The sequence below is a fragment of the Nostoc sp. MS1 genome (assembly GCF_019976755.1).
Lineage (GTDB): Bacteria > Cyanobacteriota > Cyanobacteriia > Cyanobacteriales > Nostocaceae > Trichormus.
On the sequence record NZ_AP023441.1, the window covers coordinates 6298204 to 6413546 of the forward strand.

A 115343-nucleotide genomic window follows, 5' to 3' on the forward strand; every position below is an offset into this window, starting at 1 on the left:
CAATCCTATCGTAGAAGTTGATTATAAACGCCCCAGCCGCGATCGCATTGAAGCATTTGTGACGGTACTGAAGCAACAACATATTGCCGTTAGTGTTCGTTATTCCCGTGGCTTAGAAGCTGATGCTGCTTGCGGACAGTTACGCACGAACACATCGAAATAAGAGGTTATTTAACTGTAGTGGACTGTCTAACCTCTGTGTCTCCGTGCCTCTGTGGTTAAACAGTCTAGCAGTCTGGCTTTTTTAGTATAGGCTGAAGTCTTGATTAGTTTTGATCTGTCGAATAACTAATTATTTGTCGTTTTAACAAAATAATGTCGTTAAATATGAAAATATCAAAAACGTTGCTACATAAGTGTTTGCAGCGTTTTTTAGTATGTAGAGGGTCAATAGTTTATTTAACACTTTATTTGTCGTCATTTTAAATAATAACAAAATAAAAGTCGTCTTTTACGATTTTACGTTTTCCAAAATTTTCTAGTTTCATAACAAATTAGCTGTCGCTTTTTAGCTTAAATAGTGGTATTATAATTATATTTAGTACATTTGTACTAAATAATACATCCCTATACCGAAAAGTTGCCGTTTTCATTGAAGGGTCAACTACGGATCTAAGTTTGGATGTTCTCGCACAATAGCGAGATTGTTATTACTGTTTTGAGCATGAATCAACTTTTTCTATGGATCAAATGCGTATCGTCAATCAAGACGACAAATCTCTGCCTTTTGAAAACAACAATGATGTAAATGAAATTCAGGATGGTGAACCAGAAGAAACAAACGTAATTTTCACAGAATTATCGCATGAGGCAAAACTCAAAATGGACATAATCCAAGGTCTACTTGAGCCATGCGATCGCAAAACCTATGGTGAGAAGTTAAGAGCAGCAGCAGAGAAACTGGGCAAGACTGTGCGAACAGTCCAGCGTCTAGTCAAAAAATATCAACAAGACGGTTTATCGGCAATTGTTGAGACTCAGAGAAATGATAAAGGTAGTTATCGGATAGACCCTGAGTGGCAAAAATTTATTGTTACCACCTTTAAAGAAGCGAATAAGGGTAGCAAAAAAATGACTCCTGCTCAGGTGGCGATGAGAGTACAAGTCAGAGCAGAACAGTTAGGTTTACAAAAATACCCTAGCCACATGACAGTTTATAGGGTTCTCAACCCTATCATTGAGCGTCAAGAGCAGAAAAAGAAACAGAGGAATATTGGATGGCGAGGGTCACGAGTCTCTCATAAAACTCGTGATGGGCAAACATTAGATGTGCGTTACAGCAACCATGTTTGGCAGTGCGACCATACAAAGTTAGATGTCATGTTGGTTGATCAGTATGGTGAACCATTAGCTAGACCTTGGTTCACAAAGATTACAGACAGTTATTCTCGCTGCATTATGGGTATTAATGTGGGCTTTGATGCACCTAGCTCTCAAGTGGTTGCTCTAGCATTACGTCATGCTATTTTGCCAAAACAATATAGTGCAGAGTACAAACTTCTTAGCGATTGGGGAACCTATGGTGTACCTGAGAATCTTTTTACTGACGGTGGTAGAGATTTTCGCTCTGAACACTTAAAACAGATTGGTTTTCAATTAGGCTTTGAGTGCCATTTACGCGATCGCCTTAGTGAGGGTGGTATTGAAGAACGTAGCTTCGGCACGATTAATACAGAATTTCTCTCTGGTTTCTATGGCTATTTAGGTTCCAATATTCAGGAACGTTCTAAGACAGCAGAGGAAGAAGCTTGCTTAACTTTACGGGAATTGCACCTACTGTTAGTTCGCTACATTGTTGACAACTACAATCAGCGTCTTGATGCACGGACAAAAGACCAAACAAGATTTCAACGATGGGAAGCGGGACTACCTGCTCTACCAAAAATGATTAAGGAACGAGAATTAGATATCTGTTTGATGAAAAAGACTCGGCGTAGCATTTACAAGGGTGGGTATCTCAGCTTTGAAAATATAATGTATCGCGGAGACTACTTGGCAGCTTACGCAGGCGAAAATATTGTACTCAGGTATGACCCTAGAGATATTACAACTGTTTGGGTTTACCGAATAGATAAAGGCAAGGAAGTGTTTCTTTCTGCTGCTCATGCGCTGGATTGGGAAACAGAGAAATTATCTCTAGAAGAGGCTAAAGCTGCTAGTCGAAAAGTTCGCTCTGTAGGTAAAACACTCAGTAATAAATCCATTTTGGCAGAGATACATGACCGTGATACTTTCATCAAGCAAAAGAAAAAAAGCCAAAAGGAACGCAAGAAAGAAGAACAAGCTCAAGTTCATTCTGTGTATGAACCCATCACTCTGAGCGAGACAGAACCCCTAGAAAATTTACAAGAAAGACCGAAACCTGAAACTCGAAAACCCAGAGTCTTTAACTATGAGCAACTTCGTCAAGATTATGATGAGTAGATTTCATTGAATTTGCAGGATTTTAGTAAATATATTCAGAGTTTAAAACATTATTGATTTTCGGCAACAATCAGAATCATGAAAGATAATTATTGGCAGAAATGGGTACAGAATTTATGGGGAGATGAACCCATTCCAGAGGAATTACAGCCAGAAATTGAACGTCTCCTTACTCCCAGTGTTGTGGAATTAGAGCATATACAAAAAATTCATGATTGGTTAGATGGTTTACGTCTTTCTAAACAATGCGGTCGAATTGTTGCACCTCCACGAGCAGGTAAATCTGTTACTTGTGATGTGTATAGGCTATTGAATAAGCCACAAAAAAGAGGAGGTAAAAGAGATATTGTACCTGTTTTGTATATGCAAGTTCCAGGAGATTGCTCATCGGGCGAGTTATTGGTTCTGATTCTGGAAAGCTTGAAATATGATGCAACTTCAGGAAAACTAACTGACCTCAGAAGGCGAGTACAAAGGCTACTCAAGGAATCTAAGGTGGAAATGCTGATTATTGATGAAGCTAATTTTCTGAAACTGAATACTTTTAGTGAAATTGCTCGAATTTATGACCTGTTAAAAATTTCAATTGTTCTCGTAGGCACAGATGGTTTAGACAATCTAATTAAGAGGGAACCTTACATTCATGACAGATTTATCGAATGTTATAAGCTACCTTTGGTGGAATCAGAAAAAAAATTTACGGAGTTAGTAAAAATTTGGGAAGAAGAAGTTTTGTGTTTACCTCTTCCATCTAATCTTACAAGAAGTGAAACTTTTGAACCTCTGCGTCAAAAAACAGGTGGCAAAATTGGTTTGCTAGATCGGGTATTGAGAAGAGCTTCAATCTTAGCTTTGAGAAAAGGACTGAAGAACATCGGTAAAGACACTCTAGCTGAAGTTTTGGATTGGTTTGAATAATGGGAATCGGTGCGGAAGAACCTCGTTTTTTTGAAATAGAACCCCTGGATGGAGAAAGCTTAAGCCATTTCTTAGGCCGCTTTCGCCGAGAAAATTATTTAACCTCTAGCCAGTTAGGTAAATTAACTGGACTTGGTGCAGTTATTTCACGTTGGGAAAAGTTGTACTTCAATCCGTTTCCTACACGACAGGAGTTGGAGGCTTTGGCATCTGTGGTCAGAGTCAATGCGGATAGATTAACCGAGATGTTGTCACCCGCAGGAGTAACTATGAAGCCTAGACCAATTCGGTTATGTGCTGCTTGCTATGCAGAAGTACCTTGTCATCGAGTTGAGTGGCAGTTTAAGGATAAAATGAAGTGCGATCGCCACAATTTACGCTTATTAACCAAATGTACTAACTGTGAGACTCCTTTTCCGATTCCCGCAGATTGGGTACAAGGTGAATGTCCTCACTGTTTTTTGCCTTTTGCAACAATGGCAAAGCGTCAGAAGCGTCTTTGAAATTTTCTTCAGCTTAAAGATGTGAATACTACCTGTGGCACTTTAAAGCCACTCACAAACTTGCGAGTTTGCTCAACTCTGTTTGCCAATCTTCATCATGTCGTAGGACAAGGACATGGTAAGTGGTATTGTGCTTAAGATTATCTCGCACAATTTTGTCTTGTCTGCGTTTCTCAGGGCTGTCATGAACTGAACCGTCACAGAAAACAGCAATGCCATCTTCCTTATACAGAAAATCTGGCTTACAGTTCGCCTCTGGAATTAATTCCTGTGCAGAATCCGGTAGTTTATATCCGCTTTGATAAATTGCTGTTAAAACTATTCGCTCAAATCGGGAATTGGGATCTGTTTGTTGCAGCAGCTGTTCATACAGTTCATCACGACATATTCCTTCTATCTGCACTGTACTGTCTTGCAGTTCGTCAAGTAAGGGTTTGATGAGATGGCGATTTATCAAAGCATGGTCGAACTGGTTGCGGTAAGAAAGCAAGCATTCATAGCAAGCTTGAACACAGCTATCTTTAGCTTCTTGGAAATGGCAAATATCTAAAGCTGCATCGGCGATTTTTTGAAAAGCTTCGGGTTTTTCTAATAGTTGAGAAAGGACACCAGCACCGCCTTCCGCAGCCTCCCAGAACAGCAAATATTTACCGTCTCCCAATCGTTCGGAGTCGAGTTCGTCGGCTTCTAGTTTGTACACTGCTTGGATGGCAGTTTCTAAGGCGTACTGTAGGGTGGTAATAAACGCCTCTCTGTCGTCTGTGGGGACATTTAATGGTTCCACAACTAGGATATTACAGGTGTTGTTCACCATTAAGTTAACGTCGGTGTGAATGCTATCTTTTGCCGAGTCATTTTTGGATTCGCCCCAAATACCAGTTTTGATAAGCTGCTACGCAGCTTAATTGTATAATATAAACTTAAGTAAAAAACTATTATCGGCCATATATGCCAGCAAAAAACCATCTTTCTCAAGAGCAGAAGGAAAGGCTACTGAAAACACTAAAAGAGCATGAAAATCCTTATGTAAGAGAGAAGATTCTGATTATTCTGTTGATAAATGATGGAAAAACATATCAAGAAATTAGCAATTTTTTAGAGATTGCATATCCGACAGTCGCATATTGGGCAGTTCACGGCGACCCGGATAATTTAGAAAGCTTTTTAGATGGAAGAAGAGAAGGTAACTGCCGCAAAGTTACCAAAGAATATGAAAATTTGTTATTAGAAATAATTGAGAAAGACCCAGTAGAAAATGGATATGAATTTGGTCGATGGACGGCGGCAAGATTAGCAACATATCTTGAAGAAACAACAGGAATTAAGTTAAGCGGCTCTCAAGTTAGGAGAATATTAGAGCGAAAAAAGTACGTTTACCTCTGGGCAAAATACAGCCTAGAGGACAAACAGAATCCTGAAAAGCGTAAGGCATTTCAAGAAAAGCTATCAGAATATTTAAGAATAACCAAAAAAACTCCAGAGCGTTTACAAGTATGCTTTTGGGACGAAAGTGGATTTAGTTTAAGAGTGATAAGAAGAAAAAGTTGGGGTAAGAAAGGTACAAGGAAAAAAGTTACAGGGCAAAGGAGAAGAGGAAGAGTAAATATTATGGGAGGGTTACGTTATCATGACAAGAAAAGAATAAATTTTGTCATAAAAAAAGGAAATGCAGATGTATTCTATGAACAGATTAAATCTCTAAATAATTTTCTGTTACAAGAATGGGTAGAACAAGGGAAATCAGTTGAAGAATTTAAAGATGGTTCAGCGAAAATAGTTATCATACTAGATAATGCTAGTTTCCATAAAAGGAAAGATATTTTATCTAAAATTGAGTCAGAAATGCCAGATTGGTTAGCAGGTGGCTCACTACCGCTTACCATTGTGCAAGCGGATTTTTCTTTTGATAGGTTGGTTAGCGTTAAAAAACGTTACGGAGCAGTCTATCAGGGATTAGCTGCTTTACTACGATGTGAGGGGGCAATTGATTGGTGTACTGGGGAAGAAATCAATGATGTAATTTATTTTGAAGAACAGATAGATTCGCATCATATCTTTCCTGTCGCATGGTGTCGCAAAAAAGGCATTGACCCCAAAAACTATAACTGTTTGATTAACCGTACACCTTTAAGTGCCAAAACAAACAAAAAAATTGGAAGTAAAGCACCTTCCCTTTATTTAGAGGAGTTTGAACTTTCTGGGACATCAGCTAAAAGACTTGATGAAGTATTGCGATCGCACGCTATATCTCCAAAAACTTTGCGAAGAGATGACTTTGAAGCCTTTTTCCAGATGCGAGCAAACAATTTGCTGACACTAATTGGCAAGGCTATGGGCAAGAGTTTAAGTTTTGAATCCTCAGAGGATTTTGTTCGAGATTGTCAGAACGGGAATGGAAGAGAGTATAAGCCTCATCCCGAAATTATTACTAACTATTGATATTGAGTAAAGTAGCCTCAGAATAGCCTACTTTACTTAATAGTGGAGTTTGTAGCCAACATATTTCTCAATCTTCCTAACTTTGTTCGTCTGAGGATTCTTTCTTTTTTAACCAATCTCTAATTGCCTCCTCTAAAGCCGCAGTCTGCGTTACTTCCAGACGCGCACAGGCAATTTCAAACTCGATTTTTAAGTCTTTAGGGAGTCTTCCCCGAACTTCTCTAGTTTCTTCTGCCATCCTAATTTAAAGCCAAAGCTTGCGGCTTTCATTTTTGCACAGCCTCTCAGGAAAAAAACATTTGCGCTATTGCGCTATTACGTTATTGCGCTATACTTAGGAAGTAAAAAAACAATTAGTAGCCCTGTCAGTTTTACCGAAACCACAAAGCTGAGGACACTATGAGCGTTATTACAATTCAATGTCGCTTGTTTGCTGAAGAAGAAACCCTCCGCCAACTGTGGAAACTGATGGCTGACAAAAATACACCTCTTATAAATGAGTTATTGGCACAGGTAGGAAAACATCCAGAATTTGAAACCTGGCTAGAAAAAGGTAAAATCTCCACCGAATTCCTCAGAACTCTTGTTAACTCCCTCAAAACTCAAGAGCGTTTTACTGATCAACCTGGACGCTTTTACACCTCAGCGATCGCTCTGGTAGATTATGTATATAAATCCTGGTGCGCTTTGCAAAAACGAAGAAAGCGGCAAATAGAAGGTAAAGAACGTTGGCTCACAATCCTCAAAAGTGATCTACAACTCCAACAAGAAAGCCAATGTAGCTTAAACGTAATTCGTACTAAAGCCAACGAAATCCTTACCCAATTTACCCCCCAGTCTGACCAAAATAAAAACCCTAGAAAGAGCAAAAAAGCTAAAAAATCTGCAAAGTTACAAAAATCTTCACTTTTTCAAATTCTTTTAAACACTTACGAACAAACACAAGAAACTCTTACTCGTTGTGTGATCGCCTATCTACTAAAAAATAACTGTCAAATCAGCGAACGCGACGAAGATCCAGAAGAATTTAATAGAAATAGACGTAAAAAAGAAATAGAAATTGAGCGATTAAAAGACCAACTCCAAAGTCGCATACCTAAAGGTAGAGATTTAACAGGGGAAGAGTGGTTAAAAACTTTAGAAATTGCTACAGCTAATGTACCTCAAAATGAAAATGAGGCAAAAGCTTGGCAAGCAGCACTTTTAAGAAAATCTGCTGATGTCCCCTTTCCTGTGGCTTACGAATCTAACGAAGATATGACATGGCTGCAAAATGGCAAAGGTCGTCTCTTTGTTCGATTCAATGGCTTGGGAAAGCTAACCTTTGAGATTTACTGCGATAAGCGTCATTTGCACTACTTTAAACGCTTCCTAGAAGATCAAGAACTTAAACGCAATAGTAAAAACCAACACTCAAGCAGTCTGTTTACACTACGTTCAGGAAGGATTGCTTGGTCGCCAGGAGAAGAAAAATGTGAACCCTGGAAAGCAAATCAACTGCATCTTTACTGTACTTTAGATACTCGAATGTGGACTATTGAAGGAACTCAACAGGTCGTAAGTGAGAAAACTACAAAAATTACTGAAACGTTAAATCAAGCAAAACAGAAAGATGACCTCAACGATAAACAACAAGCTTTTATCACTCGTCAGCAATAATATGTGGATAGATTATTGGCGGATGCGATTGTGGAGATCGCCACAACATATCAAGCAGGTAGCATAGTTATCCCAAAAATCCGGGATATGCGTGAGCAAATCAGTAGTGAAATTCAATCCAGAGCAGAAAAGAAATGTCCTGGTTATAAGGAAGCTCAACAAAAATATGCCAAAGAATACCGTATCAGCATTCATCGCTGGAGTTATGGTCGATTAATTGAAAGTATTAAATCCCAAGCTGCAAAAACCGGAATTTCTACTGAAATTGGTACACAACCAATCAGAGGTAGTCCACAAGAAAAAGCGAGAAATTTAGCCGTTTTTGCTTACCAAGAACGTCAAGCCGCGTTAATTTAATTCACTAATCCGAACCTTGAAAATATAATATTCTGTATAACAGCGCCTCAGTTCATGCTCTTTTGAGCCAATGTACTGTGAAAAATCTGGGTTAGTTTGACAGTTGGAAGACTGCCATGCTTTCTGACCCTGGTAGCTGCCCGCTTCTGATGCTGCCATCTTTAGGATTCTATCGATGGGATAGGTGCGCTCCCAGCAATAAGGAGTAAGGCTTTTAGCCGTAGCCGTTATTTATAACGGTGTGGATTACCACAGTGGTGGCTACTGAATCACCCCCTTCGTCGGGGGAACCCTCTCAAATATTTTTTTGGCGAATCGAAGTGGGGGCAAAAACCCTGGAGTCCTGCCGAAATCTTAAAAACCTTGTACTGTCTTAACTTCAGTCCCTAGCATGTCAACTGATTTGCTTTTTTGGTGTAAGACAAAGGAAGCTTTTTCAGAGATATGCCAAGTTTGTATCTGAAAAGCTTTATTTGCAAGGTGTCTAGGCAGTGGGGTTTCAACAACCATTCTGGTTAAGGGTGGGTTGAAAGCGGAATCCCCATCGCCACCCGCTCCATCACTGTATAGTTTCAACAACCATTCTGGTTAAGGGTGGGTTGAAAGTTATCCTCACTTGGACTACGGTATCTTGCCCAGTTACGTTTCAACAACCATTCTGGTTAAGGGTGGGTTGAAAGTTTCTTGGTTCAAGACTGCTTACAAGGCTTTTACAAGTTTCAAAAACCATTCTGGTTAAGGGTGGGTTGAAAGAACATCCAAGTAATCAGGTGTATTTATGCCAATTAGTTTCAAAAACCATTCTGGTTAAGGGTGGGTTGAAAGTAAACATATTTAGGTACACCGCAAGTAGTCCACTTAGTTTCAAAAACCATTCTGGTTAAGAATCGGTTGAAAGATTCAGCTTAAGGCACTTGCGTTGACGATTGCTGGGTTTAACAATCATTCTAGCTAGGGGTGGGTTGAAAGCTAATGTACCATTAATTCTCTAAGGCTGCGATGTAGAATGTTTCAACAACCATTCTGGCTATGGGTGGGTTGAACCCTGGCAAACAAAGGGTGTTAGATGTAAGGCGTAACTTAAGCCATAGTTTCAAAAAGTCTCTCACATCAAGTTTGCTTATGAGGGTTGAAAGGAATGTCACCTTCCCAATACTAAAATGTTAAAAGCCATGATGGTTAATGGTAGCTTGAAATCAACCGATATTGTTTTATCAGGAAAAGATGCTACTACTGGCTGGAACTGATCAATTGTTTCATCATATTAGTTCGATGGTTAAGGGTAATTCTAAATGCAGATTCATCAAATTTGTCTATTAAACTTAGTGTGGTGAAATACTGATGAGTAAGTCTAAAATAGAGGCTAAATGTCAGTTATTCTATAATGTAAGACGACATTAATGTGTTAACAGTTGATTAAAGCTAATTGACGACACTAATGTGTTAACAGCGACATTAATTTGTTAATAACGACACTAATGTGTTATCGACGACAAATAATTCGTCGTTCTACAACAGCAAAGCGGGCGATGGGACTCGAACCCACGACGTTCACCTTGGGAAGGTGACATTCTACCACTGAATTACACCCGCACATATCTATTACTATAACACTATTTCTGCCATTTATGTAATATCTGCGTTCCTGTCATACCTTAGTCTTCTCACCACTGTAGGCGTTAGTGTATTTACTTATCGTCGATAATCACTTGTACTTGAGTCACAATGCTTCTGTATTCAGATCACCGTCATACTGTGAAAAAACATGCAGCATTGATATTAACAATTACATAATCTACTAAGTACACGAAATTGCAACTTAGCTAGCACACACCCTGATACCTGAGTTACAAAGGATGAATCCAAATCGTTTACATTCTAATCAGGGCTATTCTGATTATGTATTTTTGTAAACCTATTAGCAAGAAATGCTATCCAACTTGAGTAACTGATATGTTTAATGCCACAGAAATTTTAATTGATGCTTTCGTCAAACAAATTCGGGAAGGCTACACCCGAACTTATGGCTGTTTAAAGAATGATTACCAAGACATCATCGCTTGGGCTGGTAGCATGGCTTTAGAGAACATTGCTAATAGTGATGCTCTCTATCACAATGTTGAACACTCAATTTTGGTTACTCTTGTAGGACAAGAAATTTTGCGTGGTAAGCATATCCGTGAAGGTGGGGTTTCTAGCGAAGACTGGCTACATTTTATTATTTCCTTAGTGTGCCATGATATCGGCTATGTTAAAGGAGTTTGCCGCCAAGACCAAGAACAAGCCGGGTTATACGCTACAGGTAGAAATGGCAAAATGATTTCTCTGCATCCTGGCGCTTCCGATGCTAGTTTGACACCTTATCATGTGGATAGGGCTAAACTTTTTATTGATGAGCGTTTTGGCGGGCATAAGCTGATAGATGCTGAGTTAATTAAAAGTAATATTGAATGGACTCGTTTCCCTGTACCCGCAGCAGAAGATCAGCAAAATACCATTTGTTTTCCTGGACTAGTACGTGCTGCCGATTTAATTGGGCAATTGAGTGACCCGCGTTACCTCAAAAAAATCACATCTTTGTATTATGAGTTTGAAGAAACTGGGATGACTAAAGTTTTAGGCTACCAAACCCCAGCCGATTTACGCAAGAATTATGCGAAGTTCTACTGGAATAGTGTTCATCCATATATTAAGGATGGATTACGTTATTTATCTTTGACACAGCAAGGCAAACAAATTTTAGCTAATCTTTATTCTAATGTGTTTGTAGTAGAACATGAAAAATCTCAAGAAGAAAGTCTATACTTAGTCGAACAACTCCATGCTTAGATATTAGTCAATAGTCCATAGTCCATAGTTGAAATCACTCTTGACTGTTGACTGTTGACTGTTAACAACTGACAAAAGGTAAATCAACTATGAATTGGTGGCAAAGACTTCAAAAAAACCCTTTGGCGGAATTTGGGGCAATTCTATTGATAATTTTCTATGTGGCAGTGCTGGCTGCTGATTTTATTGCCCCTTATGACCCTTATGTGTCGCAGCCAAGCGGTTCGCTGTTACCACCAACAAAAATTTATTGGGTTTCAAAAACATCTGGTCAATTTATCGGCCCCCATGTTTATCCCACAACCCAAGGAAATACAGATTTAGAAACAGGCGATCGCCAACTCATTGTAGACTTCAAAAAGCCCTCTCCTGTGCGTTTCTTCGTCTCTGGGCCAGAGTATCGCTTGTTACAGATGAGTTTACCCCTACCTCCCAAGTGGGAAGAAACCACAGTTATCCCTGGCATCCCTTTAAATTGGCATTTATTTGGTGCTGATAACGGGGCTAAAATCAACGTTTTGGGTACTGATGAACAGGGGCGAGACCAGTTCAGCCGTCTCTTACACGGTGGACGCATTAGTATGTTTATCGGCATTATTGGGGTGATAATTACATTCCCCCTCGGTTTGCTGATGGGTGGTATATCTGGTTATTTCGGCGGTTGGACAGACAGCATTATCATGCGTATTGCAGAGGTGCTGATGACCTTCCCCAGTATTTATCTATTAGTTACCTTGGGGGCGGTTTTACCTGCGGGTTTAACTAGCAGTCAGCGATTTTTACTCATTGTGTTAATTACTTCTGTAATTAGCTGGGCTGGTTTGGCTAGGGTAATTCGTGGACAAGTGCTGTCAATCAAAGAACGGGAATTTGTACAAGCAGCAAGGGCTATGGGTGGTAATCCACTTTATATTATTCGCCGCCACGTTTTGCCGCAAACTGCTACCTATGTAATTATCTCGGCTACCTTGGCAGTTCCCAGTTTCATCGGTTCAGAAGCAATACTCAGTCTCATTGGCTTAGGCATTCAACAGCCCGACCCATCTTGGGGTAATATGCTATCTCTAGCTAGTAATGCGTCCATCATAGTGCTGCAACCTTGGTTAATATGGCCGCCAGCCGTGCTAATTATTTTGACAGTTTTAGCTTTTAATTTACTTGGCGATGGTCTAAGAGATGCCCTCGACCCCCGCAGTTTACGTCGCTAGTTTACAAACGTTTACCCAGGCTAATCACGTTGTCCTGGGTAAAGTCTAAACTATCGTAGAAGGAAATAGCAGTTCTATACGTACTTTTCTAGCTACTTGATTGAAAAAATATCCCCTGAAAAATATGACTTAATCTCTGTTTCTCAGCCTGTTTCCTGCGAGAAAACTTGGTTAACAACTTGGCGTTTAGCTACCTCAATATTATAGGATGGACAGAGTTTCGCAAGGGGCATTGGGTTAGTATGGCTCGTTATACCTGTTCATTTCTGATTTCGATTAACTTTGAGTATCTCCAGCCATTACTTCTGGACTTGTTACAAGATTGTGATTTAGAAATTCAATACTACACAAGTGATTATATTTTGGCGCGTGAGATTCCTGGTAAGGTTTCTTTTTCTAAACTGGTGAAGGTGGAAGTATTCATTGATAAATCAACGGCTACGGAAACAGAAAGCCGGATGAGTATTGTCATCAAAAATGAGGAGTTACCTCTCCACGTTGATAATCATTGCCGACAAACGTTTGAGTACGTCAAGGAATCGATTGAGAGAAGCCGTCATTGGCATCTCATCGAAAGTCTGGCTGGCTAGGGATTTGCATTTCAAAATTAGACAAGCCTGAATTTCTAAAATCTTTTGAGCTTGTCTGTGTTAATAAATGTAAGATAATTTTAGTTAAATAGTTTAATTTTCCTAGTAGCGTTGTGACAGTGATACAAAATTGAAAATAATTGTCTGGATTCAAACTTTTCCAACAGACAATAAATTAAGGTTTTCCATTTAAAATCTAAAATCCTCAATTGGGATCATACTTCTAGATACCAGTATTTATCCGTGGGATAGAAGCAAACAATAGTAAGATTTATTAATCTGTGCATAGTGACATAAAAATCAGGAAAAACGCCAGTGGTTCCCATTAGAGATAATAATCCTGTAACAATTACGCCTTATGTGACTTATGGGCTGATTGCTGCTAACGTTCTCGCTTTTATTTATGAATCTAGTTTACCTCCACAAGCATTGGACGGTTTTTTGCATTTAGCGGCTGTCGTTCCGCGCGAACTTAGCTTGAGTTTTGCTGGTGTGTCTGTGCATCAGCCTGTACCAGAATGGACAACTTTAATTACTTCCCAATTTCTGCACGGTGGTTTTCTGCATCTAGCAGGTAATATGTTGTTCCTATGGATTTTCGGTAACAACGTTGAAGATAAGTTAGGTCATATTAGATATTTTATATTTTATATAGCCTGCGGTGTCTTGGCATCTATAACCCAATGGTACTTCTCGCAAGATTCTAGCATTCCTTCTTTGGGTGCTAGTGGTGCGATCGCTGGTGTGATGGGTGCATACATTCTCCGTTTTCCCCAAGCAGAAATTCTTGGTGTTGTCCCTTTAGGTTTCTTCTTCCCAACTTTCCGGGTTCCTGCATACTTCTTCTTGGGTTTTTGGTTCCTCCAACAATCTTTTTACGGCATTGCTGGTTTACAAACCCGTACTAACATTGGGATGGAAAGCGGCGGTATCGCCTACTGGGCGCACGCTGGCGGTTTTATCTTTGGCGCACTCCTCGGCCCTGTGTTGGGTTTATTTAGCGATAAAGCCAAGGAAGAAACTTGGTATAGTTAATTCGTAGTTCGTAATTAAGAAATTGGAGATTTACCACACCCCTCGTAATGGCAGATGGTGAGCCAGCCAGTGCGTTAGGCGGCTTTGCCCATCAGACCTATAAAAAATTAATAAGGCCACTGCCAGTCACTAATTTCTGGCATGTCTTCGCCATATTTAGAGATGTATTGTTTGTGTTCGATCAACTTGTCTTGCAGATGTTGCTTGGCGTAAGCTGCTTTTGAACCCAATTTTGGTACGCGATCTATTACGTCCATTGCTAGGTGGAAGCGGTCAAGGTCGTTCAGTACAACCATATCAAAGGGTGTGGTGGTGGTTCCTTCCTCTTTGTAACCACGCACATGGAGGTTATTGTGATTAGTATGACGATAGGTTAAGCGGTGAATTAACCAAGGGTAGCCGTGGAAAGCGAAGATGATCGGTTTGTCGGTGGTGAAAATTGTATCGAAGTCTTTGGAACTTAAACCGTGGGGATGTTCTGTTTTTGGTTGTAGTGTCATCAAGTCTACAACGTTGACTACCCGCACTTTTAAGTCCGGGAAGTTGCGGCGTAAAATATCCACAGCCGCCAAAGTTTCTAAGGTAGGAACGTCGCCGGCACAAGCCATGACTACATCTGGTTCACAGCCTTGGTCGTTACTAGCCCATTCCCAAATACCGATGCCTTTGGTGCAGTGTTTAATTGCTGCATCCATATTTAGATATTGTAGGGCTGGTTGTTTTCCGGCAACGATGACGTTGACATAGTTGCGGCTGCGTAAGCAATGGTCTGTCACTGATAATAAGGTGTTGGCATCGGGGGGAAGATAGACGCGGATAATCTCAGATTTTTTGTTAGTTACATGATCAATAAAGCCGGGGTCTTGGTGAGAGAAGCCGTTGTGGTCTTGTCGCCAAACGTGGGAAGTTAACAAATAGTTGAGGGAAGCAACTGGTCTGCGCCAAGAGATGTGACGGGTGGTTTTCAACCATTTGGCGTGCTGGTTGAACATTGAGTCGATGATATGGATAAAGGCTTCGTAACAGGAGAAGAAACCATGACGACCTGTAAGCAAATATCCTTCTAACCATCCTTGACAGCAAGTCTCGCTGAGGATTTCCATTACTCGTCCACTGGGATCAAGGTGGTCGTCTTCTGGGAGAGTTTCGGCAACCCATGTCCTATCTGTAACATCTAAGACGGCGTTGATGCGGTTGGATGCGGTTTCATCGGGTCCGAAGATACGGAAGTTACGATGGTCTAGGTTGAGTTTCATCACATCCCGTAGGAGTTTGCCGGCTACTTGGGTGGCTTCGGCAATTACTGTCCCTGGTTTGGGAACATCAACCGCATAGTCTCGAAAGTCTGGCATGATTAAGTCACGCAGCAGAATACCGCCGTTGGCGTGGGGATTGTCTCCCATGCGTCGTTGACCTTTTGGGGCTAATTCTGCTAATTCTGGGATAAATCTGCCGTTCTCGTCGAACAGTTCTTCTGGTTTGTAACTTTTCATCCATTCTTCCAGAAGTTTCAGGTGTTCTGGCTGACCTGATATATTACCGAAGGGTACTTGATGCGATCGCCAGTAACTTTCTGTTTTCTTCCCATCTACTTCTTTTGGCCCTGTCCAGCCTTTGGGCGTTCTCAGGATAATCATCGGCCACTGGGGACGCTTGGTAAACCCATGTACACGGGCTTCTCTTTGAATACCGTGAATTTCGGCAATGACTGTATCCAAAGTTGCTGCCATTTGTTGATGCACAACTGCGGGATCAGAACCTTCAACATAGTAAGGTTTGTACCCATAGCCAACAAACAAACTGTCTAATTCTTCATGGCTTAACCGTGACAGAACTGTAGGGTTAGCAATTTTATACCCGTTTAAATGTAGAATCGGCAATACAGCCCCATCATTAGCCGGGTTGAGAAACTTGTTGGAATGCCAACTGGTAGCCAATGCGCCAGTTTCCGCTTCACCATCACCAACAACAGCCGCCACAATCAAGTCAGGATTGTCAAAAGCTGCACCAAAAGCATGAACAAGAGCATAACCGAGTTCACCACCCTCATGGATGGAACCAGGAGTTTCCGGTGCAACATGGCTAGGAATACCACCAGGAAAGGAGAACTGTTTAAACAGTTTCTGCATCCCGTCGGCATCTTGGGAAATGTTGGGGTAATATTCGCTATATGTCCCTTCTAGGTAAGTATTCGCTACCAGTCCAGGCCCACCATGACCAGGCCCAGCAATGTAAATCATACTTTGGTCGTATTTCTTGATAATCCTATTGAGGTGGACATAAATAAAGTTTAGTCCTGGTGTTGTTCCCCAATGACCTAAGAGACGGGGTTTAACATGATCTATTGTTAGTGGTTCTCTGAGTAAGGGATTATCAAGGAGATATATTTGTCCAACTGATAAATAGTTGGCTGCACGCCAGTAAGCGTTGATTTTATGCAGTTCTTCATCGGTTAAAGGCTTGATCTGTGGAGAACTTGCTAAAGTCATATTAATCTCCAATTACACAATAATTTGACCGGATGCGTTTAGTAAGCCAGTTTAGTGATCTAGCGTAGGTGAGTCATCCTACTTGTGACAAATTTTTCTTTTAGCGAACCGAAGCTTTAGATTTGATTAGTCGGTTTTATACATTTGCACTAATTTAAAATAAAGCTAAAGAAATTTTGTAATTCTAACTCTCAAGACTCAGGAAGTTTTTCAGAGCAGAAACCGTTTAAGTATCTGACATTTTAAATTTTAAATTGATACTACTGGCTCCCATGAAAGGTTAACAGACTTTATGTTGGAGTGAGTAATTTTTAATATTGATTTTATGTAAGTAGAAGATGTGGAAAAATCGAACTATATAAAGAAAAGTTAAATAGGTCGAAACATTCTTCCCTATTGCTTCCTGACTTCTCCCAACCCTAAATATTCACAGCAACCTACTTAATTGCTAGTAAATTTCCAAAAAAATGGTGAGGGACGAAATAATTTTCATCACTTACATCCCAGCACCATTGAATTAAAAGCTTAGTTTTTTGTTACCTGTCAGACAGTTCTAAAAAATGCTAAATCTAAAAAAACAGAAATCTCTTTAGTTATTGGCTGCATGTTTATTTTTTGCTTTTAAATACTCCTGGTTCTTGCTGCATGGGCAAGACAGGTAAAATATCGGTTTGAGAACAATATTTCAGGTCATCATCGCATTCAAGGCGTAACAGACGTTTGCCGTGACTGGCATGATGAAATAGTCCTAATAAATTGTGTTGCCATTGTGAGTAAAGAGCGATCGCACTAATTACTTCATCATTACCAGCTAATTCCTCTGGGGGTAACTGGGATTTTTCCACAACAGCATGAGCGATCGCACCGGCACAAGCTGTATCTTCTAAAGAAAAACTACCTTCCCAACCTGAACCGACAATCCAGACTGTCTGTGGTTGTTTTTCCATAAGATACTGCACTACGGCGGCGCGGTTAATAAAAGCGGCTGTGAGTACGGTGGCAGAGTGTTGTACCCGTTTTAAAGCACGAGTACCATTAGTAGTACTAATGAACAAACGCCGTCCCTCAACTAATTCTGGGGTACAGTCAAGGGGAGAGTTACCCAGTTCAAAACCAGCCACTTTCCCGCCGCCACGTTCTCCAGCTCGTAGCCGTTTTTGGGAAGGCCATGTTTCACTAACTGCAATTAGTTCATCCAAATCGCTGAAGACTTGCACCGCTTCACCACCAGCAGAAAGAACGGTGGCAATAGTGCTAGTGGCTCGTAACACATCGACCGCGATCGCGCAGTCAGGAGCCTGATCTTTAGGGGTTAATTCCGGAGTATGATATACAAATAGCTTCACGCGGGGGAAACACCTGCTCTAAATACTACTTTCGAGATTACATTCTAATTGGTGTAACTCCCCATAATTACACCACGATTGCGCTTTATTTCTTATGGTTAAGCAAGAGTAATTGTTATTAAGCGATCGCCCCAAGGGGAAATTGCAGTAATCTGAAAGAGGATGGGGAGATGAGGGAGACAAGGCAACAAAGGGAAATGATGATTATTAACTCCTGCCTACTACCTTTTGTCAACTGTCAACTATCAACTGTCAACTAAATATGGCTCCTTTACCTGAATATCGTCCTAAACAAATGTCTGTAGGCCCTTTAGAGGCTGAAATTTTAAATATTGTCTGGGAGTTTGGTTCAGCTACCGTTAAAGATGTTCATGACCGCATTCTGGCTGACCCTAACCGCGAATTAGCTTATACTTCTGTGACTACGGTGTTGCGTCGCCTCACAGATAAGGGCTGGTTGGCTTGTGATAAAAAAGGACGGGCGTTTTACTGGCGGCCGTTATTGTCGAAGCAGCAAGCAGAAGTGATTAAAGCTCATGAGCAATTACATCGCTTTTTAGCAGTGGGCAACCCTGATGTAGTGGCAGCCTTTGCTGATAGTCTTGATGAAGCAGCAAGCGTTCAAATAGAAGCGATCGCTAAACGTATTCAAGCTGCACGCCAAGCCAGGGAGGGACAATAATGCACTTGCTGATGATTTTGACTGCTGTGGCAGTTTCATGGATTGTTAGATGTTCTTGGACTAATTCCTCTGGCAATTGGGAAACACGGTGGCAACGAGCGTTATTTTTCTTTCTATTTCCACCATTGTTTATTCTGATGACGGCGATCGCTCTTTTGTGTATGGGGCCACAAGGCAAAATGGGGGGCGTATACACGGGTTGGTTCAGCTATGTACTAGCTTTTGCATTTCTTGGGTTTTTCTCTTTTGTGTGCGTCAAGTTGGCTATTAGTGGTTGGCGATCGCTACAATCCGCCCGTCACTGTCCTTTAATTAATCTTGATGGTAAACAAGTCCGACTGCTTGACACAAAAGCACTATTTGCAGGTCAAATTGGTTTTTGGCAACCTGAATTAGTACTAAGCGAAGGATTATTACAAAAACTCTCTCCTAGCCATCTAGAAAGCGTTTTAGCCCACGAACAAGGACATTTCCACTATAGGGATACATTTTGGTTTTTCTGGCTCGGTTGGGTGCGTTATTGCACTGTTTGGCTGCCAAATACAGACACTTTATGGCATGAACTTTTAGTGTTGCGTGAACTGCGTGCAGATAGTTACGCTGCATCCCAAGTAGACCCCTTACTTCTAGCAGAATCACTCTTACTATTTGTCAGCAATGGTGCTGTATTATCAAAATCAGAGGTTTGCTGTGCAGCATTGGGTGCAGATGTAGGCGATCGTTTAGAACAGAGAATAGATGCTCTACTTACCCCATCAATCCATACACCACAATCTCGCTTACAGTCTTGGCACAATTTCCTATTAGCACTCCTGCCATTAATAACTGTAATATTTCATACTTGATTAGGAAATGGGCTGGGGACTGGGTAAACGGAAAAGAAATTGAACTCCCCACTCCCCACTTAGCACTAAGTTAAAATTCCGTAACATTAAGAAAAAAACCTAACCGTGAAGATGGCTCTTGTTACTAACGGCTTCTTAAGGTCAGAGGTTGAATGATTTTTTAACTCGCTTGCTAGTTAAACAACCAGTAAAAGCAAAAAAGGCTAAAAGACCTACAACAAAAGATGGTTCAGGGGTAGTAACAGAAACTATAGGTGTTAACAGAAATGCACGCCGTGGAGAGGCTTGAGTATTGGAATAAGTTCCCACGATAATTTGTCCATGATTGTTAATTCCACTGGCGTAGTTTAAAGTTACGCCTAAATCTGTTGCAATCAGGGTGTTGAGGTCAAACAGTTGTCCATATGAGCTTAACCGAGCATTTTTACTCTTACTCAACGAAAAACAGGACTTATATATTAAGTCCTGTTGTACTACTGTTACTAATTCAATAGTGCGATTAGGTATTACCTAACTGTAAGCAATAGTGTAACTTCCCGGCGTAGCTAATCGCACTCACTCTATCTTCAGCACTTAAGACCTGTTAGCAGGTTCAATTTTAGCTTCTGATTTTACACTCTTGACACCTTTTACATCTTTGACAAGTTTTTCAGCTTTCTTGATTTCTTGCTGAGATTTAGCTACACCTTTGAGTGTAATTTCTCCCCGTTCATTTTCCACTACAAATTTATTACCTGGAATACCTACTTGTAATTTCTTACTCACTGCGGTTTTCAAGTCTTCATCAGTTTTTGTAGCTGCGGTTTTATTTGTTTCTATTTTAGATTTAGCTTTTTTACCTAGTACTGGTGTGGTGGTTTCTTTGGCTGTAGTTCCACCCTCAGAAGCTTCTTTTACAGGTGCTGGAGTACTTCCATTGGTGCTGCTAGGAGCTTCTTGACAGCCAAAACTACCAACTACCAAAAAGCCAGCTACTAATAGGGAAAATAATTTTTTCATGTTCGTCTCCAAATGAAATACTTGAGGCGATAAATTGACCTTTGTGTTAGGTGAGGAGCAAATGTTAAATTAACATTAAAGTTGCAAAGCACCGATGGTTGATGCAGACAAAAGACATCTATGGCTAACAACTTAGACTACTTGTGAAGACTCAAATCCGCAAATTTTTCTCAAAATTCGTAAGTTGATTTAAATAATAATTAGCAATGATCAATATTTGGCAGTCAACAGCAGTTCGATATGAGCGAATTTTATTGTATGGGTACTGATTTAAAATTAATACTTATTAAAAGTATCTGTATATTTTTTAAATAAATAAGATGTAAAGTATGTAGTATTTAAAAAGACTTTGGTTTTTGTATAAAAACTATCTATATCTATCTGTGAAAAAGGTTATTATTTAAAAATAATCTACAACTTATAGTGCCATTCTTTCTTAAGTTAAGTTGTAGATTGTTCTTAGTATTCACTGTTAACACTCAGCATTTAACAGGCTCTATTCGATAATTGGAAATAACTATTATACTTGTAGTAAAATACGTAGAAATCAAGAGAATACACGTAGATACAGATGATTTAATTCAGTGTTTCATGGCAGATTCTTTATTTATTCCCTACCAGCAGTTTACAAAAACTTTAAACTTCAGGAGTTTAGTGTGAAAAAGATGGAAGGGGAAATTGCGCCTATCTTGTTCGGTTATACGACTGTTATTAGGGCATAAATGACTATAACCTCATAGGTAGTAGAGAAATTTTGTTTTTCCCAAGCTGCTAGTCGCTCTCTAATTAAGGGGTGAAGTTTTGTGTACCAATGGATCTTGCCAAGTCTGAGTGAAGTTTTAGCTGAAAGTCAAGCAATAGTGACTGAATGCTCTCCAACCAAAGCAGAGCAACAGTGGCGGATGAGTCTAGCTGCAACAGAAAATCTGCTTATTAACACTTTAGCTGCTGTTGATTCTGAGGCGCTTCCAGGATTGGTGTTAGCTGCTCCCGCACCCCTATTCAGTCAACCTATCTTGGCTGGGAGCTTACAGACGATTACTTTTACAGCCAAGCCTTTTAATCCTTTGGCTTTGATGCCATTTCAAATGCCAGGCGCGATCGCCTTCACAGAACCAGAAACTACACTTTGTGAATCGGTACTGCCTTTATTACCTGCTGATCCTTTGGCATCTGAGCAATTTTGTTTAGTATTTACAGATAAATTTAGATTAGTTTTAGTTCTTGCTACACATAAAGATGGCACAAAAACTTTTTCATTTTCCTTTGAGCCAGAGATAGTTCAACAAGCGTGGCGATCGCTCGGCGCAAGGGTAATGCTAACTAATCCTGACTCTTACGCCGAGTTGGATGCTTTAGTACAAAAATATCCATTTATTGCACCAGATTACCGTACAGTAATTCAGTTTAGCCAATTTTTACTTCAAGAATTACCGGAAGAAGAGGCTAACAACTGGGGATTAGGAAGAAACAGGGGAGTAGAAGCACAAGAATGCAGAGCAGAAGAAATACTCTATCCTCAATGTCCTCTACCTAACCCCCAATATCAAATACCTAATTCCTCATCAATTAAGCCAGATGTAGAACTGTTACAAGCTTTTGCTCATGAAGTGCGTACACCTTTAACTACTATTCGCACCATGACTCGCCTGTTACTGAAGCGGCGTGATTTACCTGCGAATGTAATCCATCGCTTAGAAATTATCGATCATGAGTGTACTGAGCAGATTGATCGCATGGAGTTGTTATTTAAAGCAGCAGAACTAGAAACTTCTAACTCTGGGAAATCTGGGCATACTCATCTAACAGCGATGGCTTTAGACCAAGTATTACAACAGAGTATACCCCGATGGCAGCAAGCCGCAGAACGACGTAACTTGACTTTAGATGTGGTATTACCCCAACAATTACCGACTGTGGTAAGCAACCCTAATATGCTGGATCGGGTACTTACTGGCTTGATGGAGAATTTCACCCGCAGTTTACCAGCCGGAAGCCATATCCAAGTACAGGTAATTCCCGCCGGGGATCAACTCAAGCTACAGTTATCTCCCCAAACTCTCTGTCCAGAGACAAATAAAACGACTGCACCAGCCACACCACCAATTCGCAAAGCCTTGGGACAGTTACTCATGTTCCAACCAGAAACAGGAACAATCAGCTTGAACATTGCCGCAACCAAGCATCTATTCCAAGCGATCGGCGGTAAGTTAATTGTCCGCCAACGTCCCCAATACGGTGAAGTTCTCACTATCTTCCTACCCCTGGAAGTAAGTAACAAAAAGGACTTAACCCTAACTAAATGAGGGAGTAGGGAGTAATCAATTCAAAATTCAAAATTCAAAATTAAGGAGTTTTGCTTTTTGACTGTTGACTATGGACTAATGACTAATGACTATCTCTGATGAAACTCCACTTCGGTTTCTAAAATCTTGATGTCGTAGTTACGAAAGAAGTCATGGCCTAGTAAACCGAACTCGGCTTTTGGTGCGATCGCTACTTCGATATTTTTGGCTATAGCTCCACCGGCTGCCATTGATGTTACTTTACTGGTGGAAAACTCTACTTGTGTTCCATCGGCAATTTGTGCCTGCATGATTCCAGTGGGTTGGAGTTGGAGGGCGATCGCTAATTTCAAGGGGATGAGGCTATTGTTCGCACCTGTATCCACAATCATTTCAAAGGTTTTTTTGTTGTTGAAAGTGACATCAATTACAGGAGTTCTGCCCAACCTGCGCTTAATAGGGACACGAAAAACTCTCTCTTCACTATTTTGGATTGCCTTTTTACCACCACATATATTTCTCAAGGAAATAGTTTTCCCTGAGCTATTAATCATAAAACATTCGCCTGGGTCTTGTGCATTTACAGTATGAGCAAATGCTAAAAAAAACAGCGCTGGCATGACAAATATTACAGCTAAGTTAATATTTTTAATGCCGCGCTTCCAAGCGCTTTTCATAATTATATTGTTCTCCGATTTTATAAAATAATTTAATAACAAGTTTTCATCATATAGATAGAAACCTATCTAGAATAAATTTCTGTCAGTGATTATCTAATTAGTCTCTTTCAACAAGATTTATTCTTGCTTACAAGATTATTAATGCTATCTCCGTATAATAATTAATGGTTTATCAATATTTCACAGTAATATATTTATATATGTTACATATATTTACTGACTTATAAATTAAAGATTAGATAAAGACCTAGTAAAACTACGAGTTTCACTTAAATTACCTGCTCAAACATTGATTTTTGCTATCACAGAGTCGGTTCTACTAATATCAAGAAGGTAATTTATGATCAATAGAACATGTCTTACAAGTGGCAACGAGACGATTACCACATCAGTACAGATGTCAATCAGCTAGATGTGGGTGTTGTGCATCAGTTCTTAGCTAGTTCATATTGGGCTAAAGATTTGCCTTTAGAAGTTTTACAGCGATCGCTAAAAAATTCCCTTATATTTGGACTATATAAGGAAAATGAGCAGATTGGCTTGGCTCGTGTCATCACAGATTATGCGACCTTTGCCTATATTGCCGATGTGTTTGTTTTAGCTCCTTATCGTAGGCAAGGTTTAGGTAAGTGGCTAATAGAAACTATTGTTTCCCATCCAGAATTACAAGGGTTACGTCGGTGGTTATTAGCTACAAAAGATGCTCATGAGTTTTACCGTCAATTTGGATTTACTGAACTTAATAATCCTGCTCGTTTTATGGAAAAATGGAACCCTAATATTTATCAACATAACAGAGCAGAGTGAGAAATTATATTTTTTTAGCAATGTGAAACGCTGATAAATATGAGACTTGAATAGTGCTACCGCATTGTTTTTCTAATATTTCCTGCAAACCAGTAAACAGAGAATTTTTCTGCTGTGAATCTAATGCTATGTAAGGCGATAAAGTGCTTAATAGCGTTAAATAATCATTAATGGTATATGTGACTTCACAAGGTAACTGTTCAGACACTAAATATTGAAAACGACCTGAATCAATAACTGCTTGTCCAAACCTTTTGAGTTGTTTTTCTTGAGTTTCTCTCTCTTCATACCTTCCCAAAGCCGGAGCTTGAGTTTGATAGACTTCATGTAGTGCTTGGTAAACCTCATACTCTGGCTGGGGTGTCATATTCCACAGCAAAATCAAATGGCGATTATCTTTTAAAGCATCAGCAGCTTTGGAGTAGCCAACCTCTGGGGAAACCCAATGAAATGAAGTAGCGGCTAAAACAGCGTCAAATTTCTCAGGTTCTAGCGGCCATTCTTCAAATGAGGTATTGATAATTTTTACCTTTGGATAAGGTTGACAGTTGTGTTGTGCTAATTGACTACTTTTTTGACTTGGTTCTAAACAAACCATCGAAAAGCCTAATTCTGCAAAGGCGGTAGTCGCCGTACCAGGGCCGCATCCTACCTCTAAAATCGTCGCATCTGTTGACAATTGCGCTAACTCTACAGCACGGCTAATAAGTTGTTGAGGATAGCGCGGTCTAGTCTTGTCGTAAGCATCAGCTACATCGTTATACCAATTCTTTCTTTGCTGCGAAGTGTATTTAGTTGCTACTTCGCTATACCAGCTTTTTCTTTGTTCTAAATCTTTCATGATCTGTTTAAAAGCTAGTGCCACTACTTATTACACCACAAAAAGCTACATGTAATACGTAAGAATCTATTTGTGGTGTATGGTTTTATCTTGCAGTATTGAGCTAGAATTTGCACTCAATTTCTCTTTTTCCTTCATGATTAACTAGAACTCCGCCCAAAGACCGAATAGTTTTAGATACTATCTACCAAAACCATCTGTGGGCAATACTCACTCTACAGATTTTGTCATAAGTAGAGCGGAAGAAATCGTGTTATGTTAATTAAAGCTAAGTTTAATTAAATAATCTTGCTGTTTGTGGTTAGAATGAAATAGTAGCTGTTAGTAAACATCATGTCTGTGATGAAAATAAAAGGGTTCATCCTTTACATCAATCAGAACTCCTTTATCGACAGCTTAGGGAATCTTTTTGCCTAAATAATGTAAGTTGCTAGTTATAAATTAAAGGGCTGGTAATAGGTAGTAAGTAAAAATTTCTTCTCACTTAAAAATTACCAATCACCAGTTAACAGTAGAAACTCTAGCCAAATAACTAGCAGCTTGAGTTAAATATAATACATGGGACTCTGCTGGGCGCGTACTTCTCTTTCTTGGCACAAGTCTTGAAGTGTATAACTTCTGAGAACCTCTATAGAAGCAGCGTTGGCTTGATCCCATATTTCAAGAACTAGACTTCGTTCAAGAGTCGGAGGGGAAGAAGTTTCTTTTTCCTTGCGCTCACCTTCTACTAAAGTGACAATTTCTAGTAAGGTGATTTGCCAAGGTTCACGAACTAACACAAAGCCTCCTTTAGAGCCACGTTGACTCTGCACCACACCTGCACGCCGCAGGTTGGTCAAAATTTGTTCTAAATAGCGCTCTGGTATGGGCTGTTTGGCAGTAATTTCACTCATAGTTAGAGGAACTTTTTTACCGTGGTGGCTTGCTAGTTCCAAGAGTGCGAGCAGCGCATATTCCACTTTGGATGATAGATCCAAAAGAGCGTAGTTTTGGCTATTCAAGTTTGTACTCTGTATACTACGGTTTAACGATTGATTTAACGCCATTTTATGCGAAGTTTATTTTTTTTACTGCTGGAATGTGTTAGCATCCCAGTTATCAATATAAAGTTCACAAGTCTATCGACTTACCGTAGATTATCCTACAAAATTCCCTAAATTTGCTTTATTTTTTTACAAAATATTTGGGGAAGAGGGAAGAGGAAGATGAGGGAGTGGGGAGAGATGGGGAAGATGAGGAAGCAGGGGCGCAGGGGAGAAAAAACAAACTGTCAACTGTCAACTGACCAATGACACAATATGCTACTAACTGATTTACGAACTATTTATGAACGTGACCCAGCAGCGCGTAACTGGTTGGAAATTTTGTTCTGCTATCCTGGGTTGCAAGCTTTATTGTTCCATCGTTTGGCGCACTGGCTATATAAGAATAATCTGCCATTTATACCCAGACTGCTTTCTCATATCAGTCGTTTTTTGACGGGAATTGAAATTCATCCAGGAGCAGTCATTGGTAGAGGGGTGTTTATCGACCACGGAATGGGGGTAGTTATTGGTGAAACGGCGATTGTGGGCGATTATGCTTTAATTTATCAAGGTGTGACCTTGGGTGGTACTGGTAAGGAAACTGGTAAGCGCCATCCCACTGTGGGTAGTCATGTGATTGTCGGGGCTGGTGCTAAGGTATTAGGAAATATTACGATTGGCGATCGCGTGCGTATTGGTGCAGGTTCAGTAGTGTTACGAGATGTCCCTAGTGATACTACTGTAGTAGGGATACCTGGACGGGTAATTCGTGAGAACAACTCAACTACAGATGCTCTAGCTCATGGTAAGGTACGCGATGTAGAAGCAGAAGTCATCCGCGCTTTGTTTGAGCGGGTGAAAGCTTTGGAAAAACAACTAGAACACTTAGGAAACCCGTCCTATGATGTCTTATCTTCTTCAGAGGGTGAAGAACTAATTCATAGCGAGAATGGTAATAACTCTGATGCTGTGATTGAAGAGTTTCTAGATGGTGCGGGAATATAGTTATTGGTCATTAGTTATTAGTCCATAGTCATTAGTCCATAATTATTCTCCCTCATCTCCCTCATCTCCCCCATCCCCCCATCTCCAATAATTGTTAACTACCATAACCACAAGTTCTGAGAACCTGATATAAATATACTACGGTTAGTTTATCGGGAAGCAGTATTAAATATAATGGTAACTTTATACTCAGGCATCGCTACTTCTCACAGTAAAAATACTAAACAGTATTTTACACGGCGGACTTTCTTGCCAGAGCAGCACAACAGTTTATGGAAAATTGAAAGTGGTTTTGTCAGGACTTACACTTATTTAGAAAATGGGACAACTGTTGCTTTAGGACTGTGGGGGGCTGGAGCTATTGTTGGCCGAAGTTTGTCAAAATTAGAACCATATCAGATGGAGTGCCTCACAAAAGTAGAAGCGACAATTTTACCCATCAACGAATGGCATAATTCCACGGAGACTCTGCTGGCGCATATTCAACAAGCAGAAGAATTAATGGTTATTCGTAGCTACAAAAAAGTAGATACCATGCTAATCAAACTATTAGCATGGTTATCTAAAAGATTTGGTGCAGAAGTAGAGAAAGGGCGCTTAATAGATATGCGTCTAACTCACGAAGACTTGGCGGAAATGTTAGGTTCCACCAGGGTAACAATTACTCGTATCCTGGGACAATTTGAGCAAGAGGGTTTAATTGATAGACTCTCGCTCCATCGTATAGTCCTGAAAGAAGAGGACATTTGGTACTATGAGATTTAAGTAGTTTAGTAATGCCAACTATCGCCTTCTACATTCGCCTTACCCTCAATCTTAATATTTAGGGCTTCTAGGTACGCAAGCCCACTAGATATTTGTTTGATTGTGCCTTGGAGGGTAAGGTCAAAATTTCCTTCTCCACCTGTATTGTCTCCTAACAAGGCTTGAGTAATGTTAACAACTAAGCCATACATCGAGATGAGTTGAGAAATCACAGGTTCTTTGAGGTAGGTTTTGGGAATATATATTCGCACACGAGTTTGGGTGATTTGTTTTTTTTCGTGTATCGAAGGTACGACAGATAATCTTGGGGGAAATTTGTGTGAAAATTGATTTAATACAGCCATTTTTTAATTAAAATTCAAACATTCAAAAATTAATTCAGCCAAATTGGGAAACCGAGTTTTTCTAAATAGGTCAAGCTGGAGTGGAGTTGTTGGATTTTTCCCCACAGTTCTAAGTCAAACCAGCCATCATTTTTTTGATTTGGTTGTAGTCTAGCACTGATAATATTTACCGTGATTTGATAACGGGAAACTAACTGAGAAATAATAGGTTTTTCGTAATAGTTTTTTAAAATGCACAGTTGCAGGCGTAGTCGATTGGTTTCTTCCTGAGAAATCTGTTGAGGAAATTTTTCTTGCCATTGACTAGATTCTACTGGCTTGTGTTCATCATTAGGGTTGAGGAAGGGGTAAGGAATTTGGTTTAATTGGATATGGTTGGCGATCGCAACTTGCACTACATTCACCCCTAATCCTTGCAAGTACGATAAGCCATTAGTTACCTGTTGGGGTTCTCCCAGAAGATCCAAATCAAACCAGCCTTCGCTTTCAGTTCCCGATACTAAAGATGCAGCCTTGATGTTCACAGTTAACCCATAACGCGAAACTAAACGCGAAATCACAGGTTGTCTATGATACAACTGTGGTACAAGAATGCGGCTATGGACTGGCGCAGGTTTGACCGACTGTCTAGAGGACATAGCTTTAAATTAAACAAAGTTGGTAATTTACAAATCCAGCTATGGTCAGCATCCTAACTTTAGCCAACCTCATTGGATGCAACTGTTTAGCCCAAATTGATTGACATATCATCAGGAGTCTCCTTTTTACATTAAATACGGTTTATCTATCGAATTAATGTATTTAAGACCTATGTAAAGGAGATTGCCATAAAAAATGCAAAAAAACAACACGTAAATCTACGTAAATAATAAATATATTGCAAATATTATACATACACCCATAGATTGAGGGAGTAAAGTGATAAGCATAGCAAAAAGATATGCTTATCTTGTATTGTTAATAGCAGTTTATACATAAGCATCCCATTTAATAAGGGAAATTGTGTGTGTAAACAAGCAATAGACATTAGGCAACAAGGGAATTAGAGGACTATAGAGTCTATACAAAAATTAAATATAAGTTCTGTATGGCTGTTTTTTAATGACAAAAAATGATTTAATAAAACTCTTAGAAATTAATCTATAACTACACACAAATGAAAAAAACTTTTGCGTATACCACAGCATTATTATCTAGTTGCACTTTACTACTGACAGCTTGTGGCGGTGGAACTAGCACAACAACAAATCCGACAAATAACCCTCAAACTAACACAAATACTACAAACGTCGCCACAACGAGCGATACAAATTCTATACCTATTGGTGTTGCTGTAGCGCAAACTAGCAATGTAGCCTTATTAGGACAAGAACAAGTAGCAGGAGCTAAAATTGCTGAAAAGTATTTTAACGATAAAGGTGGAGTTAATGGTACGCCAATTAAGTTAATTTTTCAAGATACGGCTGGTGATGAAGCTGGAACAATTAACGCCTTTCAAACTCTGATAAATAAAGACAAGGTTGTAGGTATTGTAGGGCCTACTTTATCTCAGCAAGCCTTTAGCGCAGATCCCATTGCTGAAAGGGCTAAAATACCAGTAGTGGGGCCTTCCAATACAGCAAAAGGTATCCCAGAAATCGGTGATTACATAGCGCGTGTTTCTGCACCCGTTTCTATCGTTGCACCAAATGCAGTCAAAGCTGCTCTTAAGCAAAATCCTAACATCAAAAGAGTTGCTGTTTTCTTTGCCCAAAATGATGCTTTTAGTAAATCGGAAACAGAAACATTTCAAAAAACAGTTAAGGATCAAGGATTAGAATTAGTAACAGTACAAAAGTTTCAAACTACTGATACTGATTTTCAATCTCAAGCTACTAACGCGATTAATTTAAAACCTGATTTAGTAATTATTTCTGGGTTAGCAGCCGATGGAGGAAACCTAGTCAGACAGTTACGAGAACTGGGTTACAAAGGTATAATAATTGGTGGGAACGGGCTAAATACATCAAATGTCTTTGCTGTTTGTAAAGCGCTTTGTGATGGTGTGTTAATCGCGCAAGCTTACAGCCCAGAATATACAAATGAGGTAAATACCGCTTTCCGCCAAGCCTACGTTGAACAGTATAAGAAAGAACCCCCTCAATTTAGCGCTCAAGCTTTCGCCGCCGTACAAGTTTATGTAGAAGCACTCAAAGCTTTAGACAACAAAAACAAAGTTAATAAAGTACAGTTACCAGAGTTACGAACTCAATTGAACCAACAGTTACTAACAGGTAAATACAGTACACCTCTAGGAGAAATTAGTTTCACACCTGTAGGTGAAATTGTCCAACAAAACTTTTATGTAGCTCAAATTAAAATGGAAAAAGATGGTAGTCAGGGTAAGTTTACATTTTTAAAGTAGGACTGTTGACAGTTGACTAATGACTATGGACTAATGACTAATTAAATGGAGCTATTTCTACAACAATTATTGAATGGGTTGTCTATTGGCAGCGTTTATGCGATTTTTGCGTTAGGTTACACCTTGGTTTATTCCATTTTGGGAATTATTAACTTAGCGCATGGTGCAATTTTTACTGTAGGTGCATATTTTACTTATGCACTCATGGGTGGTACTTTTGGATTTAATGGTTTGTTAGCTAATGCTAGTCTGCCGATTAAATTACCATTTGCGATCGCTCTAATTCTGGGTAGTGGTTTCGCAGGTTTGCTGGGAGTTGCAATGGAAAGGGTGGCTTTTCAACCTTTGCGAAAGAAAGGATCTGACCCTTTGCTAACTGTGGTTTCTAGCTTAGGTGTAGCAGTAGTTATTGTGAACCTAATCCAATATTTAGTAGGCGCAGAAAGTTACACATTCCCAGCCGATACTTTTGGTAATTTACCCCCAGCAATTAACTTCGGCACACAAGAACAACCCATCCCTATTCGTAGTGTACAGGTGATGATTTTTACTGTGTCCGTGATAATTGTAGCAATTCTCACCTTTTTTATTAACCGCACTAAATACGGTAAGGCAATTCAGGCGATCGCAGAAGATGCCACTACTGCTAGTTTATTGGGTATTAATAGCGATCGCTTTATTGTCTTAACTTTCTTCATTAGCAGCTTCCTCGCTGGCTTGGCGGGTACATTAGTCGCCTCTAGTGTGAGTATTGCTGGCCCCTATTTTGGTATCGGCTTCGGGTTGCGGGGTTTAGCAGTAATTGTTTTGGGTGGTTTGGGTAGCATTCCCGGCGCAGTCTTAGGGGGTTTACTCATCGGTATAGTCGAGGCGCTAGTCCCTTCCGATTATTCTGGGTATAAAGATGCTGTAGCTTTTGGCATTTTATTTATCATGCTATTAGTTAGACCCCAAGGTTTACTAGGTCGTCGGTTTATTCAGAAGGTATAGACTATAAAACCATGACAGCAATTACAAAACCAAAACTAACCTTTGATCAGTTTCTTGAAAAATGCCCAGAGAAAGGATTTTATGAGTTAGTAAATGGGGAAATTGTAGAAGTGCGTTCAACCAGAAATCATGATGATGTTGCTAATTTTATTTTGTTTGCTTTTAATGATGAAATTAGGCGGCTAAATCTGAATTATATAGTTAACAATACAGCAGTTTTTAGAACTAAAACTGCTGAGGGTATTGAACAAGGACGCAAACCTGATGCGAGTGTAATAGATAAAGATGTATGGCGTGCTAATCGTTCGGCTTATTCCGCACTTGAAGAACCGATTCAGTTAGCGGTAGAAGTGACATCAACCAATTGGGAAGATGATTATATTGACAAGTTAGATGAATACGAAAGATTAGGTATTCCTGAGTATTGGATTGTGGATTATTTAGCAATTGGGGATAGAAAATATTTAGGTACACCGAAAGAACCAATTGTATTTGTCTATTTACTAAATACAAATGGTAAATATGAACGCACATCTTTTAAAAGTTCTGAGCGCATTATATCAAGAACTTTTCCTGAACTAAAGCTTACAGCAGAACAGGTGTTAACAGCTTAAAATTTCCTAAGCAATTCAAAATGGCTGAATTTCTCTCTACTTATGGTTCTCTAATCGTCTCTATGGTACTAGGGGCATTGCTTGGACTATCGCTTTACTTACCCTTAATGGCTGGGCAATTGTCTTTAGCAAGCCCAGGATTTTACGCTTTAGGTGGTTATATTGCCGCAATTTTATCAACTAAAGTTTTTACATCTAACAGTAATTTATTTCCTATTCATTTACTATTATTGGAAATGTTAATTGCTGCTATAGTCTCCGGTTTGCTGGGGATAATTGTAGGGATTCCGGCTTTACGGTTGCGAGGGATTTATTTAGCGATCGCAACTATCGCTTTTGTGGAAGTTTTGCGGGTTTTAGCCCTCAATTTAGACATTACAGGCGGTGCTGTAGGTATTTTTGGTATTCCTCAACCCTTTGCCACACCATTAGAATATTTATGGATTGCTCTACCCTTACTATTAATTAGTATGGTGCTATTTTATCGGTTAGAACGGGTGCGAGTCGGTAGGGCATTAACTGCCATCCGTGAAGATGAATTAGCCGCAGGGGCGATGGGAATTAACCCCACTTACTACAAAGTTTTAGCATTTACTTTAGGGGCAATGTTAGCTGGGATTGTTGGTGTTATTAGCGCCCACTTTCTTAATACTTGGAATGCCAGACAAGGAACATTTGATGCTAGTATTATCTACTTAACTTTCGTGTTAATTGGTGGTTCGAGAACTTTCTTAGGTTCTGTTGTTGGTGGTATGGTATTTACAGCTTTACCGGAAATTTTACGCGGACTGGCTGATACAGGTGGTTTTCCTACATGGTTGGCGCAATTCTTGCGAGATGGGAGGTTAATTATTTTTGGCTTGTTAATAGTGATAGGTACTATTTTCTTCCCGCAAGGGTTAGTGACTCCAGATGTTTTTAAATTAGGTAAATCTAAAAATAAATGAGCCTGGATAAAAGTAAAGTTATTTTAGAAGCAAAGTCACTCACTCGCCGCTTTGGTGGTTTAGTAGCGGTGAATAATATATCTTTTAGCGTTAATCAACATGAAATTTTTGGGCTGATAGGGCCTAATGGTGCGGGAAAAACTACACTGTTTAATTTAATTACCGCTTTGATACCACCTTCTAGTGGAGAATTAATATATCAAGGTCAGGCGATCGCGCAACTACGTCCTCATCAAATTGCTAGTTTGGGTATCGCGCGGACATTCCAAAATATTCGCCTATTTGGGGAATTGTCAGCACTGGAAAATGTGATAATTGCCCGTCATTTACATACTAAAAGTACTTTGTTGACAGGTGTTTTAGGATTACCACCAGCACCGCAAGAAGAAGCGCAGAGTAGACAGAAAGCTTTAGAATTGTTAGATATGGTGGGGTTAAGCGATCGCGCTGAGGAAAAATCCCGAAATTTTGCCTATGGTGATCAACGTCGCTTAGAAATTGCCCGTGCATTAGCCTTACAACCGCAAATATTACTACTCGATGAACCTGCGGCGGGGATGAATCCTAGTGAAAAGAAACAATTGAGTGATTTTATTCGTAATTTACGCGATCGCTTCAATTTAACGATCATCTTAATTGAGCATCACGTACCCTTAGTTATGGGTTTGTGTGACAGAATTGCAGTTTTAGATTTTGGGCAATTAATCGCCTTGGGTAAACCGTCTGAAGTGCGGAATAACCCGGCTGTGATTGAAGCTTATTTAGGAAATGAGTGATTAGTTATAAGATTGTAAGAACTCGTCTAATGAGTTAACGGCGATCGCATTATCCATTAGGCTTTCTAATTTCTCCACACTCTCACCCTCAAGCCTTACTACTAATTCCTGGGGAATTTCTCCAAAGCGCCTTTGTAACAGCCTGATTAATTGCCGTTGCATACCCTGCTGGATTCCTTGCTGTATTCCTTGCTGTATTCCCTGGTGTAAACCAATCTTCTCACCTTCAGCAAGGATTTCTTGATACCAAGGCGATTCTCGCAATACTGCCATATCCCACCTCATAATCTGCTGTACTAAACGACTCTCTAACACAAAGCTAGCAAAAAATGCCAGCAATGATTCTAACTGGTTTAACTGCGGATCTGCTCGTAGTAGTTGTAATGCACGTTGGACAACTGCTGTCTCACCGCCTCCTCGCAAAATAGGGACAAATGGAAGTAAGGAAGGGAGGGGTTGCTGAAATACTATCTCCGCGTCTACTTCCCACAAATTAATTACCCGGTAATCTTGAATTGCACGCAAGCCTAAAAATTCCTGTTCGTAACTATTGACAACAGTTACCGTTGATGGTGGTGGTAAAATGTTGATAAGTACAGGGTAAGTTGGCAGTTTATACCGTTCTTGTGCTAAGGCTGCATAAGCTCTCATACGTAGCGGCATATCTATTGTATAACGCAACTGCAATTCGTTGAGTACGAGAAAATCCCCAAGGGTGGGGCTGTAGGCTTTGACGAGAACGTCTGTTTCTCGGCTTATCCATTGAAACTCGGAACCAAGAATTTCCTTTGCTGTAACTTCAGGGCGCTGAGTTACCCATTGCACCCATTCATCAGGCGCTAGGCTGATCAGTCGTTTGCTACCGCTATCTGCTGCTTTTGCCACAAGAGATTTAATACAAATTTCCGTAATTAATAATACACTTTTAAGACTGTATGCTGTTCCCTGCTATAAGTCTTTGGGATTGAGGTATGTTAGTTGTTGTTTGAACATTTAAGATTTATGGATTGAAACCGCCGATGCACGCCGATGAACGCCGATATGAAGATGGACAGGATTTTACAATTTTAGATGTTCAGGAGCTTGATGTTAATTATGGTGGTATTCAAGCTCTAAAGAAGATGAATTTAACTATTAAAAGAGGTGAGGTTGTTACTTTAATCGGTGCTAATGGTGCAGGGAAAAGTACGACACTCAGGGCAATATCTAAGTTAGTTAATCCTAAAAGTGGGCAGATTATTTACAATGGGCGAAGTGTTACTCGCCGTCTACCCCATGAGGTGGTGCAGCTTGGAATTGCCCATTGTCCAGAAGGGCGGCGGGTATTGGCAAGGCAAACTGTTTTAGATAATTTACTTTTAGGTGCTTATATTCGCTCGAATCAAGCAGAAATTAAAGCTGATATTAAACGACAGTTTGAGTTATTTCCTAGATTGGCACAAAGGCAAAATCAACTAGCAGGAACTCTCAGTGGTGGTGAACAGCAAATGTTGGCGATCGCTCGTGCTTTAATGAGTAGACCACAACTGCTACTCTTAGATGAGCCTAGTTTGGGTTTAGCACCCGCAATTGTGAGGGAAATATTCTCAATTATCCAAAATCTCCGCGCTACTGGGGTAACTATTTTACTAGTTGAACAAAATGCCAATTTAGCTCTCCAAATTGCAGATAGAGGATATGTTTTAGAAGCTGGTTCTATTACCCTGAGTGGTGCAGCTTCTAACTTAATTAATGATGAGCGCGTGAAAAAAGCTTATTTAGGCTAAATGTATTGGTAAATTAACTTAAAAATAAAATCCCCCTCTATGGCACAAGGGGGATGATGGCAAAATGGTCAGAGAAAATTCAAAACTTTATTTGTTAATTGTCAGTTGTTTTTTGATTTGATTTAAGACTTACCTTGTCGCGGTGTGGGAGGTTTTTACATATCTAAAACCCTAACTATTAACAACTGGCATTTATCCAAATTTCCCGGCGTTTTGGTCTGGATCGTAATCTCGTACCCAGAAAATCGCGGCGTGGGCGAATGCACCAATCATCAAGAAGCTGGCGATGTATTGGTAGTGGGTGTACAGTGCTGCTTGGGTTGTGTAGTCTTTACCCATGAACGCATAAGGTACTAAAGAGTACATATGCTGTGCTACTAGAGAAGCAGGCGTTCCTAAAGCAGCTAGGTGAATACTTAATTGGAAGTGTAGAGAGTTGTTGTATGTATCGTATAGACCTTGGTGGGGCAGGTTGAATTGACCTTCGGTACGAACACCAAAGAAGTTCTTAGCATTCAGCATTTCTTTAATGCTGTGACCGATACTAAAGTTAGTCCGATACTGGTGTCCAGCGATAATGAATATGACTGCGATCTCCAAATGGTGATGCGCCATATCAGTCAACCACTAAGTTCGGTCGGAGAATTGGTTTTTGATATAGGTATAGAGTTTAACTGATAAAATATCTTGCCGTTTAATAATTATTGCAACTTAAATTCATCAAACTTAATGACATCAGAATTTGGTTTCCGAGTGTCAAATAAATAGCTGCTAACTGTACCATTACTTGTGTCAAAAATACTAAAAACTGTAATATCGTTACTAGTAATATAGGGTAATGGCTTGCCATCTTCCCCTAACATAGAGTGAATTGTGGGTACAACTGGTTCTAAGCCATTGGGGTCGCCAAGGGCGATATATTCTTCTTGATAGCTTGTTGGTACTTCTCGCTTTCTCTCACCCCAAGCAGCGCCATAGGAATTACCAACGTTAGATGTTTCAAGAAAGTGCATTCCACTAGAACTAACAAAACGATTCCATAGATGGGAATGACCATAAAATACAAGTTGTACTTTCGCAGCTTCTAATAGAGGTATGACATCACGAATAATATAGTCTGCATCTTTGGGGTATTCGTAACGCACGGCTTGAATATTGCCTACATCATCACGTTCAATTATTTGTATAGGGTCTGTGTAAGCAGGAACAATATTATCACCCAAAGTATGAGGCGGGTGATGAAACATGACAACCTTATATTTAGCTTGTTGAAACTCAGGGCTATTAAGTTCTTTTTCTAACCAATTGTACTGTGTACTACCTTTAGTAATTGGTTCATAAATTAACTGACCATAACCCCAATTTTCAGGATCATTTAAGTCTTTTGCTGCTTCTTGATATCTGCCTTGATATTCATTAGATATGTTGGGTCTACGCCACATATTTGTAATGTACAATACCACCAACCTGACATCACCAAAACTTACTGTATAATATTTCTTTCCCCCGGCTTGGCTTTGGGGTAATGTAAAAATTTCTTCGTAAGTAATTGTATTAAAAGAGTTGTCTATTAATGATTCACTACTATATAATTTTTGAGCAATATCACGGGGAAAAGTATCATTAAATTCATCATCTAAACTTCTCGTTCTAGCGAACCTTCCCATCACTTCATGATTACCAATACAGGTAAACATTGGTGCATGTTGAATAATTTCACCACCTGTATATCTCACCTTTACACCATTATGTTCCATTTGGTAGTTAGCGCGACCTTGTAACCCTGGAAAAAATGCACCACCCCGATTATCATCAAACCATTCCGAGGCGCGATCGCTAACATTGGCTAAATCACCAGCAAACCAAACTGCATCTACTCTCCCCACCGTTTCCACTACCTTTTGCAGATTTGCGGTGGTCATAGGTTTGAGTTGATGGTCTGAAGTTAGAAGAATTTTTAGCGGTGTCTCTGGTTTGGGAGTAGGTGCAAGGGTAAAAATCCTGCTACTAGCACTCACGCCATCTTCGCGCACACTCATCACCCGATAATTAACTCGCACCCCAGGAGTTAATCCCGTTACCTCTGCTTCATGTCGCCAAATATCACGTTGTACTGGCTGTTGATAAACTTGTCCATTTTGGGTTTGATTTCCCACCCTAGAATATTGGTCTTCTCTTGTACGACTAAGTTTAGTAGTACCTGCATAGACGGTGTGCTGTAAATCTTCACCGAAGATAACACTATGTTTAGTACCAGCAAATTCAGTAAACCAAACTACTCGGACAGAGTTTTGGGTTGGTAGCTGCAAAAATGGGTCAGTCAGCAGTTGGGGTACTGATGTCATCGTTGTTTGCCCAAATGAACGCACATTTATAGTACGGCATAGAGAAAACAGAATGACATATATAGCTAAAGGTTTTTGGTTGGAACCATAACTCCGCAGTTAGTGAAACTTGCTCATTTATTTTATCTGGTGGCGATCGCACATCCTCATATAATCTCATCCATACCAGTCTTGAAAATCCTGGTATCCTCTGCTATGATTTCTCAAAATATAGTAAAAAATATTACATAATGGATAAAAAAGATTCGCTAATTGACGAACCCGTAATTATTGTAGAGTTCGGCCCTAGTGCGGGGATGAGAGGTGTTAGCTTAACTCCAGCAGATATTGCTAAAGAATCGGCGAAAGCATTGGATAAAGCCATGCTAACTATCCGACAAATGGCAAAAAAGACGATGGAGACAATCGATACATTATCTAACAAGCCCTCGGAAGTGGAATTAGAATTTGGTATCAAGTTAAATACCGAAGCAGGAGCGATAATTGCCAAAACTGCGGGAGAAGCCAGCCTCAAGGTAAAGTTACTCTGGGAGCGCAAAGATTCCAATAATGAGTCAGATTCAAAATCTGCGTAACTTTACTGTACAAGTTCGTAACGCTGATAATGTAATTGTTGGCACAGGTTTTGTGGTTTCCCATACAGGAGAGATTGTTACCTGTTGTCATGTGATACGGGATGCAGGCGGACAAGTTGCTGAGGGAGTAGAAGTTAATGTCTACTTTCCGAAAGCGAGAAAGCAGGAACAGAAAGCACACACAGCTACAGTTACAGCCTGTTTTTTAGAACATGATGATGATGTGGTTGTGCTGCAACTGGATACGATTACATTACCGGATGGGATAGAACCAGCTATTCTGGGGATAGCTGAAAGTTCTCCTGGTCATAAATTCAAGAGCTTTGGTTATCGACGATTGCAAAATTACCAAGGACTCCCGGCGGAAGGTAAGATAGTAGACTTTGCCGAGTCACCAGGCGATCGCATTTTGCATGGCGATCCTGTAATGTTGAGTAGCCAGCATATCGATAGTGGGATGAGTGGTTCCGCCGTTCTAGATATCGAGCGTAACTTAGTAGTGGGTGTAATTGCCGAAACTTGGGACTCTGGGGGAAGTGAAAAAGACCGGGACACCAGTTTTGCCGTTGATTGTCGAGTCCTGACTTTTGACCCCATGTGTTTACAATTAGCAGATGCAGCACCTACACCCCAGCCTACAATCAACTCAAACCCTACAGGAGAACTACCAGTGTCTCAACCGGGGATAGTCCTGAACCTGAATAATGCACCAGCACCTCTAGAAGAATGGGTAGGTAGAGTAGATTTTCTCAAAATACTCAATCAGGACTGGGTTGATCCCAACTGCTCAATTGTGGGACTTATCGGTTTTGGAGGGGAAGGTAAAAGTTCCCTCACCCGTCGCTGGCTAGAAAATTTGCTGCAAGATTCATCTTTACCTCAACCTAGTGGCGTATTTTGGTGGGGTTTTTATGAAAAGAATAATGTGCTTGAGTTTTTGGAAACTGCACTAAAATTTTTAGTTCCAGGGATTGATCCTTATCAGTTGAATTGGGCAGAAAAAGTCAACTTCATTCATGGAATGCTAAAAAGCGGACGCTATCTATTTATATTGGATGGGTTAGAAGTACTGCAACAGCAAGAGGGAGATGATTACGGCGAGTTAACTAGTCTAGACTTACGGGATTTTTTACGAGAATTTGCTGCTGGAGAACATAAGTCATTTTGTTTAATTAGCAGTCGTGCGCCACTAGTAGTCTGCCAAGGTAACTTTGCTAAGTAAAACCTCTAATTGGTAAAATAGCCAAAAACGGGGTGTAACATGGCGAAAAAGTACATTGTTGACTTGAATGAAGAGGAAGTTTCTCAGCTACAAGCAATAATTAAAAAAGGTAAACACAAAGCAAGAACCATAACCCGTGCAAACATTCTTCTAATGGCTTCTGAAGGAGAAACGGATCAAGCGATCGCTAGCATAGTTAGAGCGCATGTTGCAACAGTGCAACGAATACGAGAAAAATTTGTCATTGGGGGGTTAGATTTTGCTTTAAAGGATGAAGTTCATCCACCAAAACCTAAAAAGTTAGATGAAAAACAAGAAGCATTTTTAATTGCCACTGCTTGTTCCAATCCACCAGTTGGAAGAGTACGTTGGACAATGCAATTATTAGCGGATCATTTAGTGAACGTTGGTATCATAGATTCAATTTCGGACGAAACAGTGCGTCAAACTTTAAAAAAAATGAAATCAAACCGTGGTTAAAACAACAGTGGTGCATTCCTGAAGTTAACGCAGAATATGTTTTCCGAATGGAAGATGTGTTGGATTTATACAATGAGCCTTATGATCCTAAACGTCCTGTAGTCTGCTTTGATGAACGTCCCTACCAACTAGTAGAAGAAGTAAGACTTCCTTTGCCACCAGAGCCGGAGCAGCCTGAACGTTATGATTTCGAGTATAAACGTAACGGGACAGTAAATTTATTTGCGTGTTTTCAACCCTTGGCAGGTTGGCGGCATATCGAAGTTACAGAACGTCGAACTAAAGTCGATTTTGCTAAACAGATGAAAAATTTAGTAGATGTTTGCTACCAAGATGCTGATGTTATTCGTTTGGTAGTTGATAACCTGAATATTCATACTCCCAGCGCATTATATGAAGTTTTTCCACCAGAAGAAGCACGTCGAATTATTCAAAAATTAGAGTTTCACTATACTCCTAAGCACGCTTCTTGGTTGAATCAAGTAGAAATTGAATTATCTGTTTTATCCCGCCAATGTTTAGAACGGCGTATTCCTAATGCAGAAACATTAACTTCTGAGATTGCCGCTTGGGAGAAACAACGTAATCAGCAAAAAGCCAGTGTCTATTGGGGTTTCCAAACCAAAGATGCTCGCCGAAAAATGCAGCGTTTATATCCAACTCTAACCTAGCAAAGTTGTCTTGGCAGACTACTAGTAGACTTAATTGACTTTACCACCTACACCCATCGAGATGTGGAGCGCCTAAGTTCACAAGAGGGGAGAGCTTTACTGCGAAAAGTAGGTGTGAAAGGCTCTGATATCGAGTTAGATAAAGTTGTGGCAAATTGGGACGGTTATGCTTTGGTTCTTAGTTTGCTAGGAGCTTATTTAGTGGATGTGCATGATGGAAATGTCAAATACATCCGCGAAATTAAGCCACCTACAGTCAATGAACCTCGTTATGAGAGAGTACAGCGAGTCCTGCGTCGTTACGATGAGCATTTAACACAAGCGGAAAAAGAGTTTTTAACTACATTTAGTGCGTTTCGGTTAGGTGTTCCCCCATCGCTGTTTACCTCAATTTTTCAAGGTGTACTCCCCGGACAACTACCGCGCCAAACACATCATACAAGCGACTTCCTAGATATTTTATTTCGCAAATTCCAACGTTTGTATCAGTGGCTAATTGATCGTTTATTGCCCAGCCAACGCAGGGTAGCAGCTAGACTCAAAAGACAGCTTAATGCACCATTAGCTGACTTACGTAGTCGTACTTTTGATGCCATGATCCGACGATTAGTAAATTACCGCATCTTACGCTATTATCCAGAGGCAAATTACTACACAATGCACCCGCTTATTAGCGCCCACTATTTTAAGCGGCTGAAAGAATTACCCCACAAAGCGAAGGAAATTCATCAACGCATTGCAGATTACTATTTAAGAATTGCTGGGCCGATACCAGAACGCCCAACTATAGAAAACTTGGCTTTCCCCATTGAGGCAGTGTATCACCTTTGTTGTGCAGGGAGTTATGAAAGAGCATACGATGTTTTTTGGGAACGTGTTTTACAGGGTGCAAGCCGTGTGCTTACTAATAAACTGAATGCCTGGGATGTCAGCCTAGCTTTGGTGGTAGAATTTTTTCCTAATGGCGATACCTCCCAAGAGCCACAAGTCAGTGATCTTGCGCGCAAAGGTTGGATATTAAATCATGTTGGGCTTTGTTTAATGAATTTAGGGCGTTTGGCTGAAGCTGTATCATTTTTTGAACAAAGCATTTCTATTTCAATAAAAATCGAAAACTGGGAAAATGCCAGTGTATACTTAGGAAATTTAACAGAACTATACATTTTTGTAGGCAAGCTTGCAGCCAGTGTTGATTCAGCCAGAAAAGCATTAAGTTTCGCTTATCAGGCTAAAAGTGATTTAGATAAGCTAAATTCATTGGTCAATATCGCATGGGCTACTTACTTGCAGGGTGATAACGAGATAGCAAGTGCAACCTTTCAAAAAGCAGAGGCATTGAACAAGGAAATGTACTCTGAAGCTTATTTATCTAGATTGGCTGGTATTCAGCACGCTGATTATTTGAGGAGAGTGGGAAGTGGAGGGTATGCAAGACAAGTAACAGAAGTAAACCTCAAGATTTGCCTGAACAATAGCTGGCTTGCTAGCATAAGTATGTCTTATCGTTTGCTAGGCGAGCTAGATGCAGATAGAGAGCAACATGACCAAGCTCTTGAAAATTATAACGAAGCCCTCAAAATTGCTCGTAGCATTTCTGTACGAGATGTCCTGATTGAAGCACTACTAGCGCGGGGGCGTTGGGCGGCGCGACGGGGTGAAGTTGTGGCGGCGCGTAGTGATTTAGAAGAGGCGCTGAATTATGCCTGTGCTAGTGGTTATCGCATCTACGAAGCAGATATCCGCATCGCCTTGGCCTGGATGCACTTAGCAAACAACAATTACCTAGCAGCAAAAGCAGAGGCAGAAAAAGCTCTCTTGATGAGTGAAGAAATGGGCTATCATTGGGGTCGCGTTGATGCGGGTGAAGTTTTGCAAGCTTTAGAGCAGAAGTTCTAACATTTATGGTGTTAATCAATATAGATAGTTAGCTAACAACACAATAACGTCTTAATTCATTCTAAATACAGAAATTATCATAAAAATAACCTCTGGGTTTTGCACCGCAGAGGAGGTTAGCAAAGACATCTAATTGTGGACTAGTCTGTATATAAATTTATTTCTTTGGACAAAGATTAATCCTCTCTCTGGAGGAGCAAACAAAGTTAAGTTGATTAGTAATTAGCAGCACAAATATTAGACTACTGGTGTTGGATGAATCTAGGCGATCGCCTAACTTTTAAATCATAAAATTATCATTAAAAGTTACAATAATCTTAAATGTATGTAGCAACTACTACTCTACTAGCTTACATTATGTGTAACTTAAAATTACTAATAAATCTACATAAATATGTAAAGATTACCTTAATGTAAGCATTTTTCAAGAGAGAGGTACAATAAGAGGAGATACCAATGGCTAATGCCTTGGTTGACCGTGGCTGCAAACTATTCGCCCGTCCAATTAGCTGCACTGTATGGCTTTAATATGCCGTAGTGGTAGGAAATGAGCAGCTTATATCTGGAATGAGGGGATATCTCGTAAAACTTTGTCCTGAAAAGAGTTCAATACTCTGCGTCTTTCAACTTTGGACTTTACACAGTTAAACCGATTTAAGTGTAGTTCAAGTGACTAAATATCATTTATTGTTTTGCTGATTTATCAGCACAGATGGTCTATTGCCTCAAACGCTTCGCCAAATTTAAAATCAAGAGGAATCAATGATCAACCCTAGTTATACGAAAGGAAAAAATTCATATCAGTACCAAGCGGAAGAACCGAATTTATCGGCAAAAATACAAATAAAAAATGGTAGTAAAAATGAAGTTTCTAGGCAGCGAGAACCTAGAAATGATGTATCTATTACCAATGACTCAAATCGTGGTCGAGTCGCTATTTTTATTGATGGAGGTAATCTATTTAATGCCGCTTTGCAACTCGGTATTGAAATTGATTATCTCAAATTACTTTGTCGCTTAACTGCGGGTTCAAGGTTATTACGAGCATTTTTCTACACAGGGGTTGATATGTCTCGACCAACTCCTACACGCCAACGCAGCAATGAAAAACAGCAGGGTTTTCTGTTTTGGATGCGTCGTAATGGATATCGTGTTGTTACCAAAGAACTCCAACCTACAGATAACACCAAAAAACCCAATTTGAACGTAGAAATTGCGGTAGATATGATTACCCTAGCGCCTTACTTCGACACAGCTGTCTTAGTTAGTGGTGATGGAGATTTAGCATATGCAGTTAATGCAGTTACCAGCACAGGTGTTCGTGTAGAAGTGGTCAGTCTACGAACTATGACTAACGACTGCTTAATTGATGTTGCTGACTGTTTTATTGACCTCGATAGCATTAAACAATATATCCAAAAGGATTCTCATCTAGGATATGGCTATCGGACGCTATCTAATTCTAACCTTTAGGTTTTAAAGGTTGAATATTCAATACGGTTCTGAGTGTTAGCTGAATCGTATTGAATACTGTTAGCTATTGACTAGCTTGATTGTTTGGATGTACTAAATTCATTCCACCCCATTGAAAATTAATTCTTGCTCCCAACCTTAGTTTTTTGGGTAAATTTTGTATAGGAATGGGGATAAATCCCAACTGTCTGTAAATACTTATATTATTTGAATCACAAGCTACTAAAATAGGTTTGTTGATGCTCTGCAAAATTTTTTGTATAAAATACACTTCACAAGCTTGTTTGAATCTGTTGTCGATGTATAAATGGTATAGAATAGAATATCTTGATTTGTGTGATATTCTAGCGTAACCAATTAATCCCTGATTATATTGTAGTAACCAGAATTGAGAAAATTTTTGTGAAAGCAAAAATACACTAATAGGATATACTACTATTAGTATAGCCAGTAAGAAAATTAATAGCCAACTAAAATAATGAAGTAGACTAAAAGACAATTGTTTTTGAGTTATTACAAAAAATATTGGCAAAATTATTATTAATATTGAAAATATAGTTATTAATAAATTTAGACAGGTAATTATTATAGAAAAGCTGATACCAAATGGTAGAGCAAATTCTATATTTCGTGATTTGAAGAGAAAATAACGTATTAAATTAATATCTTCGGCTTGTGCTATACGGGTTAAACAATTATCCACTGAGAAATCTAAAAGAGTAATTGCTATATTGGAGACACTAGGAGAGAGAGCAACTTGGTCATCAAAAACCATAGGCACTAACTCATGAGTTGTAGGAGATGAAAAGAGACGATCGCTTGTGATAATATAGGGCAGGCGATCGCTAGAAATACGAATAAACCCAAGACTTATAAAATAAGGTACTAAATCTGGCACAGAAGCTAGATAAATAGGCTTAGAAAATTGCTGTTTAGTATAATTTACCAAAGCGGCATCAATACCTTGATGACGATAAGTTGGAGTAACGTATAAATTTCTTAAAATAATCCGTCCTGGACGGCGCAATAATTTAGCAACACCAACAATACGATGATTACATTCAACTACGTAAGTCTCTAAACAAATTAGACGAATAATTATTAACACTAAAATTAAAAATAAGAAAAGATTAATAGATAATAAAAATGTTATCCCTATTACATTAGGGTTTTCACCTATACTTTTACTAGAACCTATTGAAATTCCATATAGTAAGAATGCTAGCTTTGCTTGCCAAGTATCTGAGGCTGAGGCATAACTTATTAAATATTCCAGTAATTTCTGATTTATAACTCACCGTTCGCGCAATCGAGGATGAGTTTGGTGAAATAGATGAAATAAGGGAGAGTATCTAAGCAGGAGATCATTGTCGGCATCCCTTGTGCCAGAAAGTTGTGTAGGGTGTAACGGTTTAATGGTAAGTGTGAGAAATGGCACATTTACCCCAACAAATAATCTCAGAACGAATCGACGATATTGTTCTGCTGCTAGAGGTGATGAAAAAAATGGGACTACCAGAAATCCTCAACCAACATCTGCCACGTCACTGGAAACAAGAAGGACTGGATTGGGGATGGGTAGCTTGCATTTGGTTATCATATATCATCTCACAGGGCGACCACCGAAAAGTACGTGTTCGAGAATGGGTAGAACAAAGACGCTACACCATAGAGCAAGTATGCTCAATCAAAATTAGAGAAACAGACTTTACCGATGACCGTTTAGGAATACTGTTGAAGCGATTAAGCAAGCCCGAAACTTGGTCACAAATAGAACGGTTTCTCACGCAAAACACCATCCGAGCCTATGAATTAGGGGTGGAGCAAGTACGTTTAGATGCAACAACAATCAGTGGACACCATTTAATCAGCGAGTCAGGTTTATTCCAATTTGGACACAGCAAGGATGACCCGAACCTGCCACAGGTAAAACTAATGATGGGGATGATTGACCCATTGGGGATGCCCCTTGTCACCCAGGTGGTATCTGGAGAACAAGCAGATGATGGGTTGTACATTCCCGCCTACCAACAAATTGCTGCCACGTTGAACAAAAAAGGGTTGTTGTTTGTTGGTGACTGTAAAATGAGTTCACTATCAACACGCTGCAACATACATATTCAGGGAGATTACTACCTATGCCCATTATCCTTAGTTGGTAAAACTCCAGAACTTCTTGCTGGCTGGATAGATGATGCTGTTGCTGGTAAATTTCCACTTGTGGATATCAAGCGAACCAGTGTTCATCACAACAGTGAAACCAGCCAAGACTTAGATGTCCTTGAAACTACTATCGCCACTGGCTATGAGGTGTGTCGTCATGTCGAGGTGGTTGATGAACAATTGCCATTACTATGCTGGCAAGAAAGGGTGTTTGTGATTCATTCACAGACACTTGCAAAACAACAAATTCAAGGATTAGAGACACGACTTCACAACGCACAGCAGAAGTTGATGGCGTTAACTCCACAAAAAGGTCGCGGTAAACGACAAATCAACGACCTACAGGTTTTATTACAAAAAGCAACACAAATTCTGCGCCTTCATCGAGTCGAAGGCTTACTGAGTTTCGATTATGAGTGCCAGGAAACTGTTGAACAAACCTACATTGGTCGAGGTCGTCCCACATCCCGCCCCAAGCAAATTACACACAAAATTAGGTATCAAATCCAGACCGTTATCCGCAATGAAAGTGCTATTGCCCAAGCTCAAAAAACTTTTGGCTGGAGGGCTTTTGTCAGCAATGCTCCAAAGAGTCACTTATCTCTCGAACAAGGTGTTCTGACTTATAGAGACGAATGGATTGCTGAACGTGGTTTTCATCGCCTTAAGGGTGCGTCACTTTCGATTGCCCCAATGTTTGTGCAACGTGATGACCAAGTTACAGGTCTGATTAATTTACTGAGTCTCGCCCTCCGTTTGCTGACAATCATTGAGTTTGTTGTCAGACGACAACTGACTGTACAGTCAGTCAACTCTCTTGCTGGACTTTATCCCGAACATCCAAACAAACGAACTGCCCAACCTACTGCTGAACGGTTGTTACGTGCTTTTTCTAATATCACTTTGACGATTATTGAAGCCCGTGGTCAGCGTTTTGGTTATGTTCCTCCTTTAAACCCTCTACAGCAGGAAATCATTAGTTTACTTGGGCTTTCACCTGATATTTATAGCAATCTTGTGGATAATTCCTCGTAAGTCAAATTCTATTACGCGAACGGTGAGTTATAACATAGTTAAACAAGGCAATCAAAGGGAGTAAAATAATTAAAATGAAACAAATATAAGAAAATTTAAGTAGAGAAGTTGTCCAAACCTGATAATTTCTATTTTGTTCTGAAAATGTGGTTATAAGGAATAGCAGCTTCAAGATATCTTTTTGTTTAGCCTGTCGGATTAAACAGCCGGGGGGTAGATTTATATTCTGCATAGTTTTTTACAATACCTACACTATGGTTAGGAAGACTGTTGGCAAGCATGAAATTATAATTTCTGCCTTCATCTAGTATTCCCAAAAGCATAATTATTTATAGAGCTTGTTTTAAAAGTAATTTGCTGTAATTTTAGTATCTGTGTATTATGCTTTTGGTGGGTAATGTTCACCCTACTTTTAAAAGATTCTTTTGAAACTTAAAATATATATGTGCTTCACTACAAATACATAAGTAGGTGCTAAATTAATTTCTATCATAACTACCACCAATCACTGTAGTAAAATCTACTACTTAGTAATAACTCTGCGTATCTTATATCGAAATGAATATCTTAATTGTTGAGGATGAATCAGAAATCGCTCAGTTAATCCAACATTCTTTAGAAAAAGAAGGATTTTCCTGTTTCGTTAGCCGCGATGGTATTACTGCTTTAAAAATATTTCAGGAACAATCACCAGATTTAATTATCCTAGACTTGATGATTCCTGGATTGGATGGGTTGGAAGTCTGCGCCAGAATACGCCAAAAACCAGGCGCAAAAGACCCTTATATATTAATGCTCACGGCTAAAGGTGAAGAAATAGACAGGGTAATTGGCTTGTCTACTGGCGCTGATGACTACATGGTTAAACCCTTTAGTCCTAGAGAGTTGGTAGCGAGAGTACGAGCGCTACTGCGGCGGAGTCTGCGTCAAGGTGGACAGACTCAGGTAAATCGGACTCAACACTTTATAGTAGATTTAGACCAAAGGACTGCTAGTCGTCAAGTAAATTCCCAGCCACCGGAAGCTTTAGACTTAACCACGCTAGAATTTAACTTGTTAAGTACCTTTGTCAGCAACCCTGGTAGAGTTTGGAACCGTACCCAATTAATTGACAAACTCTGGGGAGATAATTTTTTTGGTGATGAGCGTGTTGTAGATACTCATGTTGCTAGGTTAAGGAAAAAGATTGAACCTGACCCTGCTAATCCAACTTTTATTAAAACTGTAGTAGGGGTTGGTTATAAATTTGAAGATTCGCCTGTAGTATGAGCAGAAATCACAAAGGTTGGCGCTGGCCCTCATCTTTGCCTTTAGCATCCCGCTTGTTTTTTTCTCACTTAGTAGTGATGATAGTCGGGTTGATGAGTCTAGTTATTATTAGCAAAGTTTCTTCACCCCGTTTTTTCGTCCTGCACTTAGAAAAATTAGAAAGTGAAGGGGTAAATATATATGATATTCGTGCTGATTTAGTACAAGGATTTGAAATTGCTTGGCGCACTAGCACTATCTGGTCTGTTTTAGTGGGTAGTACGGCGGCTGGAGGTTTGAGTTATTGGGTATCTCAACGAATTATGCAGCGCTTAACTGAGATGGAACAAATTACACAACAATTTGCAGCTGGTCATTTAGAAGCGCGTCTACCATTGTCTGATATTCCTGAACTCAATCGCTTAGGTACGAGTTTTAACCGTATGGCTGCTAGCTTGGAAGGGGTGGAAGCACGGCGGCGGGAATTGATAGGCGATATGACTCACGAACTGCGGACACCGCTAACAGTGGTGCGTGGTTATTTAGAAGAACTCGCAGATGGTGAAATTGCGCCATCCCCAGAGATTTATCGCAGGTTAGCGAAGGAAACAAGACGTTTAGAACGTTTAGTGAACGACTTACAAGAATTATCTAAAGCGGAAGCTGGTTATTTGCCTATTATAATCCAACCAGTAAATTTATATCCTTTATTAGAGTCTTTAATTGAGAGATTTAGTGACCAATTATTAGAAGATGGGCCAGTATTACTGGCAGAATTTTCCCCTCAAATTCCCCTTGTATTAGCAGATATTGATCGCACAGAACAAATCCTCGTCAACCTCATCGGTAATGCTATCCGTTATACACCAAATGGTTCAATTAGTATTCGTACATGGACAGAAAATCGCCTACTCTGGATTGCTGTGATTGATACAGGTATTGGCATTGCTACTGAAGATTTACCCCACTTATTTGAGCGTTTTTGGCGTGCTGATCAATCACGCGATCGCCATTCTGGAGGTACAGGTATTGGATTAACTATTACTAAGCACCTAGTAGAATTACAAGGTGGGGAAATTCAAATAGATAGCGAACTTGGTATAGGTAGTACATTCCGTTTTTCCTTACCCTTAGCGTAATTCGCAATTTTTTCTTACTGCATCTTAATTACGAAAGATGCGTAATGTGATATTGGTTCTGATTTGGTTGGTGAGTCTATGGAAACATTTAATTGTCAGTATATTCCACTTTGAGAAGTTGGTAATGGGAAAACACAATCACCTATGAGCGATTACCCATTACCAATCACGCCAACTGAAAATTACAACTTGACTTGCTGTAAATGACTCCGGGGATTGTAACTACGAATAGCCCTGATTTTTTCATAGTATTCTCGCTCTTGTTGGCTCATATCTTTAGGTGGAACAATAGCCACCTTCACCAACTGATCACCCCGTCCACCTTTGGCGATAGGCCAGCCTTTACCCCGTAAACGGAGAGATTGACCAGAACGCACCCCCGCCGGTAGTTTAACGTTCACTGAACCGTCGGGTGTAGGTACATCAATTGAAGCCCCCAAGGCGGCTTCATCTGGGGTAATGGGAACTTCGCAAACTAAATTATCACCTTCCATTTGGAAGAATGAGTGCGGTTGTAATTCCACTCTTAAATATAAATCCCCCCGTTGTTGAGTCATGGGGTTAAATTGACCTTTACCCCGCACTCTTAGCCGAGTACCGGGTTTCGCACCAGCCGGAATCCTGACATCAATAGTTTCATTGCCTAAATTAAAGCGCTTTTGTACACCTGCAAAAGCTTCAGCAAAAGTTAGGATGATAGACGCTTCGCTGTCTTGGTTAGCGCCAGCCGCTCCGGCATCTTGAAACCCAAAGTCATTAAAACCCCCAAAACCGCCGCTTGGTCTACCACCAGAGGTACGGTAAGAGTAACTTTGCCGCCCACCACGAGGCGCACCGCCACCAAAGCGTCCCAGCAACTCATTTATGAACTCATCAAAGTTACCGTACTGGCTAAAGTCAACGCCGCCCATATCGACACCAACGCCACCTCCAGGGAAGCCCTCGCCAACTTGTCGCCAATATTGTCCATATTGGTCATATTTCTTGCGTTTGTCGGCATCTGATAAAACTTCGTAAGCTTCGTTCACCTCTTTAAAACTTGCTTCCGCCTGCTTATTACCTGGATTGACATCAGGATGATATTTGCGGGCTAACTTCCGAAAGGCTTGTTTAATTTCCTCTGGAGTGGCAGTTTTACTAACTCCTAAAATCGCGTAATAGTCTTTGAAGTCGGTTGCAGCCATCGACCAGCCTCCTGTAGAAATTTCTTTAAGTTTTTGTCTAAAATGTGAAAATGAGAATCTGCTAGGTATATTGCCAAGCAATAATTATTCTGATTTTAAATTAACAAATAATAAAGAAAATCAAGTGTGGTTCCCGCTCATTGGGTCGGGGCAATTTCCGTACTTAATTTGGGGAGTAGGGAGTAAGAATTTCTCCTTTGTCTCCCTTGTCTCCCCCCTCTCCCTCATCTTCCTTATCCCATATAATCAACTATGCAATCTAACCCCTCTCCCACAGTCGGGGGTGCATCGCGGAGTTGGCGGTGCATTCTTAAGATTACGTCTTCGGGGACTTGACGCTGGCGTTTTTTGTTGCGTGCTAGGCACAACCAGACTGGTGTTCTAACCCAAATCCCTGTGATGTGGGTAAAGCCTAAGTTACGAGCTAGGTTGATGAGTTCGCGGCGATTTCGGCGTTGGGCATTGGTGGCATCAAAAAGCACTGTTTTTTCGGCAATAATATTTTGCTGCAATTGTCTTTCTATTTCTTGCCAAATTAGCAGCCATGACCCTTGGATGGCTTCTGAGCCAAATAATTGCCCCCTGATGGCATCTGTAGAAACTAGCTGCATCTGGGGGCATTCTGTAATTAATTGTTTTGCTAAAGTTGACTTGCCACTACCAGGAAGACCAATTAGCAACATCAGTTTAGTCATTAGTCCAGAGTCAATAGTCAACAGTCAACAGTCATTAGTCTAAAGTCAATAGTTGATGGTTAACATTTAATGACCAATGACTAATGACTAATGACTAATGACTAAATAATTGTTCCATCGGGGATGACGGCATTTTTGAGGACTACAACAATGCCACTGCGGATATAAAATCCTTGGCTTTCGCGGTCGGCTTCTTGCACGTTATCTTTGTTGATAATCTTGACATCGTGACCGATACGAGCATTTTTATCTATAATCGCCCGGCGGATGATTGTGTCTGGGCCGATGCCTACGGGGATTTCTCCTTTTTCTATGCCGCCTTGACGTTCAACTGATGCTTGGTAGAAGTCAGCGCCCATGAGTAGGGATTCTTCGATGGTGCAGCCGCTTTCAATCCGCGATCGCACTCCTAATACTGAGTGTTGAATACGACAATTCTTGAGGATACAGCCTTCACCAATAATTGATTCTGTGACTTGGCAATCTAAGAGTTTTGTCGGTGGTAAGTAACGAGCGCGGGTATAAATTGGTGCTTCTTCATCGTAGAAGCTAAAGGGTGGTAAGGGCTGCTGAGTTAAAGCTAAATTGGCGTGGTAAAAAGCTTCGATTGTCCCAATATCTTCCCAGTAGCCATCAAATAAATAAGCTTGAACGTTATGATCTTTTGCGGCATCTGGAATAATTTCTTTGCCGAAATCTGTACGTTCTACAGCCTCTTTCAGAAGTTTGAACAAAACATCTTTTTTAAATACGTAAATCCCCATTGAGGCGATATACGGTTGTGAGGCCGCCTGTTCTGGAGTTAACCCTAAAATGGTGGTATCTACACGCATTTGGGTTAAAGCTTCGCCTTTGGGTTTTTCACTGAAATCAACTACTCGTCCTGAGTTATCGATTTTCATTAAACCAAAATCTGAAGCCCGGCGATCGTCAATGGGAATCACGGAAAGGGTAATATCCGCATTAGTTTCACGATGGCGCTGGATAAATAAACGATAATCCATCCGGTAGAGGTGATCACCAGACAGGATTAAAACGTCATCTATGTCCCATTCTTGCAGCATCCATATGTACTGACGTACAGCATCGGCTGTACCTTGGAACCAGTTAGGGTTTTCTGGTGTTTGCTGGGCGGCCAGCACTTCTACAAACCCCTCACTGAAGCCACTGAAGTTGTAAGTACGGGCAATGTGGCGATTGAGAGAAGCTGAGTTAAACTGTGTTAAAACATAGATTTTAAAAATTTCCGAGTTGATGCAGTTACTAACAGGGATATCTATTAGACGGTACTTCCCTGCCACTGGTACTGCGGGTTTAGCACGGAGTTTAGTTAGTGGGTAAAGGCGAGTACCCGCACCACCACCAAGAATAATTGATAAGACTTTTTTCACAAGATTTCTCCCGACTGCCTGTCGACTCCCACCTACAGTTTAGGACTGTCTGTAGCAGCTGGTAAGGGGGATCAAGGATAATATTGAATGAATTTTCAAAAACCTTACCGATGACATACAGCGCAATCATTTATCTAAGCATGGTTTCCACTGTATTAATCGGTACTAATAATGTGAAATATTAGATATACTAATCTAAACAGTGTAAACCAGCATTTATCGATTATTTAGTAAACGTAGTTTTTGCGATCGCTTCAAAAACCTCACCCAAGGCTGTACTGATAATTCAACAATCTGTTGGGGTGTAAGGTTGGCTGTAAATATTTCCTGCCCAGACTTCACGCCGCTAACCCCTAAATTCTCTAACACAGCCGTTGCCTTAGCATCTAAATCAGTATCCGTAGAGATAAATACCTCTAGGCTGCCTTCTGGCTGTTGATTTAGCGCCATAGTTAGGGCAGAGTCTAATTTTTGGTAGTTCATAATTTGAAATTCAAAATTCAAAATTCAAAATTTAACAATTTATTGAGTACTCAGCACTCTACTAGATTCGCCGCATTAATCAAGCCAAACCCCCATTTAGGGTCAAATGTTCCCGCAGGCTTACCAGGGATAGAACTACTTTTACGGAGTACGTCTTTAACTGTACTTGGGTCTAGATGTGGGTTGCGCTGTAGGAGTAGGGCAATTAAGCCACTAACAAAGGGTGCAGCCATACTTGTACCAGACATAGCGACGAACTGGGGATTAATCGTCATTGAGCGATCGCTATTAGCATAACTAGAAAGGGCAGAAATAATCATCGCTCCTGGGGCAGCTATATCTGGTTTTTGGGCATTGTTGCGTAAAGGCCCTTCACTACTAAAATCGGAGATGGTATTTAACTCTAGTCCCATTTCTTGAACCTGACCATCTATATCTTGATACTTGGCTTTGGTGGTGTAAGCAGCAACCGTTACCGCAGTACTAGCACATCCAGGGGAACCGATTTTAACGGCATCCTTAACGCTTTTACCTGTAAAAATAACTGAACAGTTATCATCCAACGCCCATACATCCAATTTAGTATCATTTGGCGATGTATTGCGTAACCGCAATTGCCACACACCACCTTGTACTGGTGACTTACCCTGACCGCGAATCTGTACGAAGATATTGTAATCACCATTGGCTGGGTCTGGGCCTGGGGTGACAATTTCTACTTGAGAATCTGGTAAATTGTAACTTTGGCTAGGATTGCCATCAGTAATGATTTTTTGGTAAGGACTGACAAAACCGTTGGGACTCCTTACCGATACTTCTAATTGACCAACACTGCTATACCAAGCATTTAACCAGACGATGCCGATTTGATTTAAGGGAACATGAAAGCGCATTCCCCGGCTGCGTCCACTAGGGATATTTGCTTGACCGTGAATATTGTAGTTACCCTCATTACCCGCAGCACAACAAACAATTCTACCAGGGCCGGATTCTGCGTCGATAATTTTGGATAAAGAATCACTACCATCATGGGCATCACCGTGACTACCCAAGCTGATATTAATTATGGCTGGTTTTCCCAACTCACCAGCTACGCGAAAAATATAGCGGATACCGTCGGCAATGTGAGCGTCTTGTAAATCAGATTTGACAATGATTAATTCTGCTTCTGGTGCTACACCCCTATATGTACCATCTGCACCAGCCGCAATGCCAGCAACATGAGTACCATGACCTTGGGTATCTTGAGAGATGGTGAGTTGTGCTGCTTGAAATTCTGCACCGTAACGTCCCTCATTTACACCCGGCCCTGGTAGAGTTTGATCCCAAAGACGTAAAGTGCGATCGCTAAAAGCTGGGTGCTTGGCATCAATTCCTGTATCAATAATACCAACAATCACACCTTTACCTGTTAGTCCCGTTTTATTTTGAAATTCTGGTAATTGCACAAATTTAGGTGCAACATCCATCCGTAGATGAAGTTGGCCTGATGGCTTAATTCTATGAATGGCAGTTTCTTCTGATAAGGCTGAAAGATTTTCTAGAGGTAAAAAAGCCGTCCTTACATTACCAAAATTCTGATTAAGTTCCACACCATACTGTGAAAGATGACTTAAATCAGCGTCAGCATCACAGTAGATAAACACAATACTTTTAGTAGGTTTAAGAATACTCTTAGGCGGAAGTATACCTAGTAATTTTCTATGCTGATTTAAAGCCGTGTCTGCTTCATTTTGAAAGTCTTGATAAGCCAACAATAACCCAGGAGCAAGTTTTTCATGTTGCATTTTAAACCCAACTTTGCAGCATTATTTTAGTTAACTAGCGTTGGTATCGATGCAACCTTGGTATTAATTGAATATATTTAAGAATAAGATTAAATATAGCAGAATATATGAGGATTGCTCAAATTTTGTCTATTTTATCAGCATAATTTTTGTGACACTTGCTTATCTATATTTCAAAAGTACAAGACAAATTATACATTTGCTGAAAATTTTCTAAAATTTCATATAGACTGATATAGTTAAAAGACGATGATAGTGTTAAAATTGCCATCAGCAATCACTAACTATTATAAAGATTTAATCGTTAGTAAAGCAGACAACAACCATAACACTATCATTTAAAATTACGGAAAGATGAATGCTAGAGGTTTTATTCTGCTAAAGATTTACCAGTCTTAGATAAAAGTTTACCTAATCTTTGCAGAGGGCCTTTGAAACCTCTTTTAGCTTCTTGTCCTGCTTGTGCTGTTTGTTCTCCTAGTTTTTCTAGAATATTGCTAATGTCAGAGGCTTTAGAGGTTTTGCGGTTTAAAGCCTGTTTCAATTCCTTGAGTCCGTTAGCAACTTCTTGTAGATTTTCGTCATCTAATTTGTGCAGCAAGTTATACCATTTATCGATAGAACCTACGGCTGCGCCTGTATCAACTTTCGCTAAATCTTCTTCCAGGGTTTCCACTACAGCATCAATTTCTTCAATTTCCTCGTGGTCTTCAGCTTTACCCAAAGAGTTGCCAACTTTAGTTAATTGTTTTCCTAATTTACGCACAGGGGTTCTGATTTCTTTCTCAGCATCAGATGCAATATTAGCGGTTTGCTCACCAATTTCTATTAGCACCTCGCTAATTTCATGACCTGTAGCTTTGTTGCTTTTCAGGTGTTGTTTGAGTTGCTTTAATTGATTAGCAATCTCTTTAATTTCTGGCTCTTTAGCTTTGTGCAGTAAGTTGTACCATTCATCAATTAAACCGTTAGCATCTTCACTGGAGAGTGTAGATAAGTCGCTATTTAATGCAGATTGTAGAGTTTCTAATTTTTGATCCCAATCATTATTACCTTGTGCATCTGCACCATTTTTTTGAGATGCTTTTGTATTGGTGTCTTGATTATTTGCACTACGCTTGCTTTGGTCTTCTGCTCTGGTTGCCATAAATGAGACTAGCTTAATAAAAGTACACGTCTCAGTGTAAAAAGCTAATTCTGTAATTCCCTCATTCTTAAGGGCAGTATTAGATACTAAATATTTAAATCATATGACAGAGGATTTTTTGGGAAGTGGGGAGTAAGTGTTTCAGTTAACAGTGGACAGTGGAAATAATCTCATAACTGTCAACTGTCAATTGTCAATTGTCCACTGTCAAGTAGAATACTTGCCGTTGATTTCTACGTAACCTTCTGTTAAGTCGCAACCCCAGACGGTAGCCACTGCTTCGCCGATGTTGAGACTAACGTTAATGTCTACTTTCTCTTGAGACATGATTTGTTTTAACTTTTCCAAATCATCGGCTTGGAAGGTATTTGGATATACTTGCACATCATCAAATCTAATTACTACTTGGTCTTGATTAATGTCGCGTTCATCTTCACATTTCCCTATAGCCATCGCTACACGTCCCCAGTTGGGGTCTGCACCGTATACAGCCGTCTTTACTAGAGGAGAGTTGACAATGGCTTTGGCGACTCGTTTCGCTTGAGTGTAGTTAGCTGCTGAGTCTACTGTTACCTCGATTACCTTAGTCGCGCCTTCGCCGTCACGGGCAATCTTTAAAACTAAATCTTGGGCTATTTCTTGTAATGCAGTGGCAAATTCTTCTTCAGGAACTTCACCCGCTAAACCATTCGCCAAAATTACCGCACTGTCACTAGTCGAAGTGTCGCTATCTATACTTAAACAGTTAAATGTTTTATCTACAGTAGAACGGAAAATTTTCCGCAATGTGTTTGCAGGGATAGCTGCATCGGTAAAGAAGAAGGCTAACATGGTCGCCATGTTCGGCTCAATCATGCCGACACCTTTAGCAATACCTACTACTTTGGCGTTACCAACTTGCCGGGCAGCGATTTTGGGTACGGTATCGGTAGTCATGATACCGCGTGCAGCTAAATCGAAATCAGCAGGTGTCAGTTTTTTTCCCATACCTACCAAGCCAGCGCGGATTTTTTCTATTGGGTAACGTCTGCCGATGACTCCAGTGGATGCGATCGCTAAATTCTCAGGAGCAATCCCAGTTTCCTGGGCCACAAGTTGTATAATTTCCTGGGCATCAGCAAGACCAACAGCACCATTGGCAACGTTGGCATTTTTGGAAATCACAATCACACCTTGCGCTTGACCATCTTGTAAATTTTGGCGACTGATAGTTACACTAGGCCCAGCGAATAGGCTTTGGGTAAATACCCCATCAGCAACACAAGGTACTGCCGATTGTAAAAAGACAAAATCCTCAGTAGTATCGCGGATACCTAAATTGGTAATAAATGTATTGAAACCTTGGGGTGTGGAAGATGCAGTTAGTGACATTTTTATCTAGGAAATGTAGGGACTAGTGAGTAGTAACAGCTGAGTAAATAATACCAGTCCCATTTCCTCTGCCTAAATTTTTTAGCAAAATAAAATTTGCTAGAGAGCCTCAAGCCCTTGTGTGAGATAATTTGCCGCACTTTTATGGACTAAACAGACTGATGAGGCGTGTTTAGAATGAATGAAATAACAAGCAGCTGATTCTACACACAGAGCTACAGAGGAACGCAATGCTGATTTTTGAGGAGCATTTTCAAGATAATCGCTGTAGCTGGGTAACACGGGATAGTGCCGAGTGTAGCCTTTGCATGGATGTGAGTCATTATATATTTGACCATAAACGTGCAGGCGAGACATATTGGCTTTCGTGGAACTCAGCCGAGTTCTTTTACGAAAGAACTAACTTTCATATTCATATAGTGCTGGAAAAAGCTGCTGGCGTGGAAGATCACGGTTTTGGTTTTGTGTGGGGGCTGTCAGACGTTAGCAATTTCTTTGAGTTTGTGATTTCTGGAAATGGTCACTATCGCATCGCCGAGGTTAAAGAAGGTAGCTTTATTAATTACACCGATTGGAAACGGTGCGATCGCATTCATCGCACTGACGCAGTTAATTTATTAGAAATTGCCCGTGTCGGTGATATGGTTGAGTTCTATATTAATAGTACTTTGATAGATAAGTTTCCGGCCGACAAGGTAATGGATGTACCTGGGAAAAATTTTGGTTTTATCATTCACGACAAAATTAAAATGAGGGTACATAGCTTAATTATTACCTCCCCTGATACAGAAAAAGATTCTGTTGATGCTCCTCATGATGCTGGTAATTCCAAACTGGAAACTAAAGCTTCCTTTGTTGAACATGACCCCCCAGAAAAAGATACTCTGGATGCAGTATTCGCGGATTTAAAGGCATTAGTAGGACATGAACAAACCAAACGTCACCTGTTCTCATTAGCAAATTACCTCAAAGTCCAAGCCGAACGCCGCCAGCGAGGGCTAAAAATAGTAGACACTTCACTCCATCTGATGCTATATGGCCCTCCAGGTACAGGTAAGACAACCATCGCTCGGTTAGTGGGACGCTTGTATAAGCAGTTGGGTTTCTTTCCACGGGGACACGTTGTAGAAACCGATCGCGCTGGCATTATTGGCGGTTATATTGGACAAACTGCCTTACGTGTGGAAAGTGCTGTACAGCAAGCTATTGGTGGTGTATTGTTCATCGATGAAGCCCACGCCTTGGCAGCTGAAGATACACCCAACGACTTTGGCAAGGAAGCATTGCAGATATTAATTAAGCGGATGGAAGATTACCGCGATCGCATGGCGGTAGTTGTCGCTGGCTACACTGATGAGATGGATCGCTTATTAGCACTAAATCCTGGGCTGAAATCGCGTTTAAATCGGTTATTTTATTTAGATCACTATAGTCCTAATGAATTATTAGCGATTTTTAAGAAATTCTGTCATGATAACGGTTATATTTTAGACCCATCAGCCATTATCGTCCTGCAAGCTACTTTTGAAATGGCTTACGCCAAACGGGACAAAAGCTTTGGTAATGGGCGTTTTGCCAGGGCGCTGTTTGAGCGCAGCATTGAACAACAAGCCAACCGTATTGTTACGCATCTACGAGAGTTAGACGATTATCAAATTAACTTAATTTTGGCTGAGGATCTGTCTTTTATGTAGGGGTAGTTGACAGTTGACAGTTGACAGTTGTCAATTGTCAGTTGTTTTTTCTCCTCTGTTCCTTGTATATTTTTTTATCTGCAAGTTCGTAAGCGATCACGCATTGTGATGATGGCTAAAGGCGATCGCAAAACATAACAGCCATCATTACCAATCAGCTTGAATTGCTTGCTGTAAATCAGCCGCTTCATCATCACTCAAAATACCAGCAAATTTCGCTAGAGGATGATGACTACGTGTTTTCTGAACCCGATGCAAAAAATCTAACATTACTTCAACTAACTCATCTGGAACCTCTGCAAGTTCTTGGATAAGCTGCTTGCGGCTGGTCATACATTTGCCCTCTTTAGCAAAGTCTATCCGCTAAATATTATAACGAATCAATGAATGAGTCTCAAAATGAATTAAGTAAGTCGGTGGGAAAAAACAAAACTAAGTTAAGAAAGGTAAACAAAGCTATAACCCTCTTCCCTCCTGCCTCCTGCCTCCTGCCTTGCCATAGCGATAATTTTTAACACTGAGCTACTTACATAGGTTTAGCGTAGGCGGAGCATCGTCGCAGACATCGCTAAAATTCCCAATCCCCATCACCCAGGCTAAATGTTTACCATAAGAAAAAAAGGTTAGCAGGAATCTCTCATGAATTTATTGACTTACATGATGCACTTAGTAGGTTCTGGTGCTTTTGCTTACTACAGTGCTGCTCAGATCCGTGACTCTAAAACTCGCCCTAATATCCTTGCTGGGTTTCAGTTAGCGGAATCTGGATCTGTGCCTTTTTTGATAGCATTAAGCGATCGCGCCGCCGCCGAGGGCGATACATGGTTAGCCCAAAAGCTCCAACAACACGCCTCAGATGAAACTAGGCATGGTCAAATTTTCGCTCACGGTTTAAAACAACTCAATAAACAAGTCATAGATTTTAAGAGTCAACCCCAAACTACATCTACAGATAAATCACAACAGCAGCGTAGTCCATTTTTTGCAGCCTTTTTTGAAGGTTACACCGCAGAACAACTAAAACCTGCTGTTATTGACTGGAATGTATTCATGGGTAGCACTTACATTCTGGAGTTAGATGCAAGCAAAGACTTTGCCAGGATGGCGAACGCATTACCCGATGATGAACCTGTTTCTCGCAACTTAAAACTGGGGATTTTGAGTGTCGCTAAAGATGAAACTAGTCATGCTGCTTATCTTTATGAAGCAATGACACGGCGAATGTCTCTTACCCAAGTACAAAAGCTGATAGATGAGTGGCGTACTCGCAAAGTTAACGCGAGTTTTGCATTTGCTAGTAATCTTTTACAAGGCAAAGCACCAAATCGTTCGCTAGTACAAGATAGTATGGCTTCATAAAAGATTCTGAACTGATTTGAACGTGAGTTCTACGGTTTAGCTAAACGCCGCAAGAAGAAGGCAGTTGCGTGACTGTCGGCAGAGTCGGCTAACGCACTGCCTCATGACTTGCATGTCAAAAAAGAGACAGTCTCTGACCAAAATTGAGCGTAAGTGAAATACTGACATCTTATACCTTCTCAATAAGCAGGTGATGGGCTTTTAGCAACAAGCTGCTTATATAAAAATGATGTATCACCTAATGAACCATCAGGAAAATAAGCATAGTTGGGAATTTTACCCACCAAAACATAGCCAAGAGAAAGATACAGCTGCTCGGCGATACTATCTGTCATAGTATCCAGTGTGAGTAATGTCCTACCTTGACTAAGAGCAACTTGTTCTAGGCGTTGCATCAGGCTTCGTGCAATTCCCTGTCCCCTAGCTTGGCGATGTACAAGTAGTTTAGCAATATCAGCTCGGTGTGATTGATTTGGTGGTGTAGTCAGACTCAGTTGAACTGTCCCGACTGCTCGACCTTCCACAAGTGCCACTAGGAGAATTTTATCTCCTTGGGCGACAGCAGGCAGAATAGTTTGCCAATATGCGATCGCTTCTGTCACAGTAAAAGGCATCATAAAGCTAACCGATGCCCCACTAGTAACAGCATCAACCAGAATCTCACTGAGTTCTAGTAAACGAGATGTAGCTTCGGCAGCATCAATTTCGACAATCTGATAGTTGCTTGCCATATCTAACCCAAAAACAACTGATAGGCTGGATTTTGACTCTCATCCCAGTAACGATAGCCAAGGGTATCAAGAAATGCCTGCCATTCTTCCATCTCTTGGGGTGGAACCTGCATTCCTACAACGATGCGCCCGTAGTCTGAACCGTTGTTACGGTAGTGGAACATACTAATATTCCAGTTGGGACTCATGGAGGCGACGAATTTCATCAACGCGCCAGGGCGTTCGGGAAACTCAAACCGATAAAGTAACTCATTGTGCGCTAAAGGAGAATGTCCACCTACCATGTGCCGTAAATGAAGCTTGGTAAGTTCATCATCGGTTAAATCTAGAGTTTCAAAACCGCAGTCTTCAAAAGACTGTACCATTTTGGCTCTATCGGCACGGTTTTGAATTTGCATCCCGACAAAAATATGGGCAATTTTTTCGTCAGCGATGCGATAGTTAAACTCTGTTAAGTTGCGTCTGCCAATACAGTCGCAAAACTTCCGCAAACTCCCTGGTGTTTCGGGAATTGTCACTGCAAAGATGGCTTCGCGCTGTTCTCCAAATTCTGCTCGTTCCGCCACAAAGCGCAGACGGTCAAAATTCATATTTGCACCGCAGGCTACAGTAATTAAGGTTTGTCCTTCAATTTGCTCACGTTCTACATAGGCTTTAGCACCTGCGATCGCCAATGCTCCAGCCGGTTCTAAAATAGAGCGGGTATCCTCAAATACATCTTTAATCGCCGCACAGGTATCATCTGTATCCACTAAAATAATCTCGTCTACATACTCTTGACACAGGCGGAAGGTTTCTTCCCCTACTTCTCGCACTGCTACACCATCGGCAAATAAACCCACCTGTGATAACCGTACCCGATGCCCAGCTTTCAATGATTGGTGCATGGCATCAGCATCAACTGGCTCAACCCCAATAATTTTAATCTCTGGGCGTAAGCGTTTCACATAAGCGGCAATTCCCGCAATTAACCCGCCGCCACCAATAGCGACGAAAATAGCGTGGATGGGTTGCTGATATTGGCGGAGAATTTCCATACCAATAGTTCCCTGTCCGGCAATTACATAAGGATCATCAAAGGGGTGAATGAATGTTAAACCTTTCTCTGCTTCTAATTGCCGCGCGTAGGCATAGGCATCATCATAGGTATCCCCATGTAAAACTACCTCTCCACCTCTGGCTTTAACTGCATCTACCTTTACTTGGGGAGTAGTTATAGGCATGACAATAATTGCCTTAGTGCCTAACTGTTTCGCACCTAGCGCCACACCTTGGGCATGATTTCCCGCAGATGCAGCAATTACACCCTGAGTAAGTAAATCTGGTGGTAGGTTCGCCATCTTGTTGTAAGCACCGCGCAGCTTAAAGGAAAACACAGACTGCATATCCTCGCGCTTTAGTAGCAGTTTATTATTCAGTCTGCGAGAAAGATTAGGGGCGTACTCCAGTGGTGATTCCTGGGCAACATCATATACACGAGCAGTCAGGATTTGTACGAGGTAGTCGCAAAGCATGGGTAGATGGCATGTGCAAGGGCTGGATCAAGATTAATTTTACGTTAAGTTTGTCCCTATACTTTGCTAGTTTTAGCGATCGCTAACTGTAACGGTGCTTAAATGTTCACAGGACAAACTAGACTTTACCAATTTTCACGGAAGTGAGGTACAGTTTTGAAACGCAGAGGAACGCTGAGGGAAGCGCAAAGGCACGCTGAGGTTTACCCAATTCTATTAGCGATGTGCTTAGTATCTCAGCAGATGAGGAAACGCTATATGTAAGTTCTAACTTCATAATTAATAGTTGAGTTCGTTTTTATTCTCATCTGGTCACTACTTTCTTTTGGCGTAGTCAGTAAAATTATGGAGTTGTTTCATCTGGTAGATTAACTTGAGATTAAAGAAAGATACACATATAGTAAATAGCTTTAAAAGCGATTTCTAAAAATTGATTTATGCAAAATATCTATGGCAATCTTCAAGGCATAAAGTCGAGCCATCTGAAGAAATTACAACGACTTTATGAAGAACGGCAACCAGCAGATAGATTTATAACGCTGGAATTTGCTCAGACTTTAGCAGCAATTACTAGCGAAATTCATCACCCAATTTGTTGTTATATTAATCGCCGTGGGCAAATTCTGCGGCTAGCTGTAGGGACACCAAACCAAACCCAAATCCCGACAGATGAATTACCACGGCGTAGTGCAGAACGTTTAAGTGGTATTCGTTGCATTGCAACTCAATTGCAATCAAAATCACCCGATGACACAGCATTGATTGCAATGGCGCTTCAACGTTTAGATGCTTTAGTAACTTTAACTGTAACTGATAGTCAACCCGAAGAAGCTTTTTTAGCTTATCTCATCCCTGATTTAGAAAAACCTTGGATAGTTTCGCCTCCCCTCAGTTTGGAAGATATCACAGAACAAGATTTTGATGAATTAGTAGCAGAATGGGAAAAAGATATTTCTGATGCAGGGGGAATAGTTTTACCTCAAAATAATAACTCCGACCAAGATAGAGTATTGCTTGTAGGTGTCAAAACAGATGATATATCTGACCAACGATTTGCAGATGGACTAGCTGAATTAGTGCGACTTGTAGAAAGTGCTAGGGGAATTGTGTTAGATACAATGCGACAAAAGCGTAGTCAACCCCACCCGCAAACAGTAGTTGGTACGGGAAAGGTTGAAGAAATTACGCTTTTGGCACAAAAATTAGGGGCTAATTTAATTGTTTTTGACCGTGATATTTCCCCATCACAAGCTCGTAATTTAGAGAATGAAATTGGCATACGAGTTGTTGACCGCACAGAAGTAATTTTAGATATATTTGCTCAACGCGCTCGCACTCAAGAGGGTAAATTACAAGTAGAATTGGCACAACTTGAATATACTCTGCCTCGGTTGCGTGGTCGTGGTCGAGAAATGTCGAGATTAGGTGCGGGAATTGGTACACGAGGCCCTGGTGAAACTCAACTAGAAACAGAACGCCGGACAATTCAGCGTAAAATTGCTCAATTACAGCAGGAAGTAAATCAACTACAAGCACATCGCGCACGTATCAGACAACAAAGACAGCAGCAAGAAATTCCTGTTGTGTCGTTAGTGGGTTATACCAACGCTGGTAAATCAACTTTGTTGAATATATTAACTCACGCAGAAGTTTACACCGCAGACCAATTATTCGCCACCCTCGACCCAACAACGCGCAAAGTAGTAATTACGGAACCAGAAACTCAAGAGCGTAGGTCAATTCTATTAACAGATACAGTAGGGTTTATTCACGAACTTCCACCCTCGTTAGTAGATGCGTTTCGCGCCACTTTAGAGGAAGTAAGCGAAGCAGATGCTTTACTTCATCTAGTTGACTTGTCTCATCCAGCTTGGGAAAGCCATATCGCCAGCGTGCAGGAAATACTTGGAGATATGGCAGCAACTCCTGAAAAAGTGTTGCTTGCTTTTAACAAAATTGATCAAGTAGGTAGTGAAACTTTAGCAGGCGCTCAACAACAGTATCCCCAAGCCGTGTTTATTTCCGCAACTGAAAAATTGGGTTTAGAAACTTTAAAACAGCAATTGCTGCAATTAATTGATGAGAAGGCGGGTGTAGAGGTATAGCGAAAGACCAATTTCCAATTCAGAAACCTGTCTTATATTTCTCACAAGGATAATTTTTATGCTATGTATTGTCGTTCATGGTGGAGCAAAAACCATTAGCGAAGAGAAGGTTGAGGCTAACCATGCAGGTTGTACAGCAGCAGCCGAAGCTGGTTGGGCAGTGTTAATTAGTGGTGGTACAGCCGCAGAATCGGTTGAGGCTGCTATCCGTGTCTTTGAAACCGACCAGACATTTAATGCAGGTTTTGGTGCAACCCTTAACAGCGATGGAGAAGTAGAGCTAGATGCAGCAATTATGGAAGGCTCCTTATGTTGGGGGGGAGTCGCAGCAGTTCAGGGTGTACGTCATCCGATTTCGGTAGCAAGGAAGATTATGGATGACAAACCCAGACTGCTAGTAGCAGAAGGTGCTAAAAGATTTGCTACTGAGTGTGGAGCCGAAATGTGTAGAAAAGAGGCTTTGGTAGCCGACGAGCAGAAGCAGCAGTGGAAAGAAGATCAAAAAGTTAGCGATCGCCCCAACACCGTAGTTTGTGTAGCTTTAGATAAAAGCGGCACTTTAGTAGCTGGTACTTCTACTGGTGGTACAACTCATCAACAAGCTGGTCGCGTTGGTGATAGTGCAGTCGTTGGCTGTGGTTTGTATGCTGACGGCAAAATCGGCGCTTGCTCAACAACAGGTAATGGCGAATCGATTATCCCCGTAGTTTTGGCTAAAACTGCGATCGATTTTTTGAATGGAGACAGACATCCAGAGGAAGCAGCGCAAATGGCGATCGCAGCGCTGAAATCTAAGGTTGAAGGAGAAGCTGGATGTATTATTTTAGGTTAGTTATTGGCAAGAGCATTTTGGCTTCAGTTACGCCAAAAGAGAAATGTTTGATTGTTCTACTTATTTAGATGATTTGAGTCAGGATAATGGGTTTGATAAACTCCTCCCTCTATTCCCTTTTGATCATCTCAAACCGGAAAAACACGCTGTTAATCCAGATACCCATTACCGTTTACTTAGCAAAGTAACTCTTGCTGAATTGGGTGTGCAATGTCCTAAATATGAAACCTACAATTTACACCAAGTTGATATTGCAGATATTGAGTTACAGCAATTTCCCTATTTAATTAAAACCTCTCACGGGCTTTCTGGGGAAGGTACATACATCATCAAAAGCACCAGCGATTTGAATTATTGTCTAGAAGAAATTAAAAAATATCTGGATATCAAGCTGCTGGATACAATTATTGTTTCAGAGTTCGTCAAGAATGAAGTGCAGAACTACTGTGTGCAGTTTTATGTCAACAAGACGGGAGAAATAACTCTGATTGGTACTACCAGTCAATTAGTTACACCAGAGGGTAATTATTTAGGGGGACTAATTGACTACAGTAAAGATTATATGAGCAAGTTCTCTGACATGATTGCTGCGATCGCTCAGTATGCTCATCAACAGGGTTATTTTGGTGTCATTGGCTTTGATGTATTAGAAGATAGGGACGAACAACTTTTTGCGATCGATGCTAATTTCCGTGTGAATGGTTCGACTCCACTATGCTTACAACGTCATACCTTACTCAACTTAGGAAAAGAGGTAGCTAAATATTCAAGTGATTACCGTATAGAGGGAACATTAGACTCTGTTTTAATTAACTTGAAAGCAGAAATAGAGCGCAAAGATTTAATTATTCTCTCAGCATTAGAGAAGGTCAAATACGGCAAAATTTATACCGATATTTATGGCATAGTGGCTGGCGAAACGATTCAGGAAATGCAGTACATTGAGCAAGAGTTACAAAGTAAAGGATTGCAACAGGTTAGTTAAGAGTGCTGAGTGCTTACTCAATATAAGTTTGATAAAAACATAATAAGGTGAGCAAAGCCCACCCTACGGTTACTGGAATCACCAATTACCAACACCCAAGCTATGATAAGTGATTAAATGGACATGATATTAATTGTTCCTTCTACAATACCTCTGTTTTTGCATTATATGCTTCAGGTAATTTCCACCAGGGAAGATGAGGATATTCGTGATGTTCTTCGTGATAGCCGAAATGATAGCAAGTAACAAAAGACCAGAAAACAGGAAATCCAATACTCCGCGCACAATGACGGTTATTGTAACCACCTTCTAACCTTCTGTGAGGTAAAAATGTGCCGAAATAAAATAACTGCACTGAACTTAAAATAGAAGGTATCATCCAAAATAGTGTTAAATTATCCTCAGGTATTTTGAAGAGATTTTTTACTGTGTGAAATATTATCACTAATCCAAAAAACTGTGTCCATTGCCAATAGGATTTCATGAAATGGAAATACCAGAGGAAGAAGTTTTGAGGATAAACATTGTGATAATCAGGGTCTAAATCACTACCTGGATGTCGATGGTGTAGCCAATGTTTTTTTAATAAATCTTTATAAGATAGTAGTCCATATAATATTAAAGATAATTTACCTATAAAATTATTAATTTTAATATTTTTAGAATAAACTACACCGTGCATAGCATCATGGGCAGTAATAAACAAACCTGTATACAAGAATGTTTGCCAGATAATAGCTATTCCTAATAATACAACATTCATTCTAGTTGTATCTAATGAGAATAAAAAAAGTAGACTAATAGCCCATATAAATATAATTCCAAAGGCAACAAATATACCTTTATTAGCTCCTCTCTCTTCTATTGTTGATGGGTACAGAACCATCTGTTCTGATTGCAAAGATGATGCTTGACATTGAACCATACTTTTCTACCGTTATGATTTGTTGATGATTTACAAGTTAAAATACACAATTCTTCTAGAGACACTTCTGTATCTCAAGATATTTAGGTTTAAGATGTCAACTAGCTTTTACATAGTTTTTGGCAAAATTAGCAGTTATTAAAAATCTATCTAGTTAGGTGACATTTTTAAGTATTACACAATATTAACATTTTGTTACACTTCTACTATAAGAAAAATTTTTCTCATAATTATCTGTCTATAGTTTTAACTATCTCTTCTACTCAAGCAAGAAATTTAGCCTTAAATTTGCTTTAATATCCAGCAATTAATAAATATAAATCTGGCAATAACAAAAGATGATGCAGAAACATCTACACTATGTGCTTATATGAAGATACCGCAAATACTCTTTCTCTTAAGGCTTCAATTTTTAATTTATATTCGATGTCATTTTTTCATTAAATGACTCTAATATTTTTTCATAAAAGTATATTGATATATATTCATATTCTTGTTATTTGTCTGAGGACAGTCCTCAGTTCGCAGATATAGCTTAGATACCTGATAAAAATATCTTTCAAATCTACAAATCACTTTATATAAATCTGAACTTTCACCCAAATTAGATAGAGAACCTGGCAAAATCCACACCTATAGTTATTCGGTTTTACTCACCAAGTCTTGAGTTGGGTTGTTAGCTTAGAGAAGCGATTAGTTACAAACTTAAACTTTCACATTTGTAGTTAGTTGGCAAAACCACAGTCTCTGGGGTTTTTAGGAAAGATTAATGCCAAAAAAGAATCTGTTTTCTGTAATAGTAATTTCATTCTTAGTTTTCCTCATGGTTGTATCTGCCAAATTTGTCGATAACACTCACCCCATTAGCGAAATGTATGTATTTGGGGATAGCCTGTCAGATGCAGGTATGGTATTTCGGGCGACAGGGGGAACTTATCCACCCCAGCCTGCATACTATCAAGGACGCTACTCCAATGGTCGAGTGTGGGTTGAATATCTGAGCGATCGCTTACATCTTACCCCCAAGCAAACCAACAATTTCGCCTATGGAGGCGCAATTACAGGTAATGTTGGTAATGCTTATGTACCTAGTTTATTGGCTCAGGTGCAGTCATTCACACAAACACACCAAAACACTAACCCCAATAGCTTATATGTACTATGGGCAGGAGCAAATGATTATTTGCAAGGTGTAACTAATGCAAATATTCCTGTGCAGAATGTAACTCAAGCGATCGCATCTCTGAGCAAAGTCGGTGCGAAAAAAATTCTTGTAGGAAATATACCAGATTTAGGACAACTACCAGCAACGCGAACAAACGCAAATTCTGCTAACCTAAGTACGTTAACACAAGAACACAATCAAGGATTAAGGCGATCGCTTAAACTTCTGTCTCAACAAAACTCTAACCTTGAGATTGTCACTTTCAATGCCAACGCTTTGTATCGAGATGCTATTGCCAATCCAGCGACATTCGGCTTTACTAATGTAAGTAATCCTTGCTTATCTGGCTCTAACGCCTGTGGGAACCCTAACCAATTCTTGTTTTGGGATGCTATTCATCCTACAACTGCGGCTCACCGCATTATCTCAGATATTGCCTTTTCCGCCATCCAAGAAGCTGGGATAGTAACACCCGGAGTCATTAGTCAACAGTCAACCCATTTTTCAACTATGGACTATTGACTATGGACTATTGATTACTAAAATAAATACAAAAAAAGGCAGGAAGTCCTACCTTTGAACCCAAAAAAAGCATTTTGTAACCAAATACAATATTAAATATGCCATGCTGTTGTGGCAGCCATATTGCAAAACTACGACAATGATGTGAAATCTTTAGTGGACAGTTGACAGTTGACAGTTGTTTTTTCTCCCTCATCGCCCCCCACTCCCCCATCTCCCTACTAAACTGTCGCCAGATTAGAATTAACTAACTTCCCATCCTCCATCTGTAAAATCCGATCAGCAATATCCAAAATGCGATAGTCATGAGTCACCATGAGGATTGTACAGCCTTGTTCGTAGGCGAGTTTCTGCATCAAGTTAACTACGTCTCGTCCCGATTGGCTATCTAAGGCGGCTGTTGGTTCATCGGCTAATACAAGTTGTGGATAACTAACTAAAGCACGCGCGATCGCTACTCGTTGTTTTTGTCCTCCCGAAAGTTGATCGGGGTAATAATGCAAACGGTTTCCTAACCCCACTTGTTCTAGAATCTGCACTGCACGAGTTTCTATCTCTTCTAACTCAATGTACTCGTGTAGTTCCAAGCCCATTTTGACATTTTGTAGTGCGGTTAAACTCCCATGCAAATTATGTGCTTGAAAAATATAACCATTGCGCCGACGCGCTTGTACTAATCTTTCTGCACTAGCATCACAAAGTTCCTGTCCCAACACTCGCACACTACCAAACTGAGGCGATCGCAATCCTCCTACCAAGTTGAGTAAGGTAGTCTTACCAGAACCAGAAGGCCCCGTTAAAATAACGATTTCACCAGCACGAATTTCTAAATTGATATTAAATAATACCTGCTTACGCAACGAACCATGACCAAAGTAGTGGTCAAGATTGCGAATTGAAATGACTTTTAGCATAAATGGGGAGTGGGGAGTAGGGAGTAAGCAGCAAATGCTCTTATCTAAAACATATCTGCTGGGTCAGCACCTTGAAGCTTACGAGTAGCGATCGCACCAGAAATTGCACACATAATAATAGTTAAAATTAATACTTGCAATGCCCGGATAGCTGTCATGTACATAGGTAAGTTTGTGGCAGTGCGAGTTAGGTGATAAAGTCCTAAAGAGATAGTTAAGCCAGGGAGAAAGCCTAGTAATGCTAAAATTACGGCTTCCTCAAATATCACACCTAATAAGTAATAATGGCGATAACCAATGGCTTTGAAGGTAGCGTACTCTCGCAGATGAGCATTCACATCTGTAGATAAGACTTGATAAACAATAATTACACCAACTACAAACCCCATTGACACCCCGATACTAAAAATAAAACCTATAGGGGAGTTAGTACGCCAAAAGTTGTTTTCAAACTCAATAAATTCCTCACGAGTCAGCACTTTCACATCTCCAGACAGACGCGCTTGTAATGCTGATACCACTTGTTGACGATTCACATTAGGTTCTAACTGAATCAAACCAACACTGACACTAGAAGCTGGTTGTCGGGGAAAAAAGCGCAAAAAGTTTTGATCGCTAGTGATGAGAGTACCATCAGCACTAAAAGAAGCCCCTAGTTTAAATAGACCACTAATTGTAATTGTGCGCCGTTCTAGTTCAGTTTTAACAGTCTGACCTTGGTCTAATTGGGCAATAGTTTCCTGATAATCTCCTCTAGACGCACGATCAAATATAACTGTATCTGGTAGCTTAATTTCTGATAGTTTTTGATTAACTTCGGGAAAATCGACGGCTGGTCTATCAGGATTAATCCCAATCACCAAAATTTCCGTATCACGGCGTGTTTGGGGATTCTTCCACACCATATTACTGACATACATCGCCTCAGCAGTTTTCACTCCTGGGATATCCATTGCTTGATAAAGTCGTCGGCGGGAAAACGTAGAAATACGTTGTAAGTTGCGAGTTTGCGAACCGATGACAACAATATCAGCCTTTAAACTGCGATGTAACCTAGTGTTACTGTCATAAAGCGCCGCTTGAAATCCCAACTGCATAAACATTAGCAAGTCAGCAAAAGCAATACCTGACACTGCTACCAAAAGCCGACTTTTCTCATGGCTTAGTTGTAGCCATCCTAAAGGCGTTCTTCGCCGTAGTTGATTAAGCATAGTGAACAGTTGACGGTTGACAGTTGACAGTTGACGGTGAACATAACTTGATAACTGTCATAGTTCAATAACTGCCTTAACCTGCATATTTGTTAAATCAGCAGCTTGTTGACTAGATGCAGGATTTAGGCGGATGTAGACTTCTACTACTCTGTTATCGACATTACTAGAAGGGTCAGTATTAACAACGTTTTGCCGTCGTACTTGTAAGCCTTTGCGTTCTACGGTTCCCTGCATTTCTACAGGTATGTAATCACTAATAATTCGTACTTTCTGCCCTGCTTTGACTTTGCTGATATCGCTTTCGTAGACTTCGGCTACTACGTACATTTGATTGGTTTGTCCAATATCAGCAATACCATCGCTGGAGACTAATTCCCCTGGACGAGTGTGAATCTCAAATACTTGAGCATCTTCACTAGAAAAGTCTCCTGATTGTTTGGGCCAGCGCACGTAGGCTTGTTGTAAATCTACCTTTGCTTCATTAACAGAGGCGATCGCTCGATCAACTTCGGCTTTGGCTGCTTCTACATCTACTCCCCGAACTTCGCTGATTTGTGCTAATGTGGCTTTGGCTTGTTGGAGTTGTTGCTGGCTAGTGGTTTGGATGCGCTGTAAGTCGGCTTGGGCTGCGAGTAGGCTTTTTTGGGCTGTTTCTAGGTCTAACCGCTTGCGATCGCCCTCTGAAGCTGATACAGCCCCTTGTTGATATAGGGTTTGATAGCGTTGGTTTTCGGCTTGAGCGTTTTTCACTTCCGCCTGTAACCGCGCTACATTAGCTAGTTGCGCCGCAATATTACCCCTTGCTTCCGCCTCCAACTTGGCGATCGTGGCCAGTTGCGCCGCAATTTCCCCGCCTTTGGCTCCAGCTTTGGTACGGTTAAGGTTAGCTTGCGCTACCTTCACTTGTTCTTGCGCTTCCTTTAACGCCGCCTCTAAGCGATCGCGGCTATCCAAAATCGCAATCAATTGTCCCGGCTTTACCCTATCCCCCTCCTTCACTAACAATTGTTCTACCCGACTACCCTCACTAGATGTAGTCGCCGAAAGTTTAATCACCTTTCCCTTTGGCTCAATCCGTCCTAAAGCCGTTACCGTTTTTAGCTCTGGTAATAATGCTCCTGGTGCTTGTACCTTTTGATTAGATGCTTGGCGAAAATTTAAACCTATATAAAAACTGATTCCTATAGCAACAAAAGATGCAAAACAAGCTAAAAAAAGCGCTGGACGTAAAATCGATTGAGGAGAAATTGAACGGTCTAGCTTTGAATTTTGCACAATCGCATACCTTTGTAGCAATTTCAACTTCGCTGACTCAAATCGAATTTTATTAACTTAGTCATTAGTCAACAGTCAAAAGTTAACATTGAACATTTATCAGTTTTATAACTAGTACAGATCCTCTTATATGCTCAAATCTACTCAATATCTGATCTGAGATATACAAAACTAAACTGTTTAGTTATATAATATAATTATACTAAACCGATTAGTTTAGTCAATACTAATTTAGTTATAGCAGTTGACAGATAAACTAAGACATCAACTAATCATAAAACCCTGACGTAAAAGGGAAGTCCAGGACAGTAACTATAGACTGTTGGCCCTTCGGGTTCGCCAGTTCCCTACGGCGGGAGACCCGCCTACAGGAATGGACTCACTATGGACTAATGACTAATGACCAATGACCAAGGACTATTAAAATGGCACGTTCAAAACTAGGGGAAACAGACCGTTCTAACTCTACCGATAAAGTGGAAAAAATTCTGCAAGGAGCGATGCAGGAATTTTTAGCCCACGGCTATGCAGCAACTAGTATGGATAAGGTAGCGGAAGCGGCTGGAGTATCCAAAGCGACAGTATATAGTCACTTTCAAGATAAAGAAGGTTTATTTAAAGCACTGATAGAGAAACTAGCAAGAAAGCGGTTTCAGTCAATTTTAGGAACCCAAGCTTTGCAAGGTGAACCTTATATAGTATTGAGGCGGTTGGCGAAAACAGCCTTAAATCAGATGGTAGATGATCCAGAATATCAATCATTTGAGCGTCTTTTAATTGGTGAGTCAGCACGTTTCCCAGAATTAGCGCAGATTTTTGTCGGTAGTATCGCCAAGCCAGCCATAGATACTATTAGTAAATACTTAGCTTCTCGTCCAGAACTCAACATCCCAGATCCAGAAGCCACAGCGAGGATTTTGATTGGTTCATTAGTGCATTTTGTGATGACGCAGGAGATTATGCACGGTAAAGATATTATGCCAATGGAGAGCGATCGCTTAATCGATGCCTTAACACATCTCATTATTAACTGTGCAGATTAATACTCAACGATATAACCAATTATTAGTGACTGTGTGATCGCTTCTAGAGCGCTTTATTAACTATTTCACATTCAGCATTTTAACTTAACCTCGCTACAACATAAATGACTTCCGAAAAAATACTGAAGTATATTCTTGTAGGACAAAGAAGGTGCTTTTATTTTCAGATTATAAAGAGAGAAAATATATGCAATATCTTCGCTCAAGCTATAGTTTGAGGAATTGTCCTCATTCAATTTTCATAAAAAGATAAGTAGTTTTACGCGCACAACAGTCATAAATTCAAGTGTAAAAAGATAGGAGGGGTAACAACTAACATTTGCTTTAGCAACATTTTATGAACAAAAAAATCTTCAATAGTCTAGCGGTTGCTACAACTTTGGCAGGCGTTATTGCAACAGCCGGAACTGCAAGTGCAGCTTCTCTAACTAAAACTGCTACCTTTACAGCATCTACAGGTGATTTTCAATTCACCGATTTTGATCAAACTCTTAGCATTAAAAAGTTTGATTCATCCCTCGGTAAACTCCAGAAAGTAACTCTTGATTTTTTAGGTGAAATTAAGGGAGATGGAAAGTTTGAAAACAGAAGTGCTAGTTCAGCTAGTATAACCGTGAATTTGGGTGGTTTCCTCTCTTTAGATCAAACGCAATTAGGTGTACCCCCACTTTTGCCAGTAACTCCCAAAACAGTTATCACCTACAATGTTGCTAAATTTGATGGCAAAACTGATTATGCCGGGCCTTCAGGAAGAACCTTTACTGGTTTATCTGCTTCCCAAGCAGGAAGTAGAGTTTTCACTGATTTAGCATCTTTAAATGTATTTACTGGTACAGGCAATTTAGACTTTTTGTTCACAGCTTTAGCTGACTCGATAGTAAGCGGCTCAGGCAACATGAGTTACGAACTCAATACATTGGCTAGGGGAAGTGTTGCAGTCACTTATGAATATAAAACAACTCCTGAACCTTCTGTAGTCATTGGTATGGGTGTTTTTGCAGGTCTGGGTATGCTCTCAAACCGCAAAAAACAATTGCTGAAATGGGCAAAATCATAAGTTCTCTAAAAGGGATTGGTTTTTATCAAAGTTTCGCTTAGTGTTCAAGAGAGTTGATTTATCTAAATAGCTACATAAAAAACCAGATTTTATATATTCTGGTTTTTTATTTTTTATATCCATAGACTATGTATGGTAGTAAATAGCTAGAAAGAGGAAAGATTGCCATCTACTAGGAAGTAAAAGGATTCAAAGACCGATATACGCCCATAAATTCGTGTATATAGTAATATTGTACTATAGCGTAGAGAAGTACCAAACCACCTCTCCCCCACTTCCCACCTATGTTAAATAACGGTAAATTCCCAACTAACCAAGCCAATGTACTTTATAGACATGGTGATGTTTTACTTAGACGGATTGACCGCATACCAAATGCTGCTCAAAAACGTGTAGGTACTACGCTGGCTCACGGTGAAGTTACAGGACACAGCCATCGCATACAAGAATCTGATCGTGTTCAGTTGTGGGTGTATGGTAGTGAATTGTTTCTAGAAGTGAAACAAGCAAGTGCTACCTTGATTCATGAAGAACACCGAGCCATTGAATTACCGCAAGGGCTTTACCGAGTGTGGAAACAACGGGAATATCGTCCTGATGCTTATGTGGAGGTAGAAGATTAATGCTAAACATGATGTCTGGGGGGCGTGTACCGAAGAAACGAGCCAAGCAACACCCAAGCAAAATTCATGAGCCTGTATCAGCACAAATGGCGCGAAAACTGATTCTGGAACATCGCGCCTGGGATGGGATGCGCGTTTTGGGACATCTAGATTTAAGCAATGCAACAGAACTTGTCAATTTACCAGAAAATCTTACTTGTGAAAGTTTAGATATTAGCGGCTGTGTTAACCTAACTAGTCTTCCCCCTGGTCTTCATGTCACCCGTTGGATTGAGTTGGCTGGAAGTGGAATTACAGGTTTAGGTGAGGGACATGGTTTTGTTTTACGCTGGCGGGGTGTGGAAGTAAGTGATGCGATCGCCTTTGCATCCAAGTCCATCACGGGACAAGATATCCTGAAGATAAATAACGTTGAATTGCGGCGAGTGCTAATTGAACGTCTAGGTTATGAAACATTTTTGCAGCAAGTGGGAGGATTAGTACGCGATCGAGATCAAGACGCAGGCGGAGAACGTCAACTAGTCTACATTCCCTTTGAAGATGACGAACCCTTAATGGTCTTAAAAGTCGTCTGTCCATCCACAGGACACACTCACGTATTGCGTGTTCCCCCATATATGCAAAGCTGTCATCAAGCAGCCGCCTGGGTTGCTGGTTTTAACAACCCCGACGACTATCAGCCTTTGATTGAGGCGTAATATCAATTCAATTGATGAACTGTCAACAGTTAACAACCATCAATTAGTAATATTCGGCTGCACAAATCGCTTAATATCACCACAAGCAATATAAGACTTACCATCCGGCGCGGTCTTCACTTCCTCAACGACATAAAGCATTCCTTCCTCACGAATGGAACGAGGGAAACGCATATTCCAATCGGGTTCATAGCCGTCGGAAACTACCCTAGCGCGTAACTTACTACCATCTTTGACACATTGAACGAGAACACCGTTATCTACAGCGTCGGTAGTTACAAGGTCGGCGGCGGTGGCTGGGGCTTTAGAGGCTTTACCTGTGCCAATTGAGCCTGATTGTCTAGGTGCAACGAAAATATCTGCTTCGCCGGGTTTAGCAAAACGGCTGATTTTGCCAACTACACGATAGAAACTGCGATCGCTTGATAGTTCTATACCCTCAACTACATACCGCGCACCCTCAGCACGAATGGCGCGGGGAAATTGCACGTTTTTGTTCGCATCGTAGCCATCGGAGACAATTTTGACCCGTAATTTACCACCTTCACGAACACAGGTAAGTTCTATACCTGACCCAACATCATTAACAACTGGCATGGCGTATACTTCATCACCAGCCGTCACACCACGAGCTACCAGATCACTACGATTGCGCGTCATTGTTTGGAAACTTTGATCGCGCAATTCTTTACGTCCAGCATTACCGAGAGCTTTCTGAGCAATTCGACCCGCGAAATACTCAAGTTGGTCTATCTCCTCAGCAATTTCAAAATTCTCATTTAAGCCTTGGTCACGTAGCGATCGCACCAAGTCACGCAGGATTCTTTCTGCTTCTTCATGCTGGCCATGTTCAGCTAGGTCGAGGGCTGTTTCTTTAGCTTTAGCGATGGTGAGGCGGCTGAGATCAAGGGTAATATGACTGGAAGAAGCTTGGGCTGATTCTTCGACTGTGCCAACTTTGGCGATGACATCTGTTGTTCCTGACACGCTGTGAATGATGTCATTTTGTACTACATCTGCGCTGTAATGCAACTTCATTACAGGTAAGTCACCTACTTGAGTTGTAGGTATCATCAGACTCAGACCCAGAAGTTTATCCTCTCCCTCGTAAATTTCTCCCAGAGTTATTACAGTTTGACCAGCCTGTTGACTCACTTTAGCCAGACTTAGAGTATCAACCAACTCCACACCATCGGCTAACTCAAGTGTGACTTTTAAATTTTGACCTACCACTGCTCTGAGACTATCTAGTTCAATACTAAACACTTCTGCCGCTTCATCAATGCTCTGGATGAAGTAGAAGTTTCCACTAGCCGCCCTCGCCATACCAATGAGCAAATCCTCATTGAAACCTTGGGCAAAACCTAGAGTGGTTGTAGTAATCCCTTCCTCCGCTTTTTGTGCTGATGTGGCGGTGAGTATCTTCGGGTCTTGAATACCCATATTGGCGTGACCATCTGTGAGTAGCAGGACACGGTTGATTTTTTGCGGGTCAAGCTGATTTTTTACATACTCACAGCCTTTGAGCCATCCCCCAGATAAATTAGTAATACCACCTGCCCTAACTTTGCGGATAGAATTTTTTAGTGCAGATTTATCAGTTACAGGCTGCGGTGAAACAACAGTATCTACTGCATCATCGTAAACAACAACCGAAAGAATATCCTTCGGCTCAAGTTGGTCTACCACAGATTCAGCAGCTCTCAGCGCATGATGTAGAGGTGCGCCAGCCATAGAACCTGAGCGGTCAATTACTAGAGAAAGATTGAGGTTGCGTCGGGAAGATTCAGGTATGTCAGCCGCAAAACGTAGCAAAATATTCGCTTTTAATGAGAATCCGGCAGGTAGTATGGGTTGGTCAAATTCATAACTTATTTTTAGCATTTTCTTTTCCCCTGTGAGTTATTGCCTCTCAGCCGAAACCCTAACGATGTATAAATAACAAATGTTGTGCTTAGTGTACCCAAAAGTACATTTAGTAAAGGGAGATATAGCTTATTATTTAGTATAATATTTATCTTATAAGACTATAAAAATCCCTTAAAGCGTGGGGAAGTTAAATGGTAAAAGTTATACCAAGGAGAAATCTATTGGTCATTTAGAACAAAACTATCAAGAGCAATTAGACTTGGCATTGTATAATATCCTTGGCATAAAAAATGACAACAATATTTAATTTCTTAAGCCATTCCTGGTTCTTTAAACATTGCCATCAATTTTCGTTTACGGGTGTGAATTTCTATTAACTTTTCTCGATATTTTGACCAATCAGCTTGCCTGCTAGATTGTATATAAGCAGCTCGTACCTTTTTCAGCCAAGCGATCGCATCACCATAATATTCTGCCTTGCCCTCATCCATAATTTTTTCAGCACGGCGACGGGCGTTAGCTATTACCCAGTCTGGGTTATGATATACAGCCGCTTCCATAACTCTGTGAATTAAGGCAGAATTATAAGAACTGAGTTCGGTCACGGTGGAAATAGCATCTTCAATCAGTCCTTCATGCAGAAATATATCCACTTTGGCTGATTCTACTCCCCAGATCCTACAGGTGCGGATAATCCTTAACAACTCTGTTTTAATACTTTCCCACTTTTCTCCCGCTAGTTCTGTCATTCTTTGGTAATCGACAAAGCAGGGTTTGACTTGAAAAGCCGCCATGAGTGCAACTAAAGCCGCTTGAGGATGGCCTAGCGCCTCGGCTAAATCGCTTGTCCATATACCTAATTCATACTGACAGCTTCCTGGTAAATTAAATCCAGCTAGGGCTATATCTAATGCTTCTGGTAATGAGCCTTGTTCAGCTAGGGTTTTAGCTAAGGCAAAAGCATCTTCAATCGATTTCATCTGCGTTTCCGCCGCCGCCAGTGCTTCCTCTACTCTGCCTAAGCGCCCCAACATGGTTAAATATTCTTGGGTTTGTCCTTCTGCTTGGGCTAAATACAGATATTCTTGGTAACGTTCCTGACGTTCGAGGATTTTTAGACGAATAAGTGCCAAATCATCAGCGTAGTTGGGAAGTTCTCGTTCCCATACACCCATTTCACTAATATCACCTTGGAGAACCCGCAATAGTGGCGGATAGTCCCAACCTTGACGCAAAGCATCTAAAGTCATGCTGAAATCAGCGTTCCATTCATCCTGCCAAACTTCCAAACTCACCTGGATATCAACTTTTTCCTCTGATGTCAGTTCAGTAGAAAGAATGACTTCACACCAAGCCAGATTTAATTCCCAGGCAATTTCATCATTATCAGCACCGTATTCTAATACCTCTGCCCAATTTTCCGCACAGGTAGAGGTGATGGCTTCCAAAATAGCGATCGCATTATCACTCTCACCTTGCCCAGAAAATTCTAAGGCAGTTTGCACCAAACTAAATAAATCTTCTGTAATCGGGTCTTCCTCATACCCTTCCTCAAAATAACGAACTGCATCCCGCAGAATTTGCTTAACTTGTCCACGAATGGCAGCTAGATTAACACTGATTTGTCGTCCAGGTTGTGTGGATATTGGTTTGGGTACAGGATTAGTCATCCAGCTAACGTGTTGATCGATCACATCAATTAGTTGGGGTTGTTCTGCAACTAATTCCTGTAACAGCCTTTGAGTCTGGACATGATCTAAGCGATCTAACAATTGTTCTAATGTCGGACGCTGTTCAATAATTTCTGGTTGCCTTGTGGTGACTAGTATCGTAGCGACAATATGTTTACACCAACCATCAAAATTATAAGCACAAGTACACTTCGCCGAAGCTACACCTTTGTCATCAAAGTCTACAGATATTCGATAAGGTAATCGTTCATTACCCTCAACCTCTGCCTGTATCTGCTGACCACGTTGAGTAATTGTAGTCACAGCACCCGCTTCAAAATAAGCCTCTCCGCGTTGGAAAGATTTGGCGTTAGCGTAACGACGGACTGTAAATTCACTGATTTGGGGTAGAGACATCGAGCGATCGCCTGCAAAAATCCTATACGTGGAAGAATCCTAAATCAAGCTTAGGTGTTCTGTTGATTGAATGCAATTGGGGGATTGGTCATTAGTCATTAGTCCATAGTCATAAATCCATAGTCAACAGTTCAAAGTTCTCCTCATCTCCCTCTACTCCCTCATCTCCCCTCACTCCCCACTCCCCAAATTAAATTTAGTGACTTCCGCACCTCAAAGGACTTGCATGGATGGCTCGACGGGTTGAGAATAGATAGGCGAAGCACACGGGGAAACTAACGTGACTCATGAATTTGATTACGATTTAGTCATAATAGGCGCTGGTGTAGGGGGACATGGCGCAGCCCTACACGCTGTCAGTTGTGGCCTGAAGACGGCGATTATCGAAGCAGCCGACATGGGGGGAACCTGTGTCAACCGAGGCTGTATTCCATCGAAGGCGCTGTTGGCTGCTTCTGGACGTGTGCGGGAATTACGCGATGCCCATCACCTGAAGTCTTTGGGAATCCAAATTGGTAATGTGGAGTTTGATCGCCTAGCGATCGCCAACCATGCCAATAATCTGGTTTCTAAAATTCAAGGGGATTTAACCAATAGCCTCAAACGTTTGGGAGTCGATATCATTAGAGGTTGGGGTAAAATTGCCGGGACACAAAAAATCACCGTCACAGGTGATGGTAGTGAAAAAACCATCACGGCTAAGGATATCATCCTTTCCCCCGGTTCTGTACCCTTTGTACCTCCAGGTATTGAAGTAGACGGTAAAACCGTTTTCACCAGCGACCAAGGCGTGAAGTTAGAAACCCTACCTGATTGGGTGGCCATTATTGGTAGTGGTTACATTGGTTTAGAATTTTCGGATATTTACTCAGCTTTGGGCTGTGAAATCACCTTGATTGAAGCCCTCGACCAGCTAATGCCAGGGTTTGACCGTGATATTGCCAAAATCGCGGAACGGGTGCTAATTACGCCCCGCGATATTGAAACTAAAGTCGGGATATACGCCAAAAAAGTTATTCCTGGTTCACCAGTAGTAATTGAATTGGCAGATTTCAAAACTAAGGAAGTTGTTGATGTTATCGAGGTTGATGCTTGCCTAGTAGCCACAGGACGCATCCCAGCTACCAAAAACCTTGGTTTAGAGTCGATTGGTGTTGAACTTGACCGTCGCAACTTTATTCCTGTTGACGATCGCATGGCAGTGTTATCAGCTGGGGAAGTAGTACCCCATCTGTGGGCGATTGGTGATGCCAATGGCAAAATGATGCTGGCACACGCCGCTTCTGCCCAAGGCATTGTCGCCGTCGAAAATATCATCGGCCGGGAAAGGAAGATAGATTACCGCAGCATCCCAGCCGCCGCATTTACCCATCCAGAAGTGAGTTACGTCGGCTTAACCGAAACAGGCGCTAAGGAACTAGGACAAGCTGAAGGTTTTGAAATCGCCACCAGCAGAAGTTACTTCAAAGGTAATTCCAAAGCCTTGGCCGAAAACGAAGCCGACGGTATAGCTAAAGTCATCTACCGCAAAGACACCGGGGAAGTTTTAGGCGTACATATTTTTGGTTTACACGCCTCCGACCTCATCCACGAAGCATCCGCCGCCGTAGCCAATCGGCAAAGCGTCCAAACTCTAGCCCATCTAGTCCACGCCCACCCAACATTATCAGAAGTGTTGGATGAAGCGTATAAACGAGCGATTGTTTAGTCAACAGTCCATAGTCCATAGTCCACAGTTAAAACTATTGACTATGGACTAAAGACTATGAACTAATGACTAATGACTAATGACTAATGACTAACTATGCAAATCCGTCGCCGACAACCAAGTCCTGCTGTCAATGTATCAATTTTGCGTTATCAGGTCGCCTTACCAGATTCAGCACCTAACAATATTTTGGAAGAGATAGTCTGGCAAAAGGAAACAGAAGTTGACCAATGGCGCGACAAGGTTCCCTTGCTAGAACTACAAAAGCAAGCGCGGAATGCACCCCCAACCCGTGATTTTATCGCCGCTTTGAAAAATGGTAGAACTACACCTGCCTTAATTGCCGAGGTGAAAAAGGCTTCACCCAGCAAAGGGGTGTTTCGGGAAGATTTTGACCCAGTAGCGATCGCCTTATCTTATCAACAAGGTGGTGCTAGTTGTCTTTCGGTATTAACGGATGCCAAGTTTTTTCAAGGTAGCTTTGACAACTTAGCAAAAGTCCGTGCATCTGTAGATTTACCCCTACTGTGCAAGGATTTTGTTATTTATCCATATCAAATGTATCTGGCACGGATTCAAGGTGCAGATGCAGTATTATTAATAGCCGCCATCCTCAGCGATCAAGATTTACAGTACTTCATTAAAATCGCCAAAGCTTTAAATATGGCAGCTTTGATCGAAGTTCACAACTTAGAAGAACTCGACCGAGTATTAGCTCTAGATGGCGTATCTTTAATAGGAATTAATAACCGTAACCTCGAAGATTTTTCTGTAGACTTGCAAACTACTTGTGAACTTTTAGCCGCTAGAGGTAGCCAGTTACAAGAACGCGATATTTTAGTCGTGAGTGAGTCGGGACTACATAACCCAGAAGACTTGAGTGTAGTATCCCAAGCTGGTGCTAGTGCCGTGTTAATCGGTGAATCATTAGTAAAACAACCAGATCCAGAAATTGCGATCACTAATTTATTCTCCATTAAGTAGGGAACAGGGAACAGCGAACAAAGTAGGTATCAAGGTGATGGATTTTTCAAACACCAAAAGTATGACTCCTATACTTTGATAAGACAATTAATTTTTCATCTTCCCCTACTCCCCCATCTTCCCTATCTCCCCCTACTCCCTCATCTCCCTTATTTCCCACATCTCCCCCTGCTTGTCTCCACGTAGAAATTATGGGATGGTTGAATTTCTGATATGGCAAAAACTATAGTTAATCTTTATTTAATGTGTAAAAATTGACTGGAGAGCATATAGCAACTAAGCATCAGAAAATCCCTAAATAAAAATCACCCTACGACTACATGGAGCAACTTCCCCTACCATCGCCCATCCATTACGAACTCATACTCCAATTATTAGAAAGACAAACCATGTCAGCAGCCAGCCAAAACCCTGAACTGCGACATCAGGTTAATCAACTAATTATTACATTGCGAAAAGCCGCAGCCCAACAAAAGCAAATAGAAGAAGTTTGTAAACTTTATTCTTTAGATATAGAACACCGTTGGTCAATTAACCATCACAGTAAGGAAGTTGCAACCCCTGATTAGCGGAAAGTGATGAGTGCTGTTAGCAGTAGCGGCGCGTTTAGCGCGTGCTGGGTGATGAGTAAAAAGTAAATTACTTCTGCTGCCTTGAACCTCCTAACCCTGACCCCTCAACTCAGCCTGTACTTTACAGCGATTAATTACTAATTACTAATTACACTAATTACGAATTATGTTAATGATGCCCGGCCCCACACCAGTACCAGAAGCTGTCTTACTGGCGTTAGCCAAGCACCCCATTGGCCACCGTACCAAACAATTTAGCGATATTTTGGTAGAGGTAACGGCAAACCTGAAATGGCTACATCAAACGGAAAATGATGTACTCATGCTCAATGTTAGTGGTACAGGGGCAGTAGAAGCCGGCATCATCAATTTTCTCTCAGCAGGCGATCGCATTTTGGTCGGTGCTAATGGTAAATTTGGAGAGCGTTGGGTAGAAGTTAGCCAAGCATACGGATTAAATGTAGAAACTATTACGGCAGAATGGGGCAAACCTTTAGACCCTTCACTATTTGCCGAAAAACTCCAAGCTGATACCCAAAAGCAAATCAAAGCAGTTGTAATTACTCACAGCGAAACCTCAACGGGTGTGTTGAATGATTTGCCAACCATCAACCACCATGTGAAAGAACACGGTACAGCTTTGATAATTGTGGATGCGATTACTAGCTTAGGTGTTGTGAATGTGCCTGTTGATACTTGGGGGTTAGATGTGGTCGTTTCTAGTTCCCAAAAAGCTTACATGACCCCACCAGGGATAGGATTTGTCTGTGTGAGCAACAAAGCATGGGAAGCTTATCAAACAGCAAAATTACCCAAGTATTTTTTAGATTTGGGTAAATATCGTCAAGCAGCAGCTAAAGATACCACTCCTTTTAGTCCACCTGTGAACTTGATTGTAGCCTTACAAGTCGCATTAAGGATGTTAAAAGAAGAAGGCTTAGAATCAATATTTGCTCGACATGAAAGATTAAAAAATGCCACCCGTGCAGCAATTAAAGGGTTAAATTTACCGTTATTAGTAGAGGATAGTTTTGCCAGTCCCGCGCTAACTGCTGTAGTACCTCAAAAAATAGAAGCTGATACAATCCGCTCATTTTTAAAGAAACGTTTTGATTTAGAACTAGCGGGTGGTCAAGACCAACTAAAAAACAAAATTTTCCGTATAGGTCACTTGGGATTTGTGAGCGATCGCGATATCCTTAGCTGTATTGCCTCCCTGGAAGTTGTCCTGACTGAACTCGGTTACACAGACTTCATCCCCGGCGCTGGCGTAGCAGCAGCCACTAAAGTTTTCAAAACATGAAACAAGCGACACAACAAGGAAGCAGAAGACAATAACTATGGACTGTTAACTAATGACTAATGACTAATAACCAATTAAAAAAGCGAGTTGAATAAATAACTCGCTCTTTTTGTTTGTATTTAGATTAGTAGAATAGATGATAGTAAAGTTCCTGCGTCTCAGTCTCGGCAGAAGACAGAGTTTTTGTAACATACAATTATTCTCCTGAATGAGAAAATCATACTTTATACCAATTCACTAAAATTGCGTAACATATCAAAACTTGAAAAACCTTAGAAAATTAGGTTGATTAATTTTTGATTTTGAGTTGATATTACGCTGTCTCTAACCAATCATAAATTTTTTCTAATTGATCTAGGGTAATTAAACCGTACTGCCAAAGAATCATGGGTAAAGGGCCTGGGTCTTGTTCTCGATGACGTAGTGCTACAGCCAACGATGCTGCGGAAATTGATAAATCTTCCTGAAGAAAATGAATAAGCCTTGAATATGTAGATGGTGACATCTGTAACGCACCTCCCTGTTTAGTCTGAATGGTCATGAGTGTGTTTTCTGGTTCCTTGTGGTTAGCAAATATTACTTCACTAGTGAATATACGATTACCGGATAATCACATGAGCAAATTTTGTTAAATTCTTTAAACAGAGCCGTTTTTTGAGAAAATCTAGAAAATGATAGCTAATACTAGCTGTCACTTTATATAGATGATTTATTCTCCAGCTGTTAGTTGCTTTGGTCAAATAGGTTTCATCTTTTTTTACTTTAGTGCTTGGCTAAAAGACACTTTAAGTAATTAAGATTCCATAGCTAATACTGCCTTATCAACAACTAGTTACACTTATGCCAAAAGGAAGATTTTTTGCCTAGAAATTCTCTAGGCTGAAATTTTACTTACGGCGCTGTAGAATTTGCTGTCCTGAAATCATACTAGATACTAATCTCATAATTTGTATTTTACGTATATTTAATATTTTTTTTACACCAACCTTATAAACTAGAAATCTGTTTTTTCCTTGATTACTAAAGTTTTAAGGAGTTAGTGCTATCACTTACTGGAGTTCAAAAACTCAATTTTAATACTATCTCCAGTCCGCAACTTTAACTCAGATGCCCTACCTGAGCGTAATTCAATTACTGTATCGATGGGGACGTTAGGGCCATAAGTAGGACAAGGCTCACTAGCACAAGGAGGTGCAGCCGTTTCTATATACTTCACCACACCGTTTTGCAAAAAGACCATATCCAAGCCAACGGGTACATTTTTCATCCAAAATTGTACTGGTTGTGGTGAACCAAAGGGAAACAGCATTCCTCGGTTATCTGGTAACGCTGGACGATACATTAGTCCCATTTGTTGCTGTTCTGTTGTCCGTGCTACTTCCAGGTCAATGATTGTACCATTTGGAACAGTTGCTTTGGCAGAAATGGGTAGTGTTTGTCCTGCATTGGTCAGTACCGCAGGCGGTGAACTGGCATTATCTGCCGGAGGTTTGGCTGTATTTTGCGAAGAACAAGCCATGAGTAAAATACTGAAAAGAATGGGAATTAAAGTTAACCAACGTATCATACAATTTTTGATTTTGTAATTTAGACTTCGATTTTACAGAAATTAAACGAAAAAGCCCACAACTACTAGTTATATTTTTTGCCACGGCTAAAAATTAGGGGCTGCAAATGGCGTATGCTATCAAGCAGATACCCATACTGCCAAAAAATCATCTTTAAGTTTTCCCACGCTACCTTTATCCAAGGCAGTAGAAAGGTAGGCTGAGAGAAATTTTAGTGGTTTTTTCTAAATTTCGTAGTTTGGTAAATATTAAGCAGGGATGGGAATAATACCTACAATCATTATCAAGGTGATACCAATGGAACAATACCTAAAAGATGCAATAGGTTTACATGACCCTCAAGTTACACCAGAGCCACTACAAAAATTAGATGTAGAACCGCAACCACAAGTGACAATCTACGATTTTGCTGAACTCCTGTCAAAAAACGAACCACCAAAATTTAAAGGTTATCATACTGAAACTCTGATAATAAAGATTCAGTTATTATAAGCAGGCGATCGCTCCCTCACTTCAGTCAGCATTAGAAGTTCTACATCAAAACTACTGATTGATGTAGAACTTCTGGTGAGATGGATTTAAAACAAAGATGCGATCGCACTTATTCTTCATTTTTATTTCGCCATTTTTTAAGATTCGATAGCACAGTCGCCTATTTCTTATGAAAATTGTTCAAGAGGTTTCTTTAATCAATATTGGGAGTTTTGCAGAATCTAGCGATTGGTCTATTGTTCGTGCTGAAATTCATGATGCTATCTCTGTGATTGTTCATCCTCCAGGTACATCCAGCTTTACTATTAATCCAAAAAAGCATGGCAATGGTGTTAAACCTATTAAAGAAGCTTGTATGCTTGCATTAAAAGATAGATTTGACTGGAGGTTAGAAACTGCAATTAATTATGCAACAAAATCTCCAGGAAAAGTTGATGCTACAAAAGTCATCGAAAATCATCTTTTTGCCCTTGAGTGGGAAACTGGGAATATTTCCTCTAGTCATAGAGCCGTTAATAAATTAGTTCTCGGATTACTACGTGGTATTTTTCTAGGTGCTGCTTTAGTACTTCCTAGCCGGAGACTTTACCCATATTTAACTGATAGAATCGGTAACTATGAAGAGTTAGAGCCATACTTTGATGTTTGGCGGTCTGTTCAGTTATCAGAGGGTTTTCTGGCAATCTTTGTCATTGAACATGATCAGTTAGATAGTAATGTACCAACCCTTACTAAAGGAACAGATGGTCGCGCGTTAATTTGAAGCTTATTATCTATGTTGTATAGGGAATTGATAGTTGTGAGGCTGTGATTTTTCTTTGCTTAGATTTCTTACTTCCTCTTGCTGATTCCCATTGTTCAATAATTCCGTTAGCTAAATCAGTTAATCTTTCTACTGCTGGCATAGTATCACCAATTTCTGAACCAATCCAGTAACGTTTTAACTTTTCCGCCGCATAAAATGTAGTACCAGAACCACCAAATGGATCAACTACAATTTGCCCCGGATTCGATGTCATTGCGATGATTCTTTCTAACATAATAGGGGCAAGTTCGTTAGGAACTCTCTTTTTATGCTGACGATGCCTAACTGGGGGAATATCTGTCCACATTTCTTCTGTTAATGTCCATAAAATATCATTAGAGTCTGCTTCAGAAGCATCTTCCCAAACATCTTCCGGCGAATCCCAAACATCCATTAAGTTGATACCTTTTTCGTTAAGTTTTTTGCGATGTCCTCCATAATCACGAATTTCTCCACCGCAATGTCGGCAAACTTGAATTGGTGTATAAACTTTATTAAAGACGGCTGGTTCACCTTTAGTGTAATAAAGTAGTCCGTAGTGAGCGGGAGACATTTTCTTACCTCTAGGAAAAGCTTTTGGCATTCTGCAAGCTATCCAATGTCGAAAACACATTCCTTGACGGTTGAGATATGCACCATATTCAATACACCATTGAGGTAGGTTAAATATAAATAAACTTCCACCATTCTTAAGTATACGAATGCTCTCACTTAACCATTGTTGTGACCATATTAAATATTTATCAGCATCCAAGCGATCGCTTAAACCTGCTCCATATTCCTTACCCAGATTAAAAGGTGGGTCGGCAAAAACTACATCTACAGACTCATTCGGTAATGATGACAAAAATTGCAAACAATCTCCTTGATAAAGGATTCCATACTCACTGAGATAAACCTGTTTTAATCCTTTTTGAGTCGCAAAATCAGTGGTAATCAGCTGAAAAGGGAGCATTGATGTCATCTTGATTACTTTTGTAATAGCTAGAGTCTACAAAGTCTATTGACAATTGTCAATAGACTTTGTAATAACAGTTGTAGTACGTGGCTGATAAGGTTTTCCAGTAGGTTGATTCTTATATCTATCTACTTCAGCATGTTCTATATAGTAGTAACGCCCAAGTTTGCAAGCTAGAATTTGACCATTCTTAATTAAGTCGTGTACTCGCTGACGAGAGACACCAAGTAATTTAGCAGCTTGAGCTACAGAAAGTAATTCATGACTATTGTTATCAGCTTCTGTCATACGTATAGTCTAGAATAAAGCTTGAGAACCACAGATAGTTTCTGTAGATATTGCATCCTCAAGCTTAACTTAAGTCTTGTAGAAGGAGTTGATTAATTAAGCCAAAATTGAGACAGTCAGCTTAGTTAACAGGTGTATGTCCAACTCCCTTAAGGCATCAACAGCAGGACTGGTAATTGTAGACAAGGCGCGTCAACGTCTGGGGTGGACGAAAACCAGCACAGCGCGTTGGTGGCAAGATGCACATACATCTAGGGCGACGTTACGGCGATTTTGGCAAGGCGATCGCATTCAGCAAGAAATCTTCATTGCTATCTGTCAAGCTGTCGGTATTCATAATTGGGAAACGATTGCAGATATACCTAATGCAGATGCAGAAGCTATTTCTACACCCTACTTTGATTGGGATGAAGCGCCTGATGTAGAAAGTTTTTACGGGCGGAGTAGGGAATTAGCACAGTTAGAACAATTGATTATCGCTGATGCGTGTAAATTAGTTGCTATTGTTGGTATCGGTGGTATCGGGAAAACTGCCCTAGCGTTGGCTTTAGTAGACCATGTGCAGTCAAAATTTGAAGGCTTAATTTGGCGTAACCTCCAGACTGCACCATATTTAAGTTCTCTCCTTGAGAGTCTTTTGAATATCTTGGGTGAAACTGTTATTGATAATATTCCACAAGCTACCACAAAACTCATTCACCTCTTGCAACAGCGCCGCTATTTGCTGATTTTGGATGGAGTGGAGGCTGTTTTTTCACAACCAGAATATAGTCAATTTTTGCAACAGTTAAGTAATAATCGCCATCATAGCTGTGTTCTGATTACCAGCCGTGAACAGCCAAAATTTATTAACGATACAAACACAGTCCGCAGCCTCACCTTAAAAGGTTTGCCAAAAACTGAGGCACTAGAACTATTAAAATCAAGAGGGTTTCCAGACAAAGAACTGGGACTATCAGCCTTAATTCAACTTTATCGCGGTCATCCTCTAGCCTTGAAGTTGGTGTCACCGTTGATTCAATCTGTGTTTGCGGGGAATATTGCGGCGTTTTTGCGCCAGAATACTGTAGTAATTGGCGATCGCTTACGTGCTATTCTCAAGCAGCAGTTTGAACAACTTGTTGATTTAGAGCAAGATATTCTTTATTGGTTAGCCATTTGGCAAGAACCTATATCTTTTGCTCGTTTACAAACCCATTTGGTGATATCTGTCGATCCTGCCACTCTTCTGGAAGGAATTATCGCATTAGAGAGGCGATCGCTACTGGAAAAATGGGTTGGTAGCGGTGATACATCATTTACATTACAACCTTTAGTGATGAAGTTTGTTACCGACGAATTAGTAGAAAAGGCTACCCAAGAAATTCAGCAAGTAGTGGAAAGTGGTGATATTCGCTATTGTAAAATACTACGAACCCATTGGTTATTACGTCCTGGTAGCGATGATATAGTAGGCGATCGCATCTTATCTCAACTCCGGGAAAAACTTTGGCGGGTATATGGTGCGACTCTGCCACAAAAGCTGGAACAGATTCTCCTGTTATTGAAAGATAAAACCCCTTTGGCAATTGGTTACATCGGTTGTAACTTAGCGTCACTCTCGCTGTATTGAATTGGTAGTGTGGATGCGATCGTATCTTTTTGTTTACCAATTTGTTATTTTATGTCCAAAAAAGTTAGTATTTCAGAGAACAAAAATCAGTCTGCCTAATCCATGCTTACCTGAGAAAGTTATCCACAAGGTCAGCTAGGAGCGGAGGAACCAAGTGTGGGGCGTATCTGCCAAAAAAGCTCAATTTAAGGTGTGAAAAGTAAAGTTCCCATCTTAGACTAGAGCATTGCAAGAGGGACATCTCTCAGTCCTAGCCCGTCAGCTAACTTCGTAGGCATTGAGAGGAGATTGAACGAGCGGCATTTATATCAATAATGCCTGTCGTCAGTATCCTTGGCTGGTATACGCTTCGTCCTACCTGCCCTTGTTCTGAAAGATAGGATTTATAGTCTATGTTTCTGGAATTTGAGGCTGGATTTATTGCCTTGAGGTACACTCGACTATGTTTTTCAACATAAAGCATCCAGTCACCCATATTACTTTTGATATCAACGCAGACACTATCAATAGTTAGTGTGGAAATCTTGTTTTTTTCGTAGGTGACATACAAACAAAGTGCATATTAATTATTTGCTCATTTTTGTATATTTCAATAGCTTATAGCGGTTATTTACTAACATTTTTAGGAGAAAAGATGAAAATCAAAAATCGTAATTTTTTCACTCATGTTAACTTTCTACCTGAGCATAAATTTAAGTTGATTGGAGAACTGGCAGGTAAAAAGCTTTTACTAATTGGTAGAACTAAAGCTTATAACGATCCCATTGTGGCAGCAAGTCATAGTAATGAGCCTCATCAAGAAGATTTATACGCTTACGACCTTTACGAATTAATGAAGTGTAATCACGAGCTAGTTAATCTGACTGGAGAAATTTAGCAACAGTAAAAAGCAGAGGAATAAAAGAAATTAGGGGTTTACAACTGTAAGCCCCTATGTTTTTAACGTAATAGTTGATAGTTAAGCTGTTGCACATTTAATGTTGATTATCTAAAGCTTGATAGCGGATTAATTCCTTAACTCGTTCTTGAGACAAGCCCAACTCTTGAGCCAGCTTGGCTTCTAGTTTGCTAGGTTCGGCGATCGCAAACTCAAATATTATGGTTTTGAGGGTTGAGTGATTTGTTTTGACACTTACAAGAGAAATTCCTTTAGATATAAGAATTTCAGCTTCAATTGCTATAATCTTTTTCTTCATCTGCCATGCCATTTGAGTATCGGCTTGGAGATATTTTTTGTGGTTGTAGGTTCGGCTGAGTATTTGATCGCCAATAAAACCACTTCCCAGCCAAAAAACCAACCCAATCAACGGCAAAGATAACCAAAACACAAGGCCTAATGTTCGTAAAACTGGAAAAAGTGAAAGTTGACGCATGGACAGGGTGTAGGGGTGTAGGGAACTGCGTTCGCTCTTGGCGTGCCGGAGGCATACCCGGAGGGCTTTAAGCAAGTGGCGTTGTAAGGGTATGAAGAACTAAACAACCATACTTAACCAAATCAACTACTTCCTTTATACCTTTATCCTTTTAATCATAGTTACTGACACTTTTGTGTCACTGTTGTAGCTTAATCTTAAAATTAGAAAACTACAGCAAGTAAAGCAAATCTGATGTTGATCTTACTGGTGGAAGACGATCCAGCACAGTTAGAGCCATTACGTACAGCATTGTTGAAGGTTGGGCATACAGTTGATGCGATCGCAGATGGAGAAACAGCCCAATGGTTCGCCTTTAATAAGAATTATGATTTATTGATTTTAGATTGGATGTTGCCCAAGTTAAGCGGGTTAGAACTGTGCCAAGTATATCGCAGTGCTGGGAAAGTTGCTCCTGTGCTGATGTTAACAGCAAAAGACACAGTTACCAATAAGGTGGCAGGTTTGGATGCTGGAGCTGATGATTACTTAGTCAAACCAGTGGATGTGTTAGAGTTACTGGCGCGAGTACGAGCATTGGGTAGGCGATCGCCAATGTGGCAAGGAGATAAAATCAGCTTGGGTAATTTGCACCTACATTTATCTAATTTGACTATTGAATATAATTCAGCTACAACTCAGCTTTCCAGCCGAGAGTTTCAATTGATGGAATATTTTATGCGCCATCCTCGGCAGATTTTATCCCACGACCAAATTGAGCAAGCTCTTTGGAGTTTTGGAGAAGAACCAGAAAGTAATGCAGTTACAACTTTAATTCGCCGCCTCCGCCAACGTCTGCAAGTAATTGATGCTAGAGATTCAATAGAAACAGTCCATCGTGTCGGCTATCGCTTAAATCCACCTGCATAAGACAGGCAGTTGACAGTTGTTTTTGCCTCTGCTCCCCTGCTCCTCTGCTCCTCTGCTCCCCCACTCCCTTTTTTCATGAACCTATCCCACTAATACCAGCAATATGATAATCTGCTGTTGAAAACGGTAAGTTGTATCAGGGTATGGCGGGGAAATTTGAAGGGTTAAGTGATATGGAGTGGAAGTTGTTTGAAGATATATTCCCCAAGGAACCAGAAAACAGAGGAAGGGGAATGCCTCATGCACCATTTCGTCATGTACTGAACACGTTATTGTATATATTGATAACAGGATGCCGTTGGTGTGATGCTCCCACAGGAGAAATCTGGGCATCAAAAAGTGCAGCGCACAGATGGTTGCAACGTTGGGAAACGGACGGAACTTTGGAAAGTTTACAAGCAAGGATACTAGGAATTGCAGAGGAAAGAAGCCTAATCAACTGGAATTACGGTGCTGTTGATGGGTCTTTTTCCCCCTGGCAAAGGTGGCGGTGAAGGCGTTAAGTACGGTCATAAAGGTAAGGGAATTTTAATACACACCTTAACTGATGGTAATGGTATGCCCTTGGCTAATCGCACAACTCCAGCCAACGGTAGTGAAACAGATCAAGTGATACCACTGTTAGATAGTGTCAAAGTTAAAACGAATAGACCCGGTAGACCTCGTAAACGTGTTAAAGTTCTGGCTGCTGACAAAGGCTATGATTCCAAGGACAAACGGGCTGCATTGCGTAAACGTGGAATCAGACCTCAATTGCCGCGCGCGTGTTTGGAAGAATCGAAAAAATCGGGGTAGACCAATTAAAATTTCTGTTCCGCGTTTTCAACAAGAGCGCTGTTTTGCTTGGTTTCAAAGAAAATATCGCCGACTCGTTGTTCGGTGGGAAAGAATTTCTGCCTGCTTCAACGGTTTTCTTTCTCTTGCGACAATTCACATCTGGATTAACAGAATTTTATTCGTGGGATAGGTTCATCAAAAGGAGATTGTTATGGTTAATAAAAAATGGGCAGCAAAGCGCATCACCATCAATTTAGCTTCAACTGAAGTAGAGATGTTAGAAACCTATTGTCAGATGACTGGTAGACCAGCGACAGATGTAATTCGGGAACTCATTCGCACATTGGAATTACGAGCAAGCGCTTGAAGTTTTGCAAATAGTAATCGCTACACATAGTGGACAGTTCACACTGTCTTTTTTTCTTTAGGAGTATATATGCAACATAAACGAACCACCCGCCAATACCAAGTAGAGTACGACGACCAAAAACAATTCGCAATTCGCAATTCGCAATTAGAAATCCAATTGAGCAGTTAAGGCATCTAGCCTCTAAGCTTCCGGTAAATAAGTTTAATTCAAGGAATCTGCCTATGCAAATGACTCCTAAATTTATAGGTGAAGAATTAAAAACTACTATTTATAGTAATTCCAATAATACGAAGAGTGAAATAATAATTGCAAACTGCAAACTGCAAACTGCGAATTGCTAATTGCTAATTGCTAATTGTTTTGGTCAGTTGGTTGGCAGTCATATTAATAACTACTGAAGCGGGTCTGATTGAATCAGCCGCTTCCGCTTCAATAGTTATACGGTTTTTTCAAAAATTGAATAAGATTCCTATGGCTAAAAATGCCGCACTAAATTGATATTACTTACTGCACAATCTGATAACACCCATTAGCATCAGGAGGCGCTGTTTGTGTTGAGGCAGTTGTGAGTAGCAGTGAGTTAGGTGCTTGGCCTAAGCCATTACCTGTAGCAATTACATCAAAAATGACTCCGGCCGGGACTTGTTGATTGGCAACTTCTACTGTGATTGGTGGGTTAAAGGCATTGTTGATCAATGGTGCAAATTGGTCAGGTAGAACTGGATTAAAGTTATATGTACCAGCCGTAAGTTCTGGGTAAGGAATAGCAGTTTTGGGTGTCAGGTCTGTGATACGAGTTTCATCCACATTTGGGCTAGAGGATTTGCTAATCCGGAAATCTATAACAGCACTAGTTTCCGAAAAGCGATACCAACGTCCTTTAAATTTACCTGGATTAGGCTGTGTTAAATCCTCTGGAATCACAAAGGGTGATTGATTAAATAATGGTTGACCAATGGGGCCTTGTAGTGTTCCTGTTATTGCTACTGTATAAGCACTATTAGGCGCTCCTGTAAAGGTTCTTTGAGCGATTGTACTGCTAGTACCAGATTGCACAAAACGTACCTGAATACTTCCTGGTGTTACATTTACATATTTACTAGCTTGACGAAAACTTACATTCTCCAAAACTTTTTTACCGTTGACAATGACATCAACTGGTGACGCAGTAGCAACCGCAGCGTTAATAACTCTTAATTTGGTAGGGCATTTATAAGGGTTTAGTAGAGGATCTAGAAGAGGATCTAGAAGAGAAATTACTCGGCTTGTATTGGAAAATTCTTGTAAAGACTTTGTAGATAGTTGAGAATTGGCTAAACTTTTGTATGGATAACTAGTCAAACTAATTAAAGATAATGTCAAAGCACCTAAGAATAACCGTCTTGTTAGAAACATTTCTTCCTCCTATCGGGAAACAAAAATAACAAATGAGCAAGCTTTATTCTGCATAAAAAATGATGCGATAATTATCACAAAGATTTTTTATGTATCGGGATATAGGTGCAGGCTTTGTCAACGTAAAAGACAACGGGCGCACAATAGCGTTCGCCTCAAGACATTAGACTTGGGCAGAATATTATTGCACCACCACATATAGTGGCTGGCTTCAATGTCCAACGTGACAAATACTTTGGTGGAAGGCGCTTGAAGTTTATTGATAGCGCACTTTATGGTTCTAATATTTCACAATTTTCAGAAGAATGCAAGGAAAGTTAACACAGTTAACAGCCATCATTAAAACACTTGATAACAGCTTAGTTGCTTTATAATAAATTTATATTTTTAGGTATATATGCAGGTAGTTGACATAGTGAGCAGTATTTACTCCCCCACTGGATACCGCCGCATCATCTCGCTCAACGCCACTGCCTCACCCCAAGCGCGTGTACACAACCTCACCCGGCATCGCAATCACAATCCTTTGCTGCCTCGCCACTCAAAAGGAGCAATCACCTCAGACTTAGCCTGTGCGGATTCCGGTTTTCTTTCTTCCTTGCAAGCCGCGACAAACACAGCCAAGGCGTGATTTGATCTGACTTTTCACGGTATGTAGAAAAGTCAGAGGGTGTGGGGTGTGGGGTTGCAGGTTCGTAAGGCTTTCTTCTTTTTCCCTACACCCTACACCCTAAACCCTAGCCTCATACTAAGTTGCGTTCAGACATAATATTCCTACTCCCTATTCCCTACTCCCCACTCCCAGCCCAATTTACTATCTTTGACTGCAACTTGGTATCAGCCTTAGCGGGGTTTTAGGACTTCCCGTGAAAAGTCTGATGCTGGTTGGAGTGTCGAGATTTTTCGCAGGCTTTTTAGGGGCTGCTTTAGCTAGTAAAATTGCGGGAGGTGTGGACGAGTGAGGAAATCTACAGTAAAAATGATAGCCCCTGAAAACCAGGGGCTATATTCAACAAAAGAACTTATTAAGCAAGTGCAGCCGCTATGGCTCAAGCGCTCATAGCGTAGCTGATCGCATCCCAAATTGTTTGATACTCTTTGTTTTGCTTTCGTCGGCAGTGGAAGGGAGGATTGTGTTCACTGAACTATATTAAAACTTCTGAACTTCTGCCGCAGTTGTGCCGCTAGTTTTTTACGGGCAGTATCCCCAGCTATTTCGATAGATTTCTCACTAGCATCACGAATACAAGACAAGGCAACATCAGGGCTACGGTAGGCTGATGCAATACGGCTGACTACATCAGAAATGGGTGAACCAACTAGCACCAAGGCTTTCTGCTTTAGTCTAGTCCATACATTGCGATCATAGTTACCGACTAGAGAGATCGCCTCATTCACCAATTGCGCTTCTTCCTCGTTGGCAACAACTGACTTCAAACCAAATTCCTCATCCTGCAACAAGTACAGTGAGATTTGGTCAAGAGTCGCCATTTCCATCGCTGTTATTGATTGAACCATTTTGTTTAACCTCCTTGTTTATTCCCCAACCACTAGTGGTGGACTTTTGAGCAATGTTGTGTCAGCAACATAGAGAGTTAAGTAAGTCGTGGTGAAAATTTATAAGTATGTAACAAACAATTAAGCAGAAGAATAAGAGTTAAATTTTACACGTTTTGTACTGTAGTTTCTCTTTTCACCTTTTCTTTGAACTCCATCAATGACAGCATAAGCAAGGTCTAATTCGTCATCAAAAGTTTTCGAGGCAAGTTCATCTTTTTTAAGGTGTTGCCACTCTAATTCAATGGGATTCATTTCTGAACAATATTTGGGTAAAAAGAAGATGTACAAACCCATGTCTTCCCACTTTGACCATAATTGCTGAACCTCTTTACACCGATGTATCGGGCCGTTGTCCTGCACGATGACTCTGATGCGTCCTGATTGTTTGGCTTCAAGTGCTTCAAGCTCCATCATTTGGATATAGGATTTGCGTGAAACGCCGCCAATCACCAAACCGTACACAAAGCTAATTAGGGCTTGCTGAAAAAGTCATTTCAAAGGAAGAGAAAAATTGATTAAGTAGTCAGTCCAGAAAAAAGATAAGTTTTTGTTGTTTAAGGTTTAATGAAATATCAGTTTCGATAATAGAAGAAGTAAAAAAAGACTCAGTTTTGAAAAATAGGCAAAAAAATACACAAAAAAGCCGTAATAGCAGAGTAGAAAGATTCATAACTAAAAAAGTTATGGCAATAGCGGTGAAAGAAGTATGAGGAAGTTTAGCCATAACTCTACCAAGGCTAAATCTTCGTTTACCTTGTCCAAACTTGCCCTCAATACAATTACGAATCCTTTCGTCATAAGCGGCTTGTTTCTTCTTTTCAGGGCTGACATTTTGGGGGGGTCTACCTAGTGGTGGGCCACTAATTCTAATTCCCCTTTCTTGACACCAAGCTCGATTCTCCCTCGTCCGATAAATCTTATCAACATGAACTGATTCAGGATAATATCCGGTGTAGTTTTTGTATGCTTCTACTTGTGATTTTAAGTCTCCTGATTCGTTAAAGTTGTCCCAACTAATATGGTCTAAAAATACATAGCCATCATAGTAACTAGCTGAAAACTTAGCCCCAAACTCTACTGTTCTCCCGGCTTTACCTCGGATAATCGGACGAATGTGTGGTTGGTTTAAACTGACAATGCGGTCTTGTATACTAATTTTTTGATTTTCATATAACCATAACTGTTGACGATAAACTTCTGCTACTACTAGCAACATCTTATATTGACTGTTGCTCAGTTTTAATAGTGACGCACCTAAATTTATTAGCTGCTGAATATGAGTTAAATTTCTGTTGATATATTGCAGTTGCTTTCTGATAGCTTTCCTTCTTTCTTTAACTGTTGGTTTTCTTTTCTTGGCTACTGCTAAATAATCCTTTCTTGCTTTGTTTCTGTAGGTTCTTGGTTTGTTGATATTTCTTACTAATAAGGACTTATATAATGTATCTATGATTGTTTCTGTTTGCTTTCTGGCTTGATTTAATAATCCTAAATCTGTCGGATAACTTATGTCTGCTGGCGCACAACTAGCATCTAATATTAATTTTCCTCTATTGGCTGGCTTACTTTTTGAATCCTCGACCTCTGGCTTTTTTGCTCTTACTTCTACCTCCTGTTTATTTTCTAACATCTTCCTGACTATTTCTTGATTGATTTTATTGACTAATTCTATATCTATCCTTTCTCTAAAATGAACTAGCATTGACGGGTCAAATGCAGATTCATTACTATATGCTGACATTCCTATAAAGTATTGCAGATACGGGTTCTCCCGAATTTGTTCTACTGTCTCTCTGTCACTTATTCCTAATTTTTCTTTAATTATTAATGCTCCCAACGCCATTCTAAATGTTTTGGCTGGCGCTCCCATTCTTGCTGAAAATATTTCTGCGTACTCTGCTTCAAATTTTGACCAAGGTATCATGTTCGCCATGATTACCCATCGGTTATCTGACGCTAGTTTTCCCCCAAAGGGTAGTTCAAAGTTTTCTGCTGCTTTTTCTTGCTTTTGCGCTCTTCGATACATTTTAACGCAACTTGCTACAAGGATTTTTACTTATCTTACCCTTTTTCTTTTCACCTTATTTTTCTTTCCTGACCCTGAAACTCTTCATTCTGCTATCTTTCGCCCTTATTCAGCCAGCCCTATATGGTGAGACAGCGCTGTATGAGGGTTTCCCTCCGTAGGCGACTGCAAACCCGAAGGGTCAAAATTGGATAGTTGCTTGGCATGAATGCCAAGCATGGGTTGAGGAACTGGTCGGTTCCGTTCGCAATAAGCAGGCATATTATCAGCGAGGTTTAAGGGCTATAACACTTATACAGCAAGCACTTTAGCTCGATTGTCGCCCCTTGAAGTCATTTGCGTAGCGTCCCGCTCCAGAAGATGTTGTCCTAGCGATCGCCTGTTTTATCCCGATTCTTGTCTCTTCATTGTTTGTCTATTTTGTCAATGCGTAAGTCCTATAGATGTGCTTTAATTCCAAAATTCTTTCATCTAAAGTGGATGTTTGAGTGGTTTATTCAAAATACTACTTTTGATTTTCTGTCTCTTCAGATGTACGGGATTTTTCAAAAATCAAATGCTAATCCTATAAATGCTGGGTGCTTATAGGATGATTATTACTATTATCGCTAGTCGTGAATTTTACTTCTCTTAAATTGGCTCCATTCAGTTTTGTCTCATATAGAATAGCTTCTTGCAAACTAGCTAAATATAAATTTGCTCCAGTCAAATTAGTTCTCGAAAGGTTTGCACCAGTTAGGTTTGCAGCACTGAGAATTGAATATGATAAATTTGCCCCCGCTAAGTTTGCACCAGAAAGGTCGGCGGCGATGAGAACTGTCCCGCAGAGATTAGCTTGAGATAAGTTTGCGCCACAAAGGTTAATACGATAGAGATTAGCGTTTTCTAGGTTTGCTTCCCTGAGATTTGCTCCTCGGATGTCGATATGACACAAATCTAATTGTTGATTTTCTGTGTCATGTTGGATATTTCTCCTTGCAATCACATCTAAAGCGCTTTGAATCAATAATGTTGAGCAACTATCTAACGGTGATGAAGAAGTGCTAGCAGCATGAGCATATATAAACTTGCAGAGTATCTCCATAATTAGCCAGTGATATTGAGGATAATTATGAGCTATTTGCTCTAACTCATAAATAGTATTTAGCCTAGTTTTTCCTGTTCGATACTGTAAATGCTTGAGCAATGTTTTTAATCGTCGATTGCTGACCAGAGTATCTCCATAGGCGTTTATTTGTTTACAAGTTGAAAGTATTTCACCGATAAATTCTACTATTTGGTTGTTGTATTGTATATTTTTGACGACTGTACGATAAATATTAACAATGCTATTTAGCATAACAATACCTTAGCCAATTTAATAGGGTTCAACACCTGTGGAAACGGGATGAATACGTCCTAAAGAAGTAAGCTTGGCAAAAATCTGATTTAATAAAATAGGCAACCCTAATGATAGTTGGGGAAGGCGATCACTTTTCTCGAACTTAGTTTTTTATAGCTTCCTGCTACAGCTAAATTTGACTCTTGCACCAGAGGCAGATGGAAACAGATTTTGATTCTAATTTTCAGGCGAATTTACTTTTACATCATCACAGACAACGCGAAAACCAATATCTTCGTACTTATTTTTTGGGTTGCATCGATGACGGTAGGCAGACCGACACATAACAGAGTCAGAGTACCAAGAACCACCCCGTACTACCCGAAATTGATTGCTGTTTACCCAAGCAATGTTATCTGTTGGTGCATCGTCGTAGGTGTCATGCCAAGTATCGATACACCATTCCCAAACCTGACCGTGCATATCATGCAAACCGAAAGCATTAGCAGGGAAACTACCCACAGGACTTGTCTGCCCATTAAACTTTTGATTACTAGAAATATGTTTACGGCTATAGTTGGCTAATTGATTTGTTATTATCTGCCCGAAGTAAAAAGATGTTTCTGTACCAGCACGGCAAGCATATTCCCATTCGGCTTCGCTAGGTAAACGATAGTTTCTGGTTGTTAATTTGGAAAGTCTAGCACAAAATTCATTGGCATCATACCAAGAAATCTGTTCTACAGGATGCTCATATCCTTTAAAAAAGGAGGGTCTAGAGATTAATGTTTTAGTCACTGGAGGGGAAAAAACCGCAACTTGTTGCCATTGCTTTTGAGTAATTGCATTTTTACTCATAAAGAAAGATTGAATATTCACTTGATGTTGAGGACGTTCATCATTTTTACTGTTTAATTCCTCGGCTGATGAACCCATCATGAAACTACCAGCAGGAATTTCTACCATTTCCAAGCTTACGTCACTAGCTAAAACTTCTTGAAAACTTTTAATCTCCGCATTTAAGGAAAATGAACGAAGATGTTTTTTAGCTTTTCCTTTAGTTTGATACACTATATTTTTTCGCTGGGATTTTATAACCTGCACATTAGTTTCCATAGTTCTTACTTGAAACTCCACAGAAAAATAGCTATTTTGCAAATTACGCATTATGTGGATTAGACGTAAAAACCCTTGATTTATCGTTGTAGAGATGTTGTATACAACGTCTCTACAAGACGTAGAATGCTCGATATTTTATTGATTTGAATAATTCACATCAGACGTAAATTACAAAAAGAAATACAAAAACACTATACATCTATTAACCCCACAATAACAGCCTAAACAATATGATCCCTCAATGATTTGTATAAGTGATTGCAGCAATATAATTTTGTAAATAATTTTGACTTTTCTAGGATTTAATTCTCTGAGGAAAGCGAATTATAGACGGCTCACCCAACTGGCTGTAACAACCTCTGCCACAACCTTGTGTAGCGCTGCTGGTCATCTGTGGTTCTCACAGCTAGAACGATCGCTTTCACCGAACCAACGACAATCGCTAATTTCCTCGCTCTTGTTAACCCTGTATAAAACAAATTACGCGAAAGCATGACATAGTGCTGCATATATAAAGGAAGTATCACCACAGGGTACTCACTCCCCTGGCTTTTATGCGCTGAGATACTAAACGCCAGTGTAATCTCGTTCAAGTCAGCATAGTCATACACCACAGCCCGACCACCATACTCAACCGTAACCTCCTGTTCCTCTGTGTCGATATTTAGAATAGTCCCCAAATCCCCGTTAAAGACCTCGCGGTCATAGTCATTCATTTGCTGAATCACGCGATCGCCCTCCCGCAGAATCATCCCGCCTCGGTTAATCTCCACCTTTCCGGGCGCAGGCGGATTGATCAGCTGCTGCAAAACAGCATTCAAATTCCGAGTCCCCACCAATCCCCGCGACATAGGAGATAGCACTTGCACATCAGACGCAGGGTTGAACCCCAGCCGGGGGATAAATTCACCCACCAATTCACAAATTGCTTGGACTCCGTGTTCAGGACTGTGACCGCCTCCATGCCATAGACAGTCCGACTGTGGATTATCGCTGATTGGCTCCATTATCGGGTAGTCGCCCTGGTTGATTTGGTGCGCTGCCGTGATGATTGCACTCTGCTGGGCTTGGCGGAATACTTGCGTTAGCTTCACCACTGGCACTTGCAGCGAAGTAATCAAGTCAGCCAACACTTTGCCAGGGCCTACGGATGGTAGTTGGTCGATATCACCGACTAACAATAGTTGTGCTCCACCAGCTACTGCTTTCACCAGGGAATGTGCCAGGAACAGATCGAGCATCGAAGCTTCATCAGCAATAATGGCGCTAAAGGGTAGAGGATTTTCGTTATCTCGCTTGAAACCCATAGTCTTGGGGTCAAATTCCAGCAAGCGATGTATTGTTTTCGCTTCCAACCCCGTCATTTCGGATAATCGCTGCGCTGCCCTTCCTGTTGGTGCAGCTAGGGCAATGTTTTTGCCCATCGCTTTCCACAAACTGACTATGGTATGGGTAGTAAAAGTTTTCCCAACGCCAGGGCCACCAGTCAGAACCATGACCGGAGAATAAGCCGCCATCTCCACCGCTTTCTGCTGTTGGGGTGATAGCTCAATCTTGCGGCTGGACATAAATCGGTCTAACCATGCACGAACGCGAGGGATATCCTGTGTCACTGGGTGGCGTAACCGTCGAGATATCAACTGTGCAAGGTTCTGTTCTGTGTAGAAGAATGTTGGTTTAAAACACAGTAGCAGTTTCTCTCCAAGATTGCCCCGAACAATCTCTCTGACTAAATCCTCTCTTGCACCCATGTCCTTGAGGATGGCAGCGATGCCTTCGGCAACCCGAAGCGGGAACGCATCTTCGGTTGGCTGATGGTCATCTGTTGTTAGTAGTTTGATAACTTTCTCTATTAGTTCTGGTTGTGGCAAGTAACAGTGTCCATCTTCGGCTGCTTCACTTAATGCGTGGATGATTCCAGCGCTGTAACGAAATTCTGAGCTTGAGGGTACACCAAGATTTCGCGCAATCTTGTCGGCAGTGAGAAAGCCGATGCCGTAGATGTCGGTGGCGAGTTGGTACGGGTTGGCTGTGACGGTGGCGATGGCGCAAGCGCCCAGCGTAGCTGATCGCTTTATCTTGATATTGTTTGTATATTTTTACGGCGTAAGTGGTTGATACACCATGAGTTTGCAGGAATACCATCACTTCCTTTATCGCCTTTTGCGTCTCCCAGGCATTCTTGATGAGCTTGATGCGTTTCTTGGCGATACCTTGTACTTCGATGAGGCGGTCAATTTGGTTTTCAATGATGTCGAGTGTTTCTAACCCGAAATGTGCAACGATGCGTCTTGCTGTCACTGGGCCAACACCTTTAATTAGTCCACTGCCTAAATATTTCTCAATTCCGGTGAGTGTAGCGGGTTTGGTTTCGTGGTAATTAGTGACATTAAATTGTGGCCCGTACTGCGGATGGTCTTTCCAGAAACCTGTTAGCTGAAGCGTTTGCCCTGGCTGGATATTGGCGAAACTGCCGACGATGGTGGTGAGGTCGGTGGAGCGGGAACGGGTTAGGCGTGCGACTGTATACCCGGATTCCTCTGAATGGAACGTCAGGCGCTCGACTACCCCGGTGATTGTTTCGTAGTGAGGTTGTGCTGATGGTTGTGGCGCGGTTGGTAGAGTGGACATTGGGTACTAAAAATGCCGCACACCATTATAAACTGGTGGATACATTTATTTTAGTACAGAAATACTATCTACTCTTTACAAATTATTTTTCAGTGTTTTGAAAAATTTTTAATAATCTGCAAACTGCTAATTTAACTAAGTTCTGGTCTTTTTCATTTTCTTTGTTTAAGAGTAAGATTTTTTCTCCTAATGGTGATGTCCAAAAATTATCTTCAGTTAACACTAAACGCTTTGATAAAATATCTTACTTATTTATCGCTATAGCAACTAAAAAGTTTGTTGGCTCGCATACATCCTAATTATTTTCAACCACAATTATACGGGCGATCGCAGCATTTTTTGAGTAACTGTGTACTCAGTAAAAGAACTGATTTCTTAACCTACAAGTGATGGTGGTAGTGGTAATTTCGGTGTTTGATAGAAATTAACCACAATTTTTCTTACCTTTTTGAAAACAAACCGTGTCGCTTATTAAGCTTATGCCGTAGAGATGTTCTATTCAAAACATCTCAATTAATGTATATGCGCTCGCGTTGATCAATGATGAAACATCGCATTGCTTACTATAAGGGTCTTTACAGAACTTTAATTTATAGAATTCATCAGTAAATAAACTGAGGTATTTATTTATTTTACACAATAAGCTGTGTGATGTATTCCTCATTATTCCGATAAAGAATATTACCTTTGCTAACTATTTTGTTATCTCTCAAGAAACAAGTGTGAGGAAGCCAAAACACTATTCGTAAAAGAAATTATGAGCGTATCATTTTCAGGTGGCAACAGATTTATAGTCGGTTCCGGCCCTTCTTCCATCGTAGTAAAAGACTTAAATGGTGACGGCAAACTTGATTTAGCGGTAGCAAACGCTACTGATAACAATGTTTCAGTCTTGTTGAATGATGGCAATGATGGTTTTGGCACTTCTACTAACTTCACAGTTGGAACTAATCCAGTTTTCATGACCTCAGCAGACATCAACAGTGATAACAAGCTGGACTTAGTAGTAGCAAATGCTGACAGTAACAATGTTTCAGTTCTTTTGAGTAATGGTGATGGCAGTTTTGACTCTGCTACTAATTTCACAGTTGGGATGAAGCCTTCTGCTGTTGCACTGGGAGACATCAATGGTGATAACAAGCTGGACTTAGTAGTAGCAAACGCTGATAATGACAACGTTTCACTACTATTAAACAATGGTAATGGCGGTTTTGGTGCTGTTACTAATTTCACAGCCGGGATGAATCCCTCTGTGATCGCATTAGGAGATATAAACGGTGACAACAAACTTGACTTAGTAGTGGCAAATGCTGATGATGACAACGTTTCACTACTATTAAACGATGGTAATGGCAGTTTTGGTACTGCTACCAATTTTACCGTTGGAGACGACCCTACTGCTATGGCAATAGGAGATATAGATGGTGACAACAAACTTGACTTGGTGGTGGCGAATTATGGCTCTGACCAAGTTTCAGTGCTGTTGAATGATGGTAATGGTGGTTTCGGCGCTTACACCAATTTCACTGTCGGGACAAGTTCTAATTCTGTCGTTTTGGAAGACATAAACGGTGACGGCAAACTTGACTTGGTAGTGGCAAAAGATGGGAATGCCAAAAACGTTTCAGTCTTGTTGAACGATGGTAATGGTGGTTTTGGCACCGCTACCGATTTCACAGTCGGAACATCTGCGGCTTACGCTGCTGCGGGAGACTTGAACGGCGATCAAAAACTTGACTTGGTGGTAGCAAACGCTGATAGTAATGAAGTCTCGGTGCTATTTAATAACTTTGCCCCCACAGATTTAATATTTAGTGCGCTCGGTGGCGATGACGATGGCAGTGGTGATGACGATGATGACGATGATAATGAAAAAGCCATCTGTGTCTTCAAGACTACTGACCCAGACAAAAACGACAAGCACACTTACACTTTAGTTAAAGGCAGTGGCGATACTGATAATGATACATTCATCATCGAAGGCGATCGCCTGATTATTAAATCTGAACTAACTAAATCTACTTACAATATCCGTATTCGCACAACTGATAGTGGAGGACTTGCTTATGATAAGGAGTTGGCTATCAATGTTAACGAACTGGGGTTTGGTGTCGCTAACCAAATAACTACGAGTGTTGATTTCATAAACATTACTCAGAATATCTTTACTGTCAAAAGTAAAGTTAAAGGCGGCAAAGCCAAACTCTCAATTAAAATTGAAAGCAGCACTTCTAAAGTAGTCAACGAAATTGGTGTATTTATCGTTGACGATGCCGAAGGTACCATTGATGGTATTTCTCCAAATGCAGCAGGTTACGCTGAAGCAGCCTTGAAACGTTCCAAGATAATTTGCTCGGCTATTGCTAATGCACCCACTGATTTTAATCCCTCTGAGTTGTCAAATTTATTAGAATTTGACTCCGGCTCAAACCTGCGATTCTTCATGATACGCAACAGCACTACTTATGCTGTGCTGTCGGGAGGAACTTCTTTCTCAGAAGTTATCTTTTCCTCTTCTACAAATGTACAAGTAGAAAGCTCGGAAACTGAAGGCTTTTCTTTGACTTGGAAAGGTGCATCTATTGGTGGCAGCGATTTTAAGATTAAGATCAAACAAACCAATGAAAATATACCTCTAGGTATAGGTTTGCAAGGCAAGAATCAAGGAGAACTCATCGATTTACGAGAAGTCAAAACCCAGGTAAAAGCAGAGTTTATTGTCAACAGAGAAGCTCGTTACGACAACTTAGTTGGCTTTTATAAAGTAAGTGATGAAGATGGTGGTATTGATAGCGATGGCAATGGCATTGTTGATGTGCGTCCGGGCGATGCCGGCTATCTCAAAGCAATGCTTAGTTCCCGCGTTGAAGGTATTGACTTGAAAGTGAACAACCAAGGTAAAGCAACTTTCACTGGTAGCTTTGAAGCAGGTTGGTTGTTTGCACCTTTTATTATTGTGAATTCGACTGTAGAAACAATTTTAAGTAGTAATTCCAATGAAATGACTGTTTTCTCTCCATTTATAAATGGTAATTCTGACAAAAACAATCACGTGCGCTTACTAGGGAATAACTGCTTTGGTTTTGAGGATATGGTAGGAGGCGATCAGGATTACAACGATTTAATTGTTCAAGTTAAATTGACTGTAAATACCTAATACCATTTTGGATTTTAAATTGGGGCAAAGTCTGTTTAACATAGTTTTGATTGTGAATAATTTTAACCCTACCTCCTGACTTGATAAATGGTAGGGTTTTTCTTGACACACATCTTGTACCTAGCCTTAGCGATTAGAAATCGCGGCTATACAAACGCGCGTCCGCTTACGCGGATTAACGCAAAATCAAGGATTTAAACCCACCTGCGTAGATTTTGCCTGTGTAGGTGTGACTTCCAGTAGCCTGGTGCAAGATATGAGCCTCCTACTGTCCATTAAAGAACTATTTGTCAATTTTAAGGAATTAATGTCTTGCAATGTCAGAGGCTAAAAAGCTTATATTTCAAAGAAATTAGGTTTTTGCTCGTCTTGTATTCTTTGAAAGCTTTTAAATAATTAAATGCCTTTTCTCTAAAAACTGACTCCTTAAGATTTAAACAATTAAATGCCTTTTCTTTTAAAAGTCTCAATAGACCACTGAGTTTTGCTGTCATTCTATAGAGCGATTGCCTCCGGCAGGCGGTTACGCCATCGCCTGGGCGCAGGGCGCTCTTAAGTGGGGCGGAGCATCGTTGCGCTAGTACAAGCAAGCCCCAAATCATGGTTAAGATGCCTGCAATGGGAGCATTTCACGATTTAACTGAAAAATTTTAGTAGATAATGAGCCTCGTTTTTATAAGTGAAGGGGACAGTAATTATTTAAAACTGGAATTTGAGGAGGTATAGATAACTCTAATTGCACAAGACCCAAAAAACCGAGTGACTTGACAGTAATTTTTAAAAACTGACAAATAATTCTGTATATTTTGGCACGGGGATAGCCTTAAATGCCTGTAGTTTTGTTTTACCTCGACATTACCTAGATATTACCTTGACACAAAATTTGATTAACTAATTTAGTCTAAAAATATACAATATTTTGAATTAAAAGCGTGTCTAGGTAAAATTAGCTTAAAAGCCTATCTAAAAACAAAATTATTTACCTAGACAATACCTATACACTACATAGAAAAAACATTTTACTAACTCAATTTATACATTAAGCCGAGAAAGACAAACCTTCAAGCGATAAAATGCTAATTCAGTCGCGCTCACCAGGACGTAGCCAAAAACTGCCACCACATTTGCAGTTGTAACTGACCTAGACGATCAGTGAACGTTACCTAGATGCAACCTGAAGCAAGGTAAACCGTGCAGATTAATACGTTTTGTAAAGTATTAACCGAAGTGCAGATATTGATGCTAATGAACAGTTAATATAAGGTATGGGCAAGAAGTATAGATAAACGCCCATCCATATCCCCTACATTCCCCGTAAAGACTTTGAGTTATTTCAACAAGTCAGCAACGGACACAAGATGTCCGAAAATCGGTGTTGTCAAAAATCCTCGCTCTTAATCGTAGTTTTCATCGGATAAAAGATAAGGGTCTCTTATTTTTATTAGAAAGATTTGTAGTGTATGTGGTACAAGTATTACACGAAAAAGAATGTACGGATGCGATGGCGTTCGCCCAGTTGATGCCGACATCTCCAGAGCGAAGCAGGAAGTAAACGCCAAAGTCCAAGGATGTATATCTGTGAGTAGCTTTGGGTAAGTTTGATACAACGGTTAACTGATAACTATATATTAATGTTTAGATATGGGTAGATAAGTTACTCTGCATGACGATAGTTCCAGTGGGATAACGGCTAGTTTCAGAGGATTCCAACGTCACGAATAATCCAGAAATACCTGTGTCATAAAAGTCGGCAGGCATCCAGAATTTATCTAACACCTTTCCCTGAGAATTAATTTTCACAGTACCACAGGGAATTTTTTCACCATCAGCGATCGCCCAAAGTCGATAAACCTTACCAGTGGGCGGAACTACTAGATTTTGCAAGGCTAAAATTCCTTGCCGTTGTCCTAGATTTACAACAAAGCTACCTGTAGCAGTATCCGATGCCTTGACAGCCTTAAGAGAGAAAAGTTGCGTCTTCTCCTGTTGCAGTAGGGTATTGATGTTACTAGCCATGCTCAAATCCTGTCGCAAGCGATAATTATCTACTCCTAAATACAAAATCAGGAGTGCGGCAACACTACCCATGACGCTTGGCCACAGAAGCCGAGACGGTTTGTGCCTTGAGGGTGGATTAGGAGTGGTAGCGGCAGCCAGGATAGCTCCTTGAAGATGATGAGGCGGTTCCACGCTGTTTAAGCTGTAAACAACCTGGTCTAAGGTTGCCTGAAGCTGCTTAACTTCTGCTACTAATGCTGGATTTTCAGCCAGCAGTTGCTCGAAAACTTCTGCTTCGGCAGGATCAAGGTCGCCCACGACATAGCCAGCTGCCAAGGTTTCGATTGCTTGAGGAGTAAGGGGTTCAGTCATAACCTTAGTCAATGGAGTGTTGTAAAAGTTGTTTTAGTTTTAGGAGTCCCTGGCGAGTCCAGCTTTTCACGCTTCCCAGAGGTTTATGCAGTTGTTGAGCAATTTCTGATTGGCTCAGTCCGGCATCATATGCAAGTTCGATCACCTGTCGTTGCTGATCACTAAGTTGGGTTAATGCCTGCCGTACTTGCTGCGAGCGCTCATTCAAAATAGCCTGCTCAACCGGAGTATGTATTGCTGGTGCAGCAGTGACGCTCTGTCCCCAACGTTGCACTAAATTAAGGGTACGACTGCGCGATCGCAATTTATCAATTGCCCGTGAGCGAGTCATGACAATCAGGTAGCGCATCAAATGACCGTGTTTAGCAGAGTCAACCGGACGCTGCCATAACGACAGAAAAATCTCTTGGGTCAGGTCTTCGGCTTCCGGCTGGTTTTGCAAAACTTTCAGCGCCACTCCATACACCACACTGCCATAGCGATCGTAAAGACACCCTAACGCTGCTGGAAGATGTGCCTCTAGCTCCTCCAAGAGTACGGCATCACTCTTCGATGACGGTTCAGATGAATGGCGATCAGGAGAACTGAGATCCATAAATTCAGGTGAACAGAGCGGGGCTAATTTTTCTGCAAAAATGCTTAATGCCTCTGGCAACTTGAATGCCAATCCTGATTTCATAACTTTTTTTAAACATAGAGCAAACTAACTCTCATCTCTAAAACGATTTATGAAGTTAATTGGATGAGTCTAGGGTCGAAATTTTTTTAGAAGTCGGTTATTTCGTTGTGATTAACTCGCACCCCAAAGCGAACGAACTGCGAACAGTAGTCTAGGAAGGACATTTGAAAAGTTTAAATCCAAAATTACTTCTGAGTCGTTTTAAAGGTAGAGACAAGTAAGTAACTCAGTTAGCGTTCTTTACAGGCAGAAGTTACAACTAAATTCCTGAAATCACGCTAATTTCTTACCCCCTCCTACAGCTTTTAACACTGGGTATTGCACTGCAATGTCCCGGCAAAATTTATGTCTTCAAGGGAGCAACGCTCTTGTTTGGCAGTTTGGATTCGACCAAATTGTCTGAAACTTTGTGCTGCATCCGGGCATTGAAGCTCAGTAAAACTGCTGTAGCTAAACAACCAATCTTAGAGGTAATTCTATGCGAGGCTCTAGTTCTATTATGTTAACAACATTGCTGCTATTTACCGCCATTTTGCCTGCTGCGGCGCAGAGTCAAACTGCACCAACCAGCTTCAATCCCTACGTGGCAAACCAACTTTCTACAAACCATCTAAATTCATTTAATCTGGCAACTCTTGCGTATCAAGGCTACTTAAAAGACCAAGGCATTCCCAGCAATGGTGCATTGATGTCAGCAATCGCTTCTGGAACAATCACGGCGCAAAAAATTATTCAAGCTGCTGTTAAAGCAAATCGCCTACCTGAGCAAACACTCTTAGATCAAGGTTATCGCCGTAACCTTGAAGATCAACTACAAGGATTTACACAAGACTAAAAATTAAGATGATAAAAAACACATTTCGCAAGTATCATCGACTAATTGCCACACTCTTTTGTTTGCCATTACTCTTTACTGCTGTTACTGGTACTAGCATTGCCATCGCCGACACATGGTTGCATCAAGAAGAGCTGGCTGGATTTTTAATCACTGTTCACACCTGGCAAATCTTCAAACTTGATGCCATTGTGCCAGTTTTAAATGGGTTAGGTCTAATTGGCTTAGTGGCTACCGGAGTGAGTATGACTGGACTGTTTACTAAACGCCGTCAACCAAAGCGCATGGAAGAACGCCCATGAAATACATTTCTTATTTTTTCATAGCGATCGCTAGTGCTTTTATGGTCATCCTGTTGTCGTTGTCATCCTGTAGTCCGAATCCCAAGACAACGATTAGCCAACCAATAGTGATGAAAGAGCAACCCCAAACTAGCGCCCAAGCTGCCGATGCTACAGTCAAAATCCGTAATTTCAAATTTGAGCCAGCGAATTTGGCGATCACCGTTGGTAAAACTGTTCAATTTATTAATGTGGATGAAGAACCCCACACGGCTACAGCTACGGATGGTACTTTCAACTCTAAAGCACTGGATACCAATCAAACCTGGAACTACACCGCTACTAAACCGGGTACTTATCCCTATATTTGCTCCGTTCATCCCTTTATGAAAGGGACGTTGACAGTAACAAATAAGAAAAACTAACCAGAGGAATACCAATGGAACGCAGAAAGTTTCTGGAACACGTAGGCTGGACAGGACTCGGCATTGTCTGGGCTGTTGGTGGAAATGGCTTATTAACTGCCTGTCAGGTGGAACAACCAGATGCTCAAAAATCATCTACAGCTTTACCGTTTTCCTTCGTTCAAATTAGCGATACGCACATCGGTTTCAAAAAACCTGCAAATGAACACGTAACCGATACACTTCAGAAAACGATCAATGCGATCAATGCCTTATCCACTCCACCAGCCTTTGTCATTCATACGGGAGATATCTCCCATTTGTCTAAACCAGAAGAATTTGATCTGGCCAAACAACTACTTTCTCAATTGAAAGTCCCACTGTTTACCCTACCAGGGGAACACGATACCATTGGCGATCGCGGCAAAGCCTACGAGTCAGCCTTTAACCGCAAGGATGTCAAAGAAGGTTTACAGGTTTGGGATCAGGCGGGAATTCACTTTGTCTCCTTAACCAATGTGCTAGATTTTGGGGCAACTGGTACGGGCAAACTAGGTCAGGCACAATTGGACTTGCTCTCCAAAGATTTGGCAACGCAGAAAAAGGATACACCTCTAGTTGTTTTCAGCCATATTCCCCTATATGACCTTTATCCCAAATGGGGATGGGCAACTGCCGATTCGGCTTCGTTGCTCTCACTTCTATCTCGTTTTACATCGGTCACAGTATTAACGGGACATATCCATCAAGTAATTGAACATAGCGAAGGCAATATTCGCTTCCACACTGCTGCGGCCACTGCCTATCCTCTTCCCGCTCCAGGTCACGGTGATCAACCTGCTCCAGTCAAGCTAAACGAGAATAATCTCTTGGCAGTGCTTGGATTCCGTACAGTTGAGGTAATTTCCCTTAAAGATACTAGAGTTGACCAACATACTCTGGGCTAGAAATATAGTTCAACTACTGTCTGGTGTAAACGCATCAACGGTTAACTACGATTCTTAAAACTCACTTTAAGTCACGCCTCTATTTGATGAAATATCACATAGTAAAAACTGGCGGAAACTATTTCTGTACAAGAATTACAGCGTTATTGTGCCAATTTTCTCAAATTGGCACAATCATACCTATAAGGCTATACTGTTTCACTAACTTTTACTCTCTACCAATACCTTTGCCAAATTACGAGGGTTCAACGCCCGTAGAAACGGGATGAATACGTCCTAAAGAAGTAAGCTTGGCAAAAATCTGGTTTAATAAAATAGGCTCAGGGATTTCTGGAAGCATTTTCAAGATTTCATGGACATATCGAAAGCCACGATAATGAGCCTTAAGGTCAATAATGCCGGAGTCGGGATTAAGGGTGCGGAAATCAGCGAGAAGATGATGAGATAAATTAACCATAAAGAATGCGCTTATTAGCAGCATTAGTAACCGCAGTTTGACCGATGTTCATAAAGTCTTCCAATCCCCAAAATTGCTTGGCATCACGGAAGTTAAACTCGATTTGAAAGCGCAGTTTGTAGTAGTCAATTATTTTCTCAGATGACAATTTTAGGTCACTAGAAAAAAGAATGACGTGACTGCGAGCATTAGTTTTAAGATTGGTTTTCACCAAAATAACTACATTCAGAGGCTGGGCAAATTCTTTGTGCAGTAAACTAGCTTGGTAAGTATCGGTTTGGATATTCTCTTCAATAATACTTTGACGCAAATATTCATTAGAAATATTACTCCAGTCCAGTTTATCTCCGTATTTACGGCGTGAACGATGATTGGGGTCAGGATTTTGATAAGGTATGTATAATGCGGAATCGTGGCGTAGCTTGGAAATTATATGTAAGTTTACTTGTCGAGCCATCTGCAAAGCATTATTGTTTCCAAAATGACCATCTAAAACTAAGTAACTCAAGGGGATAAAGTTAGCTATTAACTTGAGTAACTCATTAATCATCTTCTTAATTCTTAGTAATTCAGATGTAAGAATTACCTCTGTTTTATTCTTGTTCTTGCTCCCTTTCGGTCGTCCACGCTTATGTTTCTCTTTCTTGTTTATTTCTGGGGTTGTTGATGAGCTACTTTTTTCTATATTGCTCTTTATCACCTGTTCTATCCCAATTGGAAATGAGTGCCTTCGCTCAACACTTATTAATGACAATGTGAAGAAAGATATTCCTGATATAGGTTTGCTGATCAGACTGGAAAAGAACCTATCCAACCCATAAGTTTCTTTACCTGCCTTACTGACTACAACTTCATCTCCTGCAAGCAAATATACCTCATTTGCACGGAACAAATGCTTACGGAAAAATAGCCAAAACAACGTCGCCCAAGGTATTACTGTCTGAAAGAATCTTAATATCGTCCGATAGCTACCACCAGTGCCTGCCCAACGCGAGATTCCCAACATCGTGACTCGCCCGCTCATCGTTAACATAGCCAGGATTATTTGGTTAAATTGCCGCATTGTTGTGGCGTTGATCTGCGGTAGCAGGCATTGTAACAATGATAAGATATCGGGCATGGGCGAATTGTAGCTTTTGAGTTGTCGTTTTGAGAGACAATAACTCTACTACGAAACGCCCTACCTCTTCATGCTCTTATTTTGGCAACGGTATTGAAGTACCGTAATGATTAATGCTGGTGAGACTAATCCCACACTGGGGACTCCTGGTGTGATTGCCTTTGAACATCTCGATAACCCTATTGCCCCAGTGATACTTGAGGCATTTCAAGCACTTCCTTTCATCCCGCAAGGTTTGATTCCTGTTCTTGGTCAGGGAATTTCCAAACCAGAGGGCTATCTTACCTATAATTTCTCTACTGGGTCAGCAGATTTGTTCTGGTCTAGTAACTCGGCCGACCGTCAGAAAAATGCTCAAGCTCTCTTGTATACTTACCAACGACTCAACCAAGCCAATGGTACAAATCTAGCTGCACCGCCTGACTACAGTAGTACCGCACACCCGCTTGGTGGGGCAATCATTGGACAAGTATGCAACACTCATGGGCAGGTTTTTGGTTATCCCAACTTGTTTGTTGTTGATGGTGCGCTTATTCCTGGTTCAACAGCCTGCTCAAATCCTTCGTTGACTATTGCAGCTCTGGCAGAACGGAGTATGGATCACTTTCTCAACCGGATTCCTGATTATCGAAAAAAATAACCGCTACAAAAGTTGATTGAATTAATTTAACCTTAGAAATTTGTAAGAAGTTAAATATTGTTAGCAAGTAGCATCTTAGAGTAGTAGTTGGCATATTGGAGTAACTGTCCGTTTATGGCGGCTAAATATGGACAGTTCCCTGACTCAAACTTTGTAGACATTTCTAAAAGTTCGGTTCAGCATCAAGATTTAC

102 protein-coding genes, 1 tRNA gene, 6 pseudogenes and 1 riboswitch (1 of these 110 running past the window's edge) are annotated in these 115343 nt (G+C 40.6%); of the genes and pseudogenes, 59 read left to right on the forward strand and 50 right to left on the reverse strand.

The window, feature by feature from the left end; genetic code table 11:
* The 4 genes from rlmN to NSMS1_RS27225 form a co-directional block, all read left to right on the forward strand.
* Nucleotides 1-163: the 3' end of a 23S rRNA (adenine(2503)-C(2))-methyltransferase RlmN gene (rlmN, locus tag NSMS1_RS27210; protein ID WP_224087755.1), read on the forward strand. It extends 908 nt beyond the left edge of the window; the window shows 163 of its 1071 coding nt (coding positions 909-1071); its start codon lies beyond the left edge, outside the window; it ends in the stop codon at nucleotides 161-163.
* Nucleotides 164-681: 518 nt separating this feature from the next.
* Entirely contained in the window at nucleotides 682-2424 is a 1743-nt protein-coding gene (locus tag NSMS1_RS27215) for a Mu transposase C-terminal domain-containing protein (RefSeq protein WP_224087756.1), read from the forward strand.
* 78 nt (nucleotides 2425-2502) lie between these two features.
* Entirely contained in the window at nucleotides 2503-3342 is an 840-nt protein-coding gene (locus NSMS1_RS27220; RefSeq protein ID WP_224087757.1) for a TniB family NTP-binding protein, read from the forward strand.
* Entirely contained in the window at nucleotides 3342-3845 is a 504-nt protein-coding gene (locus NSMS1_RS27225) for a TniQ family protein (RefSeq protein WP_224087758.1), read from the forward strand. Before NSMS1_RS27220 ends, NSMS1_RS27225 begins: the two co-directional genes overlap by 1 nt.
* 52 nt (nucleotides 3846-3897) lie before the next feature.
* Here NSMS1_RS27225 and NSMS1_RS27230 read toward each other — a convergent pair whose 3' ends face one another.
* Complete coding sequence (locus NSMS1_RS27230; RefSeq protein ID WP_224087759.1) at nucleotides 3898-4659, reverse strand: DUF1998 domain-containing protein; 762 nt, start codon at nucleotides 4657-4659, stop codon at nucleotides 3898-3900.
* 134 nt (nucleotides 4660-4793) lie between these two features.
* Between NSMS1_RS27230 and NSMS1_RS27235 the strand changes: the two are divergent.
* A pseudogene (locus NSMS1_RS27235) lies at nucleotides 4794-5696 on the forward strand (IS630 family transposase); the annotation flags it as partial.
* Nucleotides 5697-6360: 664 nt separating this feature from the next.
* Here the strand turns inward: NSMS1_RS27235 and NSMS1_RS27240 are convergent.
* Nucleotides 6361-6522: a hypothetical protein gene (locus NSMS1_RS27240; RefSeq protein WP_224087760.1), complete on the reverse strand. Its 162-nt coding sequence runs from the start codon at nucleotides 6520-6522 to the stop codon at nucleotides 6361-6363.
* 161 nt (nucleotides 6523-6683) lie between these two features.
* Between NSMS1_RS27240 and cas12k the strand changes: the two are divergent.
* Nucleotides 6684-8300 (forward strand): annotated as a pseudogene (gene cas12k / locus NSMS1_RS27245) (type V CRISPR-associated protein Cas12k).
* A gap of 1521 nt (nucleotides 8301-9821) precedes the next feature.
* Here the strand turns inward: cas12k and NSMS1_RS27250 are convergent.
* Nucleotides 9822-9893: transfer RNA gene (locus tag NSMS1_RS27250), tRNA-Gly, on the reverse strand.
* A 360-nt stretch (nucleotides 9894-10253) separates the two neighbouring features.
* Between NSMS1_RS27250 and NSMS1_RS27255 the strand changes: the two genes are divergently transcribed.
* The 4 genes from NSMS1_RS27255 (at nucleotide 10254) to NSMS1_RS27270 (ending at nucleotide 13962) form a co-directional block, all read left to right on the forward strand.
* On the forward strand, nucleotides 10254-11129 hold the full coding sequence (locus tag NSMS1_RS27255) for an Npun_R2479 family HD domain-containing metalloprotein (RefSeq protein WP_224087761.1): 876 nt from the start codon (nucleotides 10254-10256) through the stop codon (nucleotides 11127-11129).
* 89 nt (nucleotides 11130-11218) lie between these two features.
* Complete coding sequence (locus NSMS1_RS27260) at nucleotides 11219-12337, forward strand: ABC transporter permease (RefSeq protein ID WP_224087762.1); 1119 nt, start codon at nucleotides 11219-11221, stop codon at nucleotides 12335-12337.
* 242 nt (nucleotides 12338-12579) lie between these two features.
* Nucleotides 12580-12927, forward strand: a complete 348-nt coding sequence (locus tag NSMS1_RS27265; RefSeq protein WP_224087763.1) for a hypothetical protein — start codon at nucleotides 12580-12582, stop codon at nucleotides 12925-12927.
* A gap of 315 nt (nucleotides 12928-13242) precedes the next feature.
* Nucleotides 13243-13962 carry a rhomboid family intramembrane serine protease gene (locus NSMS1_RS27270; RefSeq protein WP_224087764.1) on the forward strand — a complete coding sequence of 240 codons (720 nt, stop codon included), beginning with the start codon at nucleotides 13243-13245 and terminating at the stop codon, nucleotides 13960-13962.
* A 107-nt stretch (nucleotides 13963-14069) separates the two neighbouring features.
* Here the strand turns inward: NSMS1_RS27270 and NSMS1_RS27275 are convergent, their stop codons facing one another.
* Together NSMS1_RS27275 and NSMS1_RS27280 are read right to left on the reverse strand one after the other, a co-directional pair.
* A complete protein-coding gene (locus tag NSMS1_RS27275) occupies nucleotides 14070-16451 on the reverse strand; it encodes a phosphoketolase (RefSeq protein ID WP_224087765.1) in 2382 nt (793 codons plus the stop codon).
* Nucleotides 16452-17059: 608 nt separating this feature from the next.
* On the reverse strand, nucleotides 17060-17797 hold the full coding sequence (locus tag NSMS1_RS27280; protein WP_224087766.1) for a 2-phosphosulfolactate phosphatase family protein: 738 nt from the start codon (nucleotides 17795-17797) through the stop codon (nucleotides 17060-17062).
* 262 nt (nucleotides 17798-18059) lie between these two features.
* Here NSMS1_RS27280 and NSMS1_RS27285 point away from each other — a divergent pair, with 262 nt between their 5' ends.
* Together NSMS1_RS27285 and NSMS1_RS27290 are read left to right on the forward strand one after the other, a co-directional pair.
* Nucleotides 18060-18479 (forward strand): BlaI/MecI/CopY family transcriptional regulator, encoded by a 420-nt coding sequence (locus tag NSMS1_RS27285; protein WP_224087767.1) that lies wholly within the window; start codon nucleotides 18060-18062, stop codon nucleotides 18477-18479.
* Entirely contained in the window at nucleotides 18479-19324 is an 846-nt protein-coding gene (locus tag NSMS1_RS27290) for a M56 family metallopeptidase (RefSeq protein WP_224087768.1), read from the forward strand. Before NSMS1_RS27285 ends, NSMS1_RS27290 begins: the two co-directional genes overlap by 1 nt.
* A 141-nt stretch (nucleotides 19325-19465) precedes the next feature.
* On the opposite strand, the gene NSMS1_RS27295 is transcribed toward NSMS1_RS27290, so the two are convergent.
* Nucleotides 19466-19762, reverse strand: a complete 297-nt coding sequence (locus NSMS1_RS27295) for a hypothetical protein (RefSeq protein WP_224087769.1) — start codon at nucleotides 19760-19762, stop codon at nucleotides 19466-19468.
* 135 nt (nucleotides 19763-19897) lie between these two features.
* The gene (locus NSMS1_RS27300) at nucleotides 19898-20323 is read right to left on the reverse strand and encodes a BON domain-containing protein (protein ID WP_224087770.1); all 426 of its coding nucleotides are present in this window, start codon (nucleotides 20321-20323) and stop codon (nucleotides 19898-19900) included.
* Nucleotides 20324-21126: 803 nt separating this feature from the next.
* Here NSMS1_RS27300 and NSMS1_RS27305 point away from each other — a divergent pair.
* A complete protein-coding gene (locus tag NSMS1_RS27305; RefSeq protein ID WP_224087771.1) occupies nucleotides 21127-22629 on the forward strand; it encodes a sensor histidine kinase in 1503 nt (500 codons plus the stop codon).
* Nucleotides 22630-22718: 89 nt separating this feature from the next.
* On the opposite strand, the gene NSMS1_RS27310 is transcribed toward NSMS1_RS27305, so the two are convergent.
* Nucleotides 22719-23285, reverse strand: coding sequence for a TIGR02281 family clan AA aspartic protease (locus NSMS1_RS27310; RefSeq protein WP_224087772.1), 567 nt, complete (start codon nucleotides 23283-23285; stop codon nucleotides 22719-22721).
* Nucleotides 23286-23642: 357 nt separating this feature from the next.
* Between NSMS1_RS27310 and NSMS1_RS27315 the strand changes: the two genes are divergently transcribed.
* Nucleotides 23643-24095 (forward strand): GNAT family N-acetyltransferase, encoded by a 453-nt coding sequence (locus NSMS1_RS27315; protein ID WP_224087773.1) that lies wholly within the window; start codon nucleotides 23643-23645, stop codon nucleotides 24093-24095.
* A gap of 4 nt (nucleotides 24096-24099) precedes the next feature.
* Here NSMS1_RS27315 and NSMS1_RS27320 read toward each other — a convergent pair whose 3' ends face one another.
* Both NSMS1_RS27320 and NSMS1_RS27325 read right to left on the reverse strand, forming a co-directional pair.
* On the reverse strand, nucleotides 24100-24936 hold the full coding sequence (locus NSMS1_RS27320) for a class I SAM-dependent methyltransferase (RefSeq protein WP_224087774.1): 837 nt from the start codon (nucleotides 24934-24936) through the stop codon (nucleotides 24100-24102).
* Nucleotides 24937-25481: 545 nt separating this feature from the next.
* The gene (locus tag NSMS1_RS27325; RefSeq protein ID WP_224087778.1) at nucleotides 25482-25982 is read right to left on the reverse strand and encodes an RrF2 family transcriptional regulator; all 501 of its coding nucleotides are present in this window, start codon (nucleotides 25980-25982) and stop codon (nucleotides 25482-25484) included.
* 252 nt (nucleotides 25983-26234) lie between these two features.
* Here NSMS1_RS27325 and cysE point away from each other — a divergent pair, with 252 nt between their 5' ends.
* A complete protein-coding gene (gene cysE / locus NSMS1_RS27330; protein WP_224087780.1) occupies nucleotides 26235-26966 on the forward strand; it encodes a serine O-acetyltransferase in 732 nt (243 codons plus the stop codon).
* Nucleotides 26967-27140: 174 nt separating this feature from the next.
* Complete coding sequence (locus tag NSMS1_RS27335; RefSeq protein WP_224087781.1) at nucleotides 27141-27731, forward strand: Crp/Fnr family transcriptional regulator; 591 nt, start codon at nucleotides 27141-27143, stop codon at nucleotides 27729-27731.
* A 5-nt stretch (nucleotides 27732-27736) separates the two neighbouring features.
* Here NSMS1_RS27335 and NSMS1_RS27340 read toward each other — a convergent pair whose 3' ends face one another.
* Together NSMS1_RS27340 and NSMS1_RS27345 are read right to left on the reverse strand one after the other, a co-directional pair.
* Nucleotides 27737-28075: an NIL domain-containing protein gene (locus NSMS1_RS27340; RefSeq protein ID WP_224087783.1), complete on the reverse strand. Its 339-nt coding sequence runs from the start codon at nucleotides 28073-28075 to the stop codon at nucleotides 27737-27739.
* A gap of 29 nt (nucleotides 28076-28104) precedes the next feature.
* The gene (locus tag NSMS1_RS27345) at nucleotides 28105-28713 is read right to left on the reverse strand and encodes an NIL domain-containing protein (protein ID WP_224087786.1); all 609 of its coding nucleotides are present in this window, start codon (nucleotides 28711-28713) and stop codon (nucleotides 28105-28107) included.
* Nucleotides 28714-29231: 518 nt separating this feature from the next.
* On the opposite strand from NSMS1_RS27345, the gene NSMS1_RS27350 reads away from it, so the two are divergent.
* The 5 genes from NSMS1_RS27350 to NSMS1_RS27370 are packed head-to-tail and all read left to right on the forward strand — an operon-like array spanning nucleotide 29232 to nucleotide 33806.
* Entirely contained in the window at nucleotides 29232-30479 is a 1248-nt protein-coding gene (locus tag NSMS1_RS27350) for an ABC transporter substrate-binding protein (protein WP_224087787.1), read from the forward strand.
* A 45-nt stretch (nucleotides 30480-30524) separates the two neighbouring features.
* On the forward strand, nucleotides 30525-31469 hold the full coding sequence (locus tag NSMS1_RS27355; RefSeq protein ID WP_224087788.1) for a branched-chain amino acid ABC transporter permease: 945 nt from the start codon (nucleotides 30525-30527) through the stop codon (nucleotides 31467-31469).
* A gap of 11 nt (nucleotides 31470-31480) precedes the next feature.
* Nucleotides 31481-32083 (forward strand): Uma2 family endonuclease, encoded by a 603-nt coding sequence (locus tag NSMS1_RS27360; protein ID WP_224087790.1) that lies wholly within the window; start codon nucleotides 31481-31483, stop codon nucleotides 32081-32083.
* Between the two features lie 20 nt (nucleotides 32084-32103).
* A complete protein-coding gene (locus NSMS1_RS27365) occupies nucleotides 32104-33030 on the forward strand; it encodes a branched-chain amino acid ABC transporter permease (RefSeq protein ID WP_224087791.1) in 927 nt (308 codons plus the stop codon).
* Nucleotides 33027-33806, forward strand: a complete 780-nt coding sequence (locus NSMS1_RS27370; RefSeq protein WP_224087792.1) for an ABC transporter ATP-binding protein — start codon at nucleotides 33027-33029, stop codon at nucleotides 33804-33806. Before NSMS1_RS27365 ends, NSMS1_RS27370 begins: the two co-directional genes overlap by 4 nt.
* Here the strand turns inward: NSMS1_RS27370 and NSMS1_RS27375 are convergent, their stop codons facing one another.
* Nucleotides 33807-34691: an Rpn family recombination-promoting nuclease/putative transposase gene (locus NSMS1_RS27375; protein WP_224087793.1), complete on the reverse strand. Its 885-nt coding sequence runs from the start codon at nucleotides 34689-34691 to the stop codon at nucleotides 33807-33809. It abuts the gene before it with no gap.
* Nucleotides 34692-34825: 134 nt separating this feature from the next.
* On the opposite strand from NSMS1_RS27375, the gene NSMS1_RS27380 reads away from it, so the two are divergent.
* Entirely contained in the window at nucleotides 34826-35572 is a 747-nt protein-coding gene (locus NSMS1_RS27380) for an ABC transporter ATP-binding protein (RefSeq protein ID WP_224087794.1), read from the forward strand.
* Nucleotides 35573-35776: 204 nt separating this feature from the next.
* Here NSMS1_RS27380 and psaB read toward each other — a convergent pair.
* The 3 genes and pseudogenes from psaB to NSMS1_RS27395 form a co-directional block, all read right to left on the reverse strand.
* Nucleotides 35777-36199 (reverse strand): annotated as a pseudogene (gene psaB, locus NSMS1_RS27385) (photosystem I chlorophyll a apoprotein A2); the annotation flags it as partial.
* A 74-nt stretch (nucleotides 36200-36273) separates the two neighbouring features.
* Nucleotides 36274-37917 carry a purple acid phosphatase family protein gene (locus tag NSMS1_RS27390; RefSeq protein ID WP_224087795.1) on the reverse strand — a complete coding sequence of 548 codons (1644 nt, stop codon included), beginning with the start codon at nucleotides 37915-37917 and terminating at the stop codon, nucleotides 36274-36276.
* Nucleotides 37889-38077 carry a hypothetical protein gene (locus tag NSMS1_RS27395; protein WP_224087796.1) on the reverse strand — a complete coding sequence of 63 codons (189 nt, stop codon included), beginning with the start codon at nucleotides 38075-38077 and terminating at the stop codon, nucleotides 37889-37891. The genes NSMS1_RS27390 and NSMS1_RS27395 overlap by 29 nt, the downstream gene beginning before the upstream one ends.
* Nucleotides 38078-38147: 70 nt before the next feature.
* On the opposite strand from NSMS1_RS27395, the gene NSMS1_RS27400 reads away from it, so the two are divergent.
* From NSMS1_RS27400 to NSMS1_RS27420, 5 genes are all read left to right on the forward strand, one after another.
* On the forward strand, nucleotides 38148-38492 hold the full coding sequence (locus NSMS1_RS27400) for a CU044_2847 family protein (protein ID WP_224087797.1): 345 nt from the start codon (nucleotides 38148-38150) through the stop codon (nucleotides 38490-38492).
* Nucleotides 38467-39714, forward strand: a complete 1248-nt coding sequence (locus NSMS1_RS27405; RefSeq protein WP_224087798.1) for a serine protease — start codon at nucleotides 38467-38469, stop codon at nucleotides 39712-39714. Before NSMS1_RS27400 ends, NSMS1_RS27405 begins: the two co-directional genes overlap by 26 nt.
* Nucleotides 39715-39753: 39 nt before the next feature.
* Nucleotides 39754-40865 (forward strand): IS630 family transposase gene (locus tag NSMS1_RS27410; protein WP_411908649.1). Its coding sequence is split into 2 segments (ribosomal slippage): nucleotides 39754-40174 and nucleotides 40174-40865, totalling 1113 coding nucleotides; the frame shifts between segments, so codons are not numbered across the junction.
* Nucleotides 40866-40928: 63 nt separating this feature from the next.
* A complete protein-coding gene (locus tag NSMS1_RS27415) occupies nucleotides 40929-42761 on the forward strand; it encodes a tetratricopeptide repeat protein (protein WP_224087800.1) in 1833 nt (610 codons plus the stop codon).
* 762 nt (nucleotides 42762-43523) lie between these two features.
* The gene (locus tag NSMS1_RS27420) at nucleotides 43524-44234 is read left to right on the forward strand and encodes an NYN domain-containing protein (RefSeq protein WP_224087801.1); all 711 of its coding nucleotides are present in this window, start codon (nucleotides 43524-43526) and stop codon (nucleotides 44232-44234) included.
* A 64-nt stretch (nucleotides 44235-44298) separates the two neighbouring features.
* Here the strand turns inward: NSMS1_RS27420 and NSMS1_RS27425 are convergent, their stop codons facing one another.
* Nucleotides 44299-45342 (reverse strand): GNAT family N-acetyltransferase, encoded by a 1044-nt coding sequence (locus NSMS1_RS27425; RefSeq protein WP_224087802.1) that lies wholly within the window; start codon nucleotides 45340-45342, stop codon nucleotides 44299-44301.
* A gap of 323 nt (nucleotides 45343-45665) precedes the next feature.
* On the opposite strand from NSMS1_RS27425, the gene NSMS1_RS27430 reads away from it, so the two are divergent.
* The 3 genes from NSMS1_RS27430 to NSMS1_RS27440 all read left to right on the forward strand — a co-directional run bounded on the left by NSMS1_RS27430 (nucleotide 45666) and on the right by NSMS1_RS27440 (nucleotide 49819).
* Nucleotides 45666-47432: a transposase gene (locus tag NSMS1_RS27430; protein ID WP_224087546.1), complete on the forward strand. Its 1767-nt coding sequence runs from the start codon at nucleotides 45666-45668 to the stop codon at nucleotides 47430-47432.
* A 558-nt stretch (nucleotides 47433-47990) separates the two neighbouring features.
* Nucleotides 47991-48701 (forward strand): response regulator transcription factor, encoded by a 711-nt coding sequence (locus tag NSMS1_RS27435; protein ID WP_067768029.1) that lies wholly within the window; start codon nucleotides 47991-47993, stop codon nucleotides 48699-48701.
* Nucleotides 48698-49819 (forward strand): sensor histidine kinase, encoded by a 1122-nt coding sequence (locus tag NSMS1_RS27440; protein WP_224087803.1) that lies wholly within the window; start codon nucleotides 48698-48700, stop codon nucleotides 49817-49819. The genes NSMS1_RS27435 and NSMS1_RS27440 overlap by 4 nt, the downstream gene beginning before the upstream one ends.
* Nucleotides 49820-50001: 182 nt before the next feature.
* On the opposite strand, the gene NSMS1_RS27445 is transcribed toward NSMS1_RS27440, so the two are convergent.
* From NSMS1_RS27445 to argJ, 7 genes are all read right to left on the reverse strand, one after another.
* Nucleotides 50002-51003, reverse strand: coding sequence for a DnaJ C-terminal domain-containing protein (locus NSMS1_RS27445; protein WP_224087804.1), 1002 nt, complete (start codon nucleotides 51001-51003; stop codon nucleotides 50002-50004).
* 233 nt (nucleotides 51004-51236) lie between these two features.
* A complete protein-coding gene (locus tag NSMS1_RS27450) occupies nucleotides 51237-51698 on the reverse strand; it encodes an AAA family ATPase (protein WP_224087805.1) in 462 nt (153 codons plus the stop codon).
* 101 nt (nucleotides 51699-51799) lie between these two features.
* Nucleotides 51800-53089, reverse strand: coding sequence for a glucose-1-phosphate adenylyltransferase (locus tag NSMS1_RS27455; protein ID WP_224087806.1), 1290 nt, complete (start codon nucleotides 53087-53089; stop codon nucleotides 51800-51802).
* Between the two features lie 216 nt (nucleotides 53090-53305).
* On the reverse strand, nucleotides 53306-53572 hold the full coding sequence (locus tag NSMS1_RS27460) for a hypothetical protein (RefSeq protein WP_224087807.1): 267 nt from the start codon (nucleotides 53570-53572) through the stop codon (nucleotides 53306-53308).
* A gap of 50 nt (nucleotides 53573-53622) precedes the next feature.
* Nucleotides 53623-55359, reverse strand: a complete 1737-nt coding sequence (locus NSMS1_RS27465) for a S8 family peptidase (RefSeq protein WP_224087808.1) — start codon at nucleotides 55357-55359, stop codon at nucleotides 53623-53625.
* Nucleotides 55360-55729: 370 nt separating this feature from the next.
* Nucleotides 55730-56506 carry a hypothetical protein gene (locus NSMS1_RS27470; RefSeq protein ID WP_224087809.1) on the reverse strand — a complete coding sequence of 259 codons (777 nt, stop codon included), beginning with the start codon at nucleotides 56504-56506 and terminating at the stop codon, nucleotides 55730-55732.
* 207 nt (nucleotides 56507-56713) lie between these two features.
* Complete coding sequence (argJ, locus tag NSMS1_RS27475) at nucleotides 56714-57877, reverse strand: bifunctional glutamate N-acetyltransferase/amino-acid acetyltransferase ArgJ (protein ID WP_224087810.1); 1164 nt, start codon at nucleotides 57875-57877, stop codon at nucleotides 56714-56716.
* A gap of 230 nt (nucleotides 57878-58107) precedes the next feature.
* Here argJ and NSMS1_RS27480 point away from each other — a divergent pair, with 230 nt between their 5' ends.
* Nucleotides 58108-59571: an AAA family ATPase gene (locus NSMS1_RS27480; protein ID WP_224087811.1), complete on the forward strand. Its 1464-nt coding sequence runs from the start codon at nucleotides 58108-58110 to the stop codon at nucleotides 59569-59571.
* 147 nt (nucleotides 59572-59718) lie between these two features.
* On the opposite strand, the gene NSMS1_RS27485 is transcribed toward NSMS1_RS27480, so the two are convergent.
* Nucleotides 59719-59904 (reverse strand): hypothetical protein, encoded by a 186-nt coding sequence (locus NSMS1_RS27485; protein ID WP_224087812.1) that lies wholly within the window; start codon nucleotides 59902-59904, stop codon nucleotides 59719-59721.
* Between the two features lie 306 nt (nucleotides 59905-60210).
* Between NSMS1_RS27485 and NSMS1_RS27490 the strand changes: the two genes are divergently transcribed.
* Nucleotides 60211-60930, forward strand: a complete 720-nt coding sequence (locus NSMS1_RS27490) for a ferritin-like domain-containing protein (RefSeq protein ID WP_411908650.1) — start codon at nucleotides 60211-60213, stop codon at nucleotides 60928-60930.
* Nucleotides 60931-61109: 179 nt separating this feature from the next.
* Here NSMS1_RS27490 and NSMS1_RS27495 read toward each other — a convergent pair whose 3' ends face one another.
* Together NSMS1_RS27495 and ilvA are read right to left on the reverse strand one after the other, a co-directional pair.
* Nucleotides 61110-61661: a GNAT family N-acetyltransferase gene (locus NSMS1_RS27495; RefSeq protein ID WP_224087813.1), complete on the reverse strand. Its 552-nt coding sequence runs from the start codon at nucleotides 61659-61661 to the stop codon at nucleotides 61110-61112.
* Between the two features lie 2 nt (nucleotides 61662-61663).
* The gene (gene ilvA, locus NSMS1_RS27500; protein WP_224087814.1) at nucleotides 61664-63175 is read right to left on the reverse strand and encodes a threonine ammonia-lyase, biosynthetic; all 1512 of its coding nucleotides are present in this window, start codon (nucleotides 63173-63175) and stop codon (nucleotides 61664-61666) included.
* Between the two features lie 437 nt (nucleotides 63176-63612).
* On the opposite strand from ilvA, the gene hflX reads away from it, so the two are divergent.
* The 3 genes and pseudogenes from hflX to NSMS1_RS27515 form a co-directional block, all read left to right on the forward strand.
* Complete coding sequence (hflX, locus tag NSMS1_RS27505; protein WP_224087815.1) at nucleotides 63613-65280, forward strand: GTPase HflX; 1668 nt, start codon at nucleotides 63613-63615, stop codon at nucleotides 65278-65280.
* 58 nt (nucleotides 65281-65338) lie between these two features.
* Nucleotides 65339-66112, forward strand: coding sequence for an isoaspartyl peptidase/L-asparaginase family protein (locus NSMS1_RS27510; RefSeq protein ID WP_224087816.1), 774 nt, complete (start codon nucleotides 65339-65341; stop codon nucleotides 66110-66112).
* Nucleotides 66108-67097: pseudogene (locus NSMS1_RS27515) on the forward strand (carbamoylphosphate synthase large subunit); the annotation flags it as partial. The gene NSMS1_RS27510 and the pseudogene NSMS1_RS27515, both read left to right, overlap by 5 nt.
* 142 nt (nucleotides 67098-67239) lie before the next feature.
* Here NSMS1_RS27515 and crtW read toward each other — a convergent pair.
* Nucleotides 67240-68022, reverse strand: a complete 783-nt coding sequence (gene crtW / locus NSMS1_RS27520) for a beta-carotene ketolase CrtW (RefSeq protein WP_224087817.1) — start codon at nucleotides 68020-68022, stop codon at nucleotides 67240-67242.
* Between the two features lie 823 nt (nucleotides 68023-68845).
* Here crtW and NSMS1_RS27525 point away from each other — a divergent pair.
* Complete coding sequence (locus NSMS1_RS27525; RefSeq protein WP_224087818.1) at nucleotides 68846-69709, forward strand: SGNH/GDSL hydrolase family protein; 864 nt, start codon at nucleotides 68846-68848, stop codon at nucleotides 69707-69709.
* 221 nt (nucleotides 69710-69930) lie between these two features.
* Here NSMS1_RS27525 and NSMS1_RS27530 read toward each other — a convergent pair whose 3' ends face one another.
* Genes NSMS1_RS27530 through NSMS1_RS27540 form a run of 3 tightly spaced genes read right to left on the reverse strand, consistent with a single transcriptional unit; the run spans nucleotide 69931 to nucleotide 73112 of the window.
* Nucleotides 69931-70623, reverse strand: a complete 693-nt coding sequence (locus tag NSMS1_RS27530) for a DevA family ABC transporter ATP-binding protein (RefSeq protein ID WP_224087819.1) — start codon at nucleotides 70621-70623, stop codon at nucleotides 69931-69933.
* 44 nt (nucleotides 70624-70667) lie between these two features.
* Nucleotides 70668-71834, reverse strand: a complete 1167-nt coding sequence (gene devC, locus NSMS1_RS27535) for an ABC transporter permease DevC (protein ID WP_224087820.1) — start codon at nucleotides 71832-71834, stop codon at nucleotides 70668-70670.
* 57 nt (nucleotides 71835-71891) lie between these two features.
* Nucleotides 71892-73112 (reverse strand): ABC exporter membrane fusion protein, encoded by a 1221-nt coding sequence (locus NSMS1_RS27540; protein WP_224087821.1) that lies wholly within the window; start codon nucleotides 73110-73112, stop codon nucleotides 71892-71894.
* A 425-nt stretch (nucleotides 73113-73537) separates the two neighbouring features.
* Between NSMS1_RS27540 and NSMS1_RS27545 the strand changes: the two genes are divergently transcribed.
* The 4 genes from NSMS1_RS27545 to NSMS1_RS27560 all read left to right on the forward strand — a co-directional run bounded on the left by NSMS1_RS27545 (nucleotide 73538) and on the right by NSMS1_RS27560 (nucleotide 76533).
* Nucleotides 73538-74155: a TetR/AcrR family transcriptional regulator gene (locus NSMS1_RS27545; protein ID WP_224087822.1), complete on the forward strand. Its 618-nt coding sequence runs from the start codon at nucleotides 73538-73540 to the stop codon at nucleotides 74153-74155.
* Nucleotides 74156-74492: 337 nt separating this feature from the next.
* Nucleotides 74493-75212, forward strand: coding sequence for a choice-of-anchor E domain-containing protein (locus tag NSMS1_RS27550; RefSeq protein ID WP_224087823.1), 720 nt, complete (start codon nucleotides 74493-74495; stop codon nucleotides 75210-75212).
* 284 nt (nucleotides 75213-75496) lie between these two features.
* Nucleotides 75497-75835, forward strand: coding sequence for a hypothetical protein (locus tag NSMS1_RS27555; RefSeq protein ID WP_224087824.1), 339 nt, complete (start codon nucleotides 75497-75499; stop codon nucleotides 75833-75835).
* Nucleotides 75835-76533 carry a DUF6745 domain-containing protein gene (locus NSMS1_RS27560; protein WP_224087825.1) on the forward strand — a complete coding sequence of 233 codons (699 nt, stop codon included), beginning with the start codon at nucleotides 75835-75837 and terminating at the stop codon, nucleotides 76531-76533. Before NSMS1_RS27555 ends, NSMS1_RS27560 begins: the two co-directional genes overlap by 1 nt.
* Before the next feature lie 39 nt (nucleotides 76534-76572).
* On the opposite strand, the gene NSMS1_RS27565 is transcribed toward NSMS1_RS27560, so the two are convergent.
* Nucleotides 76573-78417 (reverse strand): vWA domain-containing protein, encoded by a 1845-nt coding sequence (locus tag NSMS1_RS27565; protein ID WP_224087826.1) that lies wholly within the window; start codon nucleotides 78415-78417, stop codon nucleotides 76573-76575.
* A 296-nt stretch (nucleotides 78418-78713) separates the two neighbouring features.
* Nucleotides 78714-80489: an SWIM zinc finger domain-containing protein gene (locus NSMS1_RS27570; RefSeq protein ID WP_224087827.1), complete on the reverse strand. Its 1776-nt coding sequence runs from the start codon at nucleotides 80487-80489 to the stop codon at nucleotides 78714-78716.
* 280 nt (nucleotides 80490-80769) lie between these two features.
* Between NSMS1_RS27570 and lpdA the strand changes: the two genes are divergently transcribed.
* Together lpdA and trpC are read left to right on the forward strand one after the other, a co-directional pair.
* Entirely contained in the window at nucleotides 80770-82197 is a 1428-nt protein-coding gene (lpdA, locus tag NSMS1_RS27575; RefSeq protein ID WP_224087828.1) for a dihydrolipoyl dehydrogenase, read from the forward strand.
* Between the two features lie 96 nt (nucleotides 82198-82293).
* On the forward strand, nucleotides 82294-83181 hold the full coding sequence (trpC, locus tag NSMS1_RS27580) for an indole-3-glycerol phosphate synthase TrpC (RefSeq protein WP_224087829.1): 888 nt from the start codon (nucleotides 82294-82296) through the stop codon (nucleotides 83179-83181).
* Nucleotides 83182-83227: 46 nt separating this feature from the next.
* On the opposite strand, the gene NSMS1_RS27585 is transcribed toward trpC, so the two are convergent.
* A complete protein-coding gene (locus NSMS1_RS27585; protein WP_224087830.1) occupies nucleotides 83228-83401 on the reverse strand; it encodes a hypothetical protein in 174 nt (57 codons plus the stop codon).
* 100 nt (nucleotides 83402-83501) lie between these two features.
* On the opposite strand from NSMS1_RS27585, the gene NSMS1_RS27590 reads away from it, so the two are divergent.
* Entirely contained in the window at nucleotides 83502-83750 is a 249-nt protein-coding gene (locus tag NSMS1_RS27590) for a DUF5340 domain-containing protein (protein ID WP_224087831.1), read from the forward strand.
* A 175-nt stretch (nucleotides 83751-83925) separates the two neighbouring features.
* Nucleotides 83926-85056, forward strand: coding sequence for a pyridoxal-phosphate-dependent aminotransferase family protein (locus NSMS1_RS27595; protein ID WP_224095370.1), 1131 nt, complete (start codon nucleotides 83926-83928; stop codon nucleotides 85054-85056).
* Between the two features lie 313 nt (nucleotides 85057-85369).
* On the opposite strand, the gene NSMS1_RS27600 is transcribed toward NSMS1_RS27595, so the two are convergent.
* Entirely contained in the window at nucleotides 85370-85597 is a 228-nt protein-coding gene (locus NSMS1_RS27600) for a DUF2949 domain-containing protein (protein WP_224087832.1), read from the reverse strand.
* Between the two features lie 504 nt (nucleotides 85598-86101).
* The gene (locus NSMS1_RS27605) at nucleotides 86102-86623 is read right to left on the reverse strand and encodes a DUF192 domain-containing protein (RefSeq protein ID WP_224087833.1); all 522 of its coding nucleotides are present in this window, start codon (nucleotides 86621-86623) and stop codon (nucleotides 86102-86104) included.
* Nucleotides 86624-86921: 298 nt separating this feature from the next.
* Here NSMS1_RS27605 and NSMS1_RS27610 point away from each other — a divergent pair, with 298 nt between their 5' ends.
* Together NSMS1_RS27610 and NSMS1_RS27615 are read left to right on the forward strand one after the other, a co-directional pair.
* Nucleotides 86922-87116 carry a hypothetical protein gene (locus NSMS1_RS27610; RefSeq protein ID WP_224087834.1) on the forward strand — a complete coding sequence of 65 codons (195 nt, stop codon included), beginning with the start codon at nucleotides 86922-86924 and terminating at the stop codon, nucleotides 87114-87116.
* Between the two features lie 169 nt (nucleotides 87117-87285).
* The gene (locus tag NSMS1_RS27615) at nucleotides 87286-87879 is read left to right on the forward strand and encodes a restriction endonuclease (RefSeq protein ID WP_224087835.1); all 594 of its coding nucleotides are present in this window, start codon (nucleotides 87286-87288) and stop codon (nucleotides 87877-87879) included.
* A 10-nt stretch (nucleotides 87880-87889) separates the two neighbouring features.
* On the opposite strand, the gene NSMS1_RS27620 is transcribed toward NSMS1_RS27615, so the two are convergent.
* Both NSMS1_RS27620 and NSMS1_RS27625 read right to left on the reverse strand, forming a co-directional pair.
* Nucleotides 87890-88885, reverse strand: a complete 996-nt coding sequence (locus NSMS1_RS27620) for a DNA-methyltransferase (RefSeq protein ID WP_224087836.1) — start codon at nucleotides 88883-88885, stop codon at nucleotides 87890-87892.
* A 36-nt stretch (nucleotides 88886-88921) separates the two neighbouring features.
* Entirely contained in the window at nucleotides 88922-89167 is a 246-nt protein-coding gene (locus NSMS1_RS27625) for a helix-turn-helix domain-containing protein (protein WP_224087837.1), read from the reverse strand.
* Between the two features lie 136 nt (nucleotides 89168-89303).
* Here NSMS1_RS27625 and NSMS1_RS27630 point away from each other — a divergent pair, with 136 nt between their 5' ends.
* Both NSMS1_RS27630 and NSMS1_RS27635 read left to right on the forward strand, forming a co-directional pair.
* Entirely contained in the window at nucleotides 89304-90779 is a 1476-nt protein-coding gene (locus NSMS1_RS27630; RefSeq protein WP_224087838.1) for an NB-ARC domain-containing protein, read from the forward strand.
* Nucleotides 90780-90861: 82 nt separating this feature from the next.
* Nucleotides 90862-91071, forward strand: a riboswitch (cyclic di-AMP (ydaO/yuaA leader).
* A 342-nt stretch (nucleotides 91072-91413) separates the two neighbouring features.
* Nucleotides 91414-91656: a hypothetical protein gene (locus tag NSMS1_RS27635; RefSeq protein ID WP_224087839.1), complete on the forward strand. Its 243-nt coding sequence runs from the start codon at nucleotides 91414-91416 to the stop codon at nucleotides 91654-91656.
* 97 nt (nucleotides 91657-91753) lie between these two features.
* Here the strand turns inward: NSMS1_RS27635 and NSMS1_RS27640 are convergent, their stop codons facing one another.
* Entirely contained in the window at nucleotides 91754-92107 is a 354-nt protein-coding gene (locus NSMS1_RS27640) for a hypothetical protein (RefSeq protein WP_224087840.1), read from the reverse strand.
* A gap of 279 nt (nucleotides 92108-92386) precedes the next feature.
* Here NSMS1_RS27640 and rppA point away from each other — a divergent pair, with 279 nt between their 5' ends.
* The 4 genes from rppA (at nucleotide 92387) to NSMS1_RS27660 (ending at nucleotide 94205) form a co-directional block, all read left to right on the forward strand.
* Nucleotides 92387-93061, forward strand: a complete 675-nt coding sequence (rppA, locus tag NSMS1_RS27645; protein WP_224087841.1) for a two-component system response regulator RppA — start codon at nucleotides 92387-92389, stop codon at nucleotides 93059-93061.
* 143 nt (nucleotides 93062-93204) lie between these two features.
* Entirely contained in the window at nucleotides 93205-93555 is a 351-nt protein-coding gene (locus NSMS1_RS27650) for a transposase (RefSeq protein ID WP_224085447.1), read from the forward strand.
* Nucleotides 93521-93856, forward strand: a complete 336-nt coding sequence (locus NSMS1_RS27655; RefSeq protein ID WP_224085446.1) for a transposase — start codon at nucleotides 93521-93523, stop codon at nucleotides 93854-93856. The genes NSMS1_RS27650 and NSMS1_RS27655 overlap by 35 nt, the downstream gene beginning before the upstream one ends.
* A 187-nt stretch (nucleotides 93857-94043) precedes the next feature.
* A complete protein-coding gene (locus tag NSMS1_RS27660) occupies nucleotides 94044-94205 on the forward strand; it encodes a CopG family transcriptional regulator (RefSeq protein ID WP_317986604.1) in 162 nt (53 codons plus the stop codon).
* Between the two features lie 507 nt (nucleotides 94206-94712).
* On the opposite strand, the gene NSMS1_RS27665 is transcribed toward NSMS1_RS27660, so the two are convergent.
* On the reverse strand, nucleotides 94713-95603 hold the full coding sequence (locus NSMS1_RS27665; protein WP_224087842.1) for a DUF4397 domain-containing protein: 891 nt from the start codon (nucleotides 95601-95603) through the stop codon (nucleotides 94713-94715).
* Nucleotides 95604-96000: 397 nt separating this feature from the next.
* Between NSMS1_RS27665 and NSMS1_RS27670 the strand changes: the two genes are divergently transcribed.
* Nucleotides 96001-96234, forward strand: a complete 234-nt coding sequence (locus NSMS1_RS27670) for a hypothetical protein (RefSeq protein ID WP_224087843.1) — start codon at nucleotides 96001-96003, stop codon at nucleotides 96232-96234.
* Between the two features lie 506 nt (nucleotides 96235-96740).
* Here the strand turns inward: NSMS1_RS27670 and NSMS1_RS27675 are convergent.
* The 7 genes and pseudogenes from NSMS1_RS27675 to NSMS1_RS27705 form a co-directional block, all read right to left on the reverse strand.
* Nucleotides 96741-97121, reverse strand: a complete 381-nt coding sequence (locus NSMS1_RS27675) for a hypothetical protein (protein ID WP_224087844.1) — start codon at nucleotides 97119-97121, stop codon at nucleotides 96741-96743.
* A gap of 120 nt (nucleotides 97122-97241) precedes the next feature.
* The gene (locus NSMS1_RS27680; RefSeq protein ID WP_224087845.1) at nucleotides 97242-97625 is read right to left on the reverse strand and encodes a transposase; all 384 of its coding nucleotides are present in this window, start codon (nucleotides 97623-97625) and stop codon (nucleotides 97242-97244) included.
* Between the two features lie 61 nt (nucleotides 97626-97686).
* Nucleotides 97687-99189, reverse strand: coding sequence for an IS5 family transposase (locus NSMS1_RS27685; protein WP_224085439.1), 1503 nt, complete (start codon nucleotides 99187-99189; stop codon nucleotides 97687-97689).
* Nucleotides 99190-99294: 105 nt separating this feature from the next.
* Nucleotides 99295-99450 carry a hypothetical protein gene (locus NSMS1_RS27690; RefSeq protein ID WP_224087846.1) on the reverse strand — a complete coding sequence of 52 codons (156 nt, stop codon included), beginning with the start codon at nucleotides 99448-99450 and terminating at the stop codon, nucleotides 99295-99297.
* A gap of 304 nt (nucleotides 99451-99754) precedes the next feature.
* Nucleotides 99755-100528, reverse strand: a complete 774-nt coding sequence (locus NSMS1_RS27695; protein WP_224087847.1) for a pentapeptide repeat-containing protein — start codon at nucleotides 100526-100528, stop codon at nucleotides 99755-99757.
* 219 nt (nucleotides 100529-100747) lie between these two features.
* Nucleotides 100748-101581: a formylglycine-generating enzyme family protein gene (locus NSMS1_RS27700; protein WP_224087848.1), complete on the reverse strand. Its 834-nt coding sequence runs from the start codon at nucleotides 101579-101581 to the stop codon at nucleotides 100748-100750.
* Nucleotides 101582-101964: 383 nt separating this feature from the next.
* Nucleotides 101965-104260, reverse strand: a pseudogene (locus NSMS1_RS27705) (ATP-dependent RecD-like DNA helicase).
* A 757-nt stretch (nucleotides 104261-105017) separates the two neighbouring features.
* Between NSMS1_RS27705 and NSMS1_RS27710 the strand changes: the two are divergent.
* On the forward strand, nucleotides 105018-107417 hold the full coding sequence (locus NSMS1_RS27710) for an FG-GAP-like repeat-containing protein (protein ID WP_224087849.1): 2400 nt from the start codon (nucleotides 105018-105020) through the stop codon (nucleotides 107415-107417).
* 1635 nt (nucleotides 107418-109052) lie between these two features.
* Here NSMS1_RS27710 and NSMS1_RS27715 read toward each other — a convergent pair.
* Together NSMS1_RS27715 and NSMS1_RS27720 are read right to left on the reverse strand one after the other, a co-directional pair.
* On the reverse strand, nucleotides 109053-109787 hold the full coding sequence (locus NSMS1_RS27715; RefSeq protein ID WP_224087850.1) for an anti-sigma factor domain-containing protein: 735 nt from the start codon (nucleotides 109785-109787) through the stop codon (nucleotides 109053-109055).
* Between the two features lie 4 nt (nucleotides 109788-109791).
* On the reverse strand, nucleotides 109792-110466 hold the full coding sequence (locus tag NSMS1_RS27720) for a sigma-70 family RNA polymerase sigma factor (RefSeq protein WP_224087851.1): 675 nt from the start codon (nucleotides 110464-110466) through the stop codon (nucleotides 109792-109794).
* Nucleotides 110467-110944: 478 nt separating this feature from the next.
* On the opposite strand from NSMS1_RS27720, the gene NSMS1_RS27725 reads away from it, so the two are divergent.
* From NSMS1_RS27725 to NSMS1_RS27740, 4 genes are read left to right on the forward strand one after another with little or no spacing between them, the layout of a single operon-like run.
* Entirely contained in the window at nucleotides 110945-111301 is a 357-nt protein-coding gene (locus NSMS1_RS27725) for a hypothetical protein (protein ID WP_224087852.1), read from the forward strand.
* Nucleotides 111302-111309: 8 nt separating this feature from the next.
* A complete protein-coding gene (locus NSMS1_RS27730) occupies nucleotides 111310-111603 on the forward strand; it encodes a peptidase (protein WP_317986552.1) in 294 nt (97 codons plus the stop codon).
* The gene (locus NSMS1_RS27735) at nucleotides 111600-112007 is read left to right on the forward strand and encodes a cupredoxin family copper-binding protein (protein WP_224087853.1); all 408 of its coding nucleotides are present in this window, start codon (nucleotides 111600-111602) and stop codon (nucleotides 112005-112007) included. Before NSMS1_RS27730 ends, NSMS1_RS27735 begins: the two co-directional genes overlap by 4 nt.
* Before the next feature lie 14 nt (nucleotides 112008-112021).
* Complete coding sequence (locus tag NSMS1_RS27740) at nucleotides 112022-112933, forward strand: metallophosphoesterase family protein (protein ID WP_224087854.1); 912 nt, start codon at nucleotides 112022-112024, stop codon at nucleotides 112931-112933.
* A gap of 235 nt (nucleotides 112934-113168) precedes the next feature.
* On the opposite strand, the pseudogene NSMS1_RS27745 reads toward NSMS1_RS27740, so the two are convergent.
* A pseudogene (locus tag NSMS1_RS27745) lies at nucleotides 113169-114510 on the reverse strand (transposase).
* A 106-nt stretch (nucleotides 114511-114616) separates the two neighbouring features.
* Here NSMS1_RS27745 and NSMS1_RS27750 point away from each other — a divergent pair.
* Entirely contained in the window at nucleotides 114617-115150 is a 534-nt protein-coding gene (locus NSMS1_RS27750; RefSeq protein ID WP_317986553.1) for a GMC oxidoreductase, read from the forward strand.
* Nucleotides 115151-115343 lie beyond the last annotated feature (193 nt).

Bases quoted from the DNA above. Each gene is read 5' to 3' on its own strand.
- NSMS1_RS27465 (WP_224087808.1), bottom strand. From the start codon at position 55,359: ATGCAACATGAAAAACTTGCTCCTGGGTTATTGTTGGCTTATCAAGAC.
- NSMS1_RS27635 (WP_224087839.1), top strand. From the start codon at position 91,414: ATGAAAATCAAAAATCGTAATTTTTTCACTCATGTTAACTTTCTACCT.
- NSMS1_RS27625 (WP_224087837.1), bottom strand. From the start codon at position 89,167: ATGACAGAAGCTGATAACAATAGTCATGAATTACTTTCTGTAGCTCAA.
- NSMS1_RS27445 (WP_224087804.1), bottom strand. From the start codon at position 51,003: ATGGCTGCAACCGACTTCAAAGACTATTACGCGATTTTAGGAGTTAGT.
- NSMS1_RS27555 (WP_224087824.1), top strand. From the start codon at position 75,497: ATGTTAAATAACGGTAAATTCCCAACTAACCAAGCCAATGTACTTTAT.
- ilvA (WP_224087814.1), bottom strand. From the start codon at position 63,175: ATGCTTTGCGACTACCTCGTACAAATCCTGACTGCTCGTGTATATGAT.
- NSMS1_RS27350 (WP_224087787.1), top strand. From the start codon at position 29,232: ATGAAAAAAACTTTTGCGTATACCACAGCATTATTATCTAGTTGCACT.
- NSMS1_RS27605 (WP_224087833.1), bottom strand. From the start codon at position 86,623: ATGATACGTTGGTTAACTTTAATTCCCATTCTTTTCAGTATTTTACTC.
- NSMS1_RS27345 (WP_224087786.1), bottom strand. From the start codon at position 28,713: ATGTCCTCTAGACAGTCGGTCAAACCTGCGCCAGTCCATAGCCGCATT.
- NSMS1_RS27550 (WP_224087823.1), top strand. From the start codon at position 74,493: ATGAACAAAAAAATCTTCAATAGTCTAGCGGTTGCTACAACTTTGGCA.
- NSMS1_RS27405 (WP_224087798.1), top strand. From the start codon at position 38,467: ATGAGTCAGATTCAAAATCTGCGTAACTTTACTGTACAAGTTCGTAAC.
- NSMS1_RS27545 (WP_224087822.1), top strand. From the start codon at position 73,538: ATGGCACGTTCAAAACTAGGGGAAACAGACCGTTCTAACTCTACCGAT.
- NSMS1_RS27255 (WP_224087761.1), top strand. From the start codon at position 10,254: ATGTTTAATGCCACAGAAATTTTAATTGATGCTTTCGTCAAACAAATT.
- NSMS1_RS27510 (WP_224087816.1), top strand. From the start codon at position 65,339: ATGCTATGTATTGTCGTTCATGGTGGAGCAAAAACCATTAGCGAAGAG.
- NSMS1_RS27355 (WP_224087788.1), top strand. From the start codon at position 30,525: ATGGAGCTATTTCTACAACAATTATTGAATGGGTTGTCTATTGGCAGC.
- rppA (WP_224087841.1), top strand. From the start codon at position 92,387: ATGTTGATCTTACTGGTGGAAGACGATCCAGCACAGTTAGAGCCATTA.
- NSMS1_RS27595 (WP_224095370.1), top strand. From the start codon at position 83,926: ATGATGCCCGGCCCCACACCAGTACCAGAAGCTGTCTTACTGGCGTTA.
- NSMS1_RS27750 (WP_317986553.1), top strand. From the start codon at position 114,617: ATGATTAATGCTGGTGAGACTAATCCCACACTGGGGACTCCTGGTGTG.
- NSMS1_RS27240 (WP_224087760.1), bottom strand. From the start codon at position 6,522: ATGGCAGAAGAAACTAGAGAAGTTCGGGGAAGACTCCCTAAAGACTTA.
- NSMS1_RS27675 (WP_224087844.1), bottom strand. From the start codon at position 97,121: ATGGTTCAATCAATAACAGCGATGGAAATGGCGACTCTTGACCAAATC.
- NSMS1_RS27325 (WP_224087778.1), bottom strand. From the start codon at position 25,982: ATGGCGTTAAATCAATCGTTAAACCGTAGTATACAGAGTACAAACTTG.
- NSMS1_RS27450 (WP_224087805.1), bottom strand. From the start codon at position 51,698: ATGACTAAACTGATGTTGCTAATTGGTCTTCCTGGTAGTGGCAAGTCA.
- NSMS1_RS27600 (WP_224087832.1), bottom strand. From the start codon at position 85,597: ATGACCATTCAGACTAAACAGGGAGGTGCGTTACAGATGTCACCATCT.
- NSMS1_RS27390 (WP_224087795.1), bottom strand. From the start codon at position 37,917: ATGACATCAGTACCCCAACTGCTGACTGACCCATTTTTGCAGCTACCA.
- NSMS1_RS27340 (WP_224087783.1), bottom strand. From the start codon at position 28,075: ATGGCTGTATTAAATCAATTTTCACACAAATTTCCCCCAAGATTATCT.
- NSMS1_RS27440 (WP_224087803.1), top strand. From the start codon at position 48,698: ATGAGCAGAAATCACAAAGGTTGGCGCTGGCCCTCATCTTTGCCTTTA.
- NSMS1_RS27670 (WP_224087843.1), top strand. From the start codon at position 96,001: ATGCAGGTAGTTGACATAGTGAGCAGTATTTACTCCCCCACTGGATAC.
- NSMS1_RS27230 (WP_224087759.1), bottom strand. From the start codon at position 4,659: ATGGTGAACAACACCTGTAATATCCTAGTTGTGGAACCATTAAATGTC.
- NSMS1_RS27435 (WP_067768029.1), top strand. From the start codon at position 47,991: ATGAATATCTTAATTGTTGAGGATGAATCAGAAATCGCTCAGTTAATC.
- NSMS1_RS27735 (WP_224087853.1), top strand. From the start codon at position 111,600: ATGAAATACATTTCTTATTTTTTCATAGCGATCGCTAGTGCTTTTATG.
- NSMS1_RS27630 (WP_224087838.1), top strand. From the start codon at position 89,304: ATGTCCAACTCCCTTAAGGCATCAACAGCAGGACTGGTAATTGTAGAC.
- NSMS1_RS27730 (WP_317986552.1), top strand. From the start codon at position 111,310: ATGATAAAAAACACATTTCGCAAGTATCATCGACTAATTGCCACACTC.
- NSMS1_RS27740 (WP_224087854.1), top strand. From the start codon at position 112,022: ATGGAACGCAGAAAGTTTCTGGAACACGTAGGCTGGACAGGACTCGGC.
- NSMS1_RS27470 (WP_224087809.1), bottom strand. From the start codon at position 56,506: ATGGCAACCAGAGCAGAAGACCAAAGCAAGCGTAGTGCAAATAATCAA.
- NSMS1_RS27490 (WP_411908650.1), top strand. From the start codon at position 60,211: ATGAATTTATTGACTTACATGATGCACTTAGTAGGTTCTGGTGCTTTT.
- NSMS1_RS27265 (WP_224087763.1), top strand. From the start codon at position 12,580: ATGGCTCGTTATACCTGTTCATTTCTGATTTCGATTAACTTTGAGTAT.
- NSMS1_RS27715 (WP_224087850.1), bottom strand. From the start codon at position 109,787: ATGACTGAACCCCTTACTCCTCAAGCAATCGAAACCTTGGCAGCTGGC.
- NSMS1_RS27320 (WP_224087774.1), bottom strand. From the start codon at position 24,936: ATGAAAGATTTAGAACAAAGAAAAAGCTGGTATAGCGAAGTAGCAACT.
- NSMS1_RS27460 (WP_224087807.1), bottom strand. From the start codon at position 53,572: ATGAACTACCAAAAATTAGACTCTGCCCTAACTATGGCGCTAAATCAA.
- NSMS1_RS27310 (WP_224087772.1), bottom strand. From the start codon at position 23,285: ATGAAAAGCGCTTGGAAGCGCGGCATTAAAAATATTAACTTAGCTGTA.
- NSMS1_RS27570 (WP_224087827.1), bottom strand. From the start codon at position 80,489: ATGTCTCTACCCCAAATCAGTGAATTTACAGTCCGTCGTTACGCTAAC.
- NSMS1_RS27495 (WP_224087813.1), bottom strand. From the start codon at position 61,661: ATGGCAAGCAACTATCAGATTGTCGAAATTGATGCTGCCGAAGCTACA.
- NSMS1_RS27690 (WP_224087846.1), bottom strand. From the start codon at position 99,450: ATGCCTGCTTATTGCGAACGGAACCGACCAGTTCCTCAACCCATGCTT.
- argJ (WP_224087810.1), bottom strand. From the start codon at position 57,877: ATGTCACTAACTGCATCTTCCACACCCCAAGGTTTCAATACATTTATT.
- NSMS1_RS27560 (WP_224087825.1), top strand. From the start codon at position 75,835: ATGCTAAACATGATGTCTGGGGGGCGTGTACCGAAGAAACGAGCCAAG.
- trpC (WP_224087829.1), top strand. From the start codon at position 82,294: ATGCAAATCCGTCGCCGACAACCAAGTCCTGCTGTCAATGTATCAATT.
- NSMS1_RS27260 (WP_224087762.1), top strand. From the start codon at position 11,219: ATGAATTGGTGGCAAAGACTTCAAAAAAACCCTTTGGCGGAATTTGGG.
- NSMS1_RS27215 (WP_224087756.1), top strand. From the start codon at position 682: ATGGATCAAATGCGTATCGTCAATCAAGACGACAAATCTCTGCCTTTT.
- NSMS1_RS27480 (WP_224087811.1), top strand. From the start codon at position 58,108: ATGCTGATTTTTGAGGAGCATTTTCAAGATAATCGCTGTAGCTGGGTA.
- crtW (WP_224087817.1), bottom strand. From the start codon at position 68,022: ATGGTTCAATGTCAAGCATCATCTTTGCAATCAGAACAGATGGTTCTG.
- NSMS1_RS27525 (WP_224087818.1), top strand. From the start codon at position 68,846: ATGGTTGTATCTGCCAAATTTGTCGATAACACTCACCCCATTAGCGAA.
- NSMS1_RS27225 (WP_224087758.1), top strand. From the start codon at position 3,342: ATGGGAATCGGTGCGGAAGAACCTCGTTTTTTTGAAATAGAACCCCTG.
- cysE (WP_224087780.1), top strand. From the start codon at position 26,235: ATGCTACTAACTGATTTACGAACTATTTATGAACGTGACCCAGCAGCG.
- NSMS1_RS27220 (WP_224087757.1), top strand. From the start codon at position 2,503: ATGAAAGATAATTATTGGCAGAAATGGGTACAGAATTTATGGGGAGAT.
- NSMS1_RS27695 (WP_224087847.1), bottom strand. From the start codon at position 100,528: ATGCTAAATAGCATTGTTAATATTTATCGTACAGTCGTCAAAAATATA.
- NSMS1_RS27530 (WP_224087819.1), bottom strand. From the start codon at position 70,623: ATGCTAAAAGTCATTTCAATTCGCAATCTTGACCACTACTTTGGTCAT.
- NSMS1_RS27365 (WP_224087791.1), top strand. From the start codon at position 32,104: ATGGCTGAATTTCTCTCTACTTATGGTTCTCTAATCGTCTCTATGGTA.
- NSMS1_RS27615 (WP_224087835.1), top strand. From the start codon at position 87,286: ATGAAAATTGTTCAAGAGGTTTCTTTAATCAATATTGGGAGTTTTGCA.
- NSMS1_RS27360 (WP_224087790.1), top strand. From the start codon at position 31,481: ATGACAGCAATTACAAAACCAAAACTAACCTTTGATCAGTTTCTTGAA.
- NSMS1_RS27655 (WP_224085446.1), top strand. From the start codon at position 93,521: ATGGGTCTTTTTCCCCCTGGCAAAGGTGGCGGTGAAGGCGTTAAGTAC.
- NSMS1_RS27590 (WP_224087831.1), top strand. From the start codon at position 83,502: ATGGAGCAACTTCCCCTACCATCGCCCATCCATTACGAACTCATACTC.
- NSMS1_RS27620 (WP_224087836.1), bottom strand. From the start codon at position 88,885: ATGACATCAATGCTCCCTTTTCAGCTGATTACCACTGATTTTGCGACT.
- NSMS1_RS27300 (WP_224087770.1), bottom strand. From the start codon at position 20,323: ATGAAAAAATTATTTTCCCTATTAGTAGCTGGCTTTTTGGTAGTTGGT.
- NSMS1_RS27395 (WP_224087796.1), bottom strand. From the start codon at position 38,077: ATGAGATTATATGAGGATGTGCGATCGCCACCAGATAAAATAAATGAG.
- NSMS1_RS27335 (WP_224087781.1), top strand. From the start codon at position 27,141: ATGGTAACTTTATACTCAGGCATCGCTACTTCTCACAGTAAAAATACT.
- NSMS1_RS27710 (WP_224087849.1), top strand. From the start codon at position 105,018: ATGAGCGTATCATTTTCAGGTGGCAACAGATTTATAGTCGGTTCCGGC.
- NSMS1_RS27370 (WP_224087792.1), top strand. From the start codon at position 33,027: ATGAGCCTGGATAAAAGTAAAGTTATTTTAGAAGCAAAGTCACTCACT.
- NSMS1_RS27665 (WP_224087842.1), bottom strand. From the start codon at position 95,603: ATGTTTCTAACAAGACGGTTATTCTTAGGTGCTTTGACATTATCTTTA.
- NSMS1_RS27430 (WP_224087546.1), top strand. From the start codon at position 45,666: ATGGCACATTTACCCCAACAAATAATCTCAGAACGAATCGACGATATT.
- NSMS1_RS27400 (WP_224087797.1), top strand. From the start codon at position 38,148: ATGGATAAAAAAGATTCGCTAATTGACGAACCCGTAATTATTGTAGAG.
- NSMS1_RS27380 (WP_224087794.1), top strand. From the start codon at position 34,826: ATGCACGCCGATGAACGCCGATATGAAGATGGACAGGATTTTACAATT.
- NSMS1_RS27485 (WP_224087812.1), bottom strand. From the start codon at position 59,904: ATGACCAGCCGCAAGCAGCTTATCCAAGAACTTGCAGAGGTTCCAGAT.
- NSMS1_RS27290 (WP_224087768.1), top strand. From the start codon at position 18,479: ATGCACTTGCTGATGATTTTGACTGCTGTGGCAGTTTCATGGATTGTT.
- hflX (WP_224087815.1), top strand. From the start codon at position 63,613: ATGCAAAATATCTATGGCAATCTTCAAGGCATAAAGTCGAGCCATCTG.
- NSMS1_RS27685 (WP_224085439.1), bottom strand. From the start codon at position 99,189: ATGTATCGAAGAGCGCAAAAGCAAGAAAAAGCAGCAGAAAACTTTGAA.
- NSMS1_RS27650 (WP_224085447.1), top strand. From the start codon at position 93,205: ATGGCGGGGAAATTTGAAGGGTTAAGTGATATGGAGTGGAAGTTGTTT.
- NSMS1_RS27315 (WP_224087773.1), top strand. From the start codon at position 23,643: ATGTCTTACAAGTGGCAACGAGACGATTACCACATCAGTACAGATGTC.
- NSMS1_RS27565 (WP_224087826.1), bottom strand. From the start codon at position 78,417: ATGCTAAAAATAAGTTATGAATTTGACCAACCCATACTACCTGCCGGA.
- devC (WP_224087820.1), bottom strand. From the start codon at position 71,834: ATGCTTAATCAACTACGGCGAAGAACGCCTTTAGGATGGCTACAACTA.
- NSMS1_RS27610 (WP_224087834.1), top strand. From the start codon at position 86,922: ATGGAACAATACCTAAAAGATGCAATAGGTTTACATGACCCTCAAGTT.
- NSMS1_RS27275 (WP_224087765.1), bottom strand. From the start codon at position 16,451: ATGACTTTAGCAAGTTCTCCACAGATCAAGCCTTTAACCGATGAAGAA.
- NSMS1_RS27725 (WP_224087852.1), top strand. From the start codon at position 110,945: ATGCGAGGCTCTAGTTCTATTATGTTAACAACATTGCTGCTATTTACC.
- NSMS1_RS27420 (WP_224087801.1), top strand. From the start codon at position 43,524: ATGATCAACCCTAGTTATACGAAAGGAAAAAATTCATATCAGTACCAA.
- NSMS1_RS27285 (WP_224087767.1), top strand. From the start codon at position 18,060: ATGGCTCCTTTACCTGAATATCGTCCTAAACAAATGTCTGTAGGCCCT.
- NSMS1_RS27720 (WP_224087851.1), bottom strand. From the start codon at position 110,466: ATGAAATCAGGATTGGCATTCAAGTTGCCAGAGGCATTAAGCATTTTT.